Genomic DNA, 115,343 nt, shown 5'->3' on the forward strand with positions numbered 1-115,343 from the left:
GCCGTTGACCTTCTTGCCCGCGTCGTAGCCACGGCTGGGGTGGGTGACGGTCTGGGCGCCCTTCACGGACTGGGAGTCGATCACCCCGGCGGTCGGCCGCGGCCGGCGGCCCTCGGCCTGGCGCAACTGGTCGCGCAGCCCGTCGTGGACCCGGATGACGACGCCCTTGCGTTTCCACCGGTCGAAGAAGCCGTAGACCGTCTTCCAGGGTGGGAAGTCCGCCGGCAGCGCCCGCCACACGATCCCGTTGTGGGCCACGTACAGGATCGCGTCCACGATGTCGCGCCGGTCATGGCTCTCGGGCCGGCCGTCCTTCGGAACCGGCGGCAACAGCGGCGCCACGTACGCCCACTCCTCATCCGACATATCCGAGGGATAGCGGCGAGATCGTCCCATGTCCCGACCGTGACCAGCCCGTCCCAGCCGTTCACGCCACCACACCGCGAAGATCGGGAACGGGCCACGGCCAGCCCACAACATCAAGATTCAGGACAGGCTCTAAGCTCCTGCTGACTCCGGCTGAGGCGGCCGAACTACTCGGCCTCGGCCGCTCCACCGTCTACGAACTCCTCGCGTCCGGCGAACTCGAATCGATCTGCATCGGCAGGGCTCGACGCATTCCACGCGACGCCTTGGACAGCTACGTCGCCCGGCTCCGCGGCCTCGGCGGAGAAGCAGCGTGATCGTGCTGGCTGAGCGGCGGACCGCAAGGACCGATTCGGGAACGCTCAGCTCATCGGGTCGTAGTCGCCGGCTAGCCATCGAAGGAAGCGTCGGGGGTGATCCAGATAGGTCCGGACGGTGTTGGGCGCCTTCCCGCTGGACACGAGTAGTCGTTCGTATCGGTCAAGCGCCTGGCGTAGATCGTCTAGGCTCCACTCTTCCGCCTTGCCTTGGTCTCTGGACGGCCGAGGCGCTTTACGAGCGGCGTGCCACCGATCTACGTCGTCGGCATTCCACACCTTCCCCATGCTCAGCACGGCCACGGGTTCGGGAAAGGTCGAGTCGTCGCGCAGGATCTGGTGGACCCGCGACGGGCTCACGTCGAGGAGATGCGCGATCTCCGCCGCACCCATGAGCTTGATCGTCGACATGGGCTGCATCATAGCTTGACGAGCCAGTAGCTAATGCCTACTGTAGCCGTTAGCGGTCCCGACGGGTGCTGGAACACCCGCCGAGACCTAGACCCCACCCCTTGCATCCACAAGGAGCGAAGCCCTATGCCCATTTTCTCTTCCGGCGGCTTCGGCGCGTGGCGCACCCCCGGTGACGACTCGCCGCTCGTCTCGACGCAGGCGACCGACACCGGCCACGAGCTGACGATCCGCCCCGGCGCCGACATCGGCGACCTGGTCGCGATCCTCGCGGACCTCCCACCGGACGCCTTCTTCACCGAGCACTTCGGCGACATCGACGTGGTCTTGGTCTTCCGGCGCGTGCCGGGCGCTTCGGCCCTCGTCCCCGCAGACGCGATGCCCTCGACGGACCCGGCGGCGGCGGGCGTCTCCCGCCCGTAGCGGCACCCCTGCCTGCACCACCCCCATTTTTTTCCGCTCTCTGGCGGCTTCCAAAGCTGTCGGGGTGTCGGACGGGTCCAGGGTCGGCCGAAGGCCGATCGCGCAGCGACGCGCAGCGCCCTGGACGCGGCCGGCGCCCCGACAGATCCTCCCTCCGCCCAGAGAACGGAATGCCCACCGACGCCCGGCAGCGACACCCGCGCCCGGCGCTCAGGTCCGTTCTTTCCGGCAAGGAGCTTCGAATCGTCATGCCCGAAAACAGGCCCGACCCGTTCGCCAACGACTCAGTGGACTACCGCCCCACGGCGGCAGAGCTGACCAGAGCGCGCGCCGAAGTGGCCCACTACCCGCTCGACGCCCGGTACTCCTACGCCTGCGGCGCTCTGCGGTTCGTCGCGGAGGAAATCGTCGCCGGACGCACGGACCAATTCACCATCGCGGCCGCCCGGTACGCACTCGCCCTGGCCGAGGTGGCCCGCGAATCCTCCAACGACCGGCAGGAGGTGGCCTGATGGCTGCGCGCAAGGGACGCCGCGGCGCTGGCGAGGGAGCAATCTACAAGTCGCCGGATGGCCGTTGGCGCGCGTCGGTCGACCTGGGCTGGAGGGACGGCAAGCGCCAACGCAAGTACCTGTCCGGCCGGACCCGCGCCGAGGTGGCCGAGAAGCTTCGGAAGCTACGTCGGCAGCAGGAGGACGGTGTCGTCGTCGCGGTGACGACCGGTAAGAAGCCGCCGACGGTCGGCCAGTGGGTGACGTTCTGGGTCGAGCACATCGCCCCGGCGCGGGTTCGGCCGTCGACGCTCGATGGGTACCGGAGCAAGGTCAACCATCGGATCATTCCGGCGTTGGGCGGCTACAAGCTCGAAGCGCTTCAGCCTGAGAACGTCGAGACCTGGCGGGATGAGCTGCTCGCCGAGGGCCTTGCCCCGGCGACCGTTCGGCAGTGCTTCCGTATTCTGAGCCGCGCACTCAAGGTCGCTGTGCAACGCGGAAAGGTCGCTCGCAACGTCTGCGCGTTGGTGGACGCGCCGGCCGTGCAACGCGATGAAATCCGACCGCTGACGGCCCAGCAGGCCCGGCAGATCCTCAAGGTCGCGGCCGACGACGTCAATCCGGCGCGATGGTCGGTCGCGCTCTCGCTGGGCTTGCGGCAGGGCGAAGCGCTCGGCTTGGCCTGGGACGCGGTCGACCTCGTCCGAGGAACCATCGCGGTCCGCCAAGCCCTCCAGCGCCGGCCCTGGCAGCACGGATGCGGCGACACGCCGTGCGGCAAGAAGCGCGCGGGAAGCTGCCCGTCCCGTGTCGGCGGTGGCGGCCTGGTCCTCGTCGCACCCAAGAGCCGCGCCGGGCGGCGCACGATCACCCTCCCGAGGCCGCTCGTCCGGGCGCTGCGCGACCAGCGCGACCGACAGAGGAAAGCGGCGGAGCACGCTCGCGACCTCTGGAAGAACGAATGGAACCTTGTCTTCACCCAGCCAAACGGCTGTCCCCTGGACCCTGCTCGCGACTGGGCCACCTGGAAGCGCCTTCTCGAACAGGCAGGCGTCCCGCACGCCCGGCTTCACGACGCCCGGCACACCGCGGCCACGCTGCTCCTGGCCCAGGGGACCCCGGCCCGCGTCGCCATGGAGATCCTCGGCCACTCGCAGATCAGCCTGACCCTCGACACCTACAGCCACGTCATCCCAGAGATGCAACGGGACGCCGCCGACGGCATCGGCTCGGTCCTCTGGGACCCAGAGGACGACGGCCAGACCTCCGACTAGGCAAATATGGCGGCGGTCGAGATGACTCCTGAAAGGGTCGCGACAACCGTCATCCAGAAGGTAAGGGTGCTTTGCATGTCTTCTTCAAGTCTGACAACCACGATGCCGCGCTGGTGAGCAGTCAGAACGGTTCCGTCGGGACTGGTCGAGCCACGTGTTGAAGGTGATGCGGAGTTCTCAGCGTCGGCCGGGACTGGCTGGTGAGGATGCCATCCGAAGCGAGCGAAGAATTTCGCCCAGACATGGCCTCCGCCGGGCGCCTGGGAGCATCCAAATAGTACGCCGACCGTCCGGTTACGGCACGGGGTGCCGCGCTGGGTTGTCACGCCGCAAGTAGAAGGCGCCTTGACGGCGAGCARCCAACACGGGATCGCGATCGAGACTGACAGAGCGAACCAGAGCTGATGCCAGTCGAATGAGATCAGAGAAGCCACAAGTAGCGCAATCGCGCCGAGTTCGACCACGAGCAGAGAGAGCGCGACGTTGCGCTTGGCCATCCCGGTTCTCCATACCTATCGAGTTGTGATGTTGCGTCACCGTAGCAGTGGGATTGTTTCTCTACGGGGTGGGGTGTGATGGTCAAGTGGGAATCACGCCTGGTCGGAGTGCTGGAGGCGGACTGAAGGTTGCGTGCGTCCAGCAGATGTGACGAACGCGACACGAACTGGAGGGGGTGGCCGCGTTGGCGGCGATCCGAGCCTGAAGCCTTCGCGACCCGAACGGAACGTGTGGCTGCCAGCGTGGCTGCCAGAAATGATCAAAGGTCGCCGCCCCTGATCGACTTGGGAGCAGCGACCTGCGAAAACTACACAGAGTGAGTGTGGGGCGGGTGGGGCTCGAACCCACGACCGGAGGATTATGAGTCCCCTGCTCTGACCGGCTGAGCTACCGCCCCAGGCTGACGTAGCGTACCGACTACAGCCGTGTCGTGTCGTACCGGCTGGTCAGCGATCCTGCGCGGGGAGTACCGCTGGCTGGGTGGGACGCTGAGCACTGGTTCGTGTCGTTGCTCGCCGCACCTAGGGCTTCGCGGACCCGTGTCTGCGCCCGTGCCGGCGGAGATCCACCGGTTCGTGGAATTTGCCGGGTCCGTCAGCCGCGGTGACTCGCCTGGACGAGTTCGGGGTGCGCCCGGCCGACTCGCTGGCGTCGACGGGCCAGGAGGGCGTCCGCCAGCGCGTCCGCGCGTTCCATGTCGTCGAGGGTGGCTCGGGATCGCCCGTCGACGGCCATGATGGCGGCAAGCAGCTCCGCCGATAGTCTTGTCCGCGCCGCCATCCGGGCCACACTCGGTGGCAGGTCGGTCGACGGCCTGGCCGCGAGGGGCCTGGGGGCGGTGTTGATCTGCGACGGGACCCGGGGGGCGGGCGTGACCCGGCCTTCGTGGGCGATGCGAGTGCGTGACCGGACCCCGAGGAGATCGAACATACATTCGATCCTGGCGGTGGCAGATCATGCTGTCAAGTGACGCGGACGACAGGCGACGATCTGTCTTGGGAGCCGGATCTCGGCGCATCGCCGCCGACCTGGCCAGATCGCTTCCGCCCAGGTCGGCGGCTATGCCGGCGCCCTGCGGCCGGCACCGAGAGTCTGGCCGGCACCGGCAGTGCCCGATGGTGACCCGGCTCGGGAGCCACACGAGTGCCTGCTGCTCAAACCGGGCTCGGCTGCCAGAGGCCGTGCGGCGGCATCCCGCTTCCGAGCGGCCGGATTCGCCGCCGGGCCGCCGGGCCGTCGGGCCGCCGCCCCGCCGGGCCGGGCATCAGGATCGCCGTGATCATCGTTCGAGAATGCTCCCGCGGCGCGCGCTGGTAGCTCGCCCAGACCGGCCACCGTCTGCCGCGCGGCTCTCGCACCGAAATCCGTGTGCGGATGGTTGGCGGGTTCTGACAGAGTCGGGCCGCATGACGGTTTTCGAGGGGTTCGAGCTCGACGACGACCTGGGCCGGGTCGACCGCGACGCTGTCTGGGCGTTTCTGTCGACGAGCGCCTACTGGGGTCGGTGGCGGCGACGCGCGGATGTCGACGCCCAGCTCGACGGTGCCTGGCGGGTCGTCGGCGTCTACGAGACGAGCACGGGGGAGCTGGTGGGCTTCGCGCGGGCCCTTTCGGACGGCGTCGCGCTCGCCTATCTCGCGGACGTGTTCATCGTCGAACGGGTGCGTGGGAGGGGGCTGGGCAAGGCGCTGGTGACGGCGATGATCGACGAAGGCCCCGGCGTGAACTTCCGATGGATGCTGCACACCGCGGACGCGCACGGGCTGTACAAGCAGCACGGCTTCGGCGCACCTGACGAAACGTACTTGGAGCGAAGGGCGCGGACCTAGCTCGGGTCGAGGCCTTGGCGCGAGCCGGGGAACGATCGTCGCCGAAGATCAAGGCTGGCGCCTGCCTCGCGCGGACCCGCCGGGCACCGGTGCCGAGGGTGCTCGAGGGTGCCCGAGGGCGGTCCGAGGACGGTCCGACCGATCACCTCCTACCTGGTTCCTCTTACCCGGTTCCTCCGACCTACCTGGTTCCTCCGACCGGCTCGGGTACTCCCAGCCTGGGTGGGTCGCGGCCCACGCATCCGGTCCGGGCACCACGGTCCAGCTCGGGCTGGAAAAACTAGACGACGTCTGACTTTGTCGACTACCGTGACCACCATCACGTGATGTTGGACGCGCTGAGAGGATGTGATCGCCTTGTCGCGGTCGATCGAGTTTCCGGTCTTCGACGCGGACAACCACATGTACGAGACCACCGACGCGTTCACGAAGTACCTGCCGGCGGAGTACGACGGGCTCGTGAAGTACGTCCAGGTGGGCAACCGGACGAAGATCGCCCTCCGTGGGCAGATCAGTGAGTACATCCCGAACCCGACGTTCAACGTCGTCGCGCCGCCGGGAGCTCAGGAGCTCGAGTTCCGGCTGAAGAACCCGTCGTCGAAGACCAAGGCCGGTGACATCCAGGTCGCCCCGCCGCCGCGCTACGTGCCGTCGATCCCGGCGTACTTCAACCCGGCGGACCGGCTCGAGCTCATGAACGAGCTGAGCATCGACCGGGCGATGATGTGGCCGACGCTGGCGAGCCTGCTCGAGGAGCGCCTCGCGGACGACCCGGAGGCCACGGTCATCGTGGTCCGCGCGCTCAACCGGTGGATGCACGAGCACTGGACGTTCAACTACGAGAACCGGATCTTCCCGACGCCCGTCATCACGCTGCCGATCCTGGACGAGGCGCTGCGCGAGTTGGACTGGGTGATCGAGCACGGGGCCCGCGCCATCCTGGTCCGACCGGCGCCCGTGCCCGGCTACGGCGGGCAGCGCCGCTCGTTCGCGCTGCCCGAGTTCGACCCGTTCTGGAAGCGGGTCGAGGAGGCCGGCATCGTCGTCGGCATGCACGCCTCGGACGACGGCTTCCAGCGTTATCTGAACGACTGGGAGGGCGCGTCCGCCGAGTTCCTGCCGTTCAAGTCCAGGCGGACCGCATTCGCCGAGCTGGTGATGAGCGAGCACCGCGTCATCAAGGACGTCATCGCCTCGATCCTCGGACACGGCCTGGCCACTCGGTTCCCGGGGCTGCGCTTCCTGCCGGTCGAGAACGGCAGCTCCTGGGTCCGCCCGCTGGTGACGCAGCTGGAGAAGCTCTACGAGCGCACCCCGGACCTGTTCGACGAAGACCCGATGGTCGCCTGGCACCGCTGCGTCTACGTCCACCCGTTCCACGAGGAGGACGTGGTCGGCCTGGTCAAGGTGCTCGGCGCGGACAACGTGTTGTTCGGCTCCGACTATCCGCACCCGGAGGGCTTGTTCGACCCGGTGACGTTCATCGACGAGCTTGACAGTCTGACCGTCGACGAGCAGCGCAAGATCATGGGCGGCAACCTCGGCGCGCTGATGGGAGTCGACCCGCTCGCGAAGGTCCTGTAGAGCGGACGCGCGCCGTCACCGCCGCGCGCCAGCGCGCCGTCACCGCCGCTCGTTCCCCGGCGGGCCATCCCGAGTGGCTCGCCGGGCGGCCGGGGCAGAGCGGGCTGGCGTTCAAAGGTCCGTGACCCTGGCCGGGGCGCCGTCGAGCAGGTCGGTGAAGCCGCCAGGTGCGTAGGGGCCGACGACGAGTTGCTCGAGCACGCCGAGACCGGTGCGCTCGCCCCACGTCGCACGCATGACCTGCTGGATGTGGACGGTGTCGAAGGCGAGCGTGTCGAGGTCGGCGGCCTTGTGCGCCTCTCCGCCGACGGCCAGCTCGCCGTGCCATTTCCCATGTCCCCAGGTGGGGTGCAGGTAGCCGACTCCCTTCATTCGGAATGTGCGGATCGGTTCCAGCTCGACGGTGTCGCCTGGGGCTTCCGCGGTGTCACCCGGGGCAAGGAGAATCGTGGCTCCTTCCGATCGGCGCAGGCCGGGTGCCCATCGCACGTCGTGCCGGGCGCCGCTGAGCGTGCGAATGCCGGTGTCGGCGCCGAACACCGCTGCATGGTTGCCGATGACCGGCAGGATCGCCGCGGTCTGGGACCACGGCACCCCGAGCGCGTCCTCGAACCGCAGGTAGTGCAGACCGACGTCGGCGAAGTTCAGCGGTGCCCAGAGGAAGAAGATCTGCGGCAGGACCTTGCGCGGCGCCCCCGGCGTCGGGTCGCCTACGCCGCGCATTCCCCAGGAACGATCCTTGGTGCCGTAGGTGGGCGTCGACAGCGGGATGTCGTGGCCGCCGGCGGAGAGCGTGCCGGCCCAGGTGACGAGCTGGGTGGCGCGGGTGACGTCCATGGTCAGCTGGGTGCCGGCGTGCCGGGTCTGGCGCGGCTCCTCGTACGCGGGAGTGCGGGCCGTCGCGGTCAGGTCCGCGACGAGGCCGTGCTCCGGCGCGTCGACGACGACGCGGTTGATCCGCATCGGCTCGACGATCTCGATCGTGATCGGGCCTATTTTCGTCTGCGTGCGGTCGAGCGGGACGCGCCCGGAGGCGAACACCGAGCGCTGCACGCCGTCGGCCACGACGCTGAACGCGGCGTCGATGATGCCCCGGTTCGGGTATAAGCCCATCGCGACCGCGAAGTACATGTTCTCGTCGTAGCCGTTGAACCAGAACCGGTCGTACTGGTCGGGGTGGCCGTCGCCGGCGTGCGCGAGCGGCAGCGCGGTCTGGTGGACCGGGTAGTCGTCAAAAGGAATGAGCACCGCGGGTTCCTCTCAGCGTCGGGAAGCGGGAGCGCCCGTGCCGGCACGAGCGGCCACCGAGCGGCCACCGAGCGGCCACCGCGCGGCGGCCGCCACGGCACCGGCATCGGCACCGGCAGAGAACGAGCCGGACGAGGCGGGACGGTGGCACATGTGGCTACCGGACGACAACCGGAAGCTGTTCGCCCGGTCGCGCCGGAAGCTTCCGCCCGCTGCTCGCGGCGGAGGCTGACCTGGTGCTCCAGATGAACCGGGCTGGTCACTCATTGCCCGCGGCCGGTTCATGTATCAGCTGGCCGCACCATTGGCCCGACCCCTTGGAGTCCCTGACGACGTCGAAGCCGTCGGCGGTGGCGTTGGCGCGGACGAAGGCGTAGCAGGTGTTGGGCTTGCCGCGATTTTGGGACAGGTTGATGGTGCCGGGGACGAGGCCGCCTGCGTCGTAGTCGGTGACCTTCCGCAGGTTGGTGATGAAGGCCTGGCGGGTGGGGCAGGGGCCGGCGGCCTCGAGCCCGCGCAGGAAGAGGTCCGCGCTGATGTAGGAGGCGACCGCGACCTCCTGGTCGGGTGCGTCCAGCTCGGGGGCGAACTCGGCCATCGCCTCCTGGTAACGGCGAATGGCCGGCGACTGGGACTCGAACGGGGTGTAGTTGAGCCAGATCGTCAAGCCGGCGATGGCCGGCCCCTGCTCGCGCAGCAGGTCCGGGTTGTAGCCGGTCGGGCTTAACACGGCCTTCGGGTTGCCGCCTTCGGCACGCACCGCCGCCAGCGTCTCGGCGATGCTGCTCATCGCCACGGTGCCGACGATGACGTCCGCCTGGCTGGCGATGATCTCGTCGGCCGCCCACGACGCGCTGCTCCAACCGGTCGTCAGACCGATTCGCCGGACGACATCGATGCCCTGGCTTTTCAGACTGGCCGTCAGCTGGTCCGCGATCTCGCCCGTGGGGCCGCCGACGGCGTCCTCGAGCACGACGGCCCTCGTGCCGCCCTGGGCCTTCGCGTACTGGCCGACGGTGGTGACCGCGGTCCCCTTGGCGAACAGGTAGGAGAACGAGAACATGTTGGCGTGATCGTTCCACAGTGACTCGGCGGTGAGACCGGTCACCGGCACGCCGTTGCGGTCCAGGTAGTCCGCGGACCCGGAGACGGCGGTACTCAGCTCGATGAGGCCGAAGACGTGGTCCTTTTCGACGAGGTCTTTGGCTGTCAGGCCGTTGGTGTCCGCCGCGCCGGCGTCGTCGCGCCAGACCAGGTCGACCCTGCGGCCGTTGATGCCGCCGGTCTGGTTGGCGAGGCCGATCCGGGCCTCGACGCCGCTGCGCGCCGGTGTGAACGCCTCGGAGAGGATTCCCGTGTTCGGGTACATCAGTCCTACCTTGATGGCGCCGGGGGATACCCCAGGCGCGTCGCAACCCGCGTTGGCGGTCCGCTCGGTTTTCTCCGTCCCGATGGCGCAACTGGTGAGCGTCACGAGAGCCAGTACGAGGGACAGCACGTCACGATGCCGCCGTCGGCGCGCCGTCCGCGGCAAGGACCGGCGATTCCTCGAAATCGAAGGATGATCGGCGGAGCGTAGCTCGCCTAACGCTTCCGGCCGTCGGTATGAGTTACCTCTGTCGCGCCCCACGTGCATGCGTCACTCCCAGGTGGCGTCCCGCCGGATCCCGGCGGGCGGCCCGGACTTTTCCCGATCGGGCAGTGCTCAGGTCGAGAGGGCGGTGACGTGCCCGGCACCCGACCCTCGGTCGCGGCCGGCCCATGGGCCGGCCGGACAGGGCGGGGCGAGCGGAGAGACGGGCGCGGGCATGGTGCCCGCCGTGCTCGTCTCCGCATCGCCCCGCCCCGCCACCTCAGGTCGTCATCAGGACGTCATCGCCGTGGCGCCGCCGCTGTGCGCGGCGACCAACCAACGGCCATGCGGGCGGCCTCCGACCGAAGAGCTACAGCCCGAGCGCCTGCTTGATCGCGTCGAAGATGAAGCCCTTGGTGAACATGTCGAAGGTCGGGGTCAGCTCGGCGTAGGCCTGTCCGGTGACGGACTGGCCGTTGATGGTGCCGGTGACGGCCGACGAGCCCTCCCAGTAGGAGCCGGTGGTCGCGTTCGCGATCCCCGGGACATACAGCTCCTGGTCGGCGAGCTGAGGCGTGATGGTCAGCGTGCCGCCGGGCACGTTGACCCGCCATTTCTGGTCGAAGACGTGCCCGCTGTGTGGGCTTGTCCAGGTGCCCAACGGCGTCTCGGTGACCAGCGACGGGTTGAGGTTGGTCGTGCTGCCATCAGCCTCGACCAGGGTGCCGACGGTCTGGACGATCTGCCCGCTCGCGTTCTTGATGTAATACAGCATGTACTGGGTGTTGTTCGACAGCTGGATGCTGAACCAGTCCCAGCCGCCGGTACCGGCGGCGAAGTGGCCCCACTGGTGGTCCTGCCAGGCGATACCGGTGACGTTCACCAGCAGGCCGTGGTCGAACAGCGTGCCCTTGGCCTTGAGGTTCGTCTGCGAGTAGTAATAGGACTCACCGAACGGGCCGTACGGGATGACGCCGGCGTTGCCGTGCAGGGCGGTCGGCGTCGACTGGGTCAGCGCGAGGTTGATACCCGAGTAGCTGAGGTCAGCGAAYCCGCCGGTCAGGTGGTTGACCCGGTTCTTGCCGTCCATGTGGATCAGGCCGACGGTGTTGTTGAAGCCCCCACCGGGAGGTATGACGTCCGGCTGGAGGGAGAACATCGACATGTTCTGCTTGAACGTGCCGCGGGTGATGTCGCTGATCGCGAGCTGCCCGTCGTAGGCCGACGCCGCCGGCGCGGTCGCCAGCGCGTCCAAGCGGATGATCGTCTCTTCGAACCCGTACTCATGGTGCCCGCCGAAGACGTCGGTGCCCTGGAGGTGCCCGGTGAAGTACCACCATTCCATGGCGGAGTCCGGGTGCGCCGCCTCGTCGGCCGGCAGCGAGACCGGCGGCGTGGCGGCGGACACGCCCTGTGCGGGCAGGACGAGCAGGAGCGGCGCGAACAGTGCCCCGAGGAACACCGCTAAGCGTCTGTGTCGGCGTCGTTCGAAGGGTAAACGAGTGAGGGCGTGTTTCATTCTCTGCCTCCCTGGAATGGGTGAAGCGGGGGACGAGGAACATGGTGTCGTTCCTCGTCTGAAGGCCGGCTGAAAGCGAGTACCACCGTGGAGGGGGGCTGCCTCTTCCGTGTGGAACACGCATCCAGCCGGTTCCTCCGCGCAGCCGGCATCGACGGCACGGAAGCCTGGAATCTCGCGGCGGGCGGAATGCTCGCCGCGCCGGGTTACCTGTGGAATTTCGGCGTTTTGGTGCGCGGCGCGGCCCTGGGCGCCGGCGTCACCCGGCACCGTTCGGGGACATGAGCCGCCTTTTCTTCTGTTCCTCGCCGTGTCGGTGGAAAGGTCGTCGTCTGGTCAGGCGGCCCTGGGGAGGCCCCAGCGCCGGACTGGAGCGCGCCTCGAGGCCGAGCCCACCGCCGCCACCACGCGTCACCCTCCACCTCCCACCCTCGGCGCGGACGTGAGAACCAGGTCCCTGGCTCGGATGGGTCCGTGTGGCGAGCGTCTTGCGATGCCCGTCTGTGAGCCCTGTCCTCCGTCGCGTGGAAGAATAAGTGAGGATTGCCTCATGTTTCAAGCCCGTCATCGCTTCGACCGAGAGGACGCAGATGCCACGCGACGTCGGGGTGCGCGCGCAGGCGCGGCAGGCGCGCAGCGCCGCCACCCTCGAACGGATCCTCGAGGCCGCAGGCAGGCTGTTCGACGAGGTCGGCGTCGAGGCGGCGACCATGAACGCGATCGCCGAGCGGGCCGGAGTCTCGATCGGCTCGGTCTACCGGTTCTTCGCGAACAAGAGCGCCCTGACGGAGACCCTCACCGCCCGCTGGATCGACCGGATCCGCCACGCCGTCGAGCCCGCGCTGCTGACCGGGGACGCCACTGCGGGCGACAGCCCCGCGTCCAGCGCCCCGACACTCACGCCGCCAGGGCTGGCGGGAGTAGGAGGGCCGGCGATACCGGCAGCACTGGCGGCCCTACCGGAACCGGCGGCATCCGGGGCATCGGCGGTAGCGGTCGTGCTGGCGGTGCCTGCGGAGTCGGCGGTACCTGCGGAGTCGGCGGGAACGGAGGGCGTCGACACCGACCCGACGGCCGGCATCGACGAATCCATCGACCAGTTCGTCGGAACGCTGCGGCGGGTCCTCGTCGAGCTGCCGGGAGCCAGGGGTCTGCTCGCGACCACCCTGCGCGAGCCGCCCGGCGAGACCGGGCAGTGGATCGCCTACCTCGACCGTTACATCGCCCGACACGCGCCTGACCTGCCACCCGATCGCCGAGCCCACGCCGCCCGCACCTATCTGACGGTCACGGCCGCGCTCATCCTCGCCGCCGTCGACGCCGGGCCGGCGCTCGGCCGGTACCTCGACGACGTGCGCACGGTCCTCGCTGGCTACACCCGCGAACTCGCCCGAGCGTCGGCCGCCATCCGCGCGGCACGGGACGCGTCGACCCCGTGAGGGCGGTCGGATATATCTAGACATTAGCGGGCCCGCTGGCTAGCATCGCCGCAATGAGAAGCTCCCTGGGCCGCTGGTGAGGAGCCGATGATGGATGGCGGCGGCCCGGCCGGGCTCGTCGAGGGGGCGGACCGGTGGACGTTCGGCGTCGAGCCGCTGCCCGCGGCGGCCGACGCCGCGGCCCGGCTGCGTCGCGTCGCCGGCCTCGTCCTCGCGCTCGAGCGACCCGATCCCGCCCTCGACGAGCTCCTCGGCGCCCTGGACCGTGCGGAACGAGCACTGTCGCAGCGCGTGCCGGCGGACCCGGGGCCCAGAGTCGGTTCCGCGGCCGACGGCGACGGGCGGGCGTACGTCGACCATTCGCGGCACATCGGGGCGTTCAACCCCTGCTTCCCCGAATACACCATTGAGGTCGCCGGTGGTCGGGCGATTGGCACGGTGAACTTCCCGATCGTCTACGAGGGGCCGCCGGGCCTCGTCCACGGCGGATTCCTCGCGTTGTTCTTCGACGCGGCCATCCAGCACCACAACTGCGAGCTCGGCGAGGCGGGCAAGACGGCCAGCCTGGAGCTGCGCTACCGGCGGCCGACGCCGTTGCTCACCGATCTGAGCTTCGARCTGACCCGCACGGTGGAGGGGACGCGTATCCATTCGACGGGCCAGATCCTCGCCGGGGACGTCGTGCTGTGCGACGCGCGGGTCGAGGCCGTCCGCGGCGAGCGCTCCCGGCTGCCGGTCGTGTCCACCCGCCGGGCGTCGTGACGACGGCGATCGACACACCTCGATCGACATACGGCGATCGAGGTGTGTCGATCGAGATAGGGCGAGGTAGGTCGAGGTATGCCACCGCCGGTGACCTCAAAGGTGGCACCGCTCACACCTCTGCTGGTTCAGTAGCAAATGGTTCAGTGACAGGACGAGCTTCTTAGGACCTTGCCGCTCGTGGGAGTGCCATGCAGATCGAACAGCAGGTCGAGCACCCGAAACGGTTCGCCGCGTCCGCGCCCGACCGGCCCGCGGTCATCGTCGGCGACACGACGATCACCTACGCGGAGCTGGACGCGCGGTCGAACCGGCTCGCGCACACCTTCCGGGCGGCGGRCCTGAAGGTCGGCGACAACGTCGCCGTGCTGATGGAGAACCGGGCCGAGTACTTCGAGGTCACCTGGGCCGGCCTGCGCGCCGGCCTGCTGGTCACCCCGATCAACTGGCATCTCTCGACCGCCGAGGCGGCGTACATCATCGCCGACTGCGGCGCCGCCGCCCTGGTGGTGTCCGCGGGCTGCGCCGACGTCGTGGCCGGGCTCGGCGAGGTGGCCCCGAAGCTCCGGCTGGTGGTCGGCGGGCAGATCGAGGGGTTCGAGCCCTACGAGCAGCTCGTTGCCGGCCTGCCGTCGTCGGCGCTCGACGACGAGGCCGAGGGCAACTGGATGTTCTACTCGTCGGGCACCACCGGCCGTCCCAAGGGCATCAGGCCGACCGAGGTCGGCGGCCCGGTCGGCCTGCCCACGGGATTCACCGCCATGGTCCGGCACCTGTTCGGCGGCGAGGAGTCCACCGTCTACTTCAGCCCGTCGCCGCTCTACCATGCGGCGCCATCGGGCTGGGCCGCCGCCATCCACCGGATCGGCGGCACGGTCGTCGTCACCCCGCGGTTCGAACCCGTCGAGTTCCTCGAGACGATCGAGCGCCACCGGGTCACCCTGACCCAGGTCGTCCCGACCCACCTCGTCCGGCTGTTGAAGCTCCCCGAACAGGAGCGGAACCGTTACGACCTGTCCAGCCTGAAGGTTCTCGTCCACGCCGCGGCGCCCTGCCCCGCCGAGATCAAGCGGGCCGCGCTCGACTGGCTCGGCCCGGTCGTCCACGAGTACTACGCCGGCAGCGAGGGCGTCGGCTTCTGCTACATCGGTCCCGAGGAATGGCTTGCCCACCCCGGCTCCGTCGGCCGCTCGATGCAGGGCGCGGTGCACATCGTCGACGAGCAGGGAGCTGAGGTTCCGCCAGGTACCGACGGACGGGTGTACTTCGAACCCGCCCGGCGCTTCGAGTACCACGGCGACCCGGAGAAGACCGCGACGGTGTTCGACCAGCGCGGCTGGGCCACCTACGGCGAGATCGGCCACGTCGACGCGGACGGCTACCTCTACCTCACCGACCGCGCGACGAACATGATCGTCTCGGGTGGCGTCAACATCTACCCGCGCGAGCTCGAGGACGTCCTGATCCAGCACCCCGACCTCGTGGACGTCACCGTGATCGGCGTTCCCGACCCGGACCTGGGTGAGTCCGTCCGTGCCGTGGTCCAGCCGGCGGTCTACCCGCCGGCGGACCCCGCGGCGCTGGAAGCGGAGATCATCGCCTTCTGCCGGGACCGCATCGCCCGCTTCAAGGCGCCCCGCTCGGTCCGCTTCGTCGCCGAGCTTCCTCGCCTGCCAACAGGCAAGATCGCCCGTCGGCTCCTCCCGCCCGAGGTCAGCACCTGATTGTGGCGTGACGCCCGGGCGCGCCGACAGCGGCGCCCGGGCGCCAAGCCGTCACGACGGCACGTGACGTCGCGTCGGTGGGCGCCGCGTCGGCGCGTGTCGCCTCAAGAGCCGCGTCGCCTCGATAGCCGCGTCGCCTCGATGGCCGCGTCGCCTCGATGGCCGCGTCGCCTCAGTGGCCGGTGCTGCCTCAGTAGTCGTGCTGCATCAGGTCGATGACGGTCTTCGCTCGTTGCGTGAGCATCACTCGCCCCACGACCGCCATGTGCTCCGCCCAGTGGGCCTCCGCCGCGCTGGCCTCGCCGGCCTCGATGAGCGCCACGAGCCTGGCCTGGGAGCGCAGGCCGCGCATCCGGACAGCCCCGGTATCCCGGCCGTCATCGGGCTGACTGACCGCGGCGACGGCCCGAGCCACGATCTCCTGGAGCATCTCGGCCACCAGGCTCAGCGTCTGGTTCCCGGCCAGCTCGACGAGGCGTGCATGGAAACGCGCGTTGGCCTGGCCGAACGTCGCGGGGTCGTCGACCACCTCGAGCTGCTCGGCGATGAGCCGTCGCAGCTCGGCCGCCGAGGCGCGGCGGGAGCGCGACGACGCCACCAGCCGCGCGGCGACGGGCTCCACCATGCCGCGTGCGTCGTAGACGTCCGCTAGCGGCACGTTGCGCGCCTGGAGCAGGAGCGCCGCCGTCCGCGCCGTCAGCCGTTCGTCCGGCCGGTGGACGACCACCCCGCCGAGCACGCCGCGCTTCACCGAGATCAGGCCCTCGGCCTCGAGAATGCGCAGCGCCTCCCGCAACGAGGGACGGGAGACGCCGAAGCGCTCCACCAGCTCGGGCTCGCGCCCGAGCAGCTCGCCGTCCGCCAGCTCGCCCCGCACGATGAGGCTCCGGAGCTCGTCGGCGATCAGCTGTGGCTTCTCGCGGAGGGGAGCCCGGCCATTCCGGCGCGCCCGCCTCGGCTCCGCCACCACGATCGACCTTCTCTCCGTCGGCCTCTCCGTCGCCGCCTCCAACCGCCAGACGGTCCTGACGCGGCACTGGCGTACAGCGCCGGCACTGCCCGATGCGTCCGTCAGCCGATGCGCGCAGTCGCCCTTCAGGCCCGTGCCATGGGACGGGCGAGGCCCGCCGTGTCGACCAGCGTACTGGGCATTCGCGCGGCCGGCGCACAGTGCGAACGAACGGGAAGCCGCCGGTCGGCCCCCCTCTCCGGACCGCGGCACCCGATGGTCGCGAGCCTCGGGTCCAGGCAACGCCAGCCAGGCGATATCTGTAGACATTTAAGGGAGGTCTGGATAGCATCGCCGCGGAGGGCGGCGGGGTGCCGACGGTGTTCGCTGACAAGATCGATACGCCTTTTCACGAGGAGCTCTCGCATGCCGCCGGATGAGCGTGCGCCGGACGAGTACGCGCCGGCCCGGCGTGCGCCGGATCAGCTGACCATCCCCGCGCTGATCGCGGCCCGGCGGCGTCAGGACCCATTGGTCCAGGCACTCGTGAGCGACGACGCGTCCGTGACCTTCGCCGGGCTCGACGACGCGAGCCGCCAGCTGGCGGCCCGGCTGGTGGCCGCCGGTGTCGGTAAGGACAGCCGGGTCGGGCTGGTGATGCCGAACGGGATCGACTGGGCGGTCCTCGCACTGGCCGTGACGCGGGTCGGCGGTGTGCTCGTCCCGCTCTCCACGCTGTTGCGCCCGCCTGAGCTGCTCGCGCAGCTGCGCACCGCCGCCGTCACCGAGCTGGTCGTCGTCCCGCGCTTCCGCGGCCGCGACTACCTTGACGACCTGGACGAGGCGGTCCCCGGCCTGACGAGACGGGTTCGCGGCGGCGAGCGGCCCGCGGAGGTGCCGTCGCTGCGCCGGCTGTGGACCCCTGACGGCCTGCCCACCGACGCGGTGCCCGACGCGGTGGTCGACGGGTTGGATGCGTCGGTCCGCCCGGCCGACGACCTGGTCATCCTGTTCACGTCCGGTAGCTCCGGCGGCCCAAAGGGAGTGATCCACACCCAGGGTGGGGCCCTGCGCGCGGTCGCTTCGGGCCTGGATGCCCGTCGCATCGGCCGGGGTGAGCGGCTCTACATTCCGATGCCGTTCTTCTGGACGGGCGGTCTCGGCGGCGGACTGCTGTCGGCGCTCGTCGCCGGCGCGACCCTGCTCACCGAGGCCGAGCCGGAGCCCGCGCGAACGCTGCGTTTCCTGGAGCGCGAGCGGGTCACGCTGTTTCGGGGCTGGCCCGACCAGGCGGCCCGGCTGGCCGCCCACCCGGACTTCGCCGGCACGGACCTGTCATCGCTGCGCCCGGCGAGCCTCGGCGCGGTCCTGCCGCCCGGTCTACGCCCGGCCCCGGGCGCTCGGGCGAACCTGTTCGGCATGACCGAGGCGTTCGGGCCGTACTGCGGCTCCCCGCTGGACACCGACCTGCCCGCGGGCAAGCACGGTAGCTGCGGACGGCCGTTCGCCGGTGTCGAGGTGCGCATCACCGACCCGGACACGGGTGCCCCGGTCCCGGCCGGCACGGAGGGCGAGATCCGGTTGCGCGGCCCGAACCTGATGCGCGGCATCCGCGGCCGCGACCGGGCCGTGGTGTTCGACGCCGACGGGTTCTACCCGACGGCGGACGCCGGTGTGCTCGACGAGGATGGCTACCTCTGGTACCGGGGCCGGCTCGACGACATGTTCAAGGTGTCGGGCGCGACCGTGTATCCGTTGGAGGTCGAGGCGGCGTTGCGGGCCGTGCCGGGGGTAAGGGAGGCGTTCGTCACCGAGGTCGTCGACGAGGCGGGCGGCAGCCAGGTCGCCGCGCTGGTCGTCGTCGTGGCACCCGGCCGCGACGGCGATGGGGAGCCGGACGGGCTGGTCGAGCAGGCCAGGGCGCGGCTGAGCAGTTTCAAGGTCCCGACCCGGTGGCTCGTCGTGGACGACCCTCACCACGTTCCGCGGCTGGCCAGCGGAAAGGTCGACGGCGGCGCGCTGCGCCGGCTCCTGCGGGAGAAGGGAGCCGTGAGATCCCGGAAGGTGAAGTCGACGTGAAGGCCATCGCCCGCCCCGGGGAGAGCGGCACCAGCCGGGGCAATATGTATAAAATATATAGACGGGTGCTGGTGGCGGGCATGGGCGGCGCCGGTGGAGCCCCGACGCTCGCGAGCGCGTGCTCGCCGAGCTCACCAGAGGAGAGGGACATCAGGTGGAGCTGAATGGTCTGCGGGCGCTCGTCGTGGGCGGCGCCTCCGGCATGGCCAGGGCCACGGCCGAGCTGGTCGTCGCGCGCGGCGGCCGGGTAGCGATCCTCGACCGCCCGGCGAGTGCCGGCCAGGAGGTCGCCGACGAGCTGAAGGGCACCTTCCACGCCTGCGACGTCACTGACTTCGCCGGCATGGAGGGTGTCATCGAGGCGGCCCTGGCCGCGCTCGACGGCATCGACGTCGTCGTGAACACGGCCGGGGGAGCGACCCCGGGCCGCACGATCGGCAAGGACGGCCCGATGCCCCTCGAGACCTTCCAGGGGATCATCGACCTCAACCTGATCGGCACCTTCAACGTCGCCCGGCTTGCCGCCTGGCACATGAGCAAGAACGAGCCGAACGCGGACGGCGAGCGCGGGGTGATCATCAACACGGCGTCCATCGCCGCGTTCGAGGGCCAGATCGGGCAGATCGCCTACACGGCGGCGAAGGGCGGCGTGGCCGCCATGAGCCTCACCATGGCCCGGGAGCTCGGCTCCCTCGGCATCCGCGTGAACGCGATCGCGCCAAGCCTGTTCCACACCGGGCTGACCAAGGGCATCCCCGAGGAGTACGAGAAGGTCCTCACGAAGGACGCCGCGTTCCCGAAGCGGATGGGACGCCCGGAGGAGTACGCCCGGCTGGCGGTGGGCATCATCGAGAACCCGATGCTCAACGGCCAGACCATCCGCCTCGACGGCGGCCAGCGCTTCGCGCCGAAGTAGTTCACGTACGCCGACCGACCACGCTCGGACGCCACCGGTCGCTCCGCGGCGGCCGGTGGCGGGAGCGGGCGGAGGCGGCGGCAGCCGACGGAAGTGGGTGCTGGTCGTGAGACCGTTCATGTTTTCCGACGAACAGCGCGACCTGCGCCGCGCGGTGCGTGCCTTCCTCGAGGCGGCTTCGCCCGAGTCGGAGGTGCGCCGGCTGATGGAGACACCCGAGGGCTACGACCCGCGGGTGTGGGCGCGGCTGGCCGGCGAGCTCGACCTCGTGGGCCTCGCGGTTCCCGCCGAGTTCGGTGGCAGCGGTGCGAGCTTCGTCGAGGTGGCGGTCGTCTGCGAGGAGATGGGCCGGCGGCTGTTCTGCGCGCCGTACTTCTCGACGGCGGTGCTGGCCGTCGCCGCGCTGCTGCGGTCGGGGGACACGGCCGCGCAGAAGGCGTGGCTTCCGGGCATCGCGGCCGGCGAGACCCGCGCGACGGTGGCGTTCGCCGAGGAGAACGGGCGCTGGGACGCGGGCGGTATCACCGCGGTGGCGACGCCGGCCGGCGTCGGCTGGGAGATCACCGGCAGCAAGCACTACGTCCTCGACGGGCACACCGCCGACCTGCTCCTCGTCGCCGCCCGCACCGCCACGGGCATCTCCCTGTTCGCCGTCCCCGGCGACGCCGCGGGCCTCACCCGCGCCTCGCTGCTGACCCTCGACCAGACGCGCAGGCTCGCGCGTGTCGAGCTCGCCGCCACCCCCGCGTCGCTCGTTGGCGAGGAGGGAACCGCCTGGCCGGTGCTCGAGCACGTGCTGGACCTCGCGGCCGTGGCGCTGGCCGCCGAGCAGGCCGGTGGTGCCCAGGTCGCCCTTGACATGGCGGTCCAGTACGCCAAGGACCGGGTCCAGTTCGGCCGGCCGATCGGCAGCTTCCAGGCGGTCAAGCACCGTTGCGCGGACATGCTGCTCGAAGTCGAGTCGGCGCGCTCCGCGGCGTACTACGCCGCCTGGTGCGCGGCCGAGGACGACGACGCGGAGCTGGCCAAGGTCGCCGCGGTCGCCAAGGCCTACTGCTCCGACGCATACACCCAGGTCACCGCGGACAACATCCAGGTCCACGGCGGCATCGGCTTCACCTGGGAGCACCCGGCCCACCTGTACTTCCGCCGCGCCAAGTCCGACGAGCTGCTCTTCGGTGACCMGTCGGCCTGGCGCGACYGCCTCGMCAGCCGCGTCGGCCTGTAGCGGGCACTCGGGCGGCCGCGCCGACGACAGGTGGGCCTTCGGAACGGGTCCGGGTCGCCGACCAGGGGTCGATGCACGCTTGGTCGCACCACGTAGCCGTGCGCACACGGCTGAAATGGCCGCTGAGGGACGWTCGAGGTCAGGCCGGATACTGCCCCTGGCCCGAATCAGACCACCGTCCCGGCGCCCGTCCGCCCCGAGCCCGAATCGTGGCAGATCAGCCAGCCTATGAACTCACCCTCATAACACAATCCACCAAGCCACCGATTAAGCGTGTTGGATGGCCGAGCCCTGGGGCTCGGCCATCCAACACGAAACGTGGCCGGCGGGGCTCAGGAGGCGTCGTCGCGGCGGGCGAGGGCGTGGAGGACCTCGCGGTAGGGGCGTTTGCGGTCGGGGCTGGGCTCGCGGGGGAGACCCAGGGTGCGCTCGGCGGCGATGTTGCGCTGGATCTCGTCGGTGCCGCCGTAGATAGAGGAGGCCCGGGCGAACAGGAACGCATTGGCGAACTTGCCGCTCGCCGCGGCGTCCGGCCCGGCGAGCAGGCCGCCGGCACCGAGGATCTCCAGGCCGATCTCGGCCGAGAGCTTTGTGATCCTCGTCTGCGCGATCTTGCCGGTGCTGGCGACGGAGGCGCCGGCGGCCGCGTCGCCAGCGGCGGCCTCGGCCTTGGCCCGGACGGCGTTCCACTGGCCGACCTGCAGGTAGCAGTGCAGCCGGGCGAGCTTCTGGCGGATCGCCGGGTCGTCCGCCCGGCCGTGCTCGCGGGCGAGCGCCACCAGGTCGGCGAATGTCACCACCATGCCCTCCGGCGGGCGCAGCAGCGCGGCGTCGCCGGCCTTCAGACCGAGCACGCCGCCCTTGGGCCCGGGCGGTGGGAAGCCGGCGTGCGCGCCGCCGGCGCCGATGCCGGTCCGCTCGAAGTGCAGCGTCGTGTTGGCGGCCATCCAGCCGTTGCCCGCGCCGCCGACGAGGTCGTCCGCGGCGACGACCGCGTCGTCGAGGAAGACCTCGTTGAAGACCGCGTCGCCGGTCATCTCGCGCAGCGGGCGGATCGTGACGCCCGGCTGGTCGAGTTTCAGCGCGAACCAGGAGATGCCGGCGTGCTTGGGGACGTCGAAGTCGGTGCGCGCCAGCAGCATGCCGTAGTCGGCCTCGCGGGCCTGGCTGCTCCAGACCTTCTGGCCGTTGATGATCCACCGGTCGCCGTCGCGTTCGGCGCGGGTGGTGAGCCCGGCAAGGTCGGAGCCGGCGCCCGGTTCACTGAACAGCTGGCACCAGCCGAGCCGGCCCTCGAGGATCGGCGGTACATGCCGGGCGATCTGCTCGGGCGTTCCGAGCGTGAGGATCGTCGGCGCCGCCATCAGCAGGCCCAGCCCACCGGGCGGCTGCAGCGCGCCGAAGGCCGCGAAAGTGGCCCGCACCGTCCGTCCCGCCCGCTGCGGCAGCCCGCGGCCACCCTGCTCGGCGGTGAGGTGCGGCGCCGTCCACCCGGCGGTGGCGACCAGGCGCCACCACTGCTCGACGGACAGCTCCGGATCCCAGTGCTCGGCGAGCCACGCCTCGACCTCGGCGCGCAGGCCGGCCTGGGAGTCCCCGTCGGTGGCGGTGCCGGAGGTGGCGGTGGTGCTCACGAGCGGCTCGCCCCCAGCAGGTCGACGCAGTTGTCGCGCATGATCTTGCGGATCTCGTCGTCGGTGAAGCCGTCGAGCTCCTTGAGAAAGTCCGTCGGCTCGGCGAGGCCCTCGCCGTGCGGCCAGTCGGAGCCGAACAGGATGTGCTCGACGCCGACGAGGTCGGCGAGCTTGCGCAGGTCCTCCTCGTAGTACGGCGTCACCCACAGGTGCGCGCGGATGGTGTCAAGCGGGTCCTCGGCGAACGCCCAGGGCGTCTGATTCGCCTGCTTGCGCAGCCGCTTCACCAGCAGGGCCACCCAGTCCGAGCCGTTCTCGATGCTGGCGACGCGCAGGGTGGGATGGCGGGTGAAGACGCCGTCGACGACGAGGGACGCCATCGTGTCGTGAATGGCGCGGTCGGCGACGAGGACGCGGGTGAGGACGCTGATGCGGCCGTACCCCTCGAACCGCTCGGAGCCGCCCCACGCCGCGGTGGAGGCCTCGTAGCCGCTGTCACCGAGGTGGAAGGCGACCGGGACGGACGCCTCGGCGAGCCGGGCCCAGACCGGGTCGTACAGCTTGTCGCCGAGCGAACGTGACCTGCCGTGCGGCGCGGGGACCGGCGCGGGGCGGACGTGCACCATCCGGGCGCCGCGCGCGAGCAGGCTGTCGACCTCGGCGACGGCGGCGGCCGGGTCGGCGAGCGAGAGCATCGGCACGCCGATCAGCCGGCCGCGGTGGTCGAAGCCCCAGTCCTCCTCCAGCCAGCGGTTGAAGGCGTGCAGGCTGACCATCGTCGCCTCGACGTCGTCCTTGAGCGCCTCCTCGACACCGCAGCCCAGCGTGGGGAACAGCAGCACCCCGTCCAGCCCCTGCCGCTCGACGACCTCGAGGCGCGCGTCGCGGTCGCGGTACTCCGGCCGCAGCGGCTCGACCTTCATCAACGTCCGCGGGTCGACCCCGTCCGGAATCTGGCCGCGGAACAGCGGGTCCAGGCAGCCGGGAACGATGATCGGGTCGAACGTCGGGTTCGGGATGAAGCGGTTGACCTGCCCGCCCATGAGTAACTGCGTGCGCCTGCCTGCCTGTACGACCTGGACCCCGCGCTGCGCGAACTTCTTGTCAAGATGACGGGTGAACGCGTCGAGCGTCTCGTAGTAGTGGTTGTCCGCGTCGATCGGCTTCGAGCTCGTCATTTGTTTTCCTCGGCTGGGAAGTAGCGCTTTCAATCTAGAAAAGCATGGCTTTCCAACAACTGTGACTGTACTCTGGCGCCGTCTCTCAGGCCAGCCCGGAAGGCGGCGGCCCGGCCGGCACCTGCCGCTACCTGGCAACCTTTCCGCGCGGCGGTCCGCGTGCCGGGTCGCCGGGCCGGGCCCGTCGGCGGACGTGAAACGATGAGACGGACACCGGTGGGCTGACCGAACCACCCCGCCTCGCCCACCCGAAGCAGCCTGGGAGTTTTCGTGGTCGCGAAGAAGGGCGCGCGCCCTCCGCGGGAGAAGCCGCAGCAGATCGCCGACGAGATCCGCTCGCTCATCGTGACCGGCGAGCTGGCCGACGGCGACCTGCTCGGCCGTGAGCCGGAGCTGGTGGAGCGGTTCGGCGTCTCCCGCCCGTCGCTGCGCGAGGCGCTGCGCATCCTGGAGACCCAGGGCCTGATCTCGGTGGAGCGCGGCGTCCTCGGCGGGATCTTCGTGCGCCAGCCCGACGAGCGGCTCACCGCACGCACCGCCGCCCTGCTGCTCCAGGCGCGAGGCGTCCCGCTGATGGACGTCTGCGCCGCGCGCACCCTGCTCGAGCCGCTCGCGGCCCGGCGGCTGGCGCAGTCGCCGCAGCGGCAGTCGGCCGCCGATGAGCTCGCCGAGCTCATCGGCAAGGAAGAGGAGTCGCTCGCCGACCCCGAGGAGTTCGGCCGGGCCAACGCCCAGTTCCACGAAAGGCTGCTGGCGCTGGCGGGAAACCAGACGCTGACCATCGTCGCCGAGATGCTGAACGAGATCGTGGCCCGCGCCGTCACCGCGCTCAGCCGGGCCGAGGACGCCACCGGCTCCCTGGCGACCCGGCGCCGAGGCGTGCGTTCGCAGCGACGCCTCGTCGAGCTGATCCAGGCCGGCGACGGCCCGGCCGCCGAGGAGCACTGGCGGTCCCACATGGCTGTCGTCGACAAGGTCATGCTCGGCGCCGAGGCGGGGACGGTCGTCGACCTGGTCCACCACTACTGACCGAGCCGGCTTCCGCGCCCGCCGCCGACGCCGCGGGGGCCGTCACTGGCATTTCCAGGCGGGTTGGCGCTTCTCGAGGAACGCTCGCGGGCCTTCCTTGGCGTCGTCGGTGCGTACGACCCGTTCCCGATACGCCTCGCCCATGATCTCGGCCTCGCGCAGCGGCAGGTCGCGGCCCTGGCGGATCGCCAGTCGTGTGCCGCGTACCGCCAGCGGCGCGTTGCGGCACACGATGCCCGCCAGCTCCGTGGCCCGCTCCAGCAGCCGGTCGTGCTCGACGACCTCCGAGACCAGCCCCAGCTCGTAGGCGCGCGCGGCACTCATCCGCTCGTGGCGGCCCATCAGCGCCATCCGCATCGCGATGTTCGTCGGCAGCGCCCTCGCCAGCCGGACCACCTCACGGCCCGAGACCAGGCCGATGCTGACGTGCGGGTCGAAGAACTCGGCCCGGTCCGAGGCGATGACGATGTCGCCGGTGGTGACGAGGTCCAGCCCCGCGCCGCAGCACAGCCCGTTGACGGCGGTGAGGATCGGCTTGGTCATGCTCCGGAACGGCGGGGTGCCCTCCTGGGGCGCCTCCCACTGCGGATACGTCGACAGGTATGGCTCGTCGTAGACGACCCGGCCGTCGTCCGGGATCTCGCCGACGTCGGCGCCGGCGCAGAACGCCCGCCCGTTCCCGGTGACGACCAGGATCCACACGTCGCCGTCCGCCTCGGCGTCCGCGTACGCCTGCCGCAGCTCGCGGATCATCTCGGGGGACAGGGCGTTGAGCCGGTCCGGCCGGTCGAACGTGATCGTCGCTATCCGGTCGCGAACCTCGTACTGGATGGTCTCGTATCCCATGGCGGCAGCCTCCCGCATCGTTCGTCGTCTGATCGGGCGCGGACCGAGGCCTGGCCGGGACCCGATCTGGACCGGCCAGGCCAGGCCAGGTCCCGGCAGGTCCCGGCAGGTCTCGGCCAGCCCGGGCGGACCCGGTCCCGCCCGGCCCGGTTCCGCCCGGCTTCGTTCCGCCGGTTCGGATGGCGTGACCTGGTGGCCTACCGCTGGGACAGGATGTGGCGGCCCTTGATCATGGGGAGGTCGAGGAAGGTCCGGATGCCGGGCACGGCCGCGCAGACCGGGGCGACGGCGTGGACGGCGTGCATGGCGGTGYCCAGGCAGCCCTGGTCGTTCTCGTCCTCGCCATGAATGGCGATCTTTGCCTCCAGCACCATCGAGGGGCTGCCCTCGACGGTGACCTTCCAGCCGCGGCCGGTGGGCCAGTCCGGAGCCTGCCCCTGGCCGACCCGGGTGATGTGCTCGACCGTCAGCGCACGGCGGCCGCCGATGACGGCGGTGGCCGAGAACCGCTGGGCGCTGACCGTCCCGGCCTCGACGCGGCCGGCCTTGATGTCGAAACCGCTGTCGGCGACGGCCACCTGGCGGTCGTAGAGGAAGTCGTCGATCGTGGCGCCCAGCCCGTCGGCGACCAGGAGGAGCGGGGCGCGGAACACGGAACCGGCCAGCACCGGATCCGCGAGCGGCACGGGAGCGTCGGGCGCCCGGCCGAACCCCATGATGTCGAACATCATCCCGGGGCTGTCATAGGACGAGTAGTCGAGCAGTTCCTGGACCACCAGCGTGTCGATCCGCGCGAACAGGGCCGACATCGTCAGCGGCAGCACCTCGGAGGCCCAGCCGGGTTCGATGCCGGTGGCGTGGAACGACGTCCCGCCCGCGGCGCACGCCTCCTCCAGCCGCGCGGCGACCGCCGGCTCCAGGCTCGCCGGGTAGATGAGGCTGGTGACCGCCGTGGAGACGACGTTCTTGCCGGCGGCGAGCAGCCGGCAGATGTCGTCCAGGGCGCCCGCCGGGTTCATCTCGCCCTGGGCCATGTACAGCACGCAGTCGGCGTCCAGCGCGACGATCTCGTCGGGGTCGTTCGTGGCGGTCACCCCGATGGGGTCCAGGCCCGCGATCTCGCCGACGTCCCGGCCGGCCTTGGCGTCGCTGTAGACGAACGCGCCGGCCAGCTCGAGGTCGGGGTGGTCGCGGACCGCGCGTATCGCGTGCCGCCCGACGGCCCCGGTGGCCCACTGTACGACCCGAAGCACCGTCCACCTCCTGCTCCCGTGTCGCCGGGCCGCGCTGCCTGCCCGGTCCGACCCGCTCGAAAATATCTATATCTAACGGAGCGTGCAACGACGGGGTCGCCTGCGCTCGCGCAGGTCACGGTGTGGGAAGATCGCCGCGAAGGGATCCCGCAAAACATCTAGATACTAAGGGTGGCGTCCCGGTACTATCTGGCCGGCTCGGGTGCATCCGCGGACTGGCACCGCCCGGGCGGGCGGCCGGTCCGCTCGACACCGCGGGCAGCGGTCAGCGCCCGCACCGTCGACCCGAAGGGACAAGCCATGGACGACTCCTCGCCGATCGGTGAGTTAGCGAGAGACGTGCCCCGGCCACGGCGGCGCGGGCCACGGTGGCTGACGGCCGCTGCCGTCGCCACGACGCTCGTGGTCGCGGCCGCGGCCTGCGGCGGTGGCGGTGACGACGGGAAGGACGCCGCGCCGGCCGAGCCAACCGGCGTCGCGGCGCTGGGCCCGGCGCAGCCGGCGAGCGGCACCCCGGTCAAGGTCGGCGTGATCAGCGACGGGAAGGGGCCGGCTCTCGACAACTCGATCCAGCTGTCCGCCGCGGACGCGGTCGCGAAGTTCCTCAACGACCACCGCGGTGGGCTCGGCGGCCGGCCGATCCAGCTGGTGCCCTGCGAGACGCACTCCGACCCGGGCGCCGCCGCCGACTGCGCCGCCCAGCTCGTCCAGGAGAACGTGGCGGTCACGGTTCTCGGCGAGACGTCCAGCCTCGGGAACGTGTGGAAGCCGCTGCACGACGCCAACATCCCGATGTTCATCTACGGCACCACCGAGCAGAACGCGTTGCACGACAAGGACCGGACGTTCGTCATGGTGAGCTCGGCGACCGGGCTGGCGGACCAGCCGATCGGTGTCGCCAAGGAGCACAAGGTCACCAAGGTGGCCGTCGTCGTGATCGACGTGCCGCAGGCCACCGCCTTCTACGACGAGGCCGGCAAGGACCTCTTCAAGAAGGCGGGAATCGACGTGACCGTCATCCCGGTGCCGCCGGGCACCGCGGACATGACCCCACAGTTGGCGAGCATCAAGTCCGATGACACCGAGGTCCACGTCATCGGCAATGACAGCTTCTGCATCGCCGCGTTCCAGGGCCTGCGCGCCATCAACTTCACCGGGCCGATCAGCGCGCTGTACAGCTGCATCACCGACGCGACACGCAAGGCGGTCGGCTCGTACCTGAAGGGCGTCGTCATCGCGACGCCGGTCGCGGACGGTGACGCGGGCAACGCCGACATCAAGCAGTGGCACGCCATCGTCGACACCTACGCGAAGGGAAAGGTCGACCTCTCCAACTCGATGGGTCTGACGATCTACATGACGATGATGGGACTGCGGGACGGGCTCGACGGGTTCACCGGCGAGCTGACCCCGACCGCCATCGCAGACAAGCTCCACGCGATGCCGGCCAAGCCGGTACCGGCGGGGCCTGGCCTGAAGTTCCGCTGCAACGGCAAGGCGGATCCGCAGACGCCGGCGGTCTGCGTGCGCGGCGCGCTGCTGACCAGCCTGGACGCGAAGGGCCAGCCCACGCTTCCCTACCGTCCTACCGGTGTCTCCCCGATCGAGGACTGAGCCAGTCCCCGCTCCCGCGGATCCCGCTCCCGCGGATTCCGCTCCCACCGACCCCGGCTCCCATCGAGTAGACCCGGAGAGAACCCTCATGGCGTCCACGCTCGTCGAGCGGCACGACGGTCTCGTCACCGTGACGTTCAACCGCCCGGAGAAGAAGAACGCGCTGAACGCCGAGAGCTGGGGTGACCTCGACCGGATCCTCACCGAGGTCGCCCTGAACCCGGAGGACCGGGCGCTGTTGCTGACCGGGGCCGGTGGGAACTTCTCGTCCGGCGCGGACCTGTCGCCGAAAGGGAACGACGCGAGCGGGCTCACTGGCCGCGGCCGGCAGCTGATCCTGCACGAGATGCGGATCGTCGGCGATCTCATCAACCGGCTGCACCGGCTGCCCAAGCCGACGCTCGCCGCCGTCGACGGGGTCTGCGTGGGCGTGGCGCTCGGGCTCGCGCTCGCGTGCGACCTGGTCGTCGCCAGCGAGCAGGCCCGGTTCTGCGAGGTGTTCGCCCGGCGCGGCCTCGCGCTCGACGGCGGCACGTCGTGGACGCTGCCCCGGCACGTGGGGCTGCGCCGCGCCAAGCAGATCGCGTTCTTCGGTGACATCGTCGAGGCGAGCGACGCGTTGGCCTGGGGGATGGTCAACGAGGTGGTCCCGGCGGACGACCTGCCGAAGGTCGCGGCCGCCTGGGGCCGCAGGCTTGCCGCCGGCCCGACGACGACGCTGTCCCTCATCAAGCGTCAGCTTGACGCGAGTGGCGCGCTCACCTTCGAGCAGGCCGTCGAGGACGAGGCCCGCTCCCAGCACATCGCCTACACGACGAAGGACATGGCCGAGGGCATCCGCTCCTTCCTCGAACGCCGCGACCCGCGCTTCACCGGCAGCTAGGATCCACGCCTCACTGACAGCGGAGAGGGCGGGCGCGGAAGGGCAGCGCCCGCCCTCTCCGCTGTCCGCCGCCGACGGGACTCCATGATCCTGCGCGGCCGCGAACGTTCACCGTTCTCTTGGATGCGGGCCCGTGGGCCGCGGGCCGGACGACGGCCTGCCCCTGACATTCCGGCCGGCGAACTACGGCCGGGCGGATTCTGGCCGCACCGACTTCGGCCGGCCGGAAGACGTCAGGGGCACGACGGTGTCGCTCGACAGAATATCTAAAGGTGTCCATGCCGCCATCTCGGCGTCAGGGCGCTGGCGGCGCCGCCGGTACCTGGCGTGGGACCCGTTCCGGCCGCGCCGTCGAGCTGGTCGTCTGACCAATCCGGCGGGACTGGACCTGGATCGCCCTGCCCGGCCGGGGCGGGAGCCCATCGGCCGCGCACGCATATCCGCCCGAAAATGGGCAAATGCGATTTCGCGAGTTCATCATGGATTGACGCGTGCTCGCTCGCTGGTGGCCGTGGCGCCAACCGAGCCGATTACCTCGTGCACGATACGTCCTTGAAGCATTTACATATTTCGGTTACCGTTTGATCGTCGCGGTTGGTAGTCGAGCTGCTTCTCGACTGGATGGCTCCTGGCGTTTTCGCCTGCGCGGGCCCTTTGCCGTGGACATCCCTATGAGCCTGGCGGCCTGAGTGTCCGCCCAGGGGCGCGGAGCTCTGTCCTCCGCGCCGTTCTTCCCCACCCGACGGAAGGAAACGTTGTCGTGCGTTCATCTATGGGCTCGCGGGCGAGGCGAGCACGGTTCCGAAGACTCGCCGCGGCTGCTTTAGCCGCGCTGGCCGGCTCGCTGGTGCTGTTCACGGCGGGAGCGTCGCCGGCATCCGCGATCACGTACCATCCTGTGTCGCTGCCGGCGGACGAGTCCCCGCACGTCGACGCCGGAATGGAATGGTGGTACATCACCGGCCACCTCAACGGCAAGGACCTCCTCGGCAAGAGCCACTCCTATGGCTTCGAGACGATGGTCGTCCGCAATGACGGGATCTCCACGGCGCCCGTCGCGACCATCTACAACGTGAACTTCGCCATCTCGGACCTCACCCGGGGAACCTACAAGGGCACCAAGGAGATCTACAGCATCCAGCCGGACGTCGTCCCGCCCGGCGGCGGCTACAACTTCACCGTCGGGTCCGTGCACATGGACGGGAAGAACGGCGTCAACCACTTCTCCGGCGGTTTCTCGGACCTCAGCTACTCGTTCGGAAGCATGACCGCCAGCCAGTCGACGCCGGCCGCGCTGCACGGCAATGCGGGCATCATTCCCTACGGACCCTTCGGGCAGTCGGGCTACTACTCGCAGACGAACCTGAAGGTCAACGGGACACTGTTCGACCACGGCATGCCGGTGCAGGTGACCGGCACCGCCTGGCTGGATCACCAGTGGGGTGACTGGACACCCGGCAAGGGCGGCTGGGAGTGGTACAGCATCCAGCTCTCCAACAACACCCAGTACATGCTCTACTTCATCCGCGACGAGAACGGCAACTACGTCCAGACGGTCGGGACGCTCGTCCAGCCGAACGGGTCGACCACCAACCTGCCGCCCGCGCAGCTCAGCCGCACCACGACCGGCACCTGGACCAGCCCGAACACCAATATCACCTATCCCATAAAATCGACGGTCACGGTCCCCGGTGGCACGCTGTCGGTGACGCCGCAGCTGCCCGACCAGGAGGTGTGGAGCAGCCTTGTCCCGGTGGGCCAGTACTGGGAGGGCACGGCGACCGTGGGCGGCACGATCAACGGCCAGGCCGTTACCGGCATGGCCTACGCCGAGGTCATTCCGTACATCGAGATGCCGGGCCACGGCTACGTCTGGCAGTCCGTCCTGGACCTCCTCGGGCTGTAACCACCACCCTGATCCCACATCCTGATCCCACATCCTGATCCCGGATCCTGATTCCGCTCCCGGATCCTGACCTCGACGGGCGGTGGGCTCGCGCTGGCGAGCCCGCCGCCCGGTTCCCTGTGTCCTGTGCCGAGGCCGGACGAAGACGGGAGATACCACAGACCGGTCCCGTGCCGTGGAAAAGAACGGTGGGAGAAGAGCCTCGGCGGGAGGGGTGTTTGCGGTCGGCGTGTGGCCCGTATTGTGATCGGAGCTGGCTGGCGTTGGTGGCTGCCAGGGAGCCGCTTCAGGAGGGCCGCCGCTCGCGTGGGTGCATGCGCGGGCGGACGGGAATGCTGCCATCATCCTCTTGTCGGACGGGGCTCGGCGAGGGTGAGCAGGCTGATTCGGGGGAGTACCACGATGCGCGGGGACGGGCGCGCCGGGGGCGCTGGGCGCGGACCCCGGCTGGTGGGCTGATGGCCGACGACCCGTCAGAGAAGGTCCTGGACGTCGGCAGGCCGTTGCGGGCCGAAGATCCCCGCGTCGTCGGGCGGTACACGCTGCGGCGCCTGCTGGGCGCCGGTGGGATGGGCGTGGTGTACCTCGGGCAGGACACCGTGAACGGGCGGTGGGTCGCCGTCAAGCTGATCCGTCCGGACATTGTCGAGGAGCCGGAGTTCCGCGCGCGTTTTCGCCGGGAGGTGGGCAACGCCCGCAAGGTCCGCGGGTTCTGCACAGCGGAGCTGCTCGATGCCGACCCGGATGGCGAGCCCGCGTTCCTCGTCACGGACTACATTCCCGGCCCGACGCTCAGCCAGGCCGTCGCGCGGGAGGGCCCGCTTGCCGGTGCGGCGCTCGAGCAGCTGGCGGTCAGCGTCGCGACGGCGTTGACGGTCATTCACCGCGCTGGCGTCATCCACCGCGACCTGAAGCCCGGAAACGTCCTGCTCTCGCCGACCGGCGCGCGAGTCATCGACTTCGGGATCGCCCGCGCGCTGGACTCGACGTCGGTCATCACCCAGGAGCTCAGTCGCCTCGGCACGCCGGCGTTCATGGCGCCGGAACAGGTCCGTGGCGAGCTGCCGACGCCGAAGGTCGACATCTTTGCCTGGGGTGGCATCGTCCTGTTCGCCGCCACCGGGCGGACCCCGTTCGACGGCCCGCAGGAACTGGTGCCCTACCGCATCGTGACCGAGGAGCCGCCGCTCGACGCGCTCGACGGGCCGCTGCGCGCGGTCGTCGCCCGCGCGATGAGCAAGCAGGTCGAGCAACGGCCGACGGCGACCGAGCTCTACAGCCTGCTGCTGGAGCTTCCCCACCCAGGCGCGGACGAGCCCGTCCCCGACGGTCCCAGGCGGTTCCCCGCGCCCACCGGAAACCCGAACCTCCCGACGTCGCCGCGGCTCCCACCGCCCCAGCAGCCGCCTCCCGCGTCCACGGGTCCACGCACGCCGCCGGGTCCGCACACGCCGTCTGGCGGCCCGTCCACACCGTCTGGCCCGCGCTCGCCGTCTGGCCCGCGTACGCCGCCAGGTCCGCATACCCCGTCCGGGCCACGTACCCCGTCCGGCCCGCGTACGCCGCCGGGACCGCACCCGCAGTCGGGGCCGCATACGCCGCGCCCGCCCGCCGAGCGGACGGCGCCCGACAGCCGCCGCGACGGGACGGGACCGTCCCTGATCGTGCCCGCGCCACGGGGACGCCGCCGGCGGCGGAGCTTCGGCCCGGTCGCCATCGCCGTCACCGGGCTGCTTCTGGCCGCCGTGGTGGGGCTGTTCTCGGGGGTGCCGGCCGCCGGACTGGCGATCATCGTCCTCACGGGCGTCGTCCTGCTGGTGCGCCGGCTGCGGCGGCTGCCGACCTTCACTCCCCGCGGCTCCACCGACCCCGGCCGGATTCTCGCCGGCGACCTGGCCGTGAGCCCGGACGGCACGACGGCCGCCGCGGCCACCGACACCGGCGTCCGGATGTGGTACCTGTTCTCGCCGGTGCGGCCGGCCGTTCTCGGTTCCGGCTCCCATCCGGCGTACCGGACGGCCGTGTTCAGCCCCGACGGCCGGATGCTGGCCGCCGCGGGTCAGGCCGTGGAGCTGTGGGACGTGCGGCTGGGCCCGATGTCCACCCCGCGGCAGCTGAGCACGCTGCCGGCGGGAACGGGCAGGCTGGCGTTCAGCCCGGACGGCCGGCTGCTCGCCGTCGCGGCCGGCCGGGCGACCGGTGCCAACGTGTGGCTGTGGGAGGTCAGCTCACCGGACCGGCCCAGGCTCCTGGCCACGCTGGGCATCCCGGCGTCCGACGTCGTGTTCAGCTCACGCGGGCGCGTCCTGTTCACGGCCGACGGAAACCGCGGCCAGGGGATGGTGAGCGGCTGGGACATCGGCGCCAAGCCCGCCCAGCCGACCGTGCTCGGCCGGATCGAGACCGGTGGGTCCGCCGTCGCGCGCCTCGCGCTGAGCCCCGACGGCACGCTGCTGGCGACGGGAGCCACGGACAGCGGCGTCGCGCTGTGGGACGTGAGCGACCCCGCCGAGCCGGTCGCCCGGGCGACCCTGCTGCGCCGCCGCGGCGGCGATGACGACCGGCCGCAGGTGTCGTTCAGCCCCGACGGGACCCGGCTGCTGGCCGTGTCCGCCACGCTGCCGCCACGCCTGTGGGACGTCAGAAACCCCACCCGGCCCCGGGCCACGTCCACCGCTCCCAACGCGCACTACCAGGCCGTGGCCGCGTTCATCCAGCAGGGCCAGGCCCTGCTGACCGCCGACCGGCAGGGCGCCATCCAGCTCTGGGCCTACCGCTGACGGGCGACCTGGTCGGGGAGGCCGCCGCGACAGACGTGGCGGCCTCCCCGGTGACGGTCGTCGAGGGTGGGGTCGCGAGGTGGGTCAGCCGGCCGCCGGAGCGGGAGCGGTGGCGGCGGCGTGGTCCTGGACGGCCTTGCCGATGGCGGCGGCGGTCTGGTTGCGCCACGTCTCCGACTTGCCGAACTGCCAGTTCTCCGAGGCGAGCGGGGCAGCGGACGCGCCGGTGAAATGTGGGACCACCTCACGTGCGAACAGCTCGTAGCTGTGCCGGGTGGCTTCCTGGTCGGCGAGGTCGGCGGCGAGGAGCAGGTAGCCGCCGAAACCGCCGGACTGCTGCCACAACCGCTCGATCTGCGCGATCGCCATGTCCGGGGTGCCGCAGATGAACGAGCCGGTCGCGTTGCCGTGCTCGATGCGCTCGGCCAGCGGGGTCGACGGGTCGAACGGTATCGGCAGCACCTTCGACTGGTAGGTCTGCACGGCGGTGAGCCCGTAGGCGACGTCCTTGGCGGCCTGTTCGACGGTGTCGGCCAGGTGCATCTGGCCCATCAGCCGCCAGCCGCGCCGGTCCATCGTCTGCCCGTGCCGCGCGGCCGTCTCGCTCGCGACCTCCCAATGGGAGCCGAGAATGTCGAAGCCCGCGGCCTGGCTCGCGGCGATGGAGAGCATCCCGGCGCCGAACCGGCCGGCGGTGCGCGGGCCGGCGGGGGAGAAGGTCGCGGCCACGGCGATCTCCGGGCGCGGTCGGGTGTAGGGGGCGAGCTGCAGCACCGCGTCCCGCAGAGTGAACCAGTCGGTCTGCCGGGTCACCGGCTCATCACCGGCGAGCAGCGCGACGACGGCCTCGAGGGACTCCTCCATCATCTCGCGCTGCCGGTTGGTGTCGATGCCGAGCATGTGGGCGTCGGAGGCGAGCTGGCCGGGGCCCACGCCGAGCATCACCCGGCCGCGGGTCAGATGGTCGAGCAGGACGATCCGGTCGGCGACGTGCAGCGGATGGTGGTAGGGCAGCGAGACGACGCCGGTCCCGAGCCGGATGCGGCGGGTTCTCGYGGCGGCGCTGGCGATGAAGATCTCCGGCGACGAGATGATCTCCCAGCCGCCGGAGTGGTGCTCGCCGATCCACGCCTCGTCGAAGCCGAGCCGGTCGAGGTGCTCGATCAGGGACAGGTCCTGTTCGAGCAGCAGCGTCGGGTTGCGGCCGGCCTGGTGGAACGGCGCCAGGAAGATGCCGAACCGCAGTGGCCAGCGCGCTCCCGCCGCGACCTCGTTGGTGATCGTGTGGGACAGGGACAAGACGAGCCTCCGGCGACGAGAAGCGAGGTGAGCGGTCAGGTGGCCGCTGGCCGGCGGCCGTTGGCCGGCGAACAGCGAACGGCGAACGGCGAACGGCGAACGGTGGTCAGGGGACGAAGGGGCCGCGTCCCATCTGGTCGCGAACGGTGACCACCGCCGGGTTGGTCAGCGCCCGGCGCTGCCAGTTCGCGCCGTCGACGACGAGCGTGTGCCCGGAGATGAACCGGGCATAGGGCGAGGCCAGGAACGTCGCCGCCCAGCCGAGCTCGCGCGGCCGGCCGACCCGCATCGCCGGCTGGGCAACGGCCTTGTCATGGGTACGGGCGAGGTTGGCCTGAATGTCGGTCGTCATGTCCTCGTGCGGGAAGAGCCCGGGAACCAGCCCGTTCACCTGAATCCCGTACGGCCCCCACTCGACGGCGAGCGTCTCGACCATGTTCTTCACCCCGGCCTTGGCCGCGGCCGAGTGGGCGAAGCCGGGTCCACCCGTCCAGGCGTAGGACGCCCCGACGTTGACGATGGAGCCGGGCCGACCGGCGGCCATCAGCCGGCGGGCGAACTCGCGGGCGCAGAAGAAGGTGCCGTTCAGGGTGATGTCGACGACCGTGCGCCAGGCGTTCGGTGACATGTCCTCGGCCGGAACGGGGAAGTTGGCGGCCGCGTTGTTGACGAGCACGCCGGGCAGGCCGAACGCGGCTTCCGCCGCGTCGAACAGGTCGGCGACGTGCTCGGGGTCGCGGATGTCGCAGCGGCTCGCGAGGACCGGGGCGCCGAGCTTCTCCATGGCCTCCCGGCCGGCGTCGAGATGCTCCGGCTTCCGGCTGCCGATGACGATCGCCGCGCCGAGACGGGCGAACTCGGTGGCGATCGCCCGGCCGAGCCCGGTGCCGCCGCCGGTCACGACGACCGCGACGCCCTCGAAGGTGCCGGGCGGTAACGCGCTCTCGCCGGCGCCGGGCGGCTCGGACAGCCCGATGACGCCTTGAACATCGCCGGTCCCGCCGGTCCCGCCTGCTTCGCTGGCGCCGCCGGTCGGGTTCGTTCCCGTGGGTCCGTTGCCGGTCATGTCGTCAGCTCCCCGTGTATCGGGGCGGGCGCCCCTCGGCCCGTGCCGTCCGCATCTCCGCGATGTCGTCCGACCTGCTGATGAACGTCTGGAAGATCAGCTCGTCCGCCATCGACGAGCGCAGCGCCGGCTCCGAGAGATGGCGGATCACGCCGCGCGCCATGTTCACCGAGACCTTCGGCGCGGCGGCGATCTTCTCGGCCATCTCGCGCACCGTCCTGTCGAGCTCGTCGGCCGGCACGACCCGGGAGACGACGCCGTGCGCCAGCGCCTCGTCGGCGCCCATCGCCCGGCCGGTGAGCACCAGGTCGCTCACCACGCCGTGGCCGCAGATCTGGTAGAGACGGCCGATGCCACCGGTGTCCGGGATGACGCCGTAGCCAAGCTCGGGCAGCATCATCCGGGCTCCCTGGGCGGCAACCCGGATGTCGCAGATCAGGGCCCGTTGAAACGACGCTCCAATCGACCAGCCCTGCATCGCGACCAGGATCGGTGCCTCGATGTCGAGCGCGCGCAGGATGCCGCGGTGGCCGCGTTTCATCAGCTCGTGGTGGCTGATCTCGACGGCGCCGCCACCGATCGCGGCGACATCGCGGCCCGAGGAGAACGACTTCCCCTCCGCCCGCCAGATCACCGCTCGCAGGTCGCGTCGTGCCGCCAGCTCGTCGAGGATCTCGAAAAGAGCGAGGTCCATCGTGTCGTCGAAGGCGTTGTGCTTGCCCGGGTTGTTGTTCGTGATCGTGGCGATCGGCCCGTCGATCTCAAGCCGGACCCGTTCGTCAGCCATGTGCGCACGCCTTCCGCCTCACCAACGGCCGCGAAGCCGACCCAGGAGCGACCGGCGCTCTGGCCCCGGAGCGGACCGCGGCTCACGGCCACCAGAAGTGAGACGCGAGCGGCCTTCGCCTCGGCCAGGAGAGCCAGCTCGCTCGCCAGCCGCCCCGTCGTTGTAACAGGGTTCTACCTTCACCGTGTCTTCTGTCGCAAGTGGCGCGGTATGGCCACCACCCCGTCTTCGCTACGTCCCCGGTGGCCCCGATGGGTGCCTGGTCGCCAGATGGTCTGATGGGCGGCACACGGACAGGCATGCGCGGCGAGGTGGGGCCGCGCCCGAGGGTCGCCGGTCAGGGCGGCGGTGAGGTGGCATCCGATGAGGACCAGCCGGCTGGAGGCGTTCAGCGACGGCGTTCTGGCCATCATCATCACGATCATGGTCCTGGAGCTGAAGATCCCCGAGGGCCATGACTTCGCCGCGCTGCGGCACGCCGCCGGCTCGGGCCTGCTGACCTATCTGCTCAGCTTCGTCTACGTCGGGATCTACTGGAACAACCATCACCACATGTTTCAGCTGACGCGCCAGGTCACCGGGGCCGTACTGTGGGCGAACCTGGGGCTGCTGTTCTTTCTCTCGCTGTTCCCGTTCACCACCGCCTGGATGGACGAGAGCAAGTTCGCCCACAGCCCCGTCGTCCTGTACGGCGTGAACCTGATGCTCGCCGCGATCGCGTACTACGTTCTTCAGATGATCATCATTCGCGGGCAGGGCTCCGATTCACCGCTGCGGCGAGCCGTCGGCCGGGATGTGAAGGGCAAGATCTCGCCGGTGCTGTACCTGACCGGCATCCTGTGCGCCCAGCTCGTCGACCCGCACGGACACGTCGGCGTCGTGATCGCGGTGGCCTGCTACGCCGCCGGGGCGCTCATGTGGTTGATCCCCGACCGCCGCATCGAACACGCCGTCCGCGAACTCGGCACCCCGGACTGACGGTCACCTTCCGGCCGGCCTCATGGCGGCTGGGGAGCTACGCGAGCCGGCGGGTGAGGGCGGCCTCGAGATGGGGGAAGCCGATCCGCTCCTGTTCCAGGCGGATCGCGTCACCGTAGGCGTGGCTGACGAGGTCCTGGTGAAGAGCGGCCTCATCGGGGGTCAGGCGGGGCAATGGGGCGCGGTGCTGCGAGGGTTCGCGGACCCACTGGTCAGGGTGCGCCAGCAGCGTGGCGCGGTCCATCAGGAACGACTCGGCGTCGGGTATCTCGGCGCGTAGCCGGTCGAGGATGGCGAAGCCGTGGGTGTCGAGGTCGCCCCAGTACAGGACGCGGCGGCCGGCGAACCACGGGTGCGCGGCGAGGCCGGTCAGCCCGTAGCCGCCGCCGAAGACCGCGGCCGCGTCGGGCACGTCAGGGAAGGCCAGATAGGTGATCTCGTTTTCGAGGACGAACACGGTGCCGACGTTCGGCGCCGCCGCCGCGAGGTCCTCGATCCGGACGCCCAGCTCGCCCACGCCAGGCAGGCGGTTCACGGTCGGGTCGAGGGAGCGGAACCGGACGTAGGCCGGCTGGCTCCGGAACCCGTATCGCCGGGCGAACTGGGCACGAGGAACCGCTTGGTCGACGGCGCCGTCCGGCAGCAGCAGGTCGAGCAGCTCGGCGAGCAGCGCCCGGTGGACCTCGATGAACTTGGTGTCGACTCCCGGCACCGGCACCTGGCGCAGGTATCGGCCCTGGCCGCGTTCGCGCATGAGCCACCGGGTCGTCGCGAGGATCCTGGCCCACTGCTCGGGAGTGTGCTGGAGCACGCGGGCCGGATGGGTGTTCACCCAGTCCACGAGCGCCGCGGCCGTGGCGGAGCCGTCGCCGGGCCCGGTCGTGGGGGTTCCGCGGAACCGGGGCACGGTGCCTTCGCCGGGGTCGGACGCGGCGGCCTCCCGATGTCCCGTCGCGCTGGCCTCCACGAGTCCGCCCGCGGTGAGGCTGCGGCCCTCGCCCGCGGTGAGGCGGCGCAGCTCGGTGAACCGTCGGACGTCGGCCGTGACCTGCAGGAGCCGCCACAGCGCGTCCCAGCCACCGTCGACGACCAGCCTGGCCGGGATCTTGTTCGTCCCGATGCTGCGACCGCCGACGGTCCTGGTCGGCAGCCGGAAGTCCGCCGATCGGTCTTCGGCGGCGAACCACTCCTGGCTCCAGGCCCGCGCCTCGTCGAACCGTTCGGCCAGCTCACCGACCGCCGGCCCTCGCAGGGGAACCTCCACCGTCTCGAACGGTTCGCCCTTGGCCCAGGCCGCGAGATACTGGCCGCTCTCCCACCGCCGGCGCAGGCGGGCCCGCGCGTCCGCCAGCGTTGTCCATCCCGCCGCCTTCGTCCCCGTCCTCGTTGGCCGTGCCACCGGGTCGCCGGTCACCGCGTCACCAGCCGCCGCCTCACCAGCCGTCGGGTCACTGGGCGGTGGCCAGCTCGGCCGCGAGCCGGCCGACCCGCCTGGCCCGGTATTCCTGGACGGTCAGGTTCTGCAGCCGCGAGTAGCTACCGGACTCGTTGTCGACGAAGCCCACCGACGACACGTGCCGCTCGATGACGTGGATCTTCTGCAAAGGAGTGACAATCAGCAGCTGTAGCCCGAGGCGTTCGAACAGGCCGAGCGCGAACCGGGTCGACGCGTCCGACCCGCGGCCGAACGCCTCGTCGATGACGACGAACCGGAAGGTGCGCGGCCCGGAGTCGAGCTTGAACTGGTAGGCCAGCGACGCCGCGAGAATCGTGTAGGCGAGCTTCTCCTTCTGCCCGCCGGACTTCCCGCCCGAGTCCGTGTAGTGCTCACGCTCGGTGTCGTCCGCGAGCGCCCGTTCCGATGCCGAGAACACGAACCAGTTGCGCACGTCGGTGACGCGCCGGGTCCAGATCCGGTCGGCCTCGGTCTGCCCTTCCCGCCCGCGCAGCCGTTCCACGATCTTGCTGACCTGCAGGAACTTCTCCTCCGAGTACTGGTCGGCCTCGCCGCCGCCGGAGAGCGACCCCTCAGTGCAGGCCCGTAGGTCCGCGCGGAACTGCCTGACCTCGGTGTTCGGGGTGTCGTCGAGTTCGAGCCGGATGAAGGTGCCCTGGTTGTACTCGATGGACGTCAGCGACTCGTTGATCGTCGCTACCCGCCTCCGGATCAGATCGCGCTGCCTGTTCAGCTCGGCCTGGAACGTCGCGATGTCGCGGATCGTGTTCACGTTCAGGTGGGTCTTGAACTCGGTCTCGAACCGCGGCAGGTCGTCGCGAACCAGCCGGGCGTGCAGCTCCCGGTACCCGCCGATCGACTCCACGGAGTCGTCGAGCTCCGCGGTCTCCAGCGGGTAGGCCTGCCGGAACCGCCCCATCTTCGCGACGAGGCGCCGGCTGGTGGCGGCGCGGCGGTCGCTGACCTGCCGCGACTCGTGACGGATGGTGTCGTCGAGCCGCCGGCCGGCGTCCACCCATTGGCGCGGTGTCGACGGACGCGGCTCGGTCAGCCGGGCCGCCAGCGTGGTGAACGAGGCGCTCGCCGGCTCGAACTCGGCCGCGGACAGCATCTGCTCGCATTCGGCCAGCTCGGTCTCGGCGTCACCGCGGCGCGCCTGCAGCCCGCCGAGGCGGCGGCGCAGCTCGTCGCCCTGCTCGTCGGCCCGGGTCAGCTCGTCGGTGAGCGCTCCGAGCCGCTGGGTGATGTCCGCGAGCTCCGCCGACGCCTTCTCGAGCCCGGCCTTCTCCGCGGTCAGCGCGTCGATCTCCTGGGCGACCGAGCGCCAGTCGAGCTCACGCCACGCCTGCGTGTCCGCGAGCAGCCTGACGTTGGTCTCCCGAGCGCCGAGCGCCTCGATGTCCGCCGCGACGGCGCCCAGGCGGTCGGTCATCTCCGAGAGCTCCGCCTGCACCTGGGCTGCCCGGGCGACGATCGCGGCGATCTTCTGCTCGTTGCTCCAGCCCAGGACGTACTGCGTTCGGTCGTCGACCCGCCAGCGGTCGTCCTTCTCGTGCCGGCCACCGGTGTGCTTGACCTGCCCGGTGCGGGTGACGGCCTTCGCCGCGCGGCGGAAGTCGTCCATGGTGGCGACGCACTCGTGGTCGGCCCGTGACTCCAGCTCGCGCCGCAGCCACGGCAGGAACGGCGAGTCGGACCTCAGGTCGAGGCGGTCGACGAGCAGCGCGTTCCCGCTCGCGGACTGTCGCTGCCTCGGCGGACCGGCGGCCGACGGCACCCTGAAGTAGATCAGCCTTGCCCGCAGATGGTTGCGATCGATCCAGTCGGAGACGGCCCGGTAGTGCCGGTCCGGGACGAGCAGTGAGAGCCCGAAGCCGTGCAACAGCCGTTCGGCGGCTCCTTCCCACTCGCGGTGCTCGGGCGAGACCTGGATCAGCTCGCCGGCGAACGGCAGCTCCGCCGCGTCGAGACCGGTCTCGGAACACAGCCGCCCACGCAGTTCCAGGCTCCGTACGGGAATGTTGCTGCGCCGCTGCCGCAGGCTCGCGATCTCGTCCCGCAGCGCCCCGGACTCGTCGCGGATCATCCTGCTCCGGACGTCCAGGTCCGACCGGCGTCCCTCCAGCTGCTGGCGTTGCCCGGTCAGCCTCTCGGCGAGCCGGGTGAACTCACGACGCCGCGCGTCGAACTCGCCGGCGTCGCTGACCGCGTCCAGACCGAGCGTGACAAGCCGGGCGTCGAACACGCGTGCCCGGGCCTCGCGGGCCTCCCGGTCCTGGTCGAGCCGGCCGAGTTCCCGCTCGATCTCACCGAGGCGGCCGCCACCGAGACCGGCGCGCTGGAGCTCAAGGCGCTTCTCGTCCGCGCGCAGCGTCCGGACCCGGGTATCGAGGTCGCCCGCGCGCACCGTGTCCTGCTCGATCCGCACGTCGAGCTGGCGGATCTCGCCGCGCAGGAACGCCGCGGTGCGGTCGGCGACGAAGTACCGCACCGCCTGGGCCTCGGCCGCGAGCGAGTGTTCCCGCCCGCCGAACTGGTCGTACTCGTCGCAGTCGCCAAGCAGTGGGGTGAGCGTCTCGAGCTGGTCGCGGGCCCGGCGCACGGCCGCGTGCGCCCTGGTCAGGTCCTCGAAATGGGCGACGAGCTCGTCGACGCGCCGGCCGACGTCCTGCTTCTCGAGCATGTGCGCGCGGACGAACTCGTTGAGGTCGCCGACGGACTTCATCGACACCGTCTGGTGGAACAGCTCCATCGCCTGCTCGGACTCGACGGCGAGCAGGCGCCGGAAGGCACGACCGTAGCCGGGAAAGCCGTCGTGGACGTCGACGCCGCCCCTGCGCAGCTTGCGCTTCAGCGCGGGAATGTCCTCACCGAAGTCGGCGAAGTCGGCGGCGATGCCCAGGTCGCGTGCGGCGGTGGCGTAGAACCGTTCCGGCTGCCCGGTGTCGTCCGCCGGCTGCCAGAAGACCTGGGCCAGGCTCGCGGTCGCGCCCAGCGCCTCGTTGACGAACACCCCGAGCAGCACCGAATAGGTGCTGCCGTCGGTCCGCAGCCCGACCGGACGGGATCCGCCGGACGACTCGACGCGTTCGGACTTGTAGTGGCCCTGGACGTAGGAGCGCAGCGTCCGCTCGCGGGACTCGGCGCCGGCGGCCCGGTTGTAGGAGATCCGCTGCGCGGGCAACAACAGCGTGGTGACCGCGTCGACGACCGTCGACTTGCCGGAGCCGATGTCGCCGGTGAGCAGGCCGTTGTCCCCGCCGACCCGCAGCGTCCAGACGCGGCGGTGGAACGTGCCCCAGTTGAGCAGCTCGAGCCGGTCGAGCCGGAAGCCCGGCCGCGGTGGCGCGGCCGCTTCCGCCTTGTCCACCGCGGCCACCCCATCCGCGTCGGCCGCGGGCGGCGTCCGATGATCGTTCTCCGAGCGAACGGCGGTCATGCGTCCTCCTCGGTCGAGCCGGCCAGCGTCCGCGCGTACCGGGTGAGGCCCTCGTCGAAACCCGACAGCCACTGGGCGTCGACGAACGCCTTGAGGATCCGGCGCACCTCGTACGTCTCGTCGGAGCCCGGCAGCTTACGCAGGAACCCCAGGTCGACGGCCTTGCCGAGATGGGCGTCGATCTCGTCGACGAGCCGGGCCTCGTTGCGGCCGGCCGGCAGGAACATCCGCATCATCTCGACGAGGTCGGCGCGCGCCAGGACGAGCCGCGTGTCGGCGTTGTCGGTGTCGAACTCGGCGAGCCGCTTGCGCAGCAGGGCGAGCAGCAGGCTGACCGGGAACGACAGCGCCCGCCGGGCGATCAGCCTGGGCACGGCCTCACCGTCGTCGCCGTCCGGGCGTGACCGCAGGAAGGCATACCCCTCCGCGTCGTCCACGATGACCTGCAGGCCGAGCACGGCGACGTAGTCGGAAACCCGCGCGCGCAGGCCGAGCAGGTGGCGCCACACCTTCTCGTGCTGGTCCCGGTACACCGGCCCCTTCATCAGACTGGTGACGACGAGCGACAGGTTGAGGTCGGACAGGGGTGCTGTCGCGGCCCGCGCGGACGAGGTGGCCCGCCCTCCGCCCGGGGCGCTCGCGGGCTCAGTCATCCGCGCGGCCCTCACCGGCCGCGGCGATGCCCGCGCCTGACGCGGCGGCCGTGTCAGGCGCGGCGGCCCAACCGGCGCGGACGAACGTCACGCGCGGAACCGTCGCCACCCGCACCACCCCATCGTCGCCCTCCCAGGTCAGCTCGTCCGTGGCGCCGTCGTCGAAGACCACGCTGAAGGCCTCGTCGCCCAGGGAGAGGTAGGCGACCAGCTCCGCCAGGCCTCGCTGGAGCGGGCGGTCCACGAGCAACGCGGGGAGGCCGACTCGGGGCCGGCTGGCCAGCGCGTCGCGTACGGCCGTCAGGAGTTCCGCCTGGTCGACGTGGACCTGGTCATAGAGCGCGTCCGAGTCGAAGTCGCCGTCACCCGCCGCCAGCCCGGTGCTGTCGATCACCGTCCGGCGCTTCGGCGCGTACAGCCGGCGCTCCATCGGCAGCACGATCCGGGGCGCCGTCTCGTCCAGCTCGGCCCCGGGCAGCGGCCCGGGAGCGTCGCGCAGCTGGAGGGCGTGCGCCTCGATGCCGCGCAGGATCTCCCCGATCCGACGGTTCTCCAGCCATACTCGATCGTCGAGGAAGCGCCGCAGCTGCGCGGACAGCAGCCGCACCGTCGCCTGGGTTCGCTCGCCCGCGGCGAGCCAGTCGTGGTGAATCGTGCCGAGGCGCGGGTCGGCGCCCGCGAGCGCGGGAAGCTCCAGGACCTGGTCGAGCAACGCCGTGAACCGCGCCTGCCGATCCGCCGAGAGCAGGAAGTCGTAGAAGGCGCCGAAGCTCCTGCCCTGGTCGGACTCGGTGATGCTGCCCCGGCTGCGCAGGACCTCGTCGAGCAGCTCGCCCTTCGCGCCGTCGAACGAGGCGATCTGGACGCGCAGGCTCCGGTCGAGCTCGCGGAAGTTCGTCTCGACCTGACGGAAGTCCGCCAGCAGCTCGCGTGCCATGTCGGCGAACTGCTGGAACCGGTCCCGCTGGGCCGACGGGTTTAGTACGTCGAGCTCGCCGCGGCTGACCCGGTCGATCTCCCGGTCGAGCGCGTCCCGCTGGCGCCGCAGCTCCTCGAGGCGCCGCCCCGGGTCGGTCTCGGTCCCGAGCGTCATCTGGCGGAGCAGGTCGAACAGGGTGTTCAGCCGCGACTCCGTGCCGACGAAAGACCGCGCCCGCAGCCCGGACAGGAACGACACGACCTGCTCCAGCGCCGGGGTCGCGTCGAAGTGTGGCTCGTCGGAATCGGGTGGGTAGTACTTGCGCAGCCAGCCCTGCTCCGCGCCGGCCCAGTCCTCCAGGTAGGCCTTCGCCGACCGCGGGTAGGTGCCGTCACCCAGCTGCTGGTTCAGCGTGTACAGCGTGTCGTCGAGCCGKCCGGCGAGCGTCGACGCGGCGATGTCGCGGACGTTCTCCTCGACGAAGACTTGGGCGAGGAAGCTGACGACCAGCGGGGCGTGCTCCGCGCGCAGCAGCCGCCAGGCCGGTCCGCGCCGTAGCAGCTCGACCGTCTCGTAGTCCAACTGGTCGTCCAACGGACGCCTCCTCCCGGTCGCCGCGATCGTAGGTGACAGGTCCGACAACGGCGTGTGCCCGGCGCTCAGCTCGACGTGACCGGTGGGGCGGGACTGTCGGGCGCGGGACGGCGGAGCCTATGCGGACCTCGGTGGCGGTGAGGTCCATGGCGGATGGGCTCGGTGGCCGAGGATGCTGGAGAATGAGCACCGCAGGTCAGGACGGGCTTGGTGCGTCGGGCAGGTGCCCGGGGGAGGCACGACGTGGCGGTGGCGTCAGGAACGCGCGCGGTGCCGTTGGAGCTGTTGCCGCACCTGCGGCGGGCCCGTGACCACATCGACCGGCATTACCGGGAGCCACTCGACCTCGACGAGCTGGCCCGGGTCGCGCGGGTCTCGAAGTTCCATTTCGCCCGCTGCTTCGAGGCGAGCTACGGCGAGACGCCGATTCGCTACCTCACCCGTCGCCGGATCGAGCGGGCACAGGACCTGCTCCGGCACGCCAACCTGACGGTCACCGAGGTGTGCATGCTGGTCGGTTTCGCCAGCCTCGGCTCGTTCTCGACGCGGTTCACCCAGCTGGTGGGAGAGAGTCCCGCCGCCTACCGCGATCGCTGGGCCGCCCGCGGGGGACCACGGATCCCTGGCTGCTACCTGTTCATGCGCGGCTCCGTGGACCCCCGTTGCACCGCCAGCCCGAACCCCGGCCAGAAAGGCTGAGCGCGCGCGGGCCCGGTGCGCGTGGCGCATCCGCGTCCGGGCGCGCCGGCGTGGGTGGCGGCGACGTGGGCGTCAGCGCGGCAGCGGCTCGCCGTAGAAGAAGTCGTCCATGACGGCGACGTCGTGGCTGGCGTCCTCGGTCGGGCCGAGGACGACGTAGACGATGCGCACCGAGGCGATGACCGGCTCCGGGTAGGCGACGCCGAGGAAAGACAGCGCGTCCGGACCCGACGGCACCCGTTCGGTACCGATCTTTTTGCCGTCGGCGTCGTAGTACTCGAACGTGGGCCCGGCGTCGGTGTCCACATCGGCGTAGACCGCGCCGAACCCGCGTACCGTCGCCGGCTGGTTCGTGCCGGGCACGAAGAACTTCAGGTCGACGGTTTCGGTGCCGACCGGAGTGAACAGCCGCGGCGCGCTGAAGGTCTCGAAGGTGGCCGGGTAGCTCGGGTTGAGGTCGCCGAACCGGACAGGGACGCCCGCCGGGTTGCCTTCGTCGGCGCTCACGGACAGGTGGCCACCCGCGCCGACCTCGAGTACCAACCCGCGGGCGCGCGGCTCCACGGCCGCGTTGAAGAAGTCCGCCGGCAGCGTGTTCGGCGCCGCGAGCTCGTCCGGCACACCGTCCCAGTTGATCTCGCGATGGCCGTTCGGGGCGCCGCCCGGCGCTCCACCGTTGTCCGGTCCGAGGATTCCGCGGAACTTCTCGACGGTGGCGCTCAGTGCGTCGCCCGCGCCCATGACCACAGTCGGCTCGGCCGCGGCCGCCACCCCCAACGGCGTGGCCGGTCCGGTGGCCTGGTCGCCGCTGGCCGGCTTCGGCTCGGTCGAGGTGCCTGTGCCGCACGCGGCGACGAGCACGGCGGTGGCGGCGAGTCCGGCCAGCACCGCCGGAAGACGGCGCGCCAGCGCGCCTGGGACGCGTGCGCACGTCATGTCCGCGTCCGAGGCTGGCCTTTTGCTTGTGACGTGGGCGTCTGTGGCTTGGTAACTGACCCGCATGGCGGCAGCATCCCGGGACCCGGCGAGCGGGAACATCGGGGGACTTCCTCCTACAGGCGAATGGCTCCAGCGGCCGGCCCGAGGCGTCCGGCCGGCGGCGCGTGGCCCGAGGCGCCCGGTCACCGGTCACCTCCGGCCCGCGACCTGCGCAATTTCGGAGAAGCGAGCCGCGTTCGGTCTGGCCTAGGCTGACTTCATGATCACGAATATTTCGCTAGTCACCGTCTACTGCCGCGACCAGGACGAGACGAAGAACTTCTACGTCGACGTCCTCGGCTTCGAGCCGCGCACCGACATCACCATGGGCGAGGGCTTCCGATGGGTCACCGTCGGGCATCCCAGCCAGCCAGAGCTGGACGTCACCTTGATGATCCCCGGGCCGCCGCTGGACCCGGAGGCCGCCGAGTTCTACCGCCGGCAGCTCGGCAAGGGGAACATGGGCGGCCTCGGGCTCACCGTCGACGACTGCCGCAAGACCTACGAGGAGCTGTCCGCCAAGGGCGTCGAGTTCCTGCAGGAGCCGTCCGACCGGCCTTACGGCGTGGAGGCGGTCATGCGTGACAACTCCGGCAACTGGCTGGTCATCGTCGAGCCGCGGGAGTTCAGCCCGGCCGACTTCGCCTGACCCTCGGGACCATCGGGACCCTCGGGAACATCGGCCGCTGGTGGCGCCCCGGCCGCGGAAGGCGCGGGGCGCTCCGTCCTCGGCTCGCCGGACTTCACGGTGATGACGCCGGCCAGGATGAGGACGCCGCCGAGCAGCTGGACGGGCCGGGGGAGCTCGGCGAGCAGCAGCCAGGCGAAGCCGAGCGCCGCCACGACCTCGAACAGGGCGACGAACGAGGCGAGGCGCGGCCCGAGCCGCCGGCTGGCCGCGATCCCCGCGCAGTAGGCCAGCGCGCACGCGACCAGGCCGACCAGCGCCAGCGGCACCCACCAGAGCACCGTCACGTCCCGGTAGGTCACCGGCGCCGTCGACGCGGCCATCGGCACCATCCCGACCCCGCCCGCGACGACCAGCGCGACCGCGCCGACCACGAGCCCGCCGGCGGCGAGCACGATCGGCGGAAGGCCCGTGTCGTCGGCCGCTGACAGCACGAAGTAGATCGCCGCGCCGACCATCGCGCCGAGCGCCCACAGCATGCCGACCAGGCTCACCTGGGTGCCGTCGACCAGGTCGAGCACGCCGACGAGCCCGAGCGCGGCGAGGACGGCACCGACCAGCGTCCGCGGTCCCGGCCGCTGCCCGTGCCGGCCCCAGAGCCACAGCACCACCAGCACCGGCGCCGTGTACTCGATGAGCAACGCCGAACCGACCTCCATGTGGTCGACGGCGTTGAAGTAGCACAGCTGGCAGCCGGCGACCGCGATCAGCCCATAGCCGACCAGCAGCCCGGCGTTGCGCCGCAGGAGCCACCACCGTCCGCGCAACGCGACCAGCGCCGGCACCAGCAGCACCGCCGCCGCGATCATCACCCGTGCCGTGACCGCCGCGCCCGCCGTCCAGCCGCTGTCCATCAGCCCACGCGCGAGTGCCCCCGACATCCCGAACGACGCCGCCGAGACGAGCGCCAGCAGCGTGCCAACGGCGGACCCGCTGCCCGCGGCGACGTGACCCGCCGCGCCGTTGTCAGGGGTGCCGTTCGGCAGGTCGGGGGCGGCGCCACCCGCGGTGACGGGGCCGGCGAGCGCACGGACGCCGGCCCCGCCCGCCAGTGTGGCCACCGCGGCGCCGTCTCCCGCCCGGCCGGGTGCCGCCATGTCATGTGTCAGGGACTTCATGACTAATGACGCTATGTCGGTCGGGTGTAATATGTCAACGTGCTGTTTGCTCATGACACGGAGGCGTCGCTGCTCGCGGCGGTCTGGCTGGTCAATTCCGCCGAGCCGCCGGACACTCTCGAGACCGTCGAGCAGCTGGACGACTTCTTCGACGAGTTCCACTACACCGGCCACCGCGACGGCGACGAGACCGAGCTCGCCGCGGTCCGCGAGCTGCGCCCGAGGCTGCGCCGCCTGCTCGCCGGCAGCCGCGACGACGCCGCCGAGGTGGCCAACCAGGTGCTCGCCGACGCCCACGCCGTCCCGCGCCTGGTCCGGCACGGCGGCTTCGACTGGCACATTCACGCCGTTCCGGGGAACGCGCCGTTCACTACTCGGATCATGGTCGAGACGGCGATGGCGATGGTCGACCTGATCCGCCTCGACGAGATGACCCGTCTCGCCGTCTGCGCCGCCGACGGCTGCGAGGGCCTGGTCATCGACCTCTCCCGCAACCGCTCCCGTCGCTTCTGCTCGGTCGCCTGTGGCAACCGCGAGGCCGTCGCCGCCTACCGGGCCCGCCGGCGAGCGCCAACTGTATAGAAATTCTTCGCGTTTCCCCTAACAAAAAGTAGATGGACCTCCGTTGAGGTCCAGAGCAGGCTCTGCGCGTGCGATGTCCGCGCGCGGACCGATGTGGACCGATGTGGACTGCCGGCCCGGCTGGAAGGTTGTGCGTTGATGACGAGGCGGGGCTGGGCGCTGTTCGCGGCGATGAGCGTGATCTGGGGAATTCCCTACCTGCTCATCAAGGTGGCGGTCGAAGGAGTGTCGGGGCCGGTGCTGGTGCTGGCCCGCACGGGGGTCGGCGCGCTGGTGCTGGCCCCGCTGGCGTTGCGTGACCGGGAGGGCTGCGCCCAGGTGGCGCGGCACTGGCGGCCGATCCTCGCGTTCGCCACGATCGAGATCCTCGGCCCGTGGATCCTGCTCTCCGATGCCGAGCAGCATCTGTCCAGCTCGCTGACCGGCCTGCTCGTCGCCGCCACTCCGGTCGTCGCGGTCGTCGCGACGCGGCTCGCCGGCGGCACCGAACGCATCACCATGGCCCGCTGGCTCGGCCTCGCGATCGGGACCGGCGGCGTCGCGGCGCTCGCCGTGCCCGGCATCGACGGCTTCGGCGTCCGGCCGGTCCTGGAGGTTCTCGCCGTCGCGGTCTGCTACGCGACCGCCCCGTTGATCGCCGTGCGCCGGCTCGGCGACGTGCCGTCGTTGCCGATGACGGCCGCCTGCCTCACGTTCGCCGTGCTCGTCTACACCGGCCCCGCCGTCGCGACCTGGCCGAGTGCCGTCCCGAGCGCCCGGGTTCTGGGCGCGCTCGTCGCCCTCGGCCTGATCTGCACGGCGCTGGCGTTCGTCCTGTTCTTCGCGCTGATCCGCGAGGTCGGCAACGCCCGCGCGACCGTCATCACCTACGTCAACCCGGCGGTCGCCATCGCCGCCGGCGCGATCTTCCTCGGTGAATCGCTGACCTGGTCCATCGGCGTGGGGTTCACGCTGATCCTCGTCGGTTCGGTCCTGGCGACGACCTCCGCGCGGCCACCGGCCGCGACCGAGCCACCCCTGGTCGCCCCGTCCACCCTGTCGGCCCCGTCCACCCTGTCGGCCTCGGCCGTCCTGGCCGGGTCGGCCACATCGGTCGCGGCACCGCCGGCCTCGCCACACCCGGCTCCGGGCGCGCCGTCGACCCGACAGCCGGGCGTGCGCGGCTGGGCCCTGTCCCGCCACAAGCCCGCCCGCTAACGCCGCCTCACCAGACGCCCCCCGTCCGCGCCAGCTGGCCGACGATCAGTCAGACGCCGCGCGTCACCACTGGCGCGCCGCGTCTGACTGATCTCCAGAACTCACGCCTCTCCAGAACTCACGCCGCGGCTGGCGGCAGCCGCGGCGGGCGGCATCAGCCGGAGCTCGCCCCGCGCGTCCCGTAGCGGGCGCGGAGGTCGACCTTGCGGACCTTGCCGCTGGCGTTGCGGGGGAGCACGTCGACGATCTCGATGGCGGTCGGCTTCTTGTAGGAGGCGAGCCGGTCCCTCGTCCAGGTGAGGATGTCGTCKAGCGTCGGCGGGTCGTTCGGGTCGGCGGGTTCGATCACCGCGAGCGGCGTCTCGATCCAGCGCGGGTGCGGGACGYCGATGAGGGCCACGTCGCGCACCTTCGGGTGGCCGGCGACGGCATTTTCGACCTCGGCGCAGTAGATGTTCTCGCCACCTGAGATGATCATGTCCTTCTTCCGGTCGACGACGTAGAGGAATCCCTCCGCGTCCTCACGGACGAGGTCGCCAGAATGGAACCAGCCGCCGGCGTACGCCGCCGCCGTCGCCTCGGGGTTGCGCCAGTAGCCGGACATGAGCCCCGGCCCCCGGTAGACGATCTCCCCGACCTCGCCGCGCGGCACGTCCCGCATCTCGTCGTCGACGATGCGGACCGCCACCGTCGGCACCGGCCTGCCGACCGACCCCAGCTTGCGCGGCGCGTCGGCGCCGTCCAGCACGCAGGTGACCGGCGACAGCTCCGTCTGCCCGAAGACGGCGACATTCGCGACGCCCGGAAACGTCGCCGCCATCGCCTCCAACGTCGACGCCAATGCGGGCGACGCGCCCCAGGACATCGACTGCAGCGCCAGATCCCGCTCCCGCACCCCTGGCACCTCGCACACCGCCTGCCACTGCGTCGGCACGAGGAAGGCGCTGGTAACCCGCTCGCGGGCCATCAGGTCGACGAGCGCCGCCGCGTCGAACGCCCCCGTCGGCACCACGACGGCCCGGCCGCCGGTCAGCAGCACCGGTGCCAGCGCGCCGACGCCGGCGATGTGGAACAGCGGAGCGCTCACGAGGACCACCGCCTCGCCGTCGGCGAGGCGGTAGGAGCGCATCGCCGTGATCGCCTGCATCAGCAGGTTGAGATGGGTCAGCATCGCGCCCTTGGGGCTCCCGGTCGTCCCCGACGTGTACATGATCAGGAACGTGTCGGTCTCGCGGACCTGGGCGTAGGGGAACCGTCCACCCGCCACCCCGGCCGTGCCCGCGTCGTCCGGCCGTTCGGGTTCGACCGCGACCGCCGCCTCGAAGTCCTCGGCGCCGGCCCCGGCCCGCGCCGGATCGCCGCCCGCCACCAGGCACACCTCGACCGGCACCTGGGCGCGCGCCGCGGCGGCGACCGGGGCGGTCGCCGCGTCCGCGACCAGCGCGACAGCGCCGCAGTCGTCCAGGATCCAGGCCACCTCCGCGCCGACCAGCCGGAAGTTCACCGGCACCGCGACCGCGCCGGCCCAGGCGGCGGCGAGCACCGTCTCGATGTGCTCGACGCGGTTGAGCATCAGTGTCGCGACCCGGTCGCCCGGCCGGATCCCGCGCCGCACCAGCGCCGCCGCGATCCGCGACACCCGGTCGGCGAGCTCGGACCAGGTGACGCCGCGACCGTCGAACCGCAGGGCGACGCCGTCCGGGATCTGATGGGCGTGCCGCACCAGCTGCGTCACCCAGGTGTACGTCCGTGCGGCCTCGAGAGCCGGATCGGGCGCTCCCCGGCCGCCGCCCGCGCCCGCCGCGCCCGCCCCCGAGATCGTCCGGTTCGTCGTGGTCACCATCCGTCCGCCTCCAGATCCGCCGGGCGCCCCGCCGCCGATTGTGTGACGCCGATCACTGACGTTAGGTCGGATCGGCCGCGCGCGGAACCCGGGACCGGGCGTTCGTCCGGCGCAGGGAGCGGACGGCCGTCCAGGGAGACGTCCCGAGAAACCGCGAGAGAGCTGGGCCGTCGCACGAAGGCGAGGTCGGCGGACCGGCCTGTCGGTGCCCGGACCTACCGTGGAGGCATGTGCCGCAACATCACGGAGCTGCGCGGCCTCGAGCCGCCGGCGACCGACGAGGAGATCGAGGCAGCCGCGCTGCAGTTCATCCGGAAGGTCAGCGGACTGCGCCAGCCGCCGCCGGCCGTCGCGGAGGCGTTCGACGGCGCCGTCACCGACGTGGCGGCCATCGTCCACCGCCTGCTGGACGGGCTCCCCGCCCGCCGCCAGCCGCCGGCGGCCGTCCCGCCGCTGCGCCGTCCCGAGGTTCGCGCCCGCCTCGGCCGCTGAGCACCGCCCGCGGCCCGTCCAGCCGCGCCTCGCCCTTACCCCTCGTCACAGCTGCACCCATGCGCGTGTACGCGCACATGGGTGCGCCGGTGCGCGTACGCGCACATCGGTGGYGCGGGGCGTCAGACGACCTCGGTGAAGGCATCCAGGAACGAGGCGGCAGGGGTGCCGCACGGATCGTTGAAGTACTCGCGGCCGCCGAGCAGGGCGAACAGCGGAACCGGAAGGCGGGTGACGTAGCGGCGCAGGCGAGCTGGCGCGCGCGGGCCGGCGAGCTGGGAGGCATGCGCGGCAAGTGAGGCGCGCTTCTGGCGCGCATAGCGGCGGACGTCCACCCGGTAGGCGATCTCCCGGCGTGGGGTGAACATCGGGGGAGCGGGCTCCGGCACCGCCGCGGCCGGGCTACCTGGCCGGGACGACCGGAACAGCCGGGACGACCGGAACAGCCGGAACAGCCGCGACGGCCGGAACAGCGAGCCCAACCGGCCGACGCGGACCAGTCGCTCGATGGTCTCGCGCGGGAGCGTCGCCTCCAACAGCCGGACGCCGCCGACCAGGTCCGCCGCGCGGACGCCTACCTCGTGCACCCGCACATGATCACGATGCCCGTACCCACCGCGCGCGTCGTAGCTGATCAGCACCGACGCCTTCTCCGCGCGCAGCAGGTCGGCCAGTCTCCCGGCCGCCTCGTCGAGGTCGGCGCGCGCGAACCGCTGCCGGTCCACCGGGTCCGGGTAGAACAGCGGCCCATGCCCGCTGTCGGCGTAGCCGAGGTGCTCGACCCGGGCGGCCCCAAGCTCCGCCGCGCTTGCCCGCAACTCGTCCAGGCGGACGCGTGCCTGCGGATCGGAGCCGTTTCCCAGGTGCCCGTCGGTCGCGACGACGATCACCACGCGATGTCCCGCCGCGGCGAGCAACGCCAGCGTCCCACCGCTCCACAGCGCCTCGTCGTCCGGATGCGCGTGCAGTGCCACCACCGAGCCCACGTCCGGGATCGTGCCAGACCGGCCAGACGGGGCCGGAACCGCGGCGCTCAGGGCTTCCGCGCGACCGCCACCCAGATAGGCACGGGGGTGGAGTCGGCGCCGGGGTCGGGACGCCACTCGGAGGCGGTGACGAGGCCGGGCTCGACGAGTTCGAGACCGGCCACGAAGCGCGCGACCTCGTCGCGTGTCCGGTAGACGGAGACCACCGGGCTGCTGGCGCTCGCCTCGTCCATGCTGCGGGCGGTCTCGGGACGGACGTCCGCGGCGATGTGGGCCAACGAGAGGTAGCTGCCAACCGGCATCGCGTCCAGGAGGGTTCGGATGACCTGGTGCGCCTCGTCGAACTCCGGGATGAACTGCACCACGCCGTGCAGCAGGGTCGCGATCGGCTGGGAGAAGTCCAGCGCGTCCGCCGCCTCCCCCAGGATCTTCTCCGGGTCACGCAGGTCGGCCTGCAGGTAGGCGGTCGTGCCCTCGGGAACACCGGTCAGCAGCGCCCGGGCGTGCGCCATCACGAGCGGGTCGTTGTCGACGTAGACGATGCGGCTCTCGGGGGCGACGCGCTGGGCGACCTCATGGATGTTGTCGTTGGCCGGCAGGCCGGTTCCGATGTCGAGGAACTGCCGGATGCCCGCGTCGGCGGCCAGGTACGTCACGGAGCGTCGCAGGAAGGCCCGGTTCGCCTGCGCGATATGGGGGATGGTCGGGTCGATCGCCAGCATCTGTTCGGCCAGGGCGCGGTCGACGGCGAAGTTGTTCTTGCCGCCGAGGAAGTAGTTGTAGATCCGCTCTGGATGCGGGATATGCGGATTTAACCCGGCCAAGGACTGCTCGTCATTGGGCATGTCCACTCCGTCCTCGGCCGCTGCGTCGCGGCGCATCTGGACATATTCGCAGAGCGTTGGACAACTGGTCATCCGACCGCCGTCGCTGCGCCGCCTGGTAGTCGACTGCGCACGGTGACGGGCGGCGGGAGCGGGCCGGCGGGAGCGGGCCGGCGGGAGCGGGCCGGCGGGTACGGGCCGGCGGGAGTGGGCCGGTGGGCTCGCTCCCGCCGGCTGTCGGCAAGCGTCGCGCCGGCGCCCTACTCCTCGCCGACGGGGGAGAGGTCGTCGTAGCGCTGGTGGGTGAACGGTATGACGTCCTCCTGCGGCAGGCGGCGCACGACGGCGCCGGTCTGGATGCTGGACCGCTCGGCGAGCTCGATGCCGACGAGGCGCCGCACCGGCAGGTCCGCGACCGGGTCGAACCGGGACTCGCGCAGGATGACCTCGCCGTCCACCCGGAACAGCCTGCGGTTCTTCTCCCGACGCTGGACGTGCACCAGCGCGGGGTCGTCGTCGAAACCCTTGCCGTCGGGCGCGGGCTGGAACTTGAGGTAGAAGCTGGTACGCACCCCGTTCGCCGGCAGGGACAGCTCCTCGACGAGCTGCCCGTTGATCTCGACATAGGTCACGCCGAGCCGGGTGAACGAGCCGGTCAGCCGCGTGCCCACCGCGAGGTCACCATCGAGGTCGAGGCGGACGTCGGCGATCTTCTTCGGCTCGCCGAACGTCTCCCGACCGCCGATGACCGACTGCTCGGTCGACATCGGCATCGTGAGCGCGTAGTCGCCGACCAGCCCGTCGTGGACGGCGCCGACGCCGAACGTGCCGGCGCCGAACGGCGCCAGGCCGCGCCCGACGTCGACCCGCGCGACGGTGACGCGCACGTGCTCGGGCGTGGCCGCGACCAGGGGCGGCGGTAAGACGGCCGCGATGAGGTCGGGGTCGGTCTCGTAGATCGCGACCAGCGAGGTCGCCCAGGTATCGACCGAGGTCGCCTCGACCTCGCGGTTGCGCAGCTGTTCGGGGGTGCGGGCGCCATAGCGGATGCGGGTGGCCACGACATCTCCTTCGGTGCGGGGGTGGGGAGTGCTCAGCTCCCGGCGGGGATGCCGTAGCCGATGAGGGCGGGGCACATCTCCGCCTCGATGGGCAGCGACGCCGGCTTCAGCGGCTCGGCGACCTCGGCGACCGTCGGGCCGAACCGGTCGGCGAGCGGGCGCAGCGCCGCCAGGTCGAAGCCGTAGGCGGTGGCGGCGTTGCCGGCGAGCATCCGCGCGACGTCCACCGGGTCGACGCCGGCGAACGCGGCCCGCAGCGCCTCGCGGGAGTAGGGGTGGCTGCCCTCCCGGTGCGGGTAGTCGCTGCCCCACATGATCTTGTCGAAGCCGAGGCGCCCGGCGGCCGGCACCTCGTGCCCACGCAGGAAGCTCGCGCCGATGCGGACCTGCCGGGCGAAGTACTCGCTCGGGCGCAGGCTCATCCCGCCGACGAGGTCCTTGCCCCAGACCGCCTCCTGCGAGTCGGCGGCGCCGCTGCCCATCCGGTCGAAGAAGTAGTCGAGGCGGGCCAGCTCGTCGGGGACCCACGCGGTGCCCTGCTCGGCGAGCACCAGCCGCAGGCCGGGGTGGCGCTCGAAGACGCCGCCGACGAGCAGGTGAGTGAATGCCCGGTGCGCCCACCAGGTGACCTCCAACAGCAGGATCACCTTGTCCTCGGCGCGCTCGCCCGCGGCAGGCGCGGCGCTGCCGCTGTGGTGGTTCACCGGCATGTCCAGCTCTTCGCAGACCGACCACAGCGGCTCGTAATACGCCGGGTCGTACAGCGGGGGCACGCCGGAGCCGGGTGGCGCGCCCGGCAGCAGCACACCGCCGAACAGGCCGTTCTCCTTCGCCCAGCGCACCTCGGCGACGGCGGCGTCCAGGTCGTGCAGCATGATCTGGCAGATCCCGGCCCGCCGGCCCTGGGCCGCGGCGCAGAAGTCAGCCATCCAGCGGTTGTGCGCCCGCAGACCGGCCCAGCGCCGCTCCAGGTCGCCGGCGTTCGGCGCCGGCGGCTGCTCGACGAGCGAGTTGTTCGGGTAGAACGGCGGGACCGTGTTCGGGTAGATCACCTCGGCGACGATCCCGTCGCCCTCCAGATCGGCCAGCCGGCGGTCGGAGTCCCAGTTCCGGCCGCCCAGGTCCCCCTTGAGGTCGTCATAGGGAATGGCGTAGTCGGCGGCCCAGGCGTCGAAGTCGTCGAGCCAGCGGTTTTCCAGATAGGGGCGGTAGCCGTGCAGGCTCCCGCCGCCATGGCAGTCGGCCGAGATGACGATGTAGCGGTCGTCCGGAGCCGGAGCCGGAGCCGGAGCCGGAGCCGGAACAGGAACAGGAACAGGAATCGGAGCCGGGACGGGAGCCGGGGCTGCCGCGTCGGCGGTCATTCCACCACGCCCCAGGGGAGGTCCTGGCCGGTCAGCCAGTGTCGGCCGGCGTCGCGGGCCCGCGCCCATTTCGCGACGTTGGCCGTGTCGTCGGTCTGGCCGAGGCTTTCGGGGGTGACGTTCAGCCGGTCCGCGATCGGGCGCAGCTGCGCCAGGTCGAAGCCGAACACCTCGGCCGCGGCTTCGCCGAGCATCCGGCGGGCCTCGGCGACCGGGACGTCGTGGAAGGTCTTCCTCATCCATTCGCGCGAGCGCGGCCAGGTGCCTTCGGGATGCGGGAAGTCATTGCCCCAGAGCATGTTCTCCAGGCCGATCTCGTAGCGCATGCCGATCTCGCGCCGCTTCGTGTTCGACGAGCAGATGAAGCAGTTGCGGTCGAAGTACTCGCTCGGCGACATCGTCAGGTCGCCCAGCGAGCCGAGCTTCTCCGCGCCCTTCTGGCCGAGGTAGAGCCGGTCCCAGAACCACAGCAGGTTCGCCACCCACCAGCAGCCGGCCTCGGCGACGCCGAACCGCAGCCGCGGGAACCGCTCGAACACGCCCGACCAGAGCAGGAACCACAGCGGCCGCGCCGGCCACCACGTCACCTCGGTGACGTAGATGCCGAGGTGGTCGCCGTAGGACTCCTTGTCCGCCGGGCCGGAATGGGTGAGCACCGGCATCTCCAGGTCCTGGCACAGCTTCCACACCGGGTCGTAGCGCCGGTCGTGGTAGGGCGCCTGGTGCATCCACATCGCCGGGATCATCACGGCGCGCAGGCCGGACTCGTAGGACCGGCGGATCTCGGCGAGCACGTCGTCGAGCGGGGCGGTGATCTGCACCAGCGCGATGCCGCGCCGCCGCAGCGGCGAATCGGCGCACAGCTCGGCGAGCCAGCGGTTGTGCGCGCGGGCACCGGCGAGGCCGAGCACCGGGTCGAGGTCCCCGGAAAGGCCGAGCCCGGTGCCGAAAGGTGCGCAGGTGCGGCTTTCCACGGCGTCCGCGTCCGGGAAGATGATCTCGGCGGTTATGCCGTCCGCGTCCATCTCCTTGTTGCGCCGCGCCGCCTCCCAGCCGCCCTCCAGGCCCTCGGCGTTCTCGGTGAACCATTTCTGGGCGAACTTCGCGTCGGAGGTTCCCATGCGGCGGATCTCCTCGACCGCCGCGGGCCTGCCGGCGAGGAACTCGTCGAACGCCGGGTGGAATTCCTTCTCCAGGTAGTCCCGGTACAGCTCCGTCGGTAAGCCCGCGTGGCTGTCGGACGTGATGACGATGTACGGCGTGGTTGTGCCGGCGGCGGTGCCGGAGGTACCCGCGCCGCTGGCGGGCTCGCCTTTTCCTGTCGCGGACAAGGTGTTCTCGGGGGCTTTGTGGTCGGCGGCTTCGTGCTCGGACGCGGAGGCCATGGGGCGTCCCCTTCGGCTCGGCCGGCCCCTGGGACCGGCCGCTAGGTCGGCCGCTAAGTCGGCCGCTCGGGCGGCTCGGCGGCGGCTGCCCGCCGCCCGATCAGGGAACCTCTTTGCATCAACCATGTCAATCTTTGCACTATGCGAAAAGAGGGCGATAGGGTCGCCGCATGTCGTCGCGCCCGCGGCCATCCCCGCAGACCGACCGGGTCATCGCCGTCGTCGAGATGCTCGCCGGCGCTCCGGGTGGCCTCAGCCAGTCGGAGATCTCCCGGCGGCTCGGCACCACCGCGGCCACCTGCTACCCGACGCTCGCGGCGCTCGAGCGCGCCGGCTGGCTGCGCCGCCACCCGACGCGGCGCACCTACGCGCTCGGCCCCGGGCTGATCGCCGCCGGCCAGGCCGCCACGGCCGGCACCGACGCGCTGGCCGCCGGGCGCGGCCGGATGGCCGACCTGCACCGCAGGCTCGGCCTGTCCGTGGTCGCGCTCGTCCCGGCGGCCGAGTACGCCACGGTCGCGCACCTGGTCGTCGACCCGCGCGGGCGCCCGGTCGCCACGCTGCGCGTCGGTGACACGATCCCGTTCCACCCGCCGCTGGGGATCACGTTCATGGCCTGGCAGCCGGACGCCGTGGTGGAAGGCTGGCTCGACCGCGGCGGCGTCACCGACCCGGCCGACCGCGGCGAGTACCGCGAGCTTCTCCACGTCATCCGCGCCCGCGGCTACTCGGTCGAGCTGTCCGCCTCCCTCGACGAGCGGGTCCGTCGCCAGGTCGGCGCCGCTGCCGCCGCCAACCTGCGCGGCCAGCTCCCCGGCCTGCTACGCGACCTCGCCGCCGGTCTCGCGAGCCCGTCGGACTTCGTCGCGGGCGCGCTCGACCCGGACCAGGACTACCGGGTCGACTCGCTGTCCGCGCCCGTCTTCGACGCCCACGGCGCCGTCGCCCTCGTCGTCTCCCTGCGCGGCTTCGCCGCGGCTGTCACCGGAGCCGAGACCACCCACCTCGCCACCGCGCTCACCGCCGCCGCCATCACCATCACCGCCGACGTGTCCGGTCGCCCCCCGGACCTCGGCGACCTCTAGCGGGAGCGGGAGCTCTCTGGTTTCCAGCCGAGGACCGGGCCCAGCCTTTCGGCCATGTCGGTGAGGATCTGGACGTAGTCCTCGTGCTCGAAGGTGAAGGGGAGGGCGAAGGCGACCTCCGTGACCTCGCGGAAGCCGGCATGGGCGTAGAGGGCCTCGGCGATCTGCTCCGAGGTGCCGAGCAGGTCGCGGGCGAACAGCATGCGCTGCGGCCCCTGCGGGCTGAAGGTCCGGGGGGTGCGGGCGTCGACGTAGGCCTGGTAGCGGGAGCGCTGGTCGGCGGTGGCGCTGTCGGTCGGGATCACGACGARGCCCTGGGACACCCGAGCGGCGGGGCCGTCKGGGTGCGCCGCGCGGAACGCCTGGATGTGGGATCGCTGGACGGTGGCGAAGTCGTCCGCGTCGACGGTGTCCTTGTCGTCGACGGCCCGTACGACGCTGCTGGTCAGGAAGTTCATGTCATGCTCGCCCGCCCACGCGGCCGACGCGACGCTGGCGCCGCCGTACCACATCCGGGACCGCAGCCCGGGCGAGTGCGGCTGCACCCGGTCGGAGAACTGCTCGAAGCCCTCGGCGCCGCGGAACGCGCTCGCCGGCTCGCCGGCCACGTGCCTCAGCAACCGGGCGACCCGTTCGTAGGTGAAGTCCTCGAGGTCGCCCGTATCCGGGTAGAGCGCATCCTTGACCCGCTCGTAGAAAAGCGGTGGCCCGACGCTCACACCTGGGTTGACCCGTCCGCCGGAGAGAATGTCGACGGTCGCGAGGTCCTCCGCCAACCGCACCGGATTCTCCCAGCCCAGCGGCGTGACCGCCGTGCCGAGGTGGATCCGACTGGTCCGCTGCGTGGCGGCCGCCATGATCGCGATCGGCGACGATATCCCGTACTGCAGGTGCCGGTGGCGCAGCCAGGCACTGTCGAACCCGAGCCGTTCGCCCAGCTCGATGATCCGCAATGTGGACTGGTGCCCCGGACCGGGGTCGTTCTCGTCGAACAGCCCGATTGTCAGGAAGCCGAGCTGCTCCAGTGCGGCCCCCGGCACAGGCATACCGCACCCCCGACCTCGGCATTCGCGACTTCTCGACCTTACCGGTCGACGTAGGCGGGCACCTGCCGGCCGGCCGCGCCGTTGGCTGCCGAGGTGCTGCCGGCTGCCGAGGTGCTGTCGAGTTGTCGTCGGCTGTCGAGGTGTGGGTGTCGCGCTAGGCCTGCTGGCAGGCTCGCGGGAGGGTGCRCCCGGCCGGTGGGCGGGCGCACAGCAATGCCCAGGCTGCGAGAGTCGAGGCGTCCTGGATGACGCCGTCCGCGAGCATGGCGAGCCATTCGGGGTGGCTGAACCGGCGGGCCACCAGATCCTGCTCTTCGACGGTCGGTGCGCGCGGGCCTTCGGTCAGGTCGGTGGCGAGCCAGACGTGGCAGCCCTGGGTGGAGTAGCCGTAGGCGGTGAACAGCCGGCCGAGGTGGTCGAGCCGGCCGGCCCGCAGCCCGGTCTCCTCCCGCAGCTCCGCCGCGGCGAGCACCGCCGGGTCGATGTTCGGCTGGTCCTCCCAGGAGCCCTGAGGGAACTCCCAGAAACGTGCGCCGACCGGGTAGCGGTACTGCTCGACGAGCCACACTCCGTCGGCGTCCACCGGGATCACCAGCGCGAAGTCCGCCTTCTCGACGACGCCGTAGATCCCGGTCGACTGGTCGGCCCGGACGATCGTGTCCTCCCGCACCCGCATCCACGGGTTCTCGTACACCGCTCGGCTCGCCCGTACGGCGATCGGCCCGTCGTCCGCCACGCCCACCTCGCCACCGAGTCGTCGATCCGCCTGCCCTGCTTCCCGCCTGCCTTTACCTACCTCATGACGGTCTGTCTTCGCGGGATAACGGCCAGCCCGCCATGCCGGGCGTTTGGGATGTTGCGGGCCACCTCCCGGACGCGCCGGCTTTACGTGAAGCAAAGGGGTGGTGTGCGGCGGAATGGTCGTGTAACCGTTTCAAAACGGGATGAACCTATGGTCGGAAGGCATGCGTGTCACCGCCGAGCCGCTCCTGCGGCACTACTGGTACCCGGTTGCCTTCGCCTCCGACCTCGGAGGCGCGCCCCTCGCCCGCCGGCTGCTCGGCACCGACGTCGTCCTGTGGCGGGACGCCGAGGGACGGCCCGCCTGCGCCGCCGACCGCTGCCCACACCGCGACGCCAAGCTGTCCCGCGGCTGGACCGAGGACGGCGCCGTCGTCTGCCCTTACCACGGCTGGCGGTACGGCTCGGACGGAAAGTGCGTGCTCATCCCGCAGAACGCGCCAGGGCAGCGGATCTCACCGCGCGCCGTGGTGGCGACCTACCCGGTGACCGAGGCGCTCGGACTGCTGTGGGTCTGCCTCGACCCCGCCTCGGAGCCAGCCACCGCGATGGCCGGCATCCCGGCGATCCCGCAGTTCGGGCAGCCGGGCTGGCGGGTCGTCCAGGAGTTCGACACCGTCTGGCCCTGCTCGGCGCCGCACCTGCTGGACAACAACCTCGACCCGGCGCACATCGCCTTCGTGCACCGCCGGACGTTCGGCAACCCGCGGACGCCGCACATCGACCGCGTCGAGATCACCCGCAGCGCGGCCGGGATCCGACTCGTCTCCCGCGTCCCCGTCTACGCCCGCCCCGGCGAGACCGGCGTGACCGAGCGGCGCACCACCACCGACGTGTACGCCCCCTTTACCGGCGTCTTCCACATCCGCTACCCGGACGGCCTGTCGCACATCATGGTCAAGGCGATCGCGCCGGTCGACGACGGCACCTGCCGGCTGCTGCAGTTCGTGGTCCGTAACGACACCGAGGCCGACCGCCCCGCCGCCGACATCATCGCGTTCGACTCCGCCGTCCGCGACGAGGACTGGTGTGTCCTCGAGACCATGCCGCCGGACTACCACCTGGACCTGACCGCGAACGTCCACATCGACACCGACCGCGCCACCATCGCCTACCGCCGTCTGCTCGCCGAGGCCACCGCAGGGACCTGGCGGCCGGCCGGCCCGGCCGGTCCCGCGGGCGAGGCCGGCGCGGAGCCGGATGGCGCCCTGGCGGCCGAGATCGACGCCGTGCTGAGAACGAGCTGATGCCGCAGCTGTCGTCGGCCGGGTCGTGGCAACGGCTGGCCGGGGTCGTGGTGGTGCTGACGGCCTGCCAGCCTCGTCACCGCGTATCCGCACGCACCATTCGCGTACCGGTTCGCCGTCGCCGACGGATTCGTTTTCTGTGCCCCTTCCAGCCGGTGGCGTTCGGCATGTCGTCCGGTGTCCGCCGATAGCCTCCAAACCATGCGAGTGCGGCGCGTCGACCCACGCGACACCATGTGGGAACTGGACAACCCGGTATACCGGGTCTATTTCTGGACGCGCCCGGCCCATTCGAACGCCTCGCCCAGCTCGACCGAGTTCGAGATCACGGAGACCGACGTCCCCGCCGTCCTCGACTGGGCCAGACGCACGGCCGGCAACCGCACCTTCGTTCTCTACGCCGTCTGCGAGGCCGACGGCCGCAAAGGCCTGGTCCGCCTGGCCGGCCAGGATCCCAACAGCGGCACGGCGGCGGCCGGAACGATCAGCATCGCTCGGCCGTCAGCCGGAAGTCCTTAGGCTCACTGCCGGCTCGCCAGCGACGGACCATGACGACGAGGGTTGGCCGGCGGCGGCGCTGATCGGAGCCAGGAGCATGGCGGCGACCACGGACGGAGCCGCCTCCGCCATGTCGGTGTTCGTCAGTCCCGGATGGCACCGGCCACGGCCCACGGCCCACGGCCCGCAGCCGGTGGCCGGTGGCCGGTGGTCAGCGATGGAATGGGCCGGGAGCCCGGCGGTCTACTTGATGCCGTGAGCGCGCGGTTCCGCGGGACCGCGCGGAGTGTGGCGCGTGGCGCCCTCGCCGGTCGTCGCCGCCAACGTCGTGGCGCTGGACGTCCTGACGTTCGAGCGGGCATCGGACGTTCGGAGCCCGGGTTCAGGCGGATGCCGCGACGTCCTGAATGACGGGTGGCCTCCGGAACGTTAGCCGCCCTCCAGGCCGCTCCGCCCCGTGCCGCTCCGCCCCGTGCCGCTTCACCGGCATGGCGGCGTTCCCGAAGAGTCGATCATTGCTCTGAGCTGGGGCGATGGCGCAAAAGTGTCGGAGGCGGGTGGGAGTCTGGTTGCGTCGGTGGCCCATTGACCCCGGGTGGTGGTGGCGATGTCCGCGATCGCGATGTCCGAGTCCGAGTCGGCGTCAGCGTCAGATGCCGTGTCGTCGCCGTCTGTGCTGTCCGTGGACGTGGAGGCTGCTCCGCTGGAGGTGTTGGAAGGGGAGATCGTCGCGTGGGCAGGACGACTCGCGGCGGCGACCTGCGGCTGGTTGGTGATGGTTGCGGCGTTCGACCGGCGGGGTGGCTGGTCGGGGCAGGGGTTCTCGTCCTGCGCGCACTGGCTGGCGTGGCGCTGTGGGCTCGCGGCGCGCACCGCCCGGGAGCACCTGTCCGTCGGGCACGCGCTGGAGACCTTGCCCGCGATGCGGGCGGCGTTCGCGGCTGGACGGCTGTCCTATTCGAAGGTGCGTGCGGTGACGCGGGTCGCCGAGCCGGACAGTGAGACGGCCTGGCTGAACCATGCGCTGTGCTGCACGGCGGCGCAGTTGGAGAGACTCGCGGCCACCTGCGAGCGGCTGACCGGCGACCACGCGGGTCAGCGGGCGGGACGCCGGGTGTCATGGCGGACCGGCCGGGACGGGATGCTGCGGCTGTCGGCGGTGCTACCGGCGGACGAAGGCGCCCAGCTCGTGGCCGCGATCGACGCGGCCCGCGCGAGCCTGGAGGACACCACCGCGCCGCCACCTCCGGACGAGACCGACCAGGTACCGGCGGACGGGGAGGTGGTCGCGGCGCCGCGGGACCGTCGGCTGGACGCGGACGCGCTGGTGACGCTCGCGAACGGCTTCCTGGACCGGCCTGCCCCCGGTCTCCTGCTGCCATCGCACACGGTCACCGTTCACGTGGACGCCGATACTCTTCTGCGCACCGGCCGGCCGTGTCCAGCGAGCCCCCACCCCGCCAGCGCCAACTCGGCCGACGGGGATCGGACCAACGTGGCCGATGCCCCCGATGCCCCGGACGCCCCCGAAACCCCGGACACAGACCAGGTCTTTGGCTCCGGCATCCGCGGTGCCGTCGGGGAGGTTGCCTCGCTCGATGGTCCACCCGGCGCCCGTCGACTGTCGCGAGCCGACGTCGAGCCTGGGATCGGTCTGCCCATGTCGGCGCTGCGCCGGCTCGGCTGCGACGGCCTCCTGCGCGCACTGCTGTCCGACGCCGAGGGCAATCCGTTGCACCTCGGGCGGCGCCGCCGGCTACCCAACCGCCGGCTGCGCGACGCCGTCTACGCCCGGGACCTCGGTACCTGCCAGTACCCGGGCTGCGAGCGCACCCGCTGGCTCCAGATCCACCACCTGACGGAGTGGTCCGCCGGCGGCGGGGCGACGGACATCGGCAACCTGACCATCCTGTGTACCGGTCATCACCATGCCGTCCACGACGAGGGCATCATCCTCGAACGGGGTACCGAAGGCGCGGTCGTGGCGACCTTGCCAGACGGACGTCTCGTGCGGCCCRCTCCGGTCGTCGACCCCGGCCGCCGACCCATCGAGACCCTGGCGGCCGCGACCCGCCACCTCGACGACGACGCGATCCTCGCCCGCGACGGCGGTCGGCTCAACCTCGCCGACTCGATCTGCGTGCTGACCCAGCACCAGTGGAACGAAGCCGCCCAGAGGACGCACGGCGGTTCCGGCGGTCTACGTGACCAGGCAGCAACGGACCATCTCCGCCCACCGGCGGCGCCCGAGCACGGCGGCGCCGGTCGTCGTCACTGGCCCACCGGGAACAGCACCAGACATCCGGTCCGTCGCTCCCAACGCCGCCACCGTCCGACCACCCCCATCGGGGGCGGGTAGCGAGGCCGGCAGGCACCCGGCCTTCCCGCCATCGTCGGAGGAACGTCGCTGCCAGCCCCGAGCTTTCCGGTCGGCAACCTGTGCCCCAATTCGGTCAGAACACGCTCCGAGCCCGCGTCGCTGGACTGGCGTCTGCGGTTAGCGGGCGCTAACCTGGCGGCATGTTAGCGACCACTAACCTCGGGTCCCACCCGCTCGGGCCGGCGGCGGGGGCGGTGCTGACCAGCAGGGTCGACGCGGGGTCGGCGGAGGGCAGGGCGAACGCGGCCCGGCACGCGGGGCTCGTCGCCGAGCTGCGCGCGAAACTCGCCGGCGCGCGCAGCGGCCCCGAGGCCGCCGTGCGCCGGCACGTCGACCGGGGCAAGCTGCTGCCGCGCGACCGGGTCGACGGGTTGCTCGACCGCGGCAGCCCCTTCCTGGAGCTCTCGCCGCTCGCCGCCGACGGGATGTACGACGGCGACGCGCCGGGCGCGGGCATCATCACCGGGATCGGCCGGGTCTCCGGCCGCGAATGCGTCATCGTCGCCAACGACGCCACCGTCAAGGGCGGCACGTACTACCCGATGACGGTGAAGAAGCACCTCCGGGCCCAGGAGGTGGCCCTGCACAACCGGCTGCCCTGCGTCTACCTGGTCGACTCGGGTGGCGCGTTCCTGCCGCTGCAGGACGACGTCTTCCCCGACCGGGAGCATTTCGGCCGGATCTTCTTCAACCAGGCGACGATGTCCCGCCAGGACATCCCGCAGATCGCGGCGGTGCTCGGCTCGTGCACCGCCGGCGGCGCGTACGTGCCGGCGATGAGCGACGAGGCGGTGATCGTGCGCGACCAGGGCACGATCTTCCTCGGCGGCCCGCCGCTGGTGAAGGCGGCCACCGGCGAGGTCGTCTCCGCGGAGGAGCTCGGCGGCGGCCTGCTGCACTCGCGTATGTCCGGCGTCACCGACCATCTCGCCGAGGACGACGCGGACGCGCTGCGGATCGTCCGCCAGATCGTCGGCGCGCTCGGCCCGCGCGCGCCGCGCCCTTGGGATGTGGCTCCGACCGAGCCGCCGGCCGTCGACCCCTCGACGCTGTACGCCGCCGTCCCGACCGACGCGAAGGTCCCGTACGACGTCCGCGAGGTGATCGCGCGGGTCGTCGACGGCAGCCGGTTCGCCGAGTTCAAGCGGGAGTACGGCTCGACGCTGGTGTGCGGCACGGCGAGGATCCACGGGCATCCCGTCGGGATCATCGCGAACAACGGAGTGCTGTTCTCCGAATCCGCTCTGAAGGGCGCGCATTTCGTCGAGCTTTGCGACGCCCGCTCGATCCCGTTGTTGTTCCTGCAGAACATCACCGGGTTCATGGTGGGCCGCGAGTACGAGGCCGGCGGCATCGCCAAGCATGGCGCGAAGATGGTGACGGCCGTGGCCTGCGCCCGGGTGCCGAAGTTCACCGTCGTCATCGGCGGTTCCTTCGGCGCAGGCAACTACTCGATGTGCGGCCGGGCATACTCGCCGCGCTTTCTGTGGATGTGGCCGAACGCGCGGATCTCGGTGATGGGTGGCGACCAGGCGGCGGCGGTGCTCGCCACCATCCGTCGCGACCAGCTCGAGGCCAGGGGACAGGACTGGAGCCACGATGCCGAGGAGACGTTCCGCCAGCCGATCCGGGACCAGTACGAGGCGCAGGGCAGCCCTTACCACTCGACGGCGCGGCTCTGGGACGACGGCGTGATCGACCCGGCCGACACCCGCACCGTCCTGGGGCTGGCGTTGTCCGTCGCGGCGAACGCCCCGATCGACGATCGCGGCTACGGCGTCTTCCGCATGTGAGCCCGCACGCGAACCCGCACGTGAACCCGCGGGTGGGCCCGCCGCGTCGGAGACGGCAGCCGAAACAGCAGAGGTCAACGAACAGGTGAGTGGGGCGATGTTCGACACGGTGCTGGTGGCGAACCGCGGGGAGATCGCGGTCCGGGTGATCCGGACGTTGCGACAGCTCGGGATCCGCTCGGTCGCGGTCTACTCGGACGCGGACGCCGGCGCGCGCCACGTCCGCGAGGCCGACGCCGCGGTCCGGATCGGCCCGGCGCCCGCGCGTGAGTCGTACCTGAACCCCGCCGCGGTGCTGGCCGCCGCCTGGGCGACCGGCGCCCGCGCGATCCACCCGGGCTACGGCTTCCTCTCCGAGAACGCGGCGTTCGCCGCCGCCTGCGCCGACACCGGCATCGTCTTCGTCGGCCCGCCGGTGCGGGCGGTCGAGGTGATGGGCGACAAGATCGCCGCGAAGCGCGCGATGATCGAGGCGGGTGTGCCGGTGGTCCCCGGCCGGGCCGAGCCCGGAATGGACGAGGCGGCCCTGGCCGCGGCCGCCGAGGAGATCGGGTTCCCGGTGCTGATCAAGCCGTCGGCCGGCGGCGGTGGCAAGGGCATGCGCGTCGTGCGCTCGGCGGACGAACTGGGCGACGCGATCGCGTCGGCCCGCCGCGAGGCGGCGAACGCGTTCGGCGACGACACCCTGTTCCTGGAGCGATACGTCGACCGCCCCCGGCACATCGAGGTGCAGGTCCTCGCCGACGCCCACGGCAACGTCATCCACCTCGGCGAACGCGAGTGCAGCCTTCAGCGACGCCACCAGAAGATCATCGAGGAGGCGCCGTCGGCGCTGCTCGGCGCGCACCCGGAGGGCGCGGCGACCCGGAAGCGGATCGGCGCCGCCGCCGTCACCGCCGCCGCGGCCGTCGGCTACGTCGGGGCCGGCACGGTCGAGTTCATCGTCGCTGGCGACGAACCGGAGACGTTCTACTTCCTGGAGATGAACACCCGGCTGCAGGTCGAGCACCCGGTCACCGAGCTGGTCACCGGCGTCGACCTGGTCGCCGAGCAGCTGCGCGTCGCCGCCGGCGAGCCGCTGCGGCTGCGCCAGGCCGACGTCATCCTCACCGGCCACGCCGTCGAGGCCCGCGTCTACGCCGAGGACGCGTCCCGCGGCTTCCTGCCGACGGGTGGGGAGATCCTCGCCCTCGCGGAGCCCGCGGGCGAGGGGGTGCGGGTCGACTCGGGGATCGCCCTCGGCTCGACGGTCGGCTCCGACTACGACCCGATGCTGGCGAAGGTGATCGCCTGGGCGCCGGACCGCGCGGGCGCCCTGCGCCGACTCGACACGGCGCTCGCCGGCACTGTGCTGCTCGGCGTGACCACCAACATCGGCTTCCTGCGCACCCTGCTGACCCACCCCGACGTCCGCGCGGGCGCGCTGGACACCGGCCTGGTCGAACGCCACCTCGCCGGTCTCACGACCACCCGCCACGCGGCGGCGGGCGCGGGCGGGATGGCGGGCGGGTCGGCGGGCGCCACCGACGGCGCCTGCGGCGGCGTCGGCGTCGGCGGCCCGCCGGCGGACGTGCTCGCCGTGTACGCGCTCGCGCAGCTGTCGCGGCTCGGCCCGGCGGGGCCGGTCGTCGACCCGTGGGACATCCCTTCGGGCTGGCGGGTCGGCGACGACGCCTGGCTGTCCTGGACGATCGACGCGGGCGGCGGCGCGCGCCACCGGGTGGACGTGCGCGGCACGCCTGCCGCGGCGTCGGTGCGCATCGACCGGCGGGCGCCGATCGCGGTGTCCGTCGCGGTTGCCGGCCCTGACCTGGCCGCCAAGGCGGAACGGCTGCTCGTCACGCTCGACGGCGTGACGACCAACTGGTACGTCACGGACGGCCCTACGACCCCCGGAGCGACCTCCGGCGTGCTGTGGGTCGGCACCGGCGGGGCCGCGTGGCCGCTCGCCGAGTGGGTACGCGAACCGGGTGCCGCCGCGGCGGCGGCCGGCGACGGGCAGGCCCGCAGCCCCATGCCTGGCACGGTCATCGCGGTCGACGTCGCCGCCGGTGACACCGTCACCGCGGGCCAACGGCTCGCCGTCGTCGAGGCGATGAAGATGGAGCACGCGGTCACCGCGCCGGTCACCGGCCTGGTCAAGGACGTGCTGGTCGACGTCGGAGCACGGGTCGACCTCGACGCCCTCCTCGCCGTCGTCGAGCCGGACACCGCCGAGCCGGACACCGCCGAGCCGGACACCGCCGAGCTGACCAGTAAGGAGCGCCACGATGCCTGACACCCGGCTCACCGACGAGCAGGAGGCGCTGCGGGCGACCGTCGAACAGTTCGCCCGCGAGGTCGTCGCGCCGGTCGCGGCCTACCACGACGAGACGAAGACGTTCCCCTACAAGGTCGTCGCCCAGATGGGCGAACTGGGGCTGTTCGGGCTGCCGTTCCCGGAGGAGTACGGCGGCCAGGGCGCCGAGTACTTCACGCTGTGCCTGGCGATCGAGGAGCTTGCGCGGGTCGACTCGTCGGTCGCGATCACCCTGGAGGCGGGCGTCGGGCTCGGCGCGATGCCGATCTACCGGTTCGGGACCGAGGAGCAGCGCCTCCAGTGGCTGCCGGAGCTGACGAGCGGGCGCGCGCTCGGCGCGTTCGGCCTGACCGAGCCCGGCGCCGGCAGCGACGCGGGCGGCACCCGCACCACCGGCCGCCTCGAGGGCGACGAATGGCTGATCAACGGCTCGAAGGCGTTCATCACCAACTCGGGCACCGACATCACCCGCGTCGTCACCGTCACCGCCGTCACCGACCGCTCCGAGGCGGGCAAGGCCGAAATCTCCACGATCATCGTTCCGGTCCCGACACCCGGCTTCACCGCCGAGCCCGCGTACTCCAAGGTCGGCTGGCATGCCTCCGACACCCACCCGCTGTCCTTCGCCGACGTGCGGGTGCCGGCGGCGAACCTGCTCGGCGAGCRCGGCCGCGGCTACGCGAACTTCCTGCGAATCCTCGACGAGGGCCGGATCGCGATCTCGGCGCTGTCCGTCGGCCTCGCGCAGGCCTGCGTCGACGAGTCGGTGAAGTACGCGAAGGAGCGCCAGGCGTTCGGTGCCCCGATCGGCACCTACCAGGGGATCCGGTTCAAGATCGCCGAGATGGAGGCGCGGACGCACGTCGCCCGCACCGCCTACTACGACGCCGCGGCCAGAATGCTCGCCGGCCTGCCCTTCAAGAAGGAGGCGGCGATCGCCAAGCTGTTCTCCTCGGAGGCGGCGGTGACGAACGCCCGCGAGGCGACCCAGATCTTCGGGGGCTACGGCTTCATGAACGAGTACCCGGTCGCCCGCCACTGGCGTGACGCCAAGATCCTGGAAATCGGCGAGGGCACGTCGGAAGTCCAGAAGATGCTCATAGCCCGCCACCTGGGCCTGTAGCACCGGACCCGGCAAGGTCGGCCGAGCCGAACGAGCCGGGCGCGAAGCTCGGCGCCGTGGGGACCGCAGGCCGTCCTCGCGCTCCGAGACGAAAGCGGGCGCGCCGGCCACTGGTCGAGGCCCGGCCGCGAGCGGCCCTGGCGCGTCCGCGAGACCAGATGATGTAGTGGTCCGGATGATGTGGTCGTTAGGTACGTGCCCATCCGGGGGACCAAGACTGGAACTCACTGCCGGTGACGAGGTCTCGCCACCGCAACGACGCAGCACTGGGGAGCAGAACGTGGATCCGACGCCTTCAGCCGATGGCCCGGGCGACTCCAGCGGTGCCCACGGTGGCGGCCCGCGCGACGTCGTGCAGCTCACCATTCCGGCCGCGGGCGCCTACCTCGCCGTTCTGCGTACCGCGACGGCGTCGCTCGCCGCCCGGCTGGACTTCACCCTCGATGACATCGAGGACCTGCGGATCGCGGTGGACGAGGCGTCCGCGCTGCTGCTGGTCTCCGCCGTCCCCGGCTCCGCGCTGGAGTGCGCGTTCGCGCTCTCGCCCGGTCTGATGCGGGTCACCGTCTCGGTGGAGAGCCTCGACGGCGAATCGCCGTCGAAGGACACGTTCGCGTGGACGGTGCTGAGCGCGCTCGCCGGCGAGGTCTCCAGCTCCATCGGGCCGGGCAATCGGGTGACCATCGAGCTGGCGAAGCGGCGCGGCGACCTGGGATAGGCCGCCCCATTGCGAGGCCGCCCGCTGAGCCGCGTGGGCCGCGTCGCCGACCTGGGCCGACCCGGGCCGGGCGGATCGGCCCGGGTCGGCGCGGCGCGCTAGGCGCCGATCTTTTCGGGCGCGTCGGCCGCTGCCGGCGACGCCTGCCGGGGGACGGCCACGGTCGCGCGCTTGCGGGTGCCGCCGAGCAGGGACGGCAGGACGGCCGGGGCGGCGGAGCTGCTGGCGGCGCGGATCGACTCGCGTAGCGACGCCATGGTCGCGGAGAGCGCGGTCGGCTCGTAGCCGCAGTGCGCCATGCAGTTGTCGCAGCGCGGGTCGCGGCCCCGGCCGTACGCCTCCCAGTCCGTGGTCTCCAGCAGTTCCTGGTAGGACTTGGCGTATCCGTCGCCCATCAGATAGCAGGGCTTCTGCCAGCCGAGCAGCGAGTAGGACGGAATTCCCCAAGCGGTGCAGGGAAAGTCGACCTTGCCCTCGAGGAAGTCGAGGTACAGCGGCGAGTGGTTGATCCGCCAGCGGTCGCGGCGGCCGCCGGCGAATGCCTCGCGGAACAGATTCCGGGTCTCCTCGACGCCCATGAACTTGTCCTGGCCAGGCGCCTTCTCGTACGCGTAGGCCGGCGACAGCATCATCCCGTCGACCTTCAGGTCGTTGTTGAGGTAGTCGAGCACCTCCATCACGGTCTGCGGGGTGTCGGTGTTGAAGAAAGTCGTGTTGGTGGTGACCCGGAATCCGCGCCGCTGGGCGTCCCTGATGGCGTCCACGGCCTGGGCGAAGACACCCTGCTTCGCCACCGACGCGTCGTGGCGCTCCTCGAGGCCGTCGATGTGCACCGCGAGCGACAGGTACGGCGACGGCCGCAGCTTGTCGATCTTCTTTGGCAGGAGCAGCGCGTTGGTGCACAGGAAGATGAACTTCTTCCGCTGCACCAGTCCGGCGACGATCTCCTCGACCTGCGGGTGCATGAGCGGCTCGCCGCCCGCCAGGCACACCACCGGCGCGCCGCACTCGTCCACCGCCGCGAGCGCCTGCTCGACCGGCATGCGCTGCTTCAGGATGTCCGCGGGGTGCTGGATCTTTCCGCAGCCCACGCAGGCGAGGTTACAGGCGAACAGCGGTTCCAGCTCCAGCGTGATCGGAAACTTCGTCCGACCCGCGAGCCGCTGCTTGAGAATGTACGCGCCGATTTTGATCGCCTGACGCCGGGGAATACTCATCTACGCCCTTCCCGCCGCTCTCACCAGCCGTCCGCCGTGGCGGCCGTGCATTGTCCTTTGTTTGGTCACCCTAGGCGAGGGGTTTCCGTGGCGCCGGGCGTAAGGATGTCGTGAGAAGGATGTCGCGAATACCGCCTCCGCCCGCCAGCCACCGATACGTCCATGGCGCCGATTTGGTGAGAAGGACGACGGGCGCCATGCCGGTGAAGCGGGAAGCGCGCGTCCTGACGTGGTGTGGGTCAGGACGCGCGCTTCCCGTGACGGAACCCGTGACGGAACCCGTGACGGAACCCGTGACGGAACCCGTGACGGAACCCGTGACGGAACCCGTGACGGAACCCGTGACGGAAGTCCCGGCGCTGGGAGCCCTACGCCCGGGAGACCGGAGCTCGGCGGGCGTCGTGGAGTCGGGCAAGGACGGCGGCAAGGACGGCGGCGAGGTCGTCGACGGAGGTCTCGGTGACGATCGAACGGTCGCGGGTCCGGAGCTCGACGATGCCCTCGGCCGCGCGGCGACCGACGATGACCTGGTAGGGGCAGCCGATGAGGTCGGCGTCGGCGAACCGGACGCCGGCGGAGCCGCCCGGGCGGTCGTCGACGAGCACGTCGAGACCGGCTTCCGCGAGCGCGTCGGTGACGGCCCGGACGACGGCCGCGTCGACCTTGCGGCCCAGCGGGATCACCTGGACGTCGTAGGGCGCGAGGGGCGCCGGCCAGATGACGCCGTGCTCGTCGTGGTGCTGCTCGACCACGACCGACAGGAGGCGGCTGATTCCGATCCCGTAGCAGCCCATCACCATCGGCAGGTCCTTGCCCGCCGCGTCCAGGAACGTCGCCTCCAGCGGCACGGTGTACCTGGTGCCGAGCTGGAAGATGTGTCCGATCTCGACGGCGCGCTCGACCGCGAGGGGCCCGGCGCCATCCGGAGACGGGTCACCGGCACGGACGTCGACGATGTCGGCCCACTCGTCCGGCTCGAAGTCGCGCCCCCGGTTACAGCCGGTCAGATGGTGGTCGAGCTCGTTCGCGCCGGCGCACCAGTCACGGCCGGCCGCCACGTGATGGTCCGCGACGATCCTGCCGACGTGGGGAGCGAGCCCGACCGGGCCGACATGCCCGCGCACCAGGGCCGGGTACCCGGCGAAGTCCGCGGCGTCCAGGAGGACGGGCGCCGCGCCGAGCACTCGCGCGAGCTTGTGCTCGTTGACCTCGCGGTCTCCCGGGCACAGCACGGCCACGACCTCTGTCCCTTCGCCCGCCGGGATCTTGTAGAGCAGGCACTTCAGGACCTGGTTCGCCGGGATCTCGAGGAACCCTGCCACCTCGTCGACGCTGCGTGCCCCCGGCGTGTGAGCGCGGCGCAGTGGACGGGTACCCGGTTCGACCGGCGCCGGCCGGGCGCAGGTCGCCGCCTCCAGGTTCGCGGCGTAGGTGCCCCCGGGCGAGTGGACGACGAGGTCCTCACCGACCTCGGTGGGCGCCATGAACTCGTGGTTCACGTCGCCGCCGATCTCGCCGGCCTGCGCCCGGACGGCGCGGAACCGCAACCCACAGCGCGTGAAGACCCGCTCGTAGGCGTGGTACATGGCCCGGTAGGTCTCGCGCAGCGAGTCCTGACCGTCGTGGAAGCTGTAGGCGTCCTTCATGACGAAGTCCCGGGAGCGCAGGAGACCGGCGCGCGGCCGCAGCTCGTCGCGGTACTTGGTCTGGATCTGGAAGACCCGCAGCGGCAGGTCGCGGTAGCTTTCGATCTCGCCCGCGACCAGGCTGGTGACCAGCTCCTCGTGCGTCGGGCCCAGGCAGAGCTCGCTACCCCTGCGATCCGTCACGCGGAACATCAGGTCGCCGTAGCGGTCCCACCGGCCGGTGCGTTCCCACAGTTCGCGGGGCATCAGCGCCGGCATCAGCAGCTCCTGGCACCCGGCAGCCGTCATCTCCTCGCGCACGACGTCTTCGATCTTGCGCAGGACGCGTAGCCCGAGTGGCAGGTAGCTGTACACGCCGGCGGTGGTCTTGCGGATGTATCCGCCGCGCACCAGCAACCGGTGGTTGGTCGTCTCGGCCTCGGCCGGGTCGTCGCGAAGCGTCCGGACGAGGACACGGGAAAGAAAATGGACGCGGGAAGGCGCGTGCATCGGAAGGCTCCGTCACGTCGAGGCGGCCGGCGAGGCCGCGTCGTCTGGGGGCGGTCGGCTGACGGCTCATGGCCGTCAACGGCGATCGAGGCCGAGCCACCCTCGACGGATGGCTCGGCTACCTCGGTCGGTGCGTCGCCCCGACGAAGCCCATCCGGATCTCTCCTCTGCCCACGGCCGGTCTTCCGCTGCCGGCCCGTTCGAGAGCCGGAGCGAGGCCTACGGTAGCGCCCCCGGCCGCCACGACGTCACGGATTTATGCCGCGCGCCATGCGGTGCGGTGCGGTGCGCGGCGGCGGGTCAGCGTGGTCGCTGGTTGTCCGGGAGACGCGCCGGGTTGGCCTTGCCGGGGTTCGCGAGCGTGGTCGTGGCACAGGTGCCGAGCAGGCCGGCGGCGTCGTGGACGGTCGCCTGGCCGAAGGAGACGCCATCGACGGCGTACTGGTCCTCGGCGAGGACGCCGAAGAACTCACCCACCGGCTCGCGGACCAGCGTCAGCGTGAAGTCGGTGTTGATGTACTGGATGCCGGCGGTGCCACGATGGGTCGTCGGGCTGGTCATGTCGCCGGCCAGCACCGCCCGTATCAGCGGCGTCAGCTCCGTGCCCTCGACGACCTCGCGCAGCTCGCGGATCCACACCCCGCCTCGCTGGACGTTCGCGGTCGGGCCGAGCGCGGCGGTGAGCGTGGTGCCGGGCACCATCGGCCGGACGTCGGCGCGCGAGCCCGCCTGCAGCTGCGGGTTGGGGGAGCCCAGCGCCGGCGCGGGCCAGTCGCCCCGGTCGGCGTGCCAGATCTCGCCGGCCGGGTTGCTCGACGGGCGCAGGAACACCGCCGTCGCGCGGGTGACGGGCACGCCGTCGTGGCTGACGTGCACATCGGCGACCCGGATCCGCCCACCTGCCCGGACCAGCGAGGTGGTCGCCGCGAGCGGCGCGGAGGGGATCGATCGGAACATGTCGACGGTGAGCCGAGCGAGCCGGTAGCCGGGTTCGGCCTGCTCCTGTTCCAGGACGTGCCCGATCAGGCCGCCGAGGATGCGGCCGCTGATGGTCCTCGCCCCCCAGACGCCGCTGGCGAACAGGCCGGGCAGGTAGCGGCCGTCGTCGAGGCGGCGGAAGTAGGCCCACGGGGGTCCCTCGTCCGCGCCGAGGTCCGCGGGCGCCGGCTGGCCGTTGGGGGGCGCCGGCTGTTCGGTGAGGGGCGGCGGCTGGCTCGCGGCCGGCTCGGTCGTCGTCATTCGCCGCGCCAGACGGGCGGGCGCTTCTCGGCGAAGGCGAGCGAGCCCTCGATCGCGTCCTTCGACCGCACGACCGGGTCGAAGATCGGCGCCTGCTTCACCGACCAGTCCTCCTCCGTCCAGTCCGCCGACTCGACGATGATCTGCTTGGTGGACCAGACCGCCAGCGGCGCGTTCGCGGCGATCTCGGCGGCGAGCCGCCTGGCTGCGGCCAACGCCCCGCCAGGCTCGGTGAGCCGGTTGACCAGGCCGTAGCGATGCGCGTCCGGCGCCGCAAGGAAGCCGCCGGTGAGCGAGAGTTCCATGGCGGCGTGGTACGGGATCCGCCGTGGCAGCCGGTAGAGGCCGCCGCTACCCGCGACCAGGCCGCGTTTCGGCTCCGGCAGACCGAACCGAGCGTCGTCGGCCGCGACGATGAGGTCGCAGGCGAGCACGATCTCGAACCCGCCCGCGACCGCGTACCCCTCGACGGCCGCGATGACCGGCTTGCGCGGCGGCCGGTGGGTGAGGCCGGCGAGGCCATGGTCCAGCATCGGGTTCTCGCCGCGGACGAACGCCCTGAGGTCCATGCCGGAGCAGAAGGTGCCGCCGGCACCGGTGAGGATCGCCACAGTCAGGTCAGCGCGCGCCTCGAACGCGCGCAGCCCCGCATCCACACCCTCGCTCAGCGCCCGAGTGATCGCGTTCTTGGCCGCGGGCCGGTTGAGGGTGATCGTCATGACCCCGTCGGCCGCCTCGACCAGCACCTCGTCGGGCACAACTACCTCCTTACGAGGCGCGGGGGAGAGCAAGGACCAGGGAGAACCGGAGAAGACGAGGGAGAACCAGGAGGGACGCCATTCCGTCGTACACGCCGGCCGTCGCGGCCCGCAACTGGTTGCCCGGCGTCACCGACCGGTGCCCTGGGTCACCGATCCGTGTCCGGCCCACCGTCGGTGATTGCGGAGGACTGGATTCCGGTTCTCTGGAATCCGGAGTTTACGCAAGAGTACGGTGAAGATATTCCTGACTGATGATCTACCGGCCGGGGGCTGCCGATGCCGTGGCACCCGCCGGGGGCGGGCCCGTGTCGGACCCGGGCGCGGCCGTGGACTGCCGGGGCCTGGGCGCGGAGCCGCGCCGTGGAGGAGGGCCCTACTCATGACGTCGCTGACGCAGCCGCCGAGCGTGGATCTGCCGCCCGTGGAACGGCTGCGGCCCGGGCTGTGGAGCATCCCCGTCCCGTTGCCGTCCGTCGGCCTGCGCCATGTCTTCGTCTACCTGTTCGAGACCGACGCGGGTGMGTACATCGTCGACGCCGGCTGGGACACCGAGGAGGCGTTCGACGCCCTGTCCGCGGGACTGGCCGTCGCCGGCTACCGCATCGGTGATGTCCGTGGCGTCATGGCGACCCACATGCACCACGACCACTACGGCCTCGCCAAGCGGATCCGCGACGAGTCGGGTGCCTGGGTGGCGTTGCACCCGGCCGACGTCGAGATGCTCAAGCGGTTCGCGGGAGACACCTCCGAGCTGCGCGCCGGCATGGCCAGGCTGCTGGTGCGCGCGGGCGTGTCGGCGGACGAGATCGCCACGATGACGCGGGCGCTGCCGCCGGCGGGCGCGTTTCCCGCGCCCGCGCTGCCGGACGTCCTGATCGAGGACGGCGACCGCCCGGACGTCCCCGGCTGGGACCTGCGGGCCATCTGGACGCCCGGCCACTCGCCCGGCCACCTGTGCTTCTGGGAGCCGGCGAACCAGCTGCTGCTGTCCGGCGACCACGTGCTGCCGCGCATCACGCCCAACATCCCGTTCTCGCCGGTGGAGGGTGACGACCCGCTCGGCGACTACCTGGCCTCGCTCGACAAGGTCGGCGCCTACCCGGCCCAGGAGGCACTGCCGGCGCACGAGTACCGGATCGCGAATCTGCCCGCCCGCCTCGCCGAGCTGCGCGCGCATCACGACCAGCGCTTCGGCGAGATCATCACCGCGATTCGCGACGGCGCCACCACCGCCTGGGCGATCTGCCAGCGGATGACCTGGTCACGCCCCTGGCACGACGTCGAGGGTTTCATGAAGCGCGCCGCGCTCGCCGAGGGCTTCGCGCACCTGCGTGCCCTGGAGCACCGAGGCGTCGTCCGCGAGCTCGACGGCGACCCCCCGACCTGGGAGCTCACCGCCGGCTGACGGCTGATCGGTGGCCGCCTTGGCGGCCGCCGGCTTCCCGGCCCGGCCCGGTTCGGCTCGGCCCGGCCCGGTTCGGCGGCCGGGTGGCCGGCTGGCCCTTCAGGTGAAACGATGTTCTAACCGCCATAGCGTCTGACGGGTCACGTCCCGTCGGAGTCGCCGCGGGAAGAGAACTCGGAGGGCCACGTCATGGCGATCGCCATCAGCGAGGAGCATCGGGAGCTTGCCCGGACGGCGCGGGCGTTCCTGACGTCCAACGACGCACGGGCCGCGAACCGCGCGTTACTCGAAGCTGACGAGGAGCCGCTGCCGACCTTCTGGAAGGAGTTCGCGGACCTCGGCCTGCTGGGCCTGCACCTTCCGGAGGAGCACGGCGGCGGGGCCGGGCTGCCGGAGCTGGTGGTCGTCGTCGAGGAGCTGGGCCGCGCCGCCGCGCCGGGGCCGTTCGTGCCGACCGTCGCCGCCGGCGCGGTCATCGCGGCGGCCGGGGACGCGGAGCAGCGGGCCCGCCTGCTGCCGGGGCTGGCGGCCGGCGAGACGGTCGGGGCCGTCGGACTGCTCGGCGACCTGACGCTCGCCGACGGCAGGCTGTCCGGGTCCGGGGGAGTGGTTCTCGGCGGCGCGCTCGCCACCTTGTTCGTGCTGGCGACTGGCGACGACGTCGTCCTCGTTCCGGCCGGCGCGGACGGGCTGACGGTGGAGGTGCCGGCGGCGCTCGACCCGGCGCGCCGCTCGGCCCGGCTGTGGCTCGACGGTGTCGAGGTGGCCGGCGTCCTGCCCGGTGCCCGCCGCGCTGCCACCGCCCTCACCAGAGTGATCTTCGCGGCCGAGGCGGTCGGCGGCGCACTGGAGACGGTCGAGGTGGCCACCGCCTACGCGAAGGTCCGCGAGCAGTTCGGCCGCCCGATTGGCGCGTTCCAGGCGATCAAGCACCATCTGGCGAACATGTTCGTCGCCGCGGAGCTGGCGACGGCCGCCGTCTGGGACGCGGCCAGGGCCGCCGTCGACGGCGCGGGCGCCGACGAGCTCGAGCTCGCCGCCGCGAGCGCCGCCGCGCTTGCCCTGACGGCGTTCGCCGGCGACGCCTCGTTGAACATCCAGGTACACGGTGGCATCGGCTACACCTGGGAGCACGACGCCCACCTGCTGCTGYGCCGCGCGACGACGCTCGCGGCGGTGCTCGGCCCCGAGTCGGCGGCCGCCGACGTCGCCGCGCTGGCCGCCGCCGGGGTGAGCCGCGCGTCGACGCTGGACCTGCCGGCCGAGGTCGAGGCCGCGCGCGAAGGCGTCCGCGCCTTTGCCCAGGAGGTGGCCGCCCTCCCGGAGAAGGAGCAGCTCGAGCGGCTCATCGACACCGGCTACATCCAGCCGCACTGGCCGAGGCCCTGGGGTCTCGCGGCCTCGGGCGGCCTGCAGCTCGTCATCGACCAGGAGTTCGCCGCCGCGGGCGTCCAGCGCCCGAACTACGGGATCACCAGCTGGAACATCCTCACCCTCGTCCAGCACGGCACCCAGGACCAGATCGACCGGTATGTGCGCAAGGCGCTCACCCGGGAGGAGATCTGGTGCCAGCTGTTCAGCGAGCCGGCCGCCGGCTCCGACGCGGCCGGCATCCGGACCCGGGCGGAGAAGGTCGACGGGGGCTGGGTCATCAACGGTCAGAAGGTCTGGACCAGCCTCGCCCAGTACTGCCGGCGCGGCCTCGCGACCGTCCGCACCGACCCGGACGCCCGCAAGCACGCCGGCGTCACGATGATGATCATTGATATGAAGCATCCCGGCGTCGAGGTCCGCCCGCTGCGCCAGACCACCGGGGACAGCCACTTCAACGAGGTCTTCCTCACCGACGTGTTCGTCCCCGACGCGGACGTCGTCGGCGAGCCGAACCAGGGCTGGAAGGTCGCCCGCGCGACCCTGGGCAACGAGCGCGTCAGCATCGGCGGCGGGATCGGCGCTCCGGCGTCCGCCGACGTCGTCGAGCTCTACAGGGCCAGGCCCGACGCGTTCCCAGCGGCCGCCGAGCGGGTCGGCCGGCACGTCGCCGAGGGCCTGGCGCTGCGCCAGCTCAACCTGCGCGGCGCCGTGCGGGCGGTCGCCGGTGGCGAGCCCGGCCCCGAGGGCAACGTCACCAAGCTGGCGCTCGCGGAGCACACCGGGTCCGCGGCCGCGCTGAACCTCGCCTTCGCCGGCCCCGGCGCGGCGTTCCTCGACGGCCCGGGCGCCGCGGCGGGCCGAGGTGCCCTGGGCTGGCGCGCCATGACCATCGCCGGCGGCACATCCGAGATCACCCGCAACCAGATCGCCGAGCGCATCCTCGGCCTTCCCCGCGACCCGCTGCTGAAGTAATGACCCGTCCCTGAAACGACCCGAGAACTTACTCCGTGGCCGGAGCGTGGTTGGCCATGGTCTGTTCGGCCGCCGGGCCCCGCGCCGCGCATCGTCGCGTGGGACGCGCGCGAGGTTGGGCGGCGTCTTGCCGAAGTGGCAACCAGGTTGGTGAGGCCGGGGTGCGATGGGCAACGATGGGCGGGTGACCGACGAGATCGAGGCGGGATCGCCCGCGTCTGACGCCCTTGCGTCTGCTGATGGATACGCGGGAGATCCCGGGGTGGCGGCACACTGGGACGAGCGGTACGCCGACAGGGAGCGGCTGTGGAGCGGCCAGCCCAACGGCGCGCTGGTGGCCGAGGTCGCCGGGCTCACTCCAGGGCGGGTGCTCGACGTCGGCTGTGGCGAGGGGGCGGACGCGGTCTGGCTCGCGAGCCATGGCTGGGATGTGACCGCGCTCGACGTGTCGGGGGTCGCCTTGAAGCGCGCGGCCGGGCATGCGGCCGACGCCGGTGTCGCCGTGCGTTGGGTGCATGCCGAGCTGGCGGGGGCGGGGCTCGTGCCGGGATCGTTCGATCTCGTCTCGGCGCAGTATCCGGCGCTGCTGCGCACTCCCGACGCCGCGGCCGAGCGCGCGCTGCTCGCCGCGGTCGCGCCCGGCGGCGTGCTGCTGCTCGTGCACCACGCGGGAATGGACAGCCACCAGGCGCGCGACGACGGCTTCGACCCGGCCGACTATGTCTGGCCGGCCATGATCGCCGCGCTCCTCGACGACGACTGGATTGTCGAGCGCAACGAGCAGCGGCCGCGCATCGCACCCGAGGGCGGCGCCGGCGCGCACCACACCGACGACCTGGTACTGCGCGCACGCCGGCTGCGCTGAGCCCCCTCCCTGGCACGGGCGCGGAACGGCGCCCGGCCGAAATAGCCACAGGTGCATCTGGCGGCCGCTCGCCGTCACCCGCAGGTGTACGTCCTCGCGTGGTTCCCGCGCGCAGACCGTCATCGCAGACCGTCATCGTGGGCCGTTCGATGTGGGCCGTTCGATGTCGAGTCAGCCCCCGGCGGCTTCGACGCCGGTCAAACGATGTGCACCAGGTCCGCCACGGATGAAGCCGATCCGCTACCGCGTGCTGGTGCATGCGCCTGACAAGCGACAGCCCGTCGCAATCGTCGTCCTCCGGATCGTCAAGGCGCACGTGGCGGCCCCACTGCCTTATGGCCCAGATGATCGGCATGGTCGCCGACCGGACCTGACCGGCGACCGACACCACCAGGTACAGGAATGCGACTGGTTGGCCGACAGGCGGTCGACGGACGCTTGTCGCGGACCTGGTCAGGAATACGCCCAGCTCACGGGACCGGTTCACCCGGCACAGGCTGTGCGCGATCGCGGGCCGCCCGAACGACATCAACGAAGGACCATCATGTTTCCCCTCCACACCGACCTCGCCTTCCAGCTCGCCCGTGAGCACGCCGCCGAGGAACACCGGCGGGCCGCGCGCCACCAACTGGCCCGGGATGCGCGCGGCCCGCGGCCCCGACGCGCGTGGCTCGCGGTACTGACCGGCTTCCTGCGCCGAGACGGCGACCCGGGGCCGGCCGGCCAGACACAGCGGCCCCGGCCGGGTGTGCCCCTGCCGCAGGCAGTACCAGTCCCCAGGCCAGCCAGCTCGACCACCCGGTCACCCGACCTGATCAGCCCCGCCACTCATCTCATGATCCGGCCACTCCGGCCACCGCGGCGACCAGAGCCCCCGTCGATGACGGGCGTCGGCGGCGAGGCCCGGACCCAGCGGCGGGACTCCCGGCCATGACCGGCTCCCTGCGGCCGCTGGTCATCATGGTCCTGGTGATCACCGAGGTCGGGCTGTGGCAATGGCGGGTGATTCTGACCGGCCGTGGTGCCAAGGGTCTCCCGACCGTGCTGGGCATCATCGGCGCCATCCTGCAGATCACCGCCATCGCGCAGGTCGTCGCCTACGTCCAGGACCCGCTCACCGTGGCCGCCTACGCCCTCGGGGTCGGCGGCGGGGTCCTCATCGGGGTGACCGTCGGAAATCGGTTCACCGCCGAGGCCGTCGGCGTCAACGTCCTCACCCGACAGCCTGAACTGGACAGTCAGCTACGCGCCCGGGGCTGGCCGGTGACCTCCTACGAAGGCCGCTCCGAGAACGGCGTCGTGCACCTCCTGCAGATCGTCGTCGACCCCCGCGCCCGCGTCGCGCTGCTCGCCGACGTCACCGAACTGGCCCCGCAGGCGTTCTGGACCACCGAGAACGTCCAGCCCGGCCCCGGCCTCGGGCAGCCACGCCTGAGCGGGCGGCCCGGCCGCCAGGTGACACCTCGCCGGCGCCTGACCGCTGTCACCGTCGGTCAGCACTAGGTCCACGACCCAACCGCGGACCCGTCCCGGAACCAGGAGCTGGACGTTCGCCCTCGGCACAAGCATGTCGGAGGCCGGCCTGGTGAAACCGAGGTCTGGGATGGTGGAGGCCTGGGTGCCGCACCGTCCCAACCTCGGGAGATCATCGTGAGTTCCTCGCTCTACGACGACGTGGGCGGCCTCGACGGCCTGCGGCGCCTGTCCGCGGCGTTCTACGACCGAGTGCTCGCGGACGAGCTGCTCGCACCCGTGTTCGCGCACTTCACCCCCACCCACCTTGAGCACGTGGCCGTCTGGCTGGCGGAGGTGTTCGACGGGCCAACGGATTTCTCGGCCCGCCTCGGCGGCCACCAGGCCCTGCTGCGCAGCCACCTCGGGCTCGGGATCACCGACGAACACCGGCAGCGCTGGCTGAAACTGATGGCCGACGCGATCCACGAGGTGCTACCCGGCCGGCCGGAGCTGGCCGCGACGCTCATGGAGTACTTCGACTGGGGTACCGCCATCGCCCAGGACGTCTCACAGAACCCCGTCGGGACCGACCTGGGCGACCCCGGCCCCACCCCGCGATGGGGACACCAGGGCCTCGTCCACTGACCTCGCGCCGCCAACCCCCGGCACGACGCGATCGACCGATGCGGACCGTCCTGATCCAGGGCGATGGTGTCGTCGCCGCGGGTGCCGCTGCCGGTGTTCGGTCGGGCGGTGGACCGGTCTCCTGGTTCTTGGAATGTATGTTCCGAGGGCAGGGCTGACATCCCGCCGGTTCGTCGACGAGAATCGCTGGGAGTCTGCGCAGGGTATGTCGGCGAACTGGTTTCCGGCTGCCCCTGTCTGGTATTGGTCGTCATCGCTTCAGGTGGCTGCTTACCAGTAATACTTGCTGGTAGAGGTGTGCCGTCGACTAGATCATGTCGACGGCTCCTGTTTGTGGCCAGTCTTTCCGGCTCGGCGCGCGGCTTCCTGGAGACCGGCGGGGTTGTGTTCCCCGCTGCCGAGTTCGGCGACAGACTCGGAAATGCGTTGTCCTGGCTGCCCGGGCGTTTCGGGGGCGAGGAGAACGTGATGAACGAAGCTGTGGAGACGGGGCGGCGTCCCAGCGGCCAGCGGCGGCCGGACATTCCCATGCCGTCGGGCCGGCCGGGAGAGCCCGAGCTGACGACGGTGGACCTGCCGCTGCCCGTTGGCGCCCCGCCGCCGTGGGTGCGGCCGGCTGGTGGTCGTGGGTCGGCGGTGGGTGGCGGCGCGGACGGCGAGCTGAAGACAGTGATATTGCCGCCGTTCACTGGCGCGCCGCCGCCGTGGGTGCGGCCGGCCGGCGGTCGTCGGTCGACGGTGGGTGGCGGCGCKGACGGCGAGCCGACGACGGTGATGTTGCCGTCGCCTGTCGGGATGCCGCCCATGATGGTCGGGGGTGTATGGGCCGGCGGCATTGGCCCGGCCGCGCCGACGGCCCGGCCGGCGGCGAACCCACGGGCGCGGATGGTGTTCGCCGTCGTCTGCGCCGCGGTCTTCGTCTCCAATCTGGACCTGTTCGTCGTCAACGTCGCGTTCCCGGACATCCACCGCGCGCTCGGCGGCCAGTTGTCGACGCTGTCCTGGGTACTCAACGGCTACGCCATCGCCTTCGCGGCGCTGATGGTGCCCGCGGGCCGCCTCGCGGACCGGCACGGGCACCGCGACGGCTTCCTCCTCGGCCTCGGGCTGTTCACGGCGGCGAGCGCCGCCTGCGCGGCCAGCTCCGACCTGACGATGCTGATCGTGGCCCGGGTGGCGCAGGCTGTCGGAGCCGCGGCGCTGATCCCCACCAGCCTGGCGCTGCTGCTCGCCGTCACTCCGCCCGAGCGGCGCCCGGCCGCGGTGCGTGGCTGGGCGGCCGTCGGCGGGCTCGCGGCGGCGTTGGGGCCGGTCGTCGGCGGGCTGCTCGTCGAGGCGGACTGGCGGTGGGTGTTCCTGGTCAACCTGCCCTTCGGCGTCGTCGCGTTGGTGGCCGGGGCGCGGGTCCTGCCGCGGCAGCGTCAGACCGCCTCCGGACCGTTCCCGGACGTCCTCGGAGTCCTGCTGCTCACCGTCGGTGTCGCGCTGCTGGCGCTGGGCCTGGTGCAGGCCCCGTCGTGGGGCTGGGCGTCGGTGAAGGTGATCGGGAGCTTCGTGGCGGCGGCGGCGTCGCTGGCAGGGTTCGTCGTGCGCTCGGCGCGTCATCCGGCGCCGGTGGTGGAGCTGACGGTGCTGCGCGCGCCGGGATTCGGGCCGGCGGTGTTCGCGCTGCTGCTGTTCAGCGTGGCCTTCGCCGCGATGCTGCTGTCGGTCGTGACCTATCTGGACGCCGCCTGGGGCTGGTCGCCGCTGCTGGTGGGGCTGGCCGTCGCGCCCGGACCCGCGATGGTGCCGCCGGTCGCGTTGGCACTCACCGGCCGGCTGATCGACCGGTTCGGCAGCGGCCCGGTCGCGGCTGTCGGCACGCTGGCCTTCGCCGCAGGACCCGCCTGGTGGGCCCTGCGGACGGGACTGACCCATGACTACGCCACGTCGATGCTTCCTGGTCTGCTGATCGTCGGGTTCGGAGTCGGGCTCGCCCTGCCGACGCTGACCTCCGGGGCGACGTCCGCGTTGCCAGCGGACCGGTTCGCGACGGGCAGCGCGGTGGTGAACATGGCCCGCCAGATCGCCAGCGTGCTCGGCGTCGCCATCCTGATCGCCGTCATCGGCTCGCCGACGGCACGGACGGTCGTCGCCGCCTTCCACGCGGGCTGGTGGTTCTGCGCTGCCGCATCACTCGCGGCCACCGCCGTCGCCGTTCTCAGCCTGGTGCCCCGGGGGCAGGGACGGACGTGACATGCGCGGGCGCGGGCGCCCAGCTGTCAGGGCGAGGCCGAGAAGCCCTCCGCGAACCGCGTTCACCGTGGCGCTCGGCTGGACCTGTCCGTCGGCCGACGGGCTCTTGAGAGTCGCCGGGCACAGCCGATTCAATCGGGTACCGAGGCCATCTCCATCGCCACCGCCATCGGGCCTGCTCGGCGCGAGGTTCGCCCGTTGGCGCCGCGGCCGTGGGGTGCGCGGGTTGGGAGGGGGTGGCGCCGATGCCGGTCCGGGTTGCCCTGCTCGGTGACCGCTCTGTCACCGACGTCGCATCGGGTGAGGTGCGGACCAGGTCCTCGCGGATCGTGGCGTTGCTCGCGTGCCTTGCGCTGAACCCGGGTCGGCCGCAGTCCCGGCAGCGGCTGGCGGGGATGTTCTGGCCGGACTCGACCGATGGGCAGGCCCTGACGAACCTGCGTCGCGAGCTGCACGGGCTGCGCCGGGTGCTCGGCGGCGAGCCGTGCGTGGAGGTGTCCGCGCAGGCCCTGCTGTGGCGGGACACCGCTGGCGTGACCGTGGATCTGCGCGTCTTCGACGCCGAACGCCGCGAGGCGCTGGACGCGCTGACGGCGATCGGCCTCGGTGCCGCGCTGCCGCACGTGGACGCGGCCCTGCGCCACTATGGCGGGGAGTTCCTGCCTGGCATCGACGAGGAATGGGTGGCGCCGGCCCGCGCGGACCTGCACCGGCAATGCGTGGAGCTGTGCACGCTGGCCTGCCGGGCCACCCGGCAGCTTGGTGACACCCGCGGCGCCACCGAGGCGGCCCGCCGGCTGATCGGGTTGGAACCGCTGGACGAGACCGGCTACCAGGTGCTGATGGAGGTGCTGGCCGAGGCTGGTGACCGGGCGGGCGCGGTCAGCACGTACCACCGATGCTCGGCCCTGCTGGAGCGGGACCTGGGAGTCACCCCGGGCCCCGCGCTGCGCGCCACGCTGGGGCGAATCATGCGCGGCCAGCAGGTCCAGGGCCAGCATGACCAGGATCAGGGCCGGGATCAGGGGCGGGACCAGGGCCACGACTCGGCGGCGGCGTCCCTGGCCGGCCCCACCGCCGGCGCGGTGGAGGTGGCTCTGGTCGGCCGCGACCGGGAGTTCGGGGAGCTGCGCCAGGCCTGGCGGACCGCGGCGGGCGGCGGCGCTCGCCTGGCCGTCGTGCGCGGCGATGCCGGCGTCGGAAAGACCCGGCTGGTGACCGAGCTCGTCGCGCTCACCGCGCGGACGGGTGCCGTGGTGGCCAGTAGTCAGTGCTTCGGCACCTCGGGCCGGCTGGCGCTGGCACCGGTGGCGGACTGGCTGCGTAGCCCGGTCGTGGGTGCTTCCGGGAACAGGCTCGAGCCGGTATGGCGGGACGAGGTCGACCGGCTCGTTCCCTCCACCGCCGGGCGGGCGGAGCCGGCCGGGCAGGCCGGAGGTTCCCCCGCCTGGCAGCGTCACCGGTTCTTCGAGGGTCTGGCCCGGGCGCTGCTCGTGGTGGGCCGTCCGACCCTGCTGGTCCTGGACAACCTGCAGTGGTGCGATCACGAGACGTTGGCGTTCCTGACCAGGTTCCTCGGCCTGGCCGGCGACGCGCCGGTCCTGGTGGTGGCAACGCTGCGCGCCGACAGCCTGGACCGCGAACCCGAGCTGAGGGACTGGCTGGGCCGGATGCGGGCCGCCGAGCTGCTCACGGAGATCCCGCTCGACCCGCTGCGGCAGGAGGACACGGTTCGGCTGGCCGAGGTGACGAGCGGCCGGACGTACACCCCGGCCGAGCGTGGCCTGCTGCAGGCGGCCACCGGCGGCTACCCGCTGCACGTGATCGAAGCGATGCGCGCGGTGGCCACCACCGGCGCGTCACCGCTGCCGACCGCAGACCTGGCCCTGGTCCTTCGCGACCGTCTGGCACAGGCCGGAGCCGCGGCCCAGGAGATCGCCGGTCTGGCCGCGGCCGTGGGCCGCGACTTCAGCCTGGAACTGCTCGCCGAGGCCAGTGACCTGGACCTGGACGCCGTGGTCTGCGCGGTGGACGAGCTGTGGCGCCGCCGGATCCTGCGGCAGAGCGCGGACGGCTACGACTTCGCCCACGACCTGCTCCGTGGCGCCGCGTACGCCAGCGCCGCTCCGGCTCGGCGGTGGCTGTGGCACCGTCGCCTGGCCCAGGCCTTGGAGCTCCTGCACGCCGATGATCTGGAACCGGTGGCCTCGCAGCTCGCGGAGCAGCACGCGCGCGCGGRCCGGGCGGACCGGGCGGTGGGCTACTACCGGCAGGCGGCGGGGACCGCCTCCGGGGTCTTCGCCCACGCCGAGGCGGTGCGCCTGCTCGACGCCGCGCTCGTGATCGTCCGCGCGCAGCCGGAGTCCCGCGACCGTGACCGGCGTGAGCTGGACCTGCTGGAGGCCATGGCCGCGCCGTTGAACGCCTGGCGGGGATACGCCTACGGGTCGCTGCACGACCTGCACGTGCGTTCGATCGCGCTCGCGGAGTCCCTGGGCCGCGACGATTCCCTCCTCAGCGGCCTCGTCGCGCTGTGGGCCTCGACATTCGTTCAGGGCCGCATGACCGAGAGCCACACGGCCGGTACCCGGGCGCTGTCCCTGGCCCGGCCGGGATCGTCGTTCGCGGGCGCCGCGCACTTCGCGGTCGCCGGTTCGCTGCTGTGCATGGGCGAGCCGGCCCACTCGCTGCGGCAGTTCGAAATGGCGGCCGCGCAGGCGCACCCGGTGTGGCTGACCATCGGTACGCGCCCGGACGTCCACTCCGCGGCGTTCGAGGCCCACGCGCACTGGCTGCTCGGCGACCCGGTGACCGCCTGGAGCCGATGCCAGGACGCGGTCACGCTGGCGCGGTCGGTCCCGGACCATCCMTACAGCCTGGCCATGGCCCTGGCATACGAGGCGTTCACCAGCCAGCTGTGCGGGAACACCGAGCAGTTGCCGACCGCGGCCGCCGAACTGGAAGATCTTTGCCAACGCTACGGGTTCGGCTACTACCGGGAGTGGGCGCTGGTCCTGCGCGGCTGGCACCTCGGTGGCCAGGACGGTCTGGAGCTCGCCCGGCGCGGCGTGGCCAACCTGAAGGCGGAGGGTGCCCTGGCCCGGATGCCGTACTGGCTGGCGTTGCTGGCGGACCTGTACGCCCGGGCCGATCAGGCCGACGCCGCCCGCTCCACGCTGGACGCCGCGATCGTGAACGCGAGGACCCGCGGCGAGGTGTGGTGGCTGCCGGAGGTGCTCCGGCTGCGGGCGGGGTACGACGACCGTCGGGAAACCGCCAGGTCCCGGCTGCTCGGGGCTGCCCGGATGGCGACCACGCACGGCAGCCTCGCGTTGCTGCGCCGGTGCACCGAGGATCTGGAACTCATCGGCGCGCGTCTGCCCGCGTGACCGAAGAGGACTCGTGATCGAAGGGCGCTCGTGACCGAAGAGTGTCCGGGACCGAAGAGCGTCCGGGACCAAGGAATCGAGGGCCGGCCCGGCCCGGGCGTGACCGGCGGTCGACCGCCGGGCGATGTCGCGTGCGCGACCGAACGCCCGAGCCGAACGGTCCCCGAACGCCCGCCACCTAGCCTCAGTCGTGTTGATCAACAACGCGACGAGGAGCCAGGATGCCCACGGCCATCGATGTTCGCCTTCTTCCCTTCACCGAGCTCGCCGCCGCGCTCCGCGGAGAGCTGATCACCCCGGACGACCCCGGGTACGACGACGCGCGCGCGGTCTACAACGCCATGATCGACCGGCGCCCGGCAGCCATCGCCCGTTGCCGGGACACCGTGGACGTCATCGCCTGCGTCCGTTTCGCCCGCGCCCACGGCGTCACTCTCGCGGTGCGCGGCGGCGGTCACAACGCCGCCGGACTGGGCGTCTGGGACGACGCGCTCGTCGTCGACCTGTCCGCCATGCGCGGCACGACGGTCGACCCGCGAGCCAGAACGGTCCGGGTGGACGCGGGATGTACCTGGGGCGACGTCGACCACGCCACGGTCGGCTTCGGGATGGCCACCCCGTCCGGGTTCCTTGCCTCGACCGGAGTCGCCGGCCTCACCCTGGGCGGCGGGATCGGCTACCTGACCCGGCGGTTCGGCCTCACCATCGACAACCTGCTCTCCGCCGACGTCGTCCTGGCCGACGGCGGCTTCGTCACCGCCGACGAGCGTTCGCACCCGGACCTGTTCTGGGCGCTGCGCGGCGGCGGCGGGAACTTCGGCATCGTCACCTCGTTCACGTTCCGGTGCCACGACCTCGGCGAGGGCGGCACCGTCATCGGCGGGCCGGTCCTCTACGACTTCGCGGACACCGCCCAGGTGATGCGCTGGTACCGGGAACTGGTGCCCGCGCTTCCCGAGGAGCTCAGCGGCTGGCTCGGCCTGATCACCATCCCGCCGGCGCCCCCGTTCCCGGAGCACCTGTGGGGCAGCAAGGCCTGCGCGATCGTCTGGTGCTACACCGGTCCGCACGACCGGGCGGAGGAGATCCTCGAGCCGATCCGGTCGTTCGGATCGCCGCTGCTGGTCGGGCTGGCGCCGATGCCGTTCACCGCCCTGCAGAGCGCCTTCGACGGCCTCTACCCGGCCGGGCTGCAGTGGTACTGGCGCGCGGACTTCTTCACCGAGATCACCGACGCCGCGATCGACGTGCACTCCTCGTTCGGCTCCCGGCTGCCCACCGGGCACTCCACCATGCACCTCTACCCGATCGACGGTGCCGCGGCCCGGGTACCCGTCGAGTCGACCGCGTTCGCCTACCGCGACGGCGGCTGGGCCGGCGTCATCGTCGGCGTCGACCCCGACCCGGCGAACGCCGACCTGATCTCGGGCTGGGCCCGCGACTACTGGACCGACCTGCACCCCAGCTCGGCCGGCGGGGCCTACGTCAACTTCCTCATGGACGAGGGCGACGACCGGGTCCGCGCGTCCTACCGCGGCAACTACCGCCGTCTCACCGAGGTCAAGCGCCGCTACGACCCGGACAACACCTTCCACATCAACCAGAACATCCCGCCGGCGGCGTAGCCAGCACCAGGCGGGCCGCACCAGACCCCGCGGGCCCGGTGCGGCCCGCCCGCCGAGATCGGGCGCCAGGGCCGCGGATGATCCGGCGTCGACCGTCGGTGGCGGATTGTCGTGATGTGCGACGATGGCGAGGTGCTCGGGGTTTCCACGAGACGTCCAACGACCTGTGGAGATGCCTGGTGATGGCTGCCGCCGCCCCCAGCCGGCCCTACACCGTCCTGCTTGCCGAGGACGACCTGGGTGACGCCCTGCTCATCGAGGAAGCCTTCCTGGTCCGGGGCCTCGGCCAGGACCTGCAGATGGTGTCCGACGGGGTCGACGCGATGGCCTACCTGCGAGACCCCGCCCGCCGCCGGCCGGATCTGATCATTCTTGATCTGAACATGCCTCGGATGGACGGCCGGGAGACGCTCGCCGCGATCAAGAGCGATCCGGAGCTGCGGATGATCCCGGTCGTGGTGCTGACGACCTCCGACGCGCCCGACGACGTGTCAGCCGTCTACGACCTGCGCGCGAATGCGTACGTCTGCAAGCCCAGCGAGCTCGACGACTTCCTGGGCACTGTTCACGCGATTGACGACTTCTTCCTGGACCTCATCCGGCGCGCTCGCCCCTGACCCCACGGATCTCGCGGCGGACGGCGGGATCGAGCTTCGCGACTCCGAGGTCCATGGCTTCGGCTACGGCGCCAGGGGCGGCGGACGTGCCGCACCCTGTCCACGGATTCGCCGGTATCGCTATGGTTGCTGCCGAGTTGTGGAACGCGGCGTGGTGCCTGGCTGGGAGGAGAGCGGCGACGTGGGGCAGGAGGTGGCGGTGGACGCCGAGGCGCGGGCCGCGGCGGCGGCGCGGATGCGGCGGGCGGCGCATGGGCTGCGCGCCTTCGATGTCGACACGTTCGCCGTCGAGACCGACGGGCCCCGGGCGGTACGGGACCCGGTCCCCGGCAGCGATGGGGACCGGTCGCTGGTGGCCGCCGGCGCGCTCGTCGAGGGCTGCGCGTCGTTCGTCGACCACCTGGTCGACGACATCGCGACCCTGCTGTCCGCGGGTGCCGCGACCGCCTACGACGCCGCGGTGAAGGGCTACAGCCTCACCGCACTGGACCGCCTGCCGCCCACCTTCGACGACCACTACACCGTCGCCTTCGGCAAGAAGCTCCTGGTCGCGACGATCACCGTCACCGGTCGGCTGGCGGAGCCGGACTGGATCCCGATGGCCTGCCTGGCCGAGCAGCTCGCTCTTTACCTGGTCGTGACGGAAGCGGCGGGCCTGCTGGATCTGTACGGCCTGGACGACGACCCGCGGGCCCGTTACCAGTACTTCGAGGAGACGGCGTTCGAGAACGACGCCCATCTCCGCCTCTACGACGAGCCGGCCGCCGCCGTCGACCACGCCGTGGACCCCGCATCGGCCCCCATCAACGCCTGGTTCACGCCGTTCTACGACGGCTTCTACGTCCACCCCTACGTGGAACCGCGTTACTGATCGCGGGTTGAGGCGCCGGCCGCGGACCTTCCCCGGCGCCGGCGCCGGCCGCGCGGGCGGGCCGAAGCGCCTGGGCGCGCGGCGAAGCAACCTAACACCGGGCGGTGACTGCTTGCTGTCGGCTATGTGTCGCTTGCCGCTGGTCGCGACGCCCGGCGAACTCGATCTAGAATCGCTGTCCATGACCGGGTTTGGAAACCATCGGGTCACGGCCCCGCGGACGTTCGGCGGCTAGGAAAGGCGGCCGCGGATGTTGATGAGGGCGGGACCGGGCCGCGGTGGGCTGCGCGGCAGGGTCAGGAGGACCTCCACCCCGGGCCGCCTGCTGATGCTGGCCGGGCTGGTCGTGCTCGCCACGCTGGCCGTCGGGGCGACGGCGATGGCGACGGTCGTGAACCAGCGTCACACAGCGCTCACCCTCGCCGACCGGACGGCGCCGACGGTCGTGGACGCCGTCCGGGCCCGCGCCCTGCTGGCCGACGCCGACCTGGTCGCCGCCCAGAGCCTGCTCCCGCCGGGGTCATGGGGGCCGCCCGACGCGCAGTTCCAGGAGGACATCAAGACGGCCGGCCAGGCGCTCGCGCGCGCGGCCGACACCTCGACCGCCGGCGAGGCCGACCGAGCCCAGGTCCAGGCCGTCAACAACGGCCTGCTCGTCGTCTACATGGGCGACGTCTACAGTGCCGCGAACGCCGTCGACGACACCCCGGCCGCCGCTGCGGCCGCCGGCCCCGGTGCCGATGCCGGCGTTCCGGCCGGGGCCGCGGACGCGGACGTGGGCCTCACGGCGGTCTACCTGGCGTACGCCTCGGACCTCATGCGCGAGCCGACCGGCATCCTGGCGACGGTCGCGCAGTTCCAGGCACGCAACAGCGCGAACCTGCCGGCGCGGGGGTCGGCGCCCTGGGCGCTGCTCGGCGGCCACCTCGCCGCCGCCGCGGCGCTGCTGGTCCTGCTCGTCTTCGCCCAGGTGTTCCTGCGCCGCCGCTTCCACCGCGCGATGAGCCTCGGGCTGCTCGGCGCGGCGGTGGTCGTGCTGCTCCTCGCCGCCGGCCTGACGGCCCTGACCCTGCGGACCAGCCACGACGTCGACCGGGGTGTCCGGGAGACCACCGCGGTGGCCTGCCTGTGGCAGGCGCGCGAGGCCGCGGCGACGGTCGAGCAGGACCGGGCCTTCGACGAGTACGCCCCGGCCGCCTCCCGCGCGGCCGGGCTGCCGGCCGCGACCGACATCCAGAACAGTCAGAACGGTCAGGACGGCGTGGCCGGGGCGGATGCCTGCGCCGGGCAGGCAGGTGATCTGGCCGCGGTTCAGGCTGACGGCGCCGCGAGCTCGGACACCGGCTACCAGGCGCTCGACCAGCGGCTCGGCGTGCTCGTCGGCGAGCGGACCGCGGTGCTGGACGACGCCCTCGAGGACGCGGTTCCCTCAGGCGGCCTGCCGTGGGCGGCGGCCGTCGTCACCGTCGTCCTGCTGGCGCTCGGCGCCTGTGCGTTCTGGCCGCGCATCCGGGAGTACAGGAGCTGATCATGGGATCGCCCGGACGTGTCCTCGCCGCGCTGTCGGTCGTCGCCGTGCTCGGTCTCGGAGCGGGCGCCTGTGGGGGGATCTCATCCCAGCAGACCATCTCCGTGCTCGGCACGTGGACCGGCGACGAGCAGGAGAGGTTCGCCGACGTCCTGCGGCCGTTCGAGCGGGAGACCGGGATCCACGTGCGGTTCGACGGCACGCGCGACTTCGAGGCGGTGCTGGCCGGCCGGGTGCAGAGCGGTGACGCGCCGGACCTCGCGCTGATGCCGAGCCTCGGCGACCTGGAGCAGTACGCCCACGGCGGCCAGCTGGTCGCGCTCGACGACGCCTCCGGGCCGGTCGACCTGGCCCGCATCCGGCGGGAGTACGGCCCGACCTGGCTGGGCGTCGGCGAGGTTCCCGGCGCGGACGGGCGCGACCGCCAGTACGGCCTGGTCGTCAAGGGAACCCGCAAGAGCCTTGTCTGGTACTCGAGCGCGCACTACTCCTGGCCCGTTCCGCGCACCCTGGACGAGCTCCTCGCCACGAGCAGGGAGATCGTCGCCACGGGCACGGCGCCGTGGTGCCTGGGACTGCGCTCCAGCTCGGACTCGGGCTGGCCCGGCACCGACTGGATCGAGGACATCCTGCTGCACCAGGCGAGCGCCGAGGAGTACCGGAGCTGGGCGAACGGCGAGCTTCCCTGGACGAGCGACACCGTGCTCAAGGCCTGGACGACCTGGGGGGAGCTCGTCGCCCCCGCGATGGTGCGGGGCGGGACGGCGGGCGCGCTGCTGTCCGGCTTCGGCGACCCCGGTACCGCCATGTTCGACCAGCAGCCCGGCTGTTACCTGCAGCAGGCCGGCTCGTTCGCCGCCGGCGGATACCGCGACAGCGCCGGCCGGCCGGCGGCGGACGCCCGCTATTTCGACTTCCCGGCCACGGGCGGCGGCGACCGGCGGATCGTCATCGCCGGGGACGTCCTGGCGATGTTCCACGACACGCCCGCCGCGCGGCGGCTCGCGAACTACCTGACCGGGCCCCAGGCCCAGGAGATCTGGGCCCGCGCGGGCGGCACGATCGCGCCCAACAACGCGGTGGCGGCGGCTGACTACCCGGATGACGCACTGCGCGCGCTGGCGCGCTCCGTCGAGGACACGGCCTGCGCGGACGTCGTCTTCGACGCCTCCGACGCGATGCCCGCCGCGATGCGGACCGCCTTCTACCGGGGCGTGACCGAGTTCGTCGCCAACCCCGCCAGCCTGGACAGGATCCTCATCGGCCTCGACAACGTTCGCCTGCGCTCCTACCCCGCCGCGGCCCTGGGTGACTCGCCGCCACCGGAGCAGCTCTGCCCGTCCGGTTCCGGCTGACGGCGACCAGGCGCGGTTCCGGCCGTTTCCGCGGCCCTCGGCGGGCCGGCACGGATCTTTGGCCGGCCTTGAGGCGTTCCCGTCCGACCGGCTTGGTTGCCGTGAAAATAGTCACGCAAGGTGACGAGGGTCACGGCAGGTGCGCCCTACCGGGAAGCCGGCGGTCGAGGTGGATCCCATCACCTTGAGAGAGACCCGCCTACATATCGATGCAATCAATGTCCCTCTGTAGTTGTTGAAGTTGACGGTATGCCGTTAGTGGGCAGAGAGTGACGTTCTGTTCGCCTATTGGTGACGGATGGGTGGGTGTTCGGTCGACCGTGGCCGACGGGCGCGGGCTCGACCCGCTGGAAATGCGCCGTGGCGACCCAAGGTAGCGTTCGTCCAAGTGATCATTCGGAATCACGTTCTGTGGTGGGTAGTGGGCGGGAGAGGATCGTCATGAAGGGTCGGCGCGGACGCGTCAGGACGGTGGCGGCCGCGGCGGCGACGGCCGTCGTGACGGGATTGCCGGCCGTGCTCGCCGGCTGCGCAACGGGGTCGTCGGGACCGGTACCCGCTGCCGGTGGTGACTGTCCGTCGCCGGGCGTGTCGGGTGACACGATCAAGATCGGTCTCATCTACCCGGACAGCGGCAGCGCGCTCGTCGAGAACTTCCGGGCCGTGCGCAGTGCCGTGGACGCGAGGGTCGCCGTCCAGAACGCGAACGGCGGCGTCCACGGTCGCAAGGTCCAGGTCGTCTGGCGGGACGACCGGTCGGACCCGAGCGTCTTCTCCAACATGGCGCGCGACCTGGTCGACAACGAGAAGGTCTTCGGCCTGATCGTGCAGTCGGTGGCCGCCGGACCGTCCGTCCAGTGGCTGGAGGGCGCCGGTATCCCGGCGACCGGCCTCGCCGTCGACTCCAGCTGGACCGACCACAAGAACCTGTTCTCCTTCAGTTCTCTGTTCAACAGTCACGGCAGCGTCGACGTCTTCGGCAGGTACGTGAAGGCGAACGGCGGGACGAAGGCTTACGTCGTGGCCGACCCGACCGCGCCGGGCACGAGCGGCATCGCGGCCCAGTTCAGGCCCAGCCTGGAGAGCCAGGGCGTCGCCGTGGTGGGCGAGACCGACTACAGCGCCGGTGCCTCCACCCCGGCCCGGGTCGTCGATGGGCTCCGCAGGAGCGGTGCCGACGCGTTGGTCGGCGCTGTGCGGCCAGAGGACTTCGCCGACATCTACGCGGCGGCGAAGACGGCTGGGGTGCGCCTCAACGTCGCGTTGAGCGTGGCGGGCTACGGGAAGGACCTGCTCGTCGAGCGGGGCAAGGACGTCGCGGGCATGTCCGTCATCGTCGGCTACGCGCCGTTCCAAGGGGACTCCGCGATCATGCGGACCTACCACACCGCGATGACCACCTACTCGCCCGAGCTGGAGGACGCCGACCAGGAGGCGGCCATCGCCTCCTACGTCTCGGCCGACGAGATGCTGCGCGGCCTTGATCTCGCCGGCGCGTGCCCGACCCGCGACGCGTTCATCACGAACCTGCGCCAGGTGACGAACTACGATGCCGGCGGCCTGATCGCGCCGACGAACCTCTCCACGCCGACCGCGCCGGCGACGTGCTTCACCTTCGTCAGGGCGGACGCGGCGGGGGCGAACTTCGTGCCGGTGCCGCCCGCCGGCGGCGGCACGAACGGCTTCTGGTGCGGAAAGGAGATCTGAGCTCGCCTCGCGCGTGACCTGGCCGCCCTGGCCGCATCAGGCCTGCCTCAGTCGAAGGTGACGGTGAACGTGACCGGCGGGCCCGGCTGGCCGACCATCCAGAACTTCACCGGGACCACCCGGTAGGCGACGACGGCGCCCAGCGGCAGGTCGTCGGTCGTCCAGGTCAGAGCGCGTACGGAGCTGGGGAGCCGGGAGTAGGACGACTCGCCCTGAGGAGAGAGCACCCGCCGCTCGATCAGGTAGTCGGCCGCGCCTGGCGTGGCCGGCCAGGTAAGCGTGTACCGGGTGCCGCCGGCCGGGGTCGCCGTCGGCGTCTGGCCTGTTCCCGGCCAGGCCAGGCCGCTGTAGACCTCGCCGAACTGGCCGCCGATACCCAGGCCGGCGAGCGCGTTCGCGAAGCCGCGGGCGATCAGCATCTCGCCGTCAGGGTCCGGGTGCGAGCCGTCCCAGGTGTCCTGCCGCGGGTTCCAGTCCTGGTCGCTGCGCGCGATCACCACCTTGGACGTGGGAGTCGACCAGCCGGGTGCCTGTGCGTCGAGGAGCTGGTTGAACTCGCTCGCCGCGGCGAGCGCGGGGCTGTTGGTGTAGGGGTCCCATCGGGTCAGCACGTGGCCGATGACGAAGGTGACGTTCGGGTTGGCCCTGCGCGCGTTGTCGACGAGCTGCCTCATCAGCGCCAGCGTCGCCGGCGAGCTCGTCCAGTAGGCCAGGTCGTTCGCGCCGAGAGCGACCAGGACGACGTCCGCGGGGTTCTTGCGCAGCACGCCCTCGATCGTGGGAACCTCGACGCGCAGCGCGTCACCCCAGCGCGCGTGGTGGTCACGGTCGAAATACGGGTCGGCGTACGCCTGGGAGCCGCCGACATCCGCGACGTTGTCCCAGAGGTCATCGCGGTCCCCGACGAAGTCGACCCGCCCGGGTGCCGAGAGCGTCAGATGCTTGGCCAGCCGGTAGCGCCAGGTGAAGTCGCCGGCTGATCCGTGCGTGACCGAGTCCCCGAAGATGATGAGCCGTACCGGCGGGCCGGTCGTGGCTGGCGGAGGCGGGCCACCGCCGGACCCCCCGCCGCCGGCGCAGCCGGTCACCGCGACCAGCACAGCCAGCGCGGCGGCCGCCACCACCGCCCCGGGAGACCGCCCCTCGCGGTGGACGCGACGATCACGGCGGGCCGGACCGGAACAGGGACCGCTGCCGGGAACGCGACCGCGGACGCGTCCAAGCCATCCCATAGGGGACATTGCGCCGAGTATAGGGACTGACACGTACAGGCGCCTCTCGTCGGCGTGCCCCGCTGGCTGGCCAGCGGACGCGGCCGGTCCTTTCCCTGGCCATGTTCTCTGACTAAAGTCAGAGAACATGGCTGACGTCGCGACGATCGCCGTGATCCGGCGCTTCAACCGCGCCTACACCCAGCGGGTCGGCGCGTTGGAGGACTCCTTCCTCGGGACGGGCCTGCCGCTGGGCACGGCCCGGCTGCTGTACGAGATCGGTGTCGAACGGGCGACCGCGCAGGCGCTGCGCTCCCGGCTGGGGCTGGATTCCGGGTATCTCAGCCGGCTGCTGCGCCAGTTGGAGGAGGAACGCCTGGCGGTGGTCACGCCGGACCCGGCGGACCGGCGGCGCCGCCTCGTGGACCTCACGCCGGAGGGCCGGCACCGCTGGCGCGAGCTCGAGGAGCGCTCCGAGGCCCGGGCGCGCCAGCTGGTCGAACCGCTGTCCGCGCGGCAGCGGGAGCGGCTGGCCACGGCCCTGGGGGAGGCGGACCTGTTGGTGCGGGCGGCCACGGTGACGTTCGAACGGGTCGACCCGAACTCGCCGGTCGCGCGGGACGCCGTCGGCCGGTACTTCGCCGAGGTCGGCCGGCGGTTCGGGTTCGACCCGGCGGGCGAGCCGGAGAAGGACGCCGTCGACCTGGCGCCGCCGCGTGGCGAGTTCTTCGTGGCGGTCAGCGACGGCGAGCCGGTGGCCTGCGGGGGTGTGCGAACCCTCGACGACGGCGTCGGCGAGGTGAAACGGATGTGGGTGCACGACGCGTGGCGGGGCGCGGGGCTCGGGTCGCGGCTCCTGCGTCACCTGGAGGACGCCGCCCGGTCGCTCGGCCACCGCGTCGCCCGGCTGGATACCAACGAGACGCTTGTCGAGGCGATCGCGATGTACGACCGGGCCGGCTACCGGCGCACACCGCGCTACGGCGACAACCCGTTCGCGACCCACTTCTTCGAAAAGACCCTCACGGCACCCGCCTGACCGCCGCCGTCGGCTACGTCGTCGGGCCGAGAGCGGTCCCGCGCCGGGGCCGAGGAGATCCCGGCGTCCGGGAAGGGCCGGTCGCCGGTCACTCCTCGTCCTCCTGCGGTCCGGGATCGGGGCGACGGCCGGGGCGGATGATCCGGGCGGCGCCCGAGCTGGGGCGGGGGCGGATGGTCCAGCTCGCCGTCCAGGCGTCGTCGGCGGGGCCCTCGGCCGGGGCGGTGCCGGCCGAGGGCTCGTCACCGGGGTCCTCGCCAGGCCGAGGCGGCGGGCCGGGGTAGCGGGGGGAATGGAGCTCCCAGATGCGGGCCGGGGGCTCGCCCGCGAGCCGGACCGCGTGCGGCACGGCGATGAACCCGCCCTCGGGCCGCGGGCGCCGCGCGCTGGTGACCACGGCGGCCGGCTCGCCGGTCACGGCGCGGGTGTCGCGCAGCCAGCTGGCGACCGCGACCGCCACCGCCGTCGCGCGGGTCGGGACGCCTCGCCAGTGCAGCACCACCGCGACGTCGTTCACCTCCGCGAACCGGACCGCGACCCGGACCAGCGCCCGCTCGTAGACGCCGATGAACTCCCCGTCGCCGGTCGCGAGCCGCCGGCCGCCGCCGTGTACTGGTGGGGCGCCCGCCCGCAGCACGATCAGCCCGTCCTCGTCCGGCACGGAGAAGCCGTCGGGCACCAGGGCGAAATCCACCCAGCCGGTCTCCGTCCGGACCTGGGCATGGATGCCGGGCAGGCCATCGGTCACGACCATGACCGCGTCGACCCATGCGCGCCGCAATACCCTGGTGTTTTGCAATTCGCTGACCCGTCGTATTCATGGTGCCTGGTGGGTGATAAGCCTCGACAATGCTCCATCGACGTGTCGTGGCCGGGCGGGCGGGCTTCCCGCGCCGATTCCGCCATGTGTTGTGCACCCCCGTAGTGGTCAGGCGTCGCGAGCGGCAACCAACGGGCTCCGCCAGCCGTCTTCGCCGGCCGCCCGCGCACCGCCGCGAAATGCCGCGCCGGCGCGGGCTGGCCCCGGGCGCGGGGCCTGGCCGGTAGGCCGGGCCCCGCGCCCGGGGCCAGCCAGGGCGGCCGGCACGCCGGCCCTGGGGGAGGCCGCGCGGGTGGGACGGGTTGTGGCGCGGGGACCTGGCGGAGCTCGGTCCGTGCCCTGCGGTGCGCCGACCACGCTGTCGGCCCACCGTTGCCGGGTTCGGCCGGCCCCGGGGAGCGGTGCCGGCCGAGCCCGTCGTCTGTAGCTTCAACTGCGCTCGGCAGCGGATCCAGCACGTTCGGCTAATCGGGGTAGGCGGGGGCCATCCGGGGAACCATTGCGGATGATCTCGTATTAGCCGTTGGATTAGCCGTTCCGTTAGCCGTGGGCCACCTTTAGGTGGTCGGGCCAAACTGCCTACTGGCATAGGCCGTTATGCTCGGCGTGGACATGGAAGGAGCGTCTGACGCCAATGGCTCCGAGTGTGCACCACGGCTGGGAACCGGATCGACTGCGACGGTACCRGGAACGCCACGGGCTGACGCTCGACCAGGTCGCAGACGCGATACGCAATCTGGCCCTCGCGGGTTTCACGCCGCCGAACGCCACGTTTCAGACAGTTGGCCGGCACGAGCGTGGCGAGTCATATCCAGGGCCGCGGTACCAACGGGCCTACTGCGAGCTCTACGCCGCTTCGGAGGTCGCGCTGGGTTTTCGCGCGGCGCTGCCGTCGGAGGCCGCCGCCGCTGGCGGTGGCGGTGGCGGCCGTTCGGCGGCGCGTGGGTCCAGCGGCGTCCGGCGGCCGCCACGCCTGGGTGGTCTGGCCGATCTGGACGGCCTCGCGCAGCTGGCCGGGATGACCCACCTCGCCGATCACGATGACCGGCCGGGCTCGCCGGCTAGCGCTGACGGGCCGCCGGAGCCGCGGGACGCGGGCGACCAGGCCCGAGGCACCCAGCCTTCACCTGGAGAGCCGACCGCGCGTCGGCGAGCCCGCGGCCGGGCCGTGTTCGCGCGGGCGGTCACCAGCAGGTCGGAGCCGGCGGCCGGACGGTCATCGAGGGCGACCGTGGCCGAACGCGCCGCGGCGCGCGCGGCGCTGGCGACCCGGCTGTCCGCCGTGGTCCCGCGGCCGGCGTCGCTCGACGTCTACGAGTACGACGCGCTCACGGCGCTGGGGCCCGCGGCCGAGTTCGGTTCGCCCGTGGACGCGTCGGCGAGCCCCGGCACGGACGCGCCGGCGGGAGCGCAGGAGGCGGCCGCCAGGGCCCTCACCTCCGCCCGGCTGCGCGGCGCCGCCAGCCGGGCGGCCAGAGTGGCCGACGCCCCGCTGGCCGATGCGCTGTCGGTGATCCTCGCGGCACAGCGCGAGGTGGAGGACACCATCGGGTCGGCCCCCCTGCTGGGCCCGGTCACCGCGCAGCTCGCCGCGCTGGTGCCGTTGGTGTTCGAGGCCCGAGGCCCGGCTCGCGAGGCGATGGTGGACATCGCGGCGCAGTGGGCCCAGTTCGCCGGCTGGCTGCACGCCAACACCGGCGCCACCGCGCAGGCCCGGGTCTGGCTCGACCGCGCCGCGGAGTGGGCCGCCGAGTCGGACAACCGGAGCCTGACCGCGAACATCCTGAGCTACAAGGGCCACCTCGCCTGGGAGGCGGGCGCCGTCGGGCCGCTCATCGGCCTGTCCCAGGCCGCGCAGCGGGTCCCCGACGTCTACCCCGGCCAGCTCGCCTACGACGCCGGGCAGGAGGCTCGCGGGCACGCGATGGCCGGCGACGCGCAGGCGACCGACCRCAAGCTCGGCGAGGCCCGTGAGATGTGGTGCAGGGCCGGCGAGCACCCGGACGGCCCGCCGGCGTGGAGCTACTACTTCTCACCGGCGTTCGCCCGGCTGCAGGAGGGGCTCGCCCATCGCTACCTGGCCCGCGTCGACCCGCGGCGGGCGCGCCAGGCCGCCGTGGACCTCAGGGCCGGGCTCACCGGCCTCCCCGACGAGATGCGCCGGGCCGAGTGGGCGGCCGAGTACGTCTACCACCTCGCCGTCGCCCACATCCACACCGCCGAGCCGGAGCAGGCCTGCGCGGACACCCTGGACGCCGCCGCGATCGCCCGGGCCACTGGTTCCCGGCGGGTCATGAAGCAGGTGCGCAGGCTGCACAACCAGGTCGCCGAGCGCTGGCCGACCCTCCCCGCGGTCACCGAGCTCACCGACCGGCTGCAGGATCCCGAGCGTCCAGCGCGCCCGGAGGAGTAGTCGACGCGGGTGCGCCGGCGTTTTCACGCGTGGCCGGTCGCAATACCCGGCGTCAGGCTGATATTTCTATTCTGTTTCGCCGCGGTAAGCCGATGGGACGATGTCCGCACATAGCGCTCACTAGCGACGTGAGGTTGTCGAGATCGTCTTCGAGAGCCGCGGGTGTGTTACCTCGGTGAAGTCGTGACGAAATTGACAGGACACCGCCTCCGATGATGCTGGCCGGTATCGTCTGCGAGGCATGAGCCCGGGTCGGCCGTATTGCCAGTGAGGGAGGCGGAATGTCGGAACCGGATCTCGGTCCGGTACCCCCGCTGTTCGGATTCACCATCGGCCTGACCGCCGCCCGCCGCCGCGACGAGCTCGCCAGCCTGCTGGAACGGCGCGGCGCCAAGGTCGTGCAGGCGCCGGCGCTGCGGATCGTGCCGCTCGAGGACGACGGCCGGCTGCTGGAGGCGACCAGGGCTTGCCTGGCCGCGCCGCTCGACGCGGTCGTCGCCACCACCGGGATCGGTTTCCGCGGCTGGATGGAGGCCGCCCACGGCTGGGGGCTGGGCGACGAGCTGTCCGACGGCCTCGCCGCCGCGCGGCTGTTCACCCGCGGCCCGAAGGTCACCGGAGCGGTGCGTGCCGCCGGGCTGTCGGAGTGTTGGTCGCCGGTCTCCGAATCGGGTGCCGAGCTGCTCGACCACCTGCTCGGCCAGGACCTGCGCGGCAAGCGGATCGCCATACAGCTGCACGGCGAGCCACTGCCCGGCATGATCGACGGGCTGCGGGCCGCCGGTGCGGACGTCGTCGAGGTCCCGGTCTACCGCTGGGAGCCGCCGGAGGACCCACGGCCGGTGCGCAGGCTCGTCGAACAGGTGGTGTCCGGCGGCGTCGACGCGCTCGCGTTCACCAGCGCCCCCGCGGTCGCCAGCCTGCTGGCCACGGCGACCGAGCTCGGGCAGCACGCCGCGCTCGTCGACGCCATGCGCGGGCCGGTGCTGGCCGCCTGCGTCGGTCCGGTGTGCGCCGGGCCGCTGCGCCGCCTGGGCATCCCGGTCGTCCACCCGGAGCGGTACCGGCTCGGCGCGCTGGTCCGCACGGTCTGCGAGGAGCTGCCCGCGCGGCGCGCCCGTGAGGTCGACGCGGGCGGGCACCGACTGCGGGTGCAGGGCTGTGCGGTGGTCGTGGACGGCGGCCGGCCGGTCATGCTCGCGCCGAAGGCGGCGGCGGTGCTGGTCGCCCTCGCCGAGCGGCCGGGCCGGGTGCTCTCCCGCGCCGAGCTGCTCACCCGCACCGGGGCGGGCGCCGGGGCCGACGAGCATGCGATGGAGATGACGGTCGCCCGGCTGCGCACGGCGCTGGGCCCGGCCGGCCGGGCCATCGAGACCGTCCTCAAGCGCGGCTACCGTCTCGCCACCGGCTGACCTGCCGCCCGCCCGCGCGCCTGGCCGCCCGGGCGCCCGGCGGACCGATCGCCGGCGCGCCCCGCGCATGCTCGCGGCGGCGTGTCGCGGCTGTGGCGTGCCCGCGTGAGCCGGAACGCATTCCCGCTCACGGGTACCCGGTTTCTCTTTGACGGCCGGCTCACATCGGCCGCGCGAGCGGCGTGAGCGAAAGGATCAAGAATCGTCACGGCCGGAGGCTGCCGCCGTAACGGCGGCTTCCTACGTTCATGTCGAACCTGGTACCCGACGTCGGGCTGGCGGGGGCGTGGAATTCTCTCGCCTGCCCTCAAGGCCCCAGGCGCAGTGAAGGGAATGGCATGAGTACGACGGCGGAAGGCGTTCGGCCGGTAGGCGGGGTGGCCTCGCCGGCCAAATCGGGCCGGTGGATCGACGACTGGCGGCCGGAGGACCCGGTGTTCTGGGAGAACACCGGGGCGCGCGTCGCCCGTCGGAATCTCGTCTTCTCGATTTTTTCCGAGCACATCGGCTTCTCGATCTGGAGCATGTGGTCGGTCATCGTCCTTTTCCTCGGCCCCAAGTACCACATCGACCCGGCCGGGAAGTTCCTGCTCACCACCGTCCCGACGCTGGCCGGCGCGATGCTTCGGCTGCCGTACACGTTCGCCGTCGCGAAGTTCGGTGGCCGCAACTGGACGATCGTCTCCGCGGTGATGCTGCTGGTGCCGCTCGCGGTGACGGCCGTCATCCTGAAGCCCGGCGTCAGCTACACCACCCTGATCATCGTGGCCACGCTCGCGGGCGTCGGCGGCGGTAACTTCGCTTCCTCCATGACCAACATCAACACGCTCTACCCCGACCGGCTCAAGGGCCGCGCGCTCGGCCTGAACGCCGGCGGCGGCAACCTCGGCGTCGCGGCGGTCCAACTGGTCGGGCTGCTGGTGCTGGCGACGGCGGGCAAGGAGCACCCACGGGTGATCCTGGCGATCTATCTGCCGCTGATCGTGCTGTCGGCGCTGGGCGCGGTCCTGTTCATGGACAACATCTCCTCGGCCCGCAACGACACGCATGCCATGCGCGACGTCGCCCGCGACGGCCACACCTGGGTGATGTCGCTGCTCTACATCGGCACCTTCGGCTCGTTCATCGGATTCGGGTTCGCCTTCGGCCAGGTGCTCCAGGTGCAGTTCAAGGCCGACTTCTCCACGCCCATCAAGGCCGCCTACCTGACGTTCCTCGGCCCGCTGGTCGGCTCGCTGATCCGGCCGGTGGGGGGCATCCTCGCCGACCGCCTCGGCGGCGCGCGGGTGACCTTCGCGAACTTCGTGGCGATGGCGGCGAGCGCCGGACTGGTGCTCGCGGCGTCGTTGGCGAAGTCGCTGCCCCTGTTCCTCGTCGGCTTCCTGCTGCTGTTCGCCTTCGCCGGTATCGGCAACGGCTCCACCTACAAGATGATCCCGGCGATCTTCCGGGCGAAGGCGGTCCTCGCCGGTGACCCGGACGTGGACGCCGCCAACCGGGAGGCGCGCCGCCTGTCCGGCGCGCTCATCGGGCTCGCCGGCGCGATCGGCGCCTTCGGCGGCGTGCTGGTGAACCTGGCCTTCCGCGAGTCGTTCCTGACGTACAAGACCGGCAACGGCGCCTACATCGCCTTCATCGCCTTCTACGCACTCTGCTTCGTCGTCACCTGGGCCGTCTATCTGCGCCCGTCTCCCCGCCGCCTCCCCGGCATCTGACCCGCCCGGCGGGGCTGGTGGCGAGGCATGAGGCGCCTCGCCACCAGCCCCGCCTCAGGTCGGCAGGGACTCGCGGAGGCGGTCGCCGCGGGCGATCTTGGCGTCGAGCTCGTCGCGGAACGAGTCCAGGCGCTTGATCTTGGCCTCCACCTGGTCCCGCAGCTTCAGGTAGGCCTCACGGGCCTCGTCGAGCAGGCGCAGGCGGTCCTCGTCCGCCGAGGCGGCCTGCCAGTCGTGGCGGACCCGGGCCAGCCGGTCCTCATGGCCGAGCACCTCGCGGACCTCGTCGAGGTTGAAACCGAGCAGCTGCTGCAGCTCGCGGATCCGGCGGACCCTGGCCAGGTCGTCCGGCGCGTACAGCCGGTTCCCGCCGGTGGTGCGCCCGGACGGGGTCAGCAGGGCCATCTCCTCGTAGTACCGCAGGGAGCGCACCGAGACGCCCACCTCGCGGGCCGCCGGTCCGATCCCGAGCAGCTCCGTCGCGCCGTCGTCGCCCGAGCCACCCACTAACGCGGCTTCGCTCACGCCGCGCCCCGTCGCCCCACCGTCCGTCATGCTTCCAGTATTCCCAGGAAGTCGGCCGGCCCGCAGCACGCCGGGCGTCCGAGGCCGGATGTCTGCCTCGCCCCGACCGCCCTCACGGGGATATGCCAAGCCATTCAGGGACCGACCCGTATGTCCGTATCCGCCTCCGCCGGGTCCAGGCCGCCCACACCACCGACGCCGATCTCGTCCGCGGCGACGTCGCCGGAAGCGGCCAGGCCCGCGGCGGTCTCGGCGGCGAGCGTCCGGTGCACTCGCGGGTCCTGCCCGCCGCGCATCCAGGAGATCACCGCGGCGAGCAGGCATGCCAGGGCCGCGAAGGCGAACGCCAGGTGCAGGCCGTCGCCGAAGGGACCGGAGATGAGGTGCGGGAAGAACTGCTGGCCGGTCAGGTAGTCGGCCTTGTCCGCCGGCAGCGTCGAGAGGGTGCCGTCGCCGAGCAGCTGCTTGATCGGGTTGTAGCCCAGGAACGCGGCGAACAGGCTGCCGACCGGCGGGATCCCGGCGATCTCGTGCGCCTTGCCGCTGGCGACGCCCTGCCCGACCAGGCCCGAGTAGAGCGTGTCCGGCAGTGACGAGGCGAGGCCCAGGCCGATGACGGTGAAGAAGACGCCGATGGACAGCACCTGCGCCGAGTTCTGGAACGTGTTGAGCATGCCCGCGCCCGCGCCGCGCCGGTTGACGGGCAGCGAGTTCATGACGCTGGTGGTGTTCGGCGCCGCGAACAGCCCCATCGACATGCCGATCAGCGTCAGGGCCAGCGCGAACCAGACGTAGCCGAAGTCGATCGGGATGACATCGAAGATGGCGAAGGCGGCCGCACTGATGATCATGCCGAACGTGGCGAACGGGCGGGCGCCGTAGCGGTCCGTGAGCCGGCCGGCGATCGGGCCGGCGATGAGGAAGCCGAYGGTCATCGGGATCATGTAGATGCCGGCCCACAGCGGGGTGCGCTCGAAGCTGTAGCCATGCAGCGGCAGCCAGATCCCCTGCAGCCAGATGATCAGCATGAACTGCAGCCCGCCGCGGGCGAGCGCGCCGAGCATGCCGGCGACCGCGCCCATCGTGAAAGCCCTGTTCTTGAACAGCTCGAGCGCGAACATCGGGTCGGCCACCCGCGTCTCGATGAAGCAGAACGCGATCAGCACGACCACGCCGCCGATCATGGAGGTGAGCACGAACGGGTTCGTCCAGCCCATGGTGTGCCCGCCGTAAGGCTGCAGCCCGTACACGATGCCGACTAGCACCGCGATCAGCCCGACCGCGAAGGTGAGGTTGCCGGCCCAGTCGATGCGTGCCGGCGTCCGCACGCCGTTGTCCTTCAGCTTCAGGTAGGCCCAGACGGTGCCGAAGACGCCGAACGGCACGGACACGACGAAGACCAGATGCCACTCGATCGGCGCGAGCAGACCGCCGATCAGCAGGCCGAGGAACGACCCGGAGATGGCCGCGACGCCGTTCACGCCGATCGCGAAGCCGCGCTGGTCGGCCGGGAACGCGTCGGTGATGATGGCCGTCGAGTTGGCCATCAGCATCGCGCCGCCGATGCCCTGGATGACCCGGACGATGATGATCCACAGTGCGGCCGCGTCACCGTGCATCCAGGTGACGGCCAGCAGGATCGAGGCGGCGGTGAACACCGCGAAGCCGAGGTTGTAGACCCGGACCCGGCCGTACATGTCGCCGACCYGGCCGAGGCTCACCACCAGCACCGACGTGACGAGCATGAAGCCCATCAGGATCCAGAGGAAGTACGACGTGTTCCCCGGAGCCAACGGGTCGATCTTGATGCCCCGGAAGATGTCCGGCAGTGCGATCAGCAGGATCGACGCGTTGATCGTCGCCATCAGAATGCCGATGGTCGTGTTGATCAGGGCGACCCACTTGTAGCCGCTGTCCCGTGCCGCCGTCGCCCCCGTTGTCCCCGTCGAGCCGGGGACAACCGCTGTGCCTGGGGCGGCTACCGCGTCTGGGGCGGTCCTGGTGCCTGGGACGCCCGGCCCCGGCGGTGCCGAGGTGTTGTGCGGGCTCTGTGACCGGCTTGTGCTCTTCGCTCTGCTCTCCGACGTCGCCACGTCCTCCGACGCTACTACCTCCATCTCACGTGAACGTGAGATTCGCGTCGCCTTTCCATCCGCGGCGGGTACCCCAGAGTGGTCGCCGCGCACTCACAGTGGTCATGCGCTGGCGGCGGTTGTCATGTGCGGCCACCGCCGGTCTGTCGGCCACCGCCGGTCTGTCGGCCGCCGCCGGTCTGTCGGCCACCGCCGCCCGGCGGCCKGGGTCCAGGCCTCCGACCACCCGCCAAGCGCCAGTTCGCCTACACCGTCGGCGATCATTGGCACTCAACCGGAGGGACCTCATCCATGATCGCCACCTGAGTATGCGGACTGGTTCTCCACGGCCCGATTTGTCGTATTTGTGCGTACCTTGTTCGCGATCAGCCTGGCTCATCACCGCTCAGGCGCGCCAAAGATCGCCGGATGGGCATGCGCGCTGGTGTGCGGGAGGTTGACGCTCGCCCAGCGAAGATCCACAAGGCATCCAGCGGGCTGGGTGATCGCCGGAGACGGCCGCCAACCAGGTGGTAGGCCGCTCATTCGAGTTCATGATGGGCCCCGTTTCTGCCGCTGGCGCCCCGACCCGGGCTGACCCCGCCAGGCTTGGCCGCGGCCCGGCCCGGCGTGGCCCGGTACCAGGCCTGGCGCCGATTGTCGTGCTGTCAGGCGGACATCACCTCAGGCGGGACAGCGAGCAGGGTGGCGACCCTCGCCACGATCCATCCTGGTCGGTGTTCGACGTCGGCCCAGGTGAATCGCTGTACCCGCCATCCGCGTTCGACGAGTCGGTTCTGCCGGTCACGGTCACGGTGAATCGGGAGGGGAGCCGAGTGGTAACCAACGCCATCCGCCTCGACGAAGACCCGACGTGATGGCCAGGCCAGGTCCAGGCGGGCGATGATCGAGCCGCCCTCGTCATGCACATGGTGTTGCAACTCTTCGGCTGCCAGACCCGCGTCGGCGAGGATCAGCCGCACGTGTGTCTCCAGCGGCGACTCCGAGCGACCATCGACTTCGGCCAGCCACGGGCGACGGGCGACCGCACCTCGTCGTCCGAACAGCTGCGCGCGGACCGCGTCCATACCGGGAATCCAGCCCGCACGCAGCCCGGCGTCGAGAACCGATATCGCCCTCATTCGATCAAAGGTGAGCGTGAGATCCGCGAGTGTTCGGGCAGGCGAGGTGATGGGGATACCGGCCAGGTTGTGCACGTCACGTGCCTCGATCTCGCCCACATGGAATGCGACCCCAAACGCGGGGGCATGCGAGTTACACCGACTGACCAGCAGGTGTACGGGCTCGGCTGGACCGGGTAGTGGCAAGGCGTCGAGTCCGGCGACCCGTGCCGCCGTGATGCCACAGACCACCGCGTCTGGCCGCCGAACAACGGCCGCGCGCGCGTTACCCCGAATCGGGTCGGCGCCTGGGACTAGGTAGGTGGCCCGGCCCGGTCGGGACCATTTGCCGGTGCGCACCAGCCACCTGATCCGGCCCGCCGTCAAGCCGGCCTCCAGCGCCTGCTCACGCGTGATCATGCCGTCCTGTCGTCGCGCGATTCGGAGGGCATCGGCGAGGCTCATGTCCGCGAGCCTCTTGCGATCAAGATCGGTCACGTCCGCAGGTTTCTCCGGTGCGGGTGAACAGGCAAGCGGCCGGCGGATCCTTGTGGACGACGGTCCGTTTTCCCCAACTGACGTCACGCCTCGAATGGTCGTTCGACGCGCGAGGGCCGACGCGCGGAAAATCGTACGGGTCGCAGGGAATCGCGCGGGGGCGCAGGGGCTAGGGCCGGTTGCGGGGAATGGGGCGTCGGTCGCCTCGAAGGTCGCTTCTTGGGGTCGCGCCGCTGTCTCGCCGAGCTGACGTGATCATCTGTGTCGCGCGCCTCGGCCAGACCGACCAGTAGGAGCTGGTATTCCGTCGCAGGGCCGGCCCTATGTTGGTCGCCGTCGGCGGGTGAACGCGCGCAACGGCTGGCCTAGCCGGAGCCGCCGATGCGCCACTCCGCGGGCGCCGCTGCGCATACCCCAAGGGCGATCATGACCGGACTAGGCTGCATCCGGCAATCTTGATCGTTCGTGGTGCATACATAAATGGGGTAAATAGACTCGGTGAACGCCCGCGGACATACCGGATGAGCGATCATCGGCTGGGCTCCGCGAAACGACCTAGTTGATCGCCGCCTGGGCATGCGGACTGGCGGAGTTCGGCCTGAGGAGGCCGGCTGGCGCAGGTCGTGCTTCCGGTGCCCGGCCTCGCGGACGCCGAGCAGCCCGCCCCGGTCGTCGTCCTCACCTTCGACCCGGACGTGCTCGGGCCGCACTGGATCGCCGAGTACGCCCCGGAGCCGCTCGCCTTCGAGAACCGGCGCATGCTCACGATCGACCGGGTCAGGCGGCGCTCGGCGGGACCGTAACCGTCGCTTCTGTGTCAATCCCGCCGACTGCGTTGATGGCTTCGTGGAGGCCTTCTACGGCCGCCCCGAATGCCTGCTCGACCCGACGGTCCGTGAAGCCCAGTCCGCCTGGGGTCACATTGCGTCCGACGCAGCCGCCCGCGCCGCCGACCGCCTGCGCGCCGGCGTCGTCTCCGGTGCCTGGGACCGCCGCCACGCGGCGCCGCGCCACCAGCCCGCCCTCGTCGGCTCGCCGCGTCTCGTCACCGCGTGCCGGTGAGGCGGCCGCGACGGAGCCCCGAGATCCCGAGATCGAGATGGAGCCCCGTGGCGAAACCCGACCCAGAGCCCCGCGACGGTGACACCGGGACCCCTGGGTGGAACCTCAGTCCGACGCCGGCCGGGACTCGGTGCCGAGCCAGGCGAGGACGGCGGTGCGGGTGAGCCGCCAGGCCTCGCCGATGCGGCGGGCGGGAAGATCGCCGGACTCGACCAGGGCGCGGACGTCGTCGACCGAGACCCGCAGCAGCTCGGCGGCCTCCTCGAGCGTCAGGACCTCGCTGACCGGGGCGGCGGGTGCCGGATCGGAGGTGTTCCCCCGGTCCGCCCGTGCCCGCGTCTCGCCGGCGCCGGTCCCCGGGCTCCAGACGTCGGCGGCGCGCTTCTTCCAGAAGTCGCCAGGCCTGGGCGCGCGGGGCGCGCCGGTGGACTCCTCGCGGGCCCGGTCGTCGGCGCCCTCGTCCTCGCCGACCGGGCGCTCGTTCGTCCCCTTCCCGCTCGTGCCCTTCCCGCCCGGTCCCCGTCCGTGCGGACGGAAGACGAGCTCATCCCCCTCGATGTCGAGGTGGTCGGATACGAGGGTGGCCAGCAGGTCGCGCTTGCTGACGCCGAAGCGCTCGGCCGCCTTGTCCAGCTTCTGCGCGAGCTTGTCCGGCATGCGGACGTAGACGGCTCTGGTCGGCTCGGATGGAGTCACCATGACCTCCGTTGGTGGCCGGCCGCGCCAGGCAGGCCGGCCGAAGTCTGCGTTGATTGCTAGCTATCGTATAGCTATCTGCGGTAAAAACGGTGGAACCGAACGAGAACGAGCGCTCCCGGAGGAAGTCATGGAGACGACAGACGCCGTGCCGGCGGGGCGGTCGGGGCGGTCGCGCAACCCGCTGGGCCGGGTGCTGCGGCGGGCCGAGGTGACCGGTACGGAGCAGCTGGCGGCGCGCACCCGGCTGGTCCGGCTCGCCGGCGAGGCGCTCGCCGGGGTCGCCTGGACGCCGGGCCAGCACGTCAGCATGGTGCTCGCGGACCCGTCCGCGCCAGGCACCTGGCTGCGCAACCCGCGCGACCTCAAGCGCACCTACTCCGTGTGGGACTACCACCCGGACGGCCGGCTCGACCTGGCCCTCTACGACCACGGCGGCGACGCCCCGGGCGCCCGCTGGGCTCGCGCGGCCGCGGCGGGCCGGGCCGTGCTGGTCAAGGGACCGGAGGGTCACCTGGTCGCCCAGCCGGACGCGCCGTACCACGTGTTCGCGGGCGAYGACACCGCCGCGGTCGCGTTCGGAGCCATGCTGCGGGCCCTGCCCGCCGACGCGCCGGTCTTCGGCGCGATCGAGCATGACCGTCCGGGCGACGCGCTCCCGCTCGCGCGCCGCGACGAGCTCACCCTCGTCTACCGCGAGGGCGAGCCGGCCGCCGACTCGCCGCGCCTGCCGGCCGCCCTCGCCGCGCTCGCGCTGCCCGCCGAACCCGGCGTCGCCTACGTGGCCGGCGAGGCGCGCACCATCCAGGCCGTCCGGCGCCACCTCGTGGAGGACCGTGGCTGGCCGCGACGCGCCGTCATCACCCATCCGTTCTGGACCCCGGGGCGCCGCGGTATGGACTGAGGCGCGGGGACCGGCCCGGGCGTGCCCGGGCCGGGATCCGTCAGAGCAGCAGGATGACGGCCAGGCTGGTCAGGCCGAGTGCGATGGTGAGGGCCGCGGTGGCGGCGATGACGCCACGGTCGGCGGGGGAGCGGCCCAGCTGGATGGCCGCGACGGTCGCGCGGTAGCGCCGCTGGGCGCGGCTCGTCAGCAGCGCGGCCGCGAGCAGGGTGAGCAGACCAGGGACCGCGAGCACGAGGTGACCGTCGAACGCGTTGTGCAGGAACAGCGCGCCGAGGGCGGCGAAGCCGAGGCCGGTGCGCTGCCAGGCGAGGTGGGTGCGCTCGCTCTGCAGACCCGGGTCGAGCTGCTCGGTGGGGTGCACCCGTGGACCGCCCGGGCCGCGCGTCACTGGTGGCCGCGGGCGACGTCGACGAGAACGAAGGCGAGCGCGAAGACCATGACGACGGCGATCCCGAGGCTGGTGAGCTGGGGAAGCCGTGACGGGGGCAGCGGCGCGCCGAGCCGGATCGCGCGCTCCCGGCGTTCCCAGCGGGCGTAGCTGGTCGCCGCGATCGCGATCGCGATCACGATCAGCGCGATCCCGAGCAGATGGCGCGCCCAGCCGATCGAGAAGGTCGGCACGAGCTGYACCACCGCGACGCCGCCGGCCAGCAGCGCCAGCGCCGTGCGGATCCAGGCCAGAAACGTGCGCTCGTTCGCCAGGCTGAACCGATAGTCCGGCTCCTTGCCCATGGTGTGTATCGGCCGCCGCGAGCGGTCGCGCCCCTGGTGCCACAGCCGGCGCAGCCACTCCATGCCGCCAACCTAACCGCCGTCGGCCGGGCTAGGAATGGCGGACATTGTTAGTCGACCAGGTGTGGAAATTGATGCTTCGTACCCTGATTGTTCGTTTCACCGGACACGGCTGGGTGGGTACGTCGGCCGCTCGGAGGGCGCACGCAGGGTGGTGCTCGGTCAGCAGGTCCGCACGAACGGAATGTCCGGCACCTCGTCGCGCCATTCCGCCGGGGACATCCCCCCGGCAGCCACGCCGCAGGCCACCGGGCGCAGACGACCGCTCAGCGCCGATGTTCCGCGAACGTCGTACAGCCGCAGCCGTCCACCGCTCCCGATACCGCCCGTGGTGGCGAGCGTGCGTCCGTCCCGGCTGAACGCGAGACCGAGGAGGTTCTGCTCGTCGACGACGCTGGCGGTGCGGGTCGGCTCGCGCGGGGTGGTGACGTCGTACAGCCGTAGCCGGCCGCCAGCAGCGGTRCTGTGGGCGCTCGTGGTGGCGAGGGTGCGCCCGTCGGGGCTGAACGCGACCAGGGAGAGGTTCTGGTCGTCGTCGACGCTGGCCATGGAGATGGGATGGTGCGGGTCGCCGACGTCGTAGAGCCGTAGCCGCCCGCCCTCCACGTTCGTGACGGCACTCGTGACGGCCAGGGTGCGTCCCCCGGGGCTGAAGGCGACCGCGATGAGATCCTGGTCGTCGTCGATGGCGGCGGTAGGCCGCGGGTCGCCCGGGTCGCCGACGTCGAACAGCCGCAGCCGGCCGCCGCCGGCGCCGCCATGGGCGCTCGCGGTCGCGAGGGTGTGCCCGTCGGGGCTGAACGCGACCAGCGAGGAGCTCAGGTCGTCGCCGATGCTGGCGACCCGCCGTGGGTGGCGTAGGTCGCTGATGTCGTACAGCCGCAGCCGCCCGCCGTCGGTGTCGGGGAGCGCGCTGGTGGTCGCGAGGGTGTGCCCGTCGGGGCTGATGGCGACGCCGACGACGTTCTGGTCGTCATCCACGGCGGCGATGCGGACAGGGTCGCGCGGGTCGCTGACGTCGTACAGCCGTAGCCGCCCGCGAGCCGTATCACCGCCGGAACTCGTGGCGAGCGTGTGCCCGTCGGGGCTGAACGCGACCGCGCCGAGACCCTGGTCGTCGTCGACGGCCGCCGTGAGGGCCGGGGCGTGTGGGTCGTTGATGTCGTACAGCCGCAGCCGGCCTCCGCGTCCGTTGATCCGCGCGCTGGCCACGGCGAGGGTGTGCCCGTCGGGGCTGACCGCGGCCAGGGCAAGGAACTGGTCATCGTCGATGGCGGCGGTGCCGACCGGGTTGCGCGGAGCGGCGAGGTCATACAGCCGCAGCCGGCCCCCGTTCGTGTCGTTTGGCACGCTGCCGGTGGCGACTGTCCGGCCGTCGGGGCTGAACGCGACCGAGGCGATGTCTTGGTTGTCTTTGACGGTCGTGGTGGGCAGCGGGTTGCTCGGGTCGCGGACGTCGTACACCCGCAGCCGTGTCCCGTCCGCGTCGCCGCGCGGGGTCGTGATGGTCAGGACGTGCCCGTCAGGGCCGAACGCGAGACTGTATATGTCGTCGTCGGCGTCGTCGGCGTCGTCGGCGATGGTGCCGACCTGGGCCGGCCCGCGCGCGGCACCGACGTCGTACAGCCGGACCTGGCCGCCGCTCCCGTCGCCGAGGTCGCTGGCGATGGCGAGGCTGCGCCCGTCGGGGCTGAACACTGCCTTGGCCAGGTTCCGACCGTCGTCGAGCGTCGCGGTGCGGGCCGGGTCGTGCGGGTCGCTGACGTCGTAGATCCGGATACGGTGACCGGTCTCGGCGGAGGGCCGGCTGACGGTGGCCAGGGTGCGTCCGCCCCGGCCAAACGCGATCTTGAAGAGACTCTGATCCTCGTCGACGCTGGCGACGCGGTCCGGGGCGCGCGGGTCGCTGACGTCGTACAGCCGCAACCGTCCGCCGCCCTCGGTGATGCCGGAGCTCGCGGTCGCCAGGGTGCGCCCGTCGGGGCTGAACACCACATCGACGAGGTTCTGGTCGTCGTCGATGCTGGCGGTCCGCGCCGGGCCGCCTGCGCCGCCGAGGTCGTACAGCCGCAGGTGCCCGCGGCCGGTCTCGATGGAGGAGCAGGCGACCGCGAGGGTCCGCCCGTCGGGACTGAACGCGAAGTCAGCCAGAATCAGGTCGTCGTCGAAACTGGCGGTGCGGACCGGGTGACGCGGGTCACTGACGTCGTACAGGCGCAGCCGCGCCCCGTCCACGTCGTCCTGGCCGCTGATGGTGAGCAGGGTGCGCCCGCCGGGGCTGAACTGGACAGTCGACAGGGCCTGGTCGTCGTCGACGTGGGCGACGTCGGTCGGGTGCGCCGGGTCGCTCGCGTCGAACAGCCGCAGGCGGCCGCGGTCCTCGAGGTAGCTGGCGGTGGCGACGGTGCGCCCCTCGGGGCTGAACGCGACCTGGGTGATGTTCTGCTCGTCGTCCGCGGCGCCGGTCCAGGGCGCGGCGGCGAGTGTCGCCGCCAGGCTGGACCGGGC

General features: G+C 71.8%; 95 protein-coding genes and 1 tRNA gene (1 of these 96 running past the window's edge). 53 read left to right on the plus strand and 43 right to left on the minus strand.

Going from position 1 to position 115,343, the window contains the following annotated elements:
* The coding region (locus BCD49_RS25490; RefSeq protein WP_241832397.1) for an IS5 family transposase at positions 1–396 on the minus strand (396 nt) is incomplete at its 3' end.
* A 110-nt stretch (positions 397–506) separates the two neighbouring features.
* Here BCD49_RS25490 and BCD49_RS41045 point away from each other — a divergent pair.
* Entirely contained in the window at positions 507–683 is a 177-nt protein-coding gene (locus BCD49_RS41045) for a helix-turn-helix domain-containing protein (protein ID WP_035931936.1), read from the plus strand.
* A gap of 45 nt (positions 684–728) precedes the next feature.
* On the opposite strand, the gene BCD49_RS25495 is transcribed toward BCD49_RS41045, so the two are convergent.
* On the minus strand, positions 729–1,094 hold the full coding sequence (locus BCD49_RS25495) for a helix-turn-helix transcriptional regulator (RefSeq protein WP_035931934.1): 366 nt from the start codon (positions 1,092–1,094) through the stop codon (positions 729–731).
* Between the two features lie 126 nt (positions 1,095–1,220).
* Here BCD49_RS25495 and BCD49_RS25500 point away from each other — a divergent pair, with 126 nt between their 5' ends.
* The 3 genes from BCD49_RS25500 (at position 1,221) to BCD49_RS25510 (ending at position 3,285) form a co-directional block, all read left to right on the plus strand.
* On the plus strand, positions 1,221–1,517 hold the full coding sequence (locus BCD49_RS25500) for a hypothetical protein (protein WP_007506781.1): 297 nt from the start codon (positions 1,221–1,223) through the stop codon (positions 1,515–1,517).
* Between the two features lie 248 nt (positions 1,518–1,765).
* Positions 1,766–2,029: a hypothetical protein gene (locus BCD49_RS25505; RefSeq protein ID WP_007506780.1), complete on the plus strand. Its 264-nt coding sequence runs from the start codon at positions 1,766–1,768 to the stop codon at positions 2,027–2,029.
* Positions 2,029–3,285 carry a tyrosine-type recombinase/integrase gene (locus tag BCD49_RS25510; protein ID WP_007506779.1) on the plus strand — a complete coding sequence of 419 codons (1,257 nt, stop codon included), beginning with the start codon at positions 2,029–2,031 and terminating at the stop codon, positions 3,283–3,285. Before BCD49_RS25505 ends, BCD49_RS25510 begins: the two co-directional genes overlap by 1 nt.
* Here the strand turns inward: BCD49_RS25510 and BCD49_RS43230 are convergent.
* The 3 genes from BCD49_RS43230 to BCD49_RS25520 form a co-directional block, all read right to left on the minus strand.
* On the minus strand, positions 3,282–3,782 hold the full coding sequence (locus BCD49_RS43230; RefSeq protein WP_007506778.1) for a hypothetical protein: 501 nt from the start codon (positions 3,780–3,782) through the stop codon (positions 3,282–3,284). The genes BCD49_RS25510 and BCD49_RS43230 overlap by 4 nt on opposite strands.
* 324 nt (positions 3,783–4,106) lie before the next feature.
* Positions 4,107–4,180, minus strand: a tRNA-Ile gene (locus tag BCD49_RS25515).
* 197 nt (positions 4,181–4,377) lie between these two features.
* Positions 4,378–4,713, minus strand: a complete 336-nt coding sequence (locus BCD49_RS25520) for a hypothetical protein (protein ID WP_007506777.1) — start codon at positions 4,711–4,713, stop codon at positions 4,378–4,380.
* Positions 4,714–5,189: 476 nt separating this feature from the next.
* Between BCD49_RS25520 and BCD49_RS25525 the strand changes: the two genes are divergently transcribed.
* Complete coding sequence (locus tag BCD49_RS25525) at positions 5,190–5,612, plus strand: GNAT family N-acetyltransferase (RefSeq protein WP_007506776.1); 423 nt, start codon at positions 5,190–5,192, stop codon at positions 5,610–5,612.
* A gap of 357 nt (positions 5,613–5,969) precedes the next feature.
* Positions 5,970–7,196, plus strand: coding sequence for an amidohydrolase family protein (locus tag BCD49_RS25530; RefSeq protein WP_027141365.1), 1,227 nt, complete (start codon positions 5,970–5,972; stop codon positions 7,194–7,196).
* 111 nt (positions 7,197–7,307) lie between these two features.
* Here the strand turns inward: BCD49_RS25530 and BCD49_RS25535 are convergent, their stop codons facing one another.
* The 3 genes from BCD49_RS25535 to BCD49_RS25545 form a co-directional block, all read right to left on the minus strand.
* Entirely contained in the window at positions 7,308–8,444 is a 1,137-nt protein-coding gene (locus tag BCD49_RS25535; protein ID WP_007506774.1) for a hypothetical protein, read from the minus strand.
* A 259-nt stretch (positions 8,445–8,703) separates the two neighbouring features.
* Positions 8,704–9,942 (minus strand): ABC transporter substrate-binding protein, encoded by a 1,239-nt coding sequence (locus BCD49_RS25540; RefSeq protein ID WP_007506773.1) that lies wholly within the window; start codon positions 9,940–9,942, stop codon positions 8,704–8,706.
* 445 nt (positions 9,943–10,387) lie between these two features.
* Positions 10,388–11,536: a lipocalin family protein gene (locus tag BCD49_RS25545; protein ID WP_007506772.1), complete on the minus strand. Its 1,149-nt coding sequence runs from the start codon at positions 11,534–11,536 to the stop codon at positions 10,388–10,390.
* 87 nt (positions 11,537–11,623) lie between these two features.
* Between BCD49_RS25545 and BCD49_RS43705 the strand changes: the two genes are divergently transcribed.
* The 4 genes from BCD49_RS43705 to BCD49_RS25560 all read left to right on the plus strand — a co-directional run bounded on the left by BCD49_RS43705 (position 11,624) and on the right by BCD49_RS25560 (position 15,461).
* Positions 11,624–11,821 (plus strand): hypothetical protein, encoded by a 198-nt coding sequence (locus BCD49_RS43705; protein WP_007506770.1) that lies wholly within the window; start codon positions 11,624–11,626, stop codon positions 11,819–11,821.
* A 305-nt stretch (positions 11,822–12,126) separates the two neighbouring features.
* Entirely contained in the window at positions 12,127–12,975 is an 849-nt protein-coding gene (locus BCD49_RS41055; RefSeq protein WP_007506769.1) for a TetR family transcriptional regulator, read from the plus strand.
* A 90-nt stretch (positions 12,976–13,065) separates the two neighbouring features.
* Positions 13,066–13,737, plus strand: coding sequence for a PaaI family thioesterase (locus BCD49_RS25555; protein ID WP_007506768.1), 672 nt, complete (start codon positions 13,066–13,068; stop codon positions 13,735–13,737).
* A gap of 191 nt (positions 13,738–13,928) precedes the next feature.
* The gene (locus BCD49_RS25560) at positions 13,929–15,461 is read left to right on the plus strand and encodes an acyl-CoA synthetase (RefSeq protein ID WP_071041994.1); all 1,533 of its coding nucleotides are present in this window, start codon (positions 13,929–13,931) and stop codon (positions 15,459–15,461) included.
* A 190-nt stretch (positions 15,462–15,651) separates the two neighbouring features.
* Here the strand turns inward: BCD49_RS25560 and BCD49_RS25565 are convergent, their stop codons facing one another.
* On the minus strand, positions 15,652–16,431 hold the full coding sequence (locus BCD49_RS25565; protein WP_007506766.1) for a FadR/GntR family transcriptional regulator: 780 nt from the start codon (positions 16,429–16,431) through the stop codon (positions 15,652–15,654).
* A 405-nt stretch (positions 16,432–16,836) separates the two neighbouring features.
* Here BCD49_RS25565 and BCD49_RS25570 point away from each other — a divergent pair, with 405 nt between their 5' ends.
* The 3 genes from BCD49_RS25570 to BCD49_RS25580 all read left to right on the plus strand — a co-directional run bounded on the left by BCD49_RS25570 (position 16,837) and on the right by BCD49_RS25580 (position 20,633).
* Positions 16,837–18,489 carry a class I adenylate-forming enzyme family protein gene (locus BCD49_RS25570; RefSeq protein WP_007506765.1) on the plus strand — a complete coding sequence of 551 codons (1,653 nt, stop codon included), beginning with the start codon at positions 16,837–16,839 and terminating at the stop codon, positions 18,487–18,489.
* Between the two features lie 154 nt (positions 18,490–18,643).
* On the plus strand, positions 18,644–19,405 hold the full coding sequence (locus tag BCD49_RS25575) for an SDR family oxidoreductase (protein ID WP_007506764.1): 762 nt from the start codon (positions 18,644–18,646) through the stop codon (positions 19,403–19,405).
* 118 nt (positions 19,406–19,523) lie between these two features.
* Positions 19,524–20,633 carry an acyl-CoA dehydrogenase family protein gene (locus BCD49_RS25580; protein ID WP_071042014.1) on the plus strand — a complete coding sequence of 370 codons (1,110 nt, stop codon included), beginning with the start codon at positions 19,524–19,526 and terminating at the stop codon, positions 20,631–20,633.
* A gap of 332 nt (positions 20,634–20,965) precedes the next feature.
* Here the strand turns inward: BCD49_RS25580 and BCD49_RS25585 are convergent, their stop codons facing one another.
* Together BCD49_RS25585 and BCD49_RS25590 are read right to left on the minus strand one after the other, a co-directional pair.
* Positions 20,966–22,267 (minus strand): acyl-CoA dehydrogenase family protein, encoded by a 1,302-nt coding sequence (locus BCD49_RS25585; RefSeq protein WP_007506761.1) that lies wholly within the window; start codon positions 22,265–22,267, stop codon positions 20,966–20,968.
* Positions 22,264–23,445: an amidohydrolase family protein gene (locus BCD49_RS25590; protein ID WP_007506760.1), complete on the minus strand. Its 1,182-nt coding sequence runs from the start codon at positions 23,443–23,445 to the stop codon at positions 22,264–22,266. The genes BCD49_RS25585 and BCD49_RS25590 overlap by 4 nt, the downstream gene beginning before the upstream one ends.
* Before the next feature lie 270 nt (positions 23,446–23,715).
* Between BCD49_RS25590 and BCD49_RS25595 the strand changes: the two genes are divergently transcribed.
* The gene (locus tag BCD49_RS25595) at positions 23,716–24,474 is read left to right on the plus strand and encodes a FadR/GntR family transcriptional regulator (protein WP_007506759.1); all 759 of its coding nucleotides are present in this window, start codon (positions 23,716–23,718) and stop codon (positions 24,472–24,474) included.
* Positions 24,475–24,516: 42 nt separating this feature from the next.
* Here BCD49_RS25595 and BCD49_RS25600 read toward each other — a convergent pair whose 3' ends face one another.
* The gene (locus BCD49_RS25600; protein WP_007506758.1) at positions 24,517–25,320 is read right to left on the minus strand and encodes an enoyl-CoA hydratase/isomerase family protein; all 804 of its coding nucleotides are present in this window, start codon (positions 25,318–25,320) and stop codon (positions 24,517–24,519) included.
* 197 nt (positions 25,321–25,517) lie between these two features.
* The gene (locus BCD49_RS25605) at positions 25,518–26,573 is read right to left on the minus strand and encodes an NAD(P)H-dependent amine dehydrogenase family protein (protein ID WP_071041995.1); all 1,056 of its coding nucleotides are present in this window, start codon (positions 26,571–26,573) and stop codon (positions 25,518–25,520) included.
* 300 nt (positions 26,574–26,873) lie between these two features.
* Between BCD49_RS25605 and BCD49_RS25610 the strand changes: the two genes are divergently transcribed.
* From BCD49_RS25610 to BCD49_RS25625, 4 genes are all read left to right on the plus strand, one after another.
* Positions 26,874–28,187, plus strand: a complete 1,314-nt coding sequence (locus BCD49_RS25610) for an ABC transporter substrate-binding protein (protein ID WP_007506756.1) — start codon at positions 26,874–26,876, stop codon at positions 28,185–28,187.
* Between the two features lie 88 nt (positions 28,188–28,275).
* Positions 28,276–29,070, plus strand: coding sequence for an enoyl-CoA hydratase/isomerase family protein (locus tag BCD49_RS25615; RefSeq protein ID WP_007506755.1), 795 nt, complete (start codon positions 28,276–28,278; stop codon positions 29,068–29,070).
* Between the two features lie 760 nt (positions 29,071–29,830).
* The gene (locus BCD49_RS25620) at positions 29,831–30,976 is read left to right on the plus strand and encodes a lipocalin family protein (protein WP_007506754.1); all 1,146 of its coding nucleotides are present in this window, start codon (positions 29,831–29,833) and stop codon (positions 30,974–30,976) included.
* A gap of 458 nt (positions 30,977–31,434) precedes the next feature.
* Complete coding sequence (locus BCD49_RS25625) at positions 31,435–33,756, plus strand: WD40 repeat domain-containing serine/threonine protein kinase (RefSeq protein WP_007506753.1); 2,322 nt, start codon at positions 31,435–31,437, stop codon at positions 33,754–33,756.
* Between the two features lie 84 nt (positions 33,757–33,840).
* Here the strand turns inward: BCD49_RS25625 and BCD49_RS25630 are convergent, their stop codons facing one another.
* The 3 genes from BCD49_RS25630 to BCD49_RS25640 form a co-directional block, all read right to left on the minus strand.
* Positions 33,841–35,055, minus strand: a complete 1,215-nt coding sequence (locus BCD49_RS25630) for an LLM class flavin-dependent oxidoreductase (protein WP_083401691.1) — start codon at positions 35,053–35,055, stop codon at positions 33,841–33,843.
* Between the two features lie 106 nt (positions 35,056–35,161).
* Positions 35,162–36,121: an SDR family oxidoreductase gene (locus tag BCD49_RS25635; protein WP_007506750.1), complete on the minus strand. Its 960-nt coding sequence runs from the start codon at positions 36,119–36,121 to the stop codon at positions 35,162–35,164.
* A 4-nt stretch (positions 36,122–36,125) separates the two neighbouring features.
* Positions 36,126–36,908, minus strand: coding sequence for an enoyl-CoA hydratase/isomerase family protein (locus BCD49_RS25640; RefSeq protein ID WP_007506749.1), 783 nt, complete (start codon positions 36,906–36,908; stop codon positions 36,126–36,128).
* 363 nt (positions 36,909–37,271) lie between these two features.
* Here BCD49_RS25640 and BCD49_RS25645 point away from each other — a divergent pair, with 363 nt between their 5' ends.
* Entirely contained in the window at positions 37,272–37,886 is a 615-nt protein-coding gene (locus BCD49_RS25645; RefSeq protein WP_007506748.1) for a TMEM175 family protein, read from the plus strand.
* 37 nt (positions 37,887–37,923) lie between these two features.
* On the opposite strand, the gene BCD49_RS25650 is transcribed toward BCD49_RS25645, so the two are convergent.
* From BCD49_RS25650 to BCD49_RS25665, 4 genes are read right to left on the minus strand one after another with little or no spacing between them, the layout of a single operon-like run.
* Positions 37,924–39,300, minus strand: coding sequence for a Wadjet anti-phage system protein JetD domain-containing protein (locus BCD49_RS25650; protein ID WP_007506747.1), 1,377 nt, complete (start codon positions 39,298–39,300; stop codon positions 37,924–37,926).
* A gap of 34 nt (positions 39,301–39,334) precedes the next feature.
* Positions 39,335–42,781 carry an ATP-binding protein gene (locus BCD49_RS25655; RefSeq protein WP_007506746.1) on the minus strand — a complete coding sequence of 1,149 codons (3,447 nt, stop codon included), beginning with the start codon at positions 42,779–42,781 and terminating at the stop codon, positions 39,335–39,337.
* Positions 42,778–43,434 (minus strand): DUF4194 domain-containing protein, encoded by a 657-nt coding sequence (locus tag BCD49_RS25660; RefSeq protein ID WP_007506745.1) that lies wholly within the window; start codon positions 43,432–43,434, stop codon positions 42,778–42,780. Before BCD49_RS25660 ends, BCD49_RS25655 begins: the two co-directional genes overlap by 4 nt.
* Positions 43,427–44,947: a DUF3375 domain-containing protein gene (locus BCD49_RS25665; RefSeq protein ID WP_007506743.1), complete on the minus strand. Its 1,521-nt coding sequence runs from the start codon at positions 44,945–44,947 to the stop codon at positions 43,427–43,429. Before BCD49_RS25665 ends, BCD49_RS25660 begins: the two co-directional genes overlap by 8 nt.
* Positions 44,948–45,190: 243 nt before the next feature.
* Between BCD49_RS25665 and BCD49_RS25670 the strand changes: the two genes are divergently transcribed.
* Positions 45,191–45,646, plus strand: coding sequence for a helix-turn-helix domain-containing protein (locus BCD49_RS25670; protein ID WP_007506742.1), 456 nt, complete (start codon positions 45,191–45,193; stop codon positions 45,644–45,646).
* Positions 45,647–45,718: 72 nt separating this feature from the next.
* On the opposite strand, the gene BCD49_RS25675 is transcribed toward BCD49_RS25670, so the two are convergent.
* Positions 45,719–46,582: a hypothetical protein gene (locus tag BCD49_RS25675; RefSeq protein ID WP_051467492.1), complete on the minus strand. Its 864-nt coding sequence runs from the start codon at positions 46,580–46,582 to the stop codon at positions 45,719–45,721.
* A 262-nt stretch (positions 46,583–46,844) separates the two neighbouring features.
* Here BCD49_RS25675 and BCD49_RS25680 point away from each other — a divergent pair, with 262 nt between their 5' ends.
* Positions 46,845–47,273 carry a VOC family protein gene (locus BCD49_RS25680; RefSeq protein ID WP_007506740.1) on the plus strand — a complete coding sequence of 143 codons (429 nt, stop codon included), beginning with the start codon at positions 46,845–46,847 and terminating at the stop codon, positions 47,271–47,273.
* Here the strand turns inward: BCD49_RS25680 and BCD49_RS25685 are convergent.
* A complete protein-coding gene (locus BCD49_RS25685) occupies positions 47,183–48,430 on the minus strand; it encodes an EamA family transporter (protein WP_007506739.1) in 1,248 nt (415 codons plus the stop codon). The two genes, BCD49_RS25680 and BCD49_RS25685, sit on opposite strands and share 91 nt — an antisense overlap.
* Positions 48,431–48,469: 39 nt before the next feature.
* On the opposite strand from BCD49_RS25685, the gene BCD49_RS25690 reads away from it, so the two are divergent.
* Both BCD49_RS25690 and BCD49_RS25695 read left to right on the plus strand, forming a co-directional pair.
* Complete coding sequence (locus BCD49_RS25690) at positions 48,470–49,012, plus strand: CGNR zinc finger domain-containing protein (protein ID WP_007506738.1); 543 nt, start codon at positions 48,470–48,472, stop codon at positions 49,010–49,012.
* Between the two features lie 138 nt (positions 49,013–49,150).
* Positions 49,151–50,209 (plus strand): DMT family transporter, encoded by a 1,059-nt coding sequence (locus tag BCD49_RS25695; RefSeq protein WP_007506737.1) that lies wholly within the window; start codon positions 49,151–49,153, stop codon positions 50,207–50,209.
* A gap of 154 nt (positions 50,210–50,363) precedes the next feature.
* Here the strand turns inward: BCD49_RS25695 and BCD49_RS25700 are convergent, their stop codons facing one another.
* On the minus strand, positions 50,364–52,052 hold the full coding sequence (locus BCD49_RS25700) for an AMP-binding protein (protein ID WP_071041996.1): 1,689 nt from the start codon (positions 52,050–52,052) through the stop codon (positions 50,364–50,366).
* 228 nt (positions 52,053–52,280) lie between these two features.
* On the opposite strand from BCD49_RS25700, the gene BCD49_RS25705 reads away from it, so the two are divergent.
* Positions 52,281–52,544 carry a DUF2277 domain-containing protein gene (locus BCD49_RS25705; protein WP_007506735.1) on the plus strand — a complete coding sequence of 88 codons (264 nt, stop codon included), beginning with the start codon at positions 52,281–52,283 and terminating at the stop codon, positions 52,542–52,544.
* A 122-nt stretch (positions 52,545–52,666) separates the two neighbouring features.
* Here BCD49_RS25705 and BCD49_RS25710 read toward each other — a convergent pair whose 3' ends face one another.
* The 5 genes from BCD49_RS25710 to BCD49_RS25730 form a co-directional block, all read right to left on the minus strand.
* Positions 52,667–53,530 (minus strand): PIG-L deacetylase family protein, encoded by an 864-nt coding sequence (locus BCD49_RS25710; protein ID WP_027141362.1) that lies wholly within the window; start codon positions 53,528–53,530, stop codon positions 52,667–52,669.
* A gap of 47 nt (positions 53,531–53,577) precedes the next feature.
* Positions 53,578–54,375 carry an SAM-dependent methyltransferase gene (locus BCD49_RS25715; RefSeq protein WP_027141361.1) on the minus strand — a complete coding sequence of 266 codons (798 nt, stop codon included), beginning with the start codon at positions 54,373–54,375 and terminating at the stop codon, positions 53,578–53,580.
* A gap of 239 nt (positions 54,376–54,614) precedes the next feature.
* Positions 54,615–55,415, minus strand: coding sequence for an acetoacetate decarboxylase family protein (locus BCD49_RS25720; protein ID WP_007506732.1), 801 nt, complete (start codon positions 55,413–55,415; stop codon positions 54,615–54,617).
* 32 nt (positions 55,416–55,447) lie between these two features.
* Positions 55,448–56,779 carry an amidohydrolase family protein gene (locus tag BCD49_RS25725; protein WP_007506731.1) on the minus strand — a complete coding sequence of 444 codons (1,332 nt, stop codon included), beginning with the start codon at positions 56,777–56,779 and terminating at the stop codon, positions 55,448–55,450.
* Entirely contained in the window at positions 56,776–58,164 is a 1,389-nt protein-coding gene (locus BCD49_RS25730; RefSeq protein ID WP_007506730.1) for an amidohydrolase family protein, read from the minus strand. Before BCD49_RS25730 ends, BCD49_RS25725 begins: the two co-directional genes overlap by 4 nt.
* A 170-nt stretch (positions 58,165–58,334) precedes the next feature.
* On the opposite strand from BCD49_RS25730, the gene BCD49_RS25735 reads away from it, so the two are divergent.
* Entirely contained in the window at positions 58,335–59,249 is a 915-nt protein-coding gene (locus tag BCD49_RS25735) for an IclR family transcriptional regulator (RefSeq protein ID WP_007506729.1), read from the plus strand.
* Here the strand turns inward: BCD49_RS25735 and BCD49_RS25740 are convergent.
* Together BCD49_RS25740 and BCD49_RS25745 are read right to left on the minus strand one after the other, a co-directional pair.
* Positions 59,246–60,295 (minus strand): LLM class flavin-dependent oxidoreductase, encoded by a 1,050-nt coding sequence (locus tag BCD49_RS25740; protein WP_071041997.1) that lies wholly within the window; start codon positions 60,293–60,295, stop codon positions 59,246–59,248. The genes BCD49_RS25735 and BCD49_RS25740 overlap by 4 nt on opposite strands.
* Before the next feature lie 154 nt (positions 60,296–60,449).
* Positions 60,450–61,031 (minus strand): NUDIX domain-containing protein, encoded by a 582-nt coding sequence (locus BCD49_RS25745; RefSeq protein WP_083401703.1) that lies wholly within the window; start codon positions 61,029–61,031, stop codon positions 60,450–60,452.
* Positions 61,032–61,260: 229 nt separating this feature from the next.
* Here BCD49_RS25745 and BCD49_RS25750 point away from each other — a divergent pair, with 229 nt between their 5' ends.
* The 7 genes from BCD49_RS25750 to BCD49_RS25780 all read left to right on the plus strand — a co-directional run bounded on the left by BCD49_RS25750 (position 61,261) and on the right by BCD49_RS25780 (position 71,154).
* Positions 61,261–62,343, plus strand: coding sequence for an aromatic ring-hydroxylating dioxygenase subunit alpha (locus BCD49_RS25750; RefSeq protein ID WP_051467489.1), 1,083 nt, complete (start codon positions 61,261–61,263; stop codon positions 62,341–62,343).
* Positions 62,344–62,544: 201 nt separating this feature from the next.
* Complete coding sequence (locus tag BCD49_RS25755) at positions 62,545–62,862, plus strand: hypothetical protein (RefSeq protein ID WP_007506725.1); 318 nt, start codon at positions 62,545–62,547, stop codon at positions 62,860–62,862.
* Positions 62,863–63,448: 586 nt separating this feature from the next.
* Positions 63,449–65,200 (plus strand): HNH endonuclease signature motif containing protein, encoded by a 1,752-nt coding sequence (locus BCD49_RS25760; RefSeq protein ID WP_083401705.1) that lies wholly within the window; start codon positions 63,449–63,451, stop codon positions 65,198–65,200.
* Between the two features lie 161 nt (positions 65,201–65,361).
* Positions 65,362–67,014, plus strand: coding sequence for a carboxyl transferase domain-containing protein (locus BCD49_RS25765; RefSeq protein ID WP_007506721.1), 1,653 nt, complete (start codon positions 65,362–65,364; stop codon positions 67,012–67,014).
* Positions 67,015–67,111: 97 nt separating this feature from the next.
* Positions 67,112–69,292, plus strand: a complete 2,181-nt coding sequence (locus BCD49_RS25770) for an ATP-binding protein (protein ID WP_007506720.1) — start codon at positions 67,112–67,114, stop codon at positions 69,290–69,292.
* Positions 69,285–70,436, plus strand: a complete 1,152-nt coding sequence (locus BCD49_RS25775) for an acyl-CoA dehydrogenase family protein (protein ID WP_071041999.1) — start codon at positions 69,285–69,287, stop codon at positions 70,434–70,436. Before BCD49_RS25770 ends, BCD49_RS25775 begins: the two co-directional genes overlap by 8 nt.
* Before the next feature lie 280 nt (positions 70,437–70,716).
* Positions 70,717–71,154, plus strand: a complete 438-nt coding sequence (locus BCD49_RS25780) for a hypothetical protein (RefSeq protein ID WP_007506718.1) — start codon at positions 70,717–70,719, stop codon at positions 71,152–71,154.
* A gap of 98 nt (positions 71,155–71,252) precedes the next feature.
* Here the strand turns inward: BCD49_RS25780 and hpnH are convergent, their stop codons facing one another.
* The 4 genes from hpnH to BCD49_RS25800 form a co-directional block, all read right to left on the minus strand.
* Positions 71,253–72,371, minus strand: coding sequence for an adenosyl-hopene transferase HpnH (gene hpnH, locus BCD49_RS25785; protein ID WP_007506717.1), 1,119 nt, complete (start codon positions 72,369–72,371; stop codon positions 71,253–71,255).
* Between the two features lie 368 nt (positions 72,372–72,739).
* Positions 72,740–74,506 carry a proline--tRNA ligase gene (locus tag BCD49_RS25790; protein WP_007506716.1) on the minus strand — a complete coding sequence of 589 codons (1,767 nt, stop codon included), beginning with the start codon at positions 74,504–74,506 and terminating at the stop codon, positions 72,740–72,742.
* A gap of 300 nt (positions 74,507–74,806) precedes the next feature.
* The gene (locus BCD49_RS25795) at positions 74,807–75,745 is read right to left on the minus strand and encodes an acyl-CoA thioesterase domain-containing protein (protein WP_007506715.1); all 939 of its coding nucleotides are present in this window, start codon (positions 75,743–75,745) and stop codon (positions 74,807–74,809) included.
* A complete protein-coding gene (locus tag BCD49_RS25800; protein WP_007506714.1) occupies positions 75,742–76,503 on the minus strand; it encodes a crotonase/enoyl-CoA hydratase family protein in 762 nt (253 codons plus the stop codon). Before BCD49_RS25800 ends, BCD49_RS25795 begins: the two co-directional genes overlap by 4 nt.
* Positions 76,504–76,885: 382 nt before the next feature.
* On the opposite strand from BCD49_RS25800, the gene BCD49_RS25805 reads away from it, so the two are divergent.
* The 14 genes from BCD49_RS25805 to BCD49_RS25870 all read left to right on the plus strand — a co-directional run bounded on the left by BCD49_RS25805 (position 76,886) and on the right by BCD49_RS25870 (position 96,552).
* The gene (locus BCD49_RS25805; protein ID WP_071042000.1) at positions 76,886–77,911 is read left to right on the plus strand and encodes an MBL fold metallo-hydrolase; all 1,026 of its coding nucleotides are present in this window, start codon (positions 76,886–76,888) and stop codon (positions 77,909–77,911) included.
* Positions 77,912–78,100: 189 nt separating this feature from the next.
* The gene (locus BCD49_RS25810; protein ID WP_071042001.1) at positions 78,101–80,257 is read left to right on the plus strand and encodes an acyl-CoA dehydrogenase; all 2,157 of its coding nucleotides are present in this window, start codon (positions 78,101–78,103) and stop codon (positions 80,255–80,257) included.
* A gap of 184 nt (positions 80,258–80,441) precedes the next feature.
* Positions 80,442–81,122 carry a class I SAM-dependent methyltransferase gene (locus BCD49_RS25815; protein ID WP_027141359.1) on the plus strand — a complete coding sequence of 227 codons (681 nt, stop codon included), beginning with the start codon at positions 80,442–80,444 and terminating at the stop codon, positions 81,120–81,122.
* 544 nt (positions 81,123–81,666) lie between these two features.
* The gene (locus BCD49_RS25820) at positions 81,667–82,056 is read left to right on the plus strand and encodes a hypothetical protein (protein ID WP_007506709.1); all 390 of its coding nucleotides are present in this window, start codon (positions 81,667–81,669) and stop codon (positions 82,054–82,056) included.
* Positions 82,053–82,625 (plus strand): DUF5698 domain-containing protein, encoded by a 573-nt coding sequence (locus BCD49_RS25825; RefSeq protein WP_007506708.1) that lies wholly within the window; start codon positions 82,053–82,055, stop codon positions 82,623–82,625. Before BCD49_RS25820 ends, BCD49_RS25825 begins: the two co-directional genes overlap by 4 nt.
* A gap of 147 nt (positions 82,626–82,772) precedes the next feature.
* On the plus strand, positions 82,773–83,222 hold the full coding sequence (locus BCD49_RS25830; protein WP_007506707.1) for a group II truncated hemoglobin: 450 nt from the start codon (positions 82,773–82,775) through the stop codon (positions 83,220–83,222).
* Between the two features lie 468 nt (positions 83,223–83,690).
* Positions 83,691–85,460, plus strand: a complete 1,770-nt coding sequence (locus BCD49_RS25835) for a DHA2 family efflux MFS transporter permease subunit (RefSeq protein ID WP_035931893.1) — start codon at positions 83,691–83,693, stop codon at positions 85,458–85,460.
* A 245-nt stretch (positions 85,461–85,705) separates the two neighbouring features.
* The gene (locus tag BCD49_RS25840) at positions 85,706–88,849 is read left to right on the plus strand and encodes an ATP-binding protein (RefSeq protein WP_071042002.1); all 3,144 of its coding nucleotides are present in this window, start codon (positions 85,706–85,708) and stop codon (positions 88,847–88,849) included.
* A 221-nt stretch (positions 88,850–89,070) separates the two neighbouring features.
* Positions 89,071–90,474: an FAD-binding oxidoreductase gene (locus tag BCD49_RS25845; protein ID WP_007506703.1), complete on the plus strand. Its 1,404-nt coding sequence runs from the start codon at positions 89,071–89,073 to the stop codon at positions 90,472–90,474.
* A gap of 182 nt (positions 90,475–90,656) precedes the next feature.
* The gene (locus tag BCD49_RS25850; RefSeq protein WP_007506702.1) at positions 90,657–91,091 is read left to right on the plus strand and encodes a response regulator; all 435 of its coding nucleotides are present in this window, start codon (positions 90,657–90,659) and stop codon (positions 91,089–91,091) included.
* 151 nt (positions 91,092–91,242) lie between these two features.
* Positions 91,243–91,962, plus strand: a complete 720-nt coding sequence (locus BCD49_RS25855; RefSeq protein ID WP_241832398.1) for a hypothetical protein — start codon at positions 91,243–91,245, stop codon at positions 91,960–91,962.
* A gap of 256 nt (positions 91,963–92,218) precedes the next feature.
* A complete protein-coding gene (locus tag BCD49_RS25860) occupies positions 92,219–93,490 on the plus strand; it encodes a hypothetical protein (protein WP_131803570.1) in 1,272 nt (423 codons plus the stop codon).
* 2 nt (positions 93,491–93,492) lie between these two features.
* Positions 93,493–94,845, plus strand: coding sequence for an ABC transporter substrate-binding protein (locus BCD49_RS25865; RefSeq protein ID WP_007506699.1), 1,353 nt, complete (start codon positions 93,493–93,495; stop codon positions 94,843–94,845).
* A gap of 441 nt (positions 94,846–95,286) precedes the next feature.
* Positions 95,287–96,552, plus strand: coding sequence for an ABC transporter substrate-binding protein (locus tag BCD49_RS25870; protein ID WP_007506698.1), 1,266 nt, complete (start codon positions 95,287–95,289; stop codon positions 96,550–96,552).
* Between the two features lie 47 nt (positions 96,553–96,599).
* On the opposite strand, the gene BCD49_RS25875 is transcribed toward BCD49_RS25870, so the two are convergent.
* Positions 96,600–97,676 (minus strand): GDSL-type esterase/lipase family protein, encoded by a 1,077-nt coding sequence (locus tag BCD49_RS25875; protein ID WP_007506697.1) that lies wholly within the window; start codon positions 97,674–97,676, stop codon positions 96,600–96,602.
* A gap of 235 nt (positions 97,677–97,911) precedes the next feature.
* On the opposite strand from BCD49_RS25875, the gene BCD49_RS25880 reads away from it, so the two are divergent.
* Positions 97,912–98,802, plus strand: coding sequence for a bifunctional helix-turn-helix transcriptional regulator/GNAT family N-acetyltransferase (locus BCD49_RS25880; RefSeq protein WP_007506696.1), 891 nt, complete (start codon positions 97,912–97,914; stop codon positions 98,800–98,802).
* Positions 98,803–98,890: 88 nt separating this feature from the next.
* On the opposite strand, the gene BCD49_RS25885 is transcribed toward BCD49_RS25880, so the two are convergent.
* Entirely contained in the window at positions 98,891–99,556 is a 666-nt protein-coding gene (locus BCD49_RS25885) for a hypothetical protein (protein ID WP_007506694.1), read from the minus strand.
* Between the two features lie 700 nt (positions 99,557–100,256).
* On the opposite strand from BCD49_RS25885, the gene BCD49_RS25890 reads away from it, so the two are divergent.
* From BCD49_RS25890 to BCD49_RS25900, 3 genes are all read left to right on the plus strand, one after another.
* Positions 100,257–102,035, plus strand: a complete 1,779-nt coding sequence (locus BCD49_RS25890; protein WP_071042003.1) for a hypothetical protein — start codon at positions 100,257–100,259, stop codon at positions 102,033–102,035.
* A 281-nt stretch (positions 102,036–102,316) separates the two neighbouring features.
* Positions 102,317–103,447 (plus strand): uroporphyrinogen-III synthase, encoded by a 1,131-nt coding sequence (locus BCD49_RS25895; RefSeq protein WP_007516399.1) that lies wholly within the window; start codon positions 102,317–102,319, stop codon positions 103,445–103,447.
* A 338-nt stretch (positions 103,448–103,785) separates the two neighbouring features.
* Complete coding sequence (locus tag BCD49_RS25900; protein WP_007516398.1) at positions 103,786–105,162, plus strand: MFS transporter; 1,377 nt, start codon at positions 103,786–103,788, stop codon at positions 105,160–105,162.
* Positions 105,163–105,216: 54 nt separating this feature from the next.
* On the opposite strand, the gene BCD49_RS25905 is transcribed toward BCD49_RS25900, so the two are convergent.
* From BCD49_RS25905 to BCD49_RS25915, 3 genes are all read right to left on the minus strand, one after another.
* The gene (locus BCD49_RS25905) at positions 105,217–105,687 is read right to left on the minus strand and encodes a MerR family transcriptional regulator (protein WP_241832399.1); all 471 of its coding nucleotides are present in this window, start codon (positions 105,685–105,687) and stop codon (positions 105,217–105,219) included.
* Positions 105,688–105,821: 134 nt separating this feature from the next.
* The gene (locus BCD49_RS25910) at positions 105,822–107,804 is read right to left on the minus strand and encodes an MFS transporter (protein WP_083401693.1); all 1,983 of its coding nucleotides are present in this window, start codon (positions 107,802–107,804) and stop codon (positions 105,822–105,824) included.
* Positions 107,805–108,427: 623 nt separating this feature from the next.
* Positions 108,428–109,378 (minus strand): type IV toxin-antitoxin system AbiEi family antitoxin domain-containing protein, encoded by a 951-nt coding sequence (locus tag BCD49_RS25915; protein WP_241832400.1) that lies wholly within the window; start codon positions 109,376–109,378, stop codon positions 108,428–108,430.
* A gap of 623 nt (positions 109,379–110,001) precedes the next feature.
* Between BCD49_RS25915 and BCD49_RS25920 the strand changes: the two genes are divergently transcribed.
* Positions 110,002–110,181, plus strand: a complete 180-nt coding sequence (locus BCD49_RS25920) for a hypothetical protein (protein WP_027141356.1) — start codon at positions 110,002–110,004, stop codon at positions 110,179–110,181.
* A 43-nt stretch (positions 110,182–110,224) separates the two neighbouring features.
* A complete protein-coding gene (locus tag BCD49_RS25925) occupies positions 110,225–110,440 on the plus strand; it encodes a hypothetical protein (RefSeq protein ID WP_027141355.1) in 216 nt (71 codons plus the stop codon).
* A 105-nt stretch (positions 110,441–110,545) separates the two neighbouring features.
* Here BCD49_RS25925 and BCD49_RS25930 read toward each other — a convergent pair whose 3' ends face one another.
* On the minus strand, positions 110,546–111,139 hold the full coding sequence (locus BCD49_RS25930; protein WP_035931205.1) for a helix-turn-helix domain-containing protein: 594 nt from the start codon (positions 111,137–111,139) through the stop codon (positions 110,546–110,548).
* 127 nt (positions 111,140–111,266) lie between these two features.
* Here BCD49_RS25930 and BCD49_RS25935 point away from each other — a divergent pair, with 127 nt between their 5' ends.
* Positions 111,267–112,040 (plus strand): siderophore-interacting protein, encoded by a 774-nt coding sequence (locus BCD49_RS25935; protein WP_007516391.1) that lies wholly within the window; start codon positions 111,267–111,269, stop codon positions 112,038–112,040.
* Between the two features lie 40 nt (positions 112,041–112,080).
* Here BCD49_RS25935 and BCD49_RS25940 read toward each other — a convergent pair whose 3' ends face one another.
* From BCD49_RS25940 to BCD49_RS25950, 3 genes are all read right to left on the minus strand, one after another.
* Entirely contained in the window at positions 112,081–112,404 is a 324-nt protein-coding gene (locus BCD49_RS25940) for a DUF202 domain-containing protein (RefSeq protein ID WP_007516390.1), read from the minus strand.
* A 23-nt stretch (positions 112,405–112,427) separates the two neighbouring features.
* Positions 112,428–112,838 (minus strand): YidH family protein, encoded by a 411-nt coding sequence (locus tag BCD49_RS25945; RefSeq protein ID WP_007516389.1) that lies wholly within the window; start codon positions 112,836–112,838, stop codon positions 112,428–112,430.
* Between the two features lie 159 nt (positions 112,839–112,997).
* Positions 112,998–115,343, minus strand: the 3' portion of a protein-coding gene (locus tag BCD49_RS25950; RefSeq protein ID WP_007516388.1) for an nSTAND1 domain-containing NTPase. The gene runs 2,103 nt beyond the window's last position; the window shows 2,346 of its 4,449 coding nt (coding positions 2,104–4,449); its start codon lies beyond the right edge, outside the window; its stop codon occupies positions 112,998–113,000.

This window comes from Pseudofrankia sp. EUN1h, assembly GCF_001854645.1.
GTDB classification, from domain to species: Bacteria; Actinomycetota; Actinomycetes; order Frankiales; family Frankiaceae; genus Pseudofrankia; species Pseudofrankia saprophytica.

Coding starts and splice junctions, on each gene's coding strand:
- BCD49_RS25495 (WP_035931934.1), bottom strand. CDS start 1,094: ATGTCGACGATCAAGCTCATGGGTGCGGCGGAGATCGCGCATCTCCTC.
- BCD49_RS25500 (WP_007506781.1), top strand. CDS start 1,221: ATGCCCATTTTCTCTTCCGGCGGCTTCGGCGCGTGGCGCACCCCCGGT.
- BCD49_RS25505 (WP_007506780.1), top strand. CDS start 1,766: ATGCCCGAAAACAGGCCCGACCCGTTCGCCAACGACTCAGTGGACTAC.
- BCD49_RS25510 (WP_007506779.1), top strand. CDS start 2,029: ATGGCTGCGCGCAAGGGACGCCGCGGCGCTGGCGAGGGAGCAATCTAC.
- BCD49_RS25520 (WP_007506777.1), bottom strand. CDS start 4,713: ATGTTCGATCTCCTCGGGGTCCGGTCACGCACTCGCATCGCCCACGAA.
- BCD49_RS25525 (WP_007506776.1), top strand. CDS start 5,190: ATGACGGTTTTCGAGGGGTTCGAGCTCGACGACGACCTGGGCCGGGTC.
- BCD49_RS41055 (WP_007506769.1), top strand. CDS start 12,127: ATGCCACGCGACGTCGGGGTGCGCGCGCAGGCGCGGCAGGCGCGCAGC.
- BCD49_RS25570 (WP_007506765.1), top strand. CDS start 16,837: ATGCCGCCGGATGAGCGTGCGCCGGACGAGTACGCGCCGGCCCGGCGT.
- BCD49_RS25590 (WP_007506760.1), bottom strand. CDS start 23,445: ATGACGAGCTCGAAGCCGATCGACGCGGACAACCACTACTACGAGACG.
- BCD49_RS25600 (WP_007506758.1), bottom strand. CDS start 25,320: ATGGGATACGAGACCATCCAGTACGAGGTTCGCGACCGGATAGCGACG.
- BCD49_RS25610 (WP_007506756.1), top strand. CDS start 26,874: ATGGACGACTCCTCGCCGATCGGTGAGTTAGCGAGAGACGTGCCCCGG.
- BCD49_RS25615 (WP_007506755.1), top strand. CDS start 28,276: ATGGCGTCCACGCTCGTCGAGCGGCACGACGGTCTCGTCACCGTGACG.
- BCD49_RS25625 (WP_007506753.1), top strand. CDS start 31,435: ATGGCCGACGACCCGTCAGAGAAGGTCCTGGACGTCGGCAGGCCGTTG.
- BCD49_RS25635 (WP_007506750.1), bottom strand. CDS start 36,121: ATGACCGGCAACGGACCCACGGGAACGAACCCGACCGGCGGCGCCAGC.
- BCD49_RS25640 (WP_007506749.1), bottom strand. CDS start 36,908: ATGGCTGACGAACGGGTCCGGCTTGAGATCGACGGGCCGATCGCCACG.
- BCD49_RS25645 (WP_007506748.1), top strand. CDS start 37,272: ATGAGGACCAGCCGGCTGGAGGCGTTCAGCGACGGCGTTCTGGCCATC.
- BCD49_RS25655 (WP_007506746.1), bottom strand. CDS start 42,781: ATGACCGCCGTTCGCTCGGAGAACGATCATCGGACGCCGCCCGCGGCC.
- BCD49_RS25660 (WP_007506745.1), bottom strand. CDS start 43,434: ATGACTGAGCCCGCGAGCGCCCCGGGCGGAGGGCGGGCCACCTCGTCC.
- BCD49_RS25675 (WP_051467492.1), bottom strand. CDS start 46,582: ATGACGTGCGCACGCGTCCCAGGCGCGCTGGCGCGCCGTCTTCCGGCG.
- BCD49_RS25680 (WP_007506740.1), top strand. CDS start 46,845: ATGATCACGAATATTTCGCTAGTCACCGTCTACTGCCGCGACCAGGAC.
- BCD49_RS25685 (WP_007506739.1), bottom strand. CDS start 48,430: ATGAAGTCCCTGACACATGACATGGCGGCACCCGGCCGGGCGGGAGAC.
- BCD49_RS25695 (WP_007506737.1), top strand. CDS start 49,151: ATGACGAGGCGGGGCTGGGCGCTGTTCGCGGCGATGAGCGTGATCTGG.
- BCD49_RS25705 (WP_007506735.1), top strand. CDS start 52,281: ATGTGCCGCAACATCACGGAGCTGCGCGGCCTCGAGCCGCCGGCGACC.
- BCD49_RS25715 (WP_027141361.1), bottom strand. CDS start 54,375: ATGCCCAATGACGAGCAGTCCTTGGCCGGGTTAAATCCGCATATCCCG.
- BCD49_RS25725 (WP_007506731.1), bottom strand. CDS start 56,779: ATGACCGCCGACGCGGCAGCCCCGGCTCCCGTCCCGGCTCCGATTCCT.
- BCD49_RS25730 (WP_007506730.1), bottom strand. CDS start 58,164: ATGGCCTCCGCGTCCGAGCACGAAGCCGCCGACCACAAAGCCCCCGAG.
- BCD49_RS25735 (WP_007506729.1), top strand. CDS start 58,335: ATGTCGTCGCGCCCGCGGCCATCCCCGCAGACCGACCGGGTCATCGCC.
- BCD49_RS25750 (WP_051467489.1), top strand. CDS start 61,261: ATGCGTGTCACCGCCGAGCCGCTCCTGCGGCACTACTGGTACCCGGTT.
- BCD49_RS25755 (WP_007506725.1), top strand. CDS start 62,545: ATGCGAGTGCGGCGCGTCGACCCACGCGACACCATGTGGGAACTGGAC.
- BCD49_RS25765 (WP_007506721.1), top strand. CDS start 65,362: ATGTTAGCGACCACTAACCTCGGGTCCCACCCGCTCGGGCCGGCGGCG.
- BCD49_RS25770 (WP_007506720.1), top strand. CDS start 67,112: ATGTTCGACACGGTGCTGGTGGCGAACCGCGGGGAGATCGCGGTCCGG.
- hpnH (WP_007506717.1), bottom strand. CDS start 72,371: ATGAGTATTCCCCGGCGTCAGGCGATCAAAATCGGCGCGTACATTCTC.
- BCD49_RS25790 (WP_007506716.1), bottom strand. CDS start 74,506: ATGCACGCGCCTTCCCGCGTCCATTTTCTTTCCCGTGTCCTCGTCCGG.
- BCD49_RS25795 (WP_007506715.1), bottom strand. CDS start 75,745: ATGACGACGACCGAGCCGGCCGCGAGCCAGCCGCCGCCCCTCACCGAA.
- BCD49_RS25820 (WP_007506709.1), top strand. CDS start 81,667: ATGTTTCCCCTCCACACCGACCTCGCCTTCCAGCTCGCCCGTGAGCAC.
- BCD49_RS25825 (WP_007506708.1), top strand. CDS start 82,053: ATGACCGGCTCCCTGCGGCCGCTGGTCATCATGGTCCTGGTGATCACC.
- BCD49_RS25845 (WP_007506703.1), top strand. CDS start 89,071: ATGCCCACGGCCATCGATGTTCGCCTTCTTCCCTTCACCGAGCTCGCC.
- BCD49_RS25850 (WP_007506702.1), top strand. CDS start 90,657: ATGGCTGCCGCCGCCCCCAGCCGGCCCTACACCGTCCTGCTTGCCGAG.
- BCD49_RS25860 (WP_131803570.1), top strand. CDS start 92,219: ATGAGGGCGGGACCGGGCCGCGGTGGGCTGCGCGGCAGGGTCAGGAGG.
- BCD49_RS25865 (WP_007506699.1), top strand. CDS start 93,493: ATGGGATCGCCCGGACGTGTCCTCGCCGCGCTGTCGGTCGTCGCCGTG.
- BCD49_RS25870 (WP_007506698.1), top strand. CDS start 95,287: ATGAAGGGTCGGCGCGGACGCGTCAGGACGGTGGCGGCCGCGGCGGCG.
- BCD49_RS25880 (WP_007506696.1), top strand. CDS start 97,912: ATGGCTGACGTCGCGACGATCGCCGTGATCCGGCGCTTCAACCGCGCC.
- BCD49_RS25885 (WP_007506694.1), bottom strand. CDS start 99,556: ATGGTCGTGACCGATGGCCTGCCCGGCATCCATGCCCAGGTCCGGACG.
- BCD49_RS25895 (WP_007516399.1), top strand. CDS start 102,317: ATGTCGGAACCGGATCTCGGTCCGGTACCCCCGCTGTTCGGATTCACC.
- BCD49_RS25900 (WP_007516398.1), top strand. CDS start 103,786: ATGAGTACGACGGCGGAAGGCGTTCGGCCGGTAGGCGGGGTGGCCTCG.
- BCD49_RS25930 (WP_035931205.1), bottom strand. CDS start 111,139: ATGGTGACTCCATCCGAGCCGACCAGAGCCGTCTACGTCCGCATGCCG.